At 59.8% G+C, this 112,490-nt stretch carries 108 protein-coding genes and 1 tRNA gene (2 of these 109 only partly in view); 68 read left to right on the forward strand and 41 right to left on the reverse strand.

Annotated elements, in window-relative coordinates:
• The 5 genes from ACXYMO_RS08645 to ACXYMO_RS08665 form a co-directional block, all read left to right on the forward strand.
• Positions 1-195, forward strand: partial view of an ATP12 family chaperone protein gene (locus tag ACXYMO_RS08645; RefSeq protein ID WP_458878293.1) — the end only. Its footprint begins 516 nt before the window's first position; 195 of the gene's 711 nt are visible here — the last part of the coding sequence; its start codon lies beyond the left edge, outside the window; the stop codon is at positions 193-195.
• A gap of 204 nt (positions 196-399) precedes the next feature.
• Entirely contained in the window at positions 400-1,416 is a 1,017-nt protein-coding gene (locus tag ACXYMO_RS08650; RefSeq protein WP_458878294.1) for an amino acid ABC transporter substrate-binding protein, read from the forward strand.
• A 130-nt stretch (positions 1,417-1,546) separates the two neighbouring features.
• Positions 1,547-2,779 carry an amino acid ABC transporter permease gene (locus ACXYMO_RS08655; protein WP_458878295.1) on the forward strand — a complete coding sequence of 411 codons (1,233 nt, stop codon included), beginning with the start codon at positions 1,547-1,549 and terminating at the stop codon, positions 2,777-2,779.
• Positions 2,780-2,782: 3 nt separating this feature from the next.
• Complete coding sequence (locus ACXYMO_RS08660) at positions 2,783-4,078, forward strand: amino acid ABC transporter permease (protein WP_458878296.1); 1,296 nt, start codon at positions 2,783-2,785, stop codon at positions 4,076-4,078.
• A gap of 12 nt (positions 4,079-4,090) precedes the next feature.
• Positions 4,091-4,855: an amino acid ABC transporter ATP-binding protein gene (locus tag ACXYMO_RS08665; RefSeq protein WP_458878297.1), complete on the forward strand. Its 765-nt coding sequence runs from the start codon at positions 4,091-4,093 to the stop codon at positions 4,853-4,855.
• A gap of 46 nt (positions 4,856-4,901) precedes the next feature.
• Here the strand turns inward: ACXYMO_RS08665 and ACXYMO_RS08670 are convergent, their stop codons facing one another.
• From ACXYMO_RS08670 to ACXYMO_RS08715, 10 genes are all read right to left on the reverse strand, one after another.
• Entirely contained in the window at positions 4,902-5,399 is a 498-nt protein-coding gene (locus ACXYMO_RS08670; RefSeq protein ID WP_458878298.1) for a SixA phosphatase family protein, read from the reverse strand.
• Entirely contained in the window at positions 5,396-6,034 is a 639-nt protein-coding gene (locus ACXYMO_RS08675; RefSeq protein WP_458878299.1) for a ferredoxin, read from the reverse strand. Before ACXYMO_RS08675 ends, ACXYMO_RS08670 begins: the two co-directional genes overlap by 4 nt.
• Entirely contained in the window at positions 6,031-6,825 is a 795-nt protein-coding gene (locus tag ACXYMO_RS08680; RefSeq protein ID WP_458878300.1) for a sterol desaturase family protein, read from the reverse strand. Before ACXYMO_RS08680 ends, ACXYMO_RS08675 begins: the two co-directional genes overlap by 4 nt.
• A 57-nt stretch (positions 6,826-6,882) precedes the next feature.
• On the reverse strand, positions 6,883-7,746 hold the full coding sequence (gene argB, locus ACXYMO_RS08685) for an acetylglutamate kinase (protein WP_458878301.1): 864 nt from the start codon (positions 7,744-7,746) through the stop codon (positions 6,883-6,885).
• A 59-nt stretch (positions 7,747-7,805) separates the two neighbouring features.
• Complete coding sequence (gene yihA / locus ACXYMO_RS08690; RefSeq protein ID WP_458878302.1) at positions 7,806-8,456, reverse strand: ribosome biogenesis GTP-binding protein YihA/YsxC; 651 nt, start codon at positions 8,454-8,456, stop codon at positions 7,806-7,808.
• The gene (locus tag ACXYMO_RS08695) at positions 8,456-9,199 is read right to left on the reverse strand and encodes an MOSC domain-containing protein (RefSeq protein WP_458878303.1); all 744 of its coding nucleotides are present in this window, start codon (positions 9,197-9,199) and stop codon (positions 8,456-8,458) included. Before ACXYMO_RS08695 ends, yihA begins: the two co-directional genes overlap by 1 nt.
• The gene (yidC, locus tag ACXYMO_RS08700; RefSeq protein WP_458878304.1) at positions 9,196-11,013 is read right to left on the reverse strand and encodes a membrane protein insertase YidC; all 1,818 of its coding nucleotides are present in this window, start codon (positions 11,011-11,013) and stop codon (positions 9,196-9,198) included. The genes ACXYMO_RS08695 and yidC overlap by 4 nt, the downstream gene beginning before the upstream one ends.
• 125 nt (positions 11,014-11,138) lie before the next feature.
• Positions 11,139-12,680, reverse strand: a complete 1,542-nt coding sequence (locus tag ACXYMO_RS08705; RefSeq protein WP_458878305.1) for a putative bifunctional diguanylate cyclase/phosphodiesterase — start codon at positions 12,678-12,680, stop codon at positions 11,139-11,141.
• A gap of 69 nt (positions 12,681-12,749) precedes the next feature.
• The gene (gene ttcA, locus ACXYMO_RS08710) at positions 12,750-13,619 is read right to left on the reverse strand and encodes a tRNA 2-thiocytidine(32) synthetase TtcA (RefSeq protein ID WP_458878306.1); all 870 of its coding nucleotides are present in this window, start codon (positions 13,617-13,619) and stop codon (positions 12,750-12,752) included.
• An 84-nt stretch (positions 13,620-13,703) separates the two neighbouring features.
• Complete coding sequence (locus ACXYMO_RS08715; protein WP_458878307.1) at positions 13,704-14,141, reverse strand: DsrE family protein; 438 nt, start codon at positions 14,139-14,141, stop codon at positions 13,704-13,706.
• A 537-nt stretch (positions 14,142-14,678) separates the two neighbouring features.
• On the opposite strand from ACXYMO_RS08715, the gene ACXYMO_RS08720 reads away from it, so the two are divergent.
• Complete coding sequence (locus ACXYMO_RS08720) at positions 14,679-15,992, forward strand: leucine-rich repeat domain-containing protein (protein ID WP_458878308.1); 1,314 nt, start codon at positions 14,679-14,681, stop codon at positions 15,990-15,992.
• A 131-nt stretch (positions 15,993-16,123) separates the two neighbouring features.
• On the opposite strand, the gene yidD is transcribed toward ACXYMO_RS08720, so the two are convergent.
• The 3 genes from yidD to rpmH form a co-directional block, all read right to left on the reverse strand.
• Positions 16,124-16,375: a membrane protein insertion efficiency factor YidD gene (gene yidD / locus ACXYMO_RS08725; protein ID WP_458878309.1), complete on the reverse strand. Its 252-nt coding sequence runs from the start codon at positions 16,373-16,375 to the stop codon at positions 16,124-16,126.
• Complete coding sequence (rnpA, locus tag ACXYMO_RS08730; RefSeq protein WP_458878310.1) at positions 16,372-16,716, reverse strand: ribonuclease P protein component; 345 nt, start codon at positions 16,714-16,716, stop codon at positions 16,372-16,374. The genes yidD and rnpA overlap by 4 nt, the downstream gene beginning before the upstream one ends.
• Before the next feature lie 151 nt (positions 16,717-16,867).
• Positions 16,868-17,002, reverse strand: a complete 135-nt coding sequence (gene rpmH / locus ACXYMO_RS08735) for a 50S ribosomal protein L34 (RefSeq protein WP_012177012.1) — start codon at positions 17,000-17,002, stop codon at positions 16,868-16,870.
• Here rpmH and ACXYMO_RS08740 point away from each other — a divergent pair.
• The 6 genes from ACXYMO_RS08740 to ACXYMO_RS08765 all read left to right on the forward strand — a co-directional run bounded on the left by ACXYMO_RS08740 (position 16,992) and on the right by ACXYMO_RS08765 (position 22,015).
• Positions 16,992-17,228 (forward strand): hypothetical protein, encoded by a 237-nt coding sequence (locus ACXYMO_RS08740; RefSeq protein ID WP_458878311.1) that lies wholly within the window; start codon positions 16,992-16,994, stop codon positions 17,226-17,228. The genes rpmH and ACXYMO_RS08740 overlap by 11 nt on opposite strands.
• Positions 17,229-17,295: 67 nt before the next feature.
• Positions 17,296-18,027: a TVP38/TMEM64 family protein gene (locus ACXYMO_RS08745; protein WP_458878312.1), complete on the forward strand. Its 732-nt coding sequence runs from the start codon at positions 17,296-17,298 to the stop codon at positions 18,025-18,027.
• A 3-nt stretch (positions 18,028-18,030) separates the two neighbouring features.
• Positions 18,031-19,449: a dihydrolipoyl dehydrogenase family protein gene (locus tag ACXYMO_RS08750; RefSeq protein ID WP_458878313.1), complete on the forward strand. Its 1,419-nt coding sequence runs from the start codon at positions 18,031-18,033 to the stop codon at positions 19,447-19,449.
• 15 nt (positions 19,450-19,464) lie between these two features.
• Positions 19,465-20,850 carry a sensor histidine kinase gene (locus ACXYMO_RS08755; protein WP_458878314.1) on the forward strand — a complete coding sequence of 462 codons (1,386 nt, stop codon included), beginning with the start codon at positions 19,465-19,467 and terminating at the stop codon, positions 20,848-20,850.
• 52 nt (positions 20,851-20,902) lie between these two features.
• Positions 20,903-20,979: transfer RNA gene (locus tag ACXYMO_RS08760), tRNA-Arg, on the forward strand.
• Between the two features lie 259 nt (positions 20,980-21,238).
• The gene (locus ACXYMO_RS08765; protein WP_458878315.1) at positions 21,239-22,015 is read left to right on the forward strand and encodes a nitroreductase family protein; all 777 of its coding nucleotides are present in this window, start codon (positions 21,239-21,241) and stop codon (positions 22,013-22,015) included.
• 390 nt (positions 22,016-22,405) lie between these two features.
• Here the strand turns inward: ACXYMO_RS08765 and ACXYMO_RS08770 are convergent, their stop codons facing one another.
• Positions 22,406-23,056: a hypothetical protein gene (locus ACXYMO_RS08770; RefSeq protein WP_458878316.1), complete on the reverse strand. Its 651-nt coding sequence runs from the start codon at positions 23,054-23,056 to the stop codon at positions 22,406-22,408.
• A 48-nt stretch (positions 23,057-23,104) separates the two neighbouring features.
• Here ACXYMO_RS08770 and ACXYMO_RS08775 point away from each other — a divergent pair, with 48 nt between their 5' ends.
• Positions 23,105-23,851, forward strand: coding sequence for an endonuclease/exonuclease/phosphatase family protein (locus ACXYMO_RS08775; protein ID WP_458878317.1), 747 nt, complete (start codon positions 23,105-23,107; stop codon positions 23,849-23,851).
• Between the two features lie 112 nt (positions 23,852-23,963).
• Here ACXYMO_RS08775 and ACXYMO_RS08780 read toward each other — a convergent pair whose 3' ends face one another.
• The gene (locus ACXYMO_RS08780; protein ID WP_458878318.1) at positions 23,964-24,725 is read right to left on the reverse strand and encodes a DeoR/GlpR family DNA-binding transcription regulator; all 762 of its coding nucleotides are present in this window, start codon (positions 24,723-24,725) and stop codon (positions 23,964-23,966) included.
• A 254-nt stretch (positions 24,726-24,979) separates the two neighbouring features.
• On the opposite strand from ACXYMO_RS08780, the gene glpD reads away from it, so the two are divergent.
• The 11 genes from glpD (at position 24,980) to ACXYMO_RS08835 (ending at position 41,193) form a co-directional block, all read left to right on the forward strand.
• Positions 24,980-26,554 (forward strand): glycerol-3-phosphate dehydrogenase, encoded by a 1,575-nt coding sequence (gene glpD, locus ACXYMO_RS08785; protein ID WP_458878319.1) that lies wholly within the window; start codon positions 24,980-24,982, stop codon positions 26,552-26,554.
• 243 nt (positions 26,555-26,797) lie between these two features.
• Complete coding sequence (locus ACXYMO_RS08790; protein ID WP_458878320.1) at positions 26,798-27,589, forward strand: FadR/GntR family transcriptional regulator; 792 nt, start codon at positions 26,798-26,800, stop codon at positions 27,587-27,589.
• Between the two features lie 51 nt (positions 27,590-27,640).
• Complete coding sequence (locus ACXYMO_RS08795) at positions 27,641-28,648, forward strand: substrate-binding domain-containing protein (RefSeq protein WP_458878321.1); 1,008 nt, start codon at positions 27,641-27,643, stop codon at positions 28,646-28,648.
• A gap of 30 nt (positions 28,649-28,678) precedes the next feature.
• Positions 28,679-30,154, forward strand: a complete 1,476-nt coding sequence (locus tag ACXYMO_RS08800) for a sugar ABC transporter ATP-binding protein (RefSeq protein WP_458878322.1) — start codon at positions 28,679-28,681, stop codon at positions 30,152-30,154.
• Between the two features lie 2 nt (positions 30,155-30,156).
• On the forward strand, positions 30,157-31,092 hold the full coding sequence (locus tag ACXYMO_RS08805) for an ABC transporter permease (protein WP_458878323.1): 936 nt from the start codon (positions 30,157-30,159) through the stop codon (positions 31,090-31,092).
• 2 nt (positions 31,093-31,094) lie between these two features.
• A complete protein-coding gene (locus ACXYMO_RS08810; RefSeq protein ID WP_458878324.1) occupies positions 31,095-32,042 on the forward strand; it encodes an ABC transporter permease in 948 nt (315 codons plus the stop codon).
• A gap of 10 nt (positions 32,043-32,052) precedes the next feature.
• A complete protein-coding gene (locus tag ACXYMO_RS08815) occupies positions 32,053-32,970 on the forward strand; it encodes an SMP-30/gluconolactonase/LRE family protein (protein ID WP_458878325.1) in 918 nt (305 codons plus the stop codon).
• 232 nt (positions 32,971-33,202) lie between these two features.
• Complete coding sequence (locus ACXYMO_RS08820) at positions 33,203-34,360, forward strand: acetolactate decarboxylase (protein WP_458878326.1); 1,158 nt, start codon at positions 33,203-33,205, stop codon at positions 34,358-34,360.
• 8 nt (positions 34,361-34,368) lie between these two features.
• Entirely contained in the window at positions 34,369-35,277 is a 909-nt protein-coding gene (locus tag ACXYMO_RS08825; RefSeq protein WP_458878327.1) for an MBL fold metallo-hydrolase, read from the forward strand.
• Positions 35,278-35,593: 316 nt separating this feature from the next.
• On the forward strand, positions 35,594-37,666 hold the full coding sequence (locus tag ACXYMO_RS08830; RefSeq protein WP_458878328.1) for a hypothetical protein: 2,073 nt from the start codon (positions 35,594-35,596) through the stop codon (positions 37,664-37,666).
• A 74-nt stretch (positions 37,667-37,740) separates the two neighbouring features.
• Positions 37,741-41,193, forward strand: coding sequence for a S8 family serine peptidase (locus ACXYMO_RS08835; RefSeq protein ID WP_458878329.1), 3,453 nt, complete (start codon positions 37,741-37,743; stop codon positions 41,191-41,193).
• 98 nt (positions 41,194-41,291) lie between these two features.
• On the opposite strand, the gene ACXYMO_RS08840 is transcribed toward ACXYMO_RS08835, so the two are convergent.
• Both ACXYMO_RS08840 and ACXYMO_RS08845 read right to left on the reverse strand, forming a co-directional pair.
• Positions 41,292-42,752, reverse strand: a complete 1,461-nt coding sequence (locus ACXYMO_RS08840; protein ID WP_458878330.1) for a glutamine synthetase family protein — start codon at positions 42,750-42,752, stop codon at positions 41,292-41,294.
• 67 nt (positions 42,753-42,819) lie between these two features.
• Positions 42,820-44,139, reverse strand: a complete 1,320-nt coding sequence (locus ACXYMO_RS08845) for an aromatic ring-hydroxylating dioxygenase subunit alpha (RefSeq protein WP_458878331.1) — start codon at positions 44,137-44,139, stop codon at positions 42,820-42,822.
• A 490-nt stretch (positions 44,140-44,629) separates the two neighbouring features.
• On the opposite strand from ACXYMO_RS08845, the gene ACXYMO_RS08850 reads away from it, so the two are divergent.
• On the forward strand, positions 44,630-46,825 hold the full coding sequence (locus ACXYMO_RS08850; protein ID WP_458878332.1) for an alkaline phosphatase family protein: 2,196 nt from the start codon (positions 44,630-44,632) through the stop codon (positions 46,823-46,825).
• A 4-nt stretch (positions 46,826-46,829) separates the two neighbouring features.
• Positions 46,830-48,155, forward strand: a complete 1,326-nt coding sequence (locus ACXYMO_RS08855; RefSeq protein ID WP_458878333.1) for a hypothetical protein — start codon at positions 46,830-46,832, stop codon at positions 48,153-48,155.
• Here ACXYMO_RS08855 and ACXYMO_RS08860 read toward each other — a convergent pair.
• Positions 48,152-53,548 (reverse strand): AAA family ATPase, encoded by a 5,397-nt coding sequence (locus ACXYMO_RS08860; protein ID WP_458878334.1) that lies wholly within the window; start codon positions 53,546-53,548, stop codon positions 48,152-48,154. The two genes, ACXYMO_RS08855 and ACXYMO_RS08860, sit on opposite strands and share 4 nt — an antisense overlap.
• Positions 53,549-53,653: 105 nt before the next feature.
• On the opposite strand from ACXYMO_RS08860, the gene ACXYMO_RS08865 reads away from it, so the two are divergent.
• The 4 genes from ACXYMO_RS08865 (at position 53,654) to ACXYMO_RS08880 (ending at position 60,413) form a co-directional block, all read left to right on the forward strand.
• On the forward strand, positions 53,654-54,466 hold the full coding sequence (locus ACXYMO_RS08865; RefSeq protein ID WP_458878335.1) for a gamma-glutamylcyclotransferase family protein: 813 nt from the start codon (positions 53,654-53,656) through the stop codon (positions 54,464-54,466).
• Between the two features lie 130 nt (positions 54,467-54,596).
• On the forward strand, positions 54,597-55,217 hold the full coding sequence (locus ACXYMO_RS08870; protein ID WP_458878336.1) for a hypothetical protein: 621 nt from the start codon (positions 54,597-54,599) through the stop codon (positions 55,215-55,217).
• Between the two features lie 127 nt (positions 55,218-55,344).
• Positions 55,345-56,754 carry a hypothetical protein gene (locus tag ACXYMO_RS08875; RefSeq protein WP_458878337.1) on the forward strand — a complete coding sequence of 470 codons (1,410 nt, stop codon included), beginning with the start codon at positions 55,345-55,347 and terminating at the stop codon, positions 56,752-56,754.
• Positions 56,755-57,107: 353 nt separating this feature from the next.
• Entirely contained in the window at positions 57,108-60,413 is a 3,306-nt protein-coding gene (locus tag ACXYMO_RS08880; protein ID WP_458878338.1) for a calcium-binding protein, read from the forward strand.
• A 104-nt stretch (positions 60,414-60,517) separates the two neighbouring features.
• Here ACXYMO_RS08880 and ACXYMO_RS08885 read toward each other — a convergent pair whose 3' ends face one another.
• The 5 genes from ACXYMO_RS08885 to ACXYMO_RS08905 all read right to left on the reverse strand — a co-directional run bounded on the left by ACXYMO_RS08885 (position 60,518) and on the right by ACXYMO_RS08905 (position 64,129).
• Positions 60,518-61,891 carry an aminotransferase gene (locus ACXYMO_RS08885; protein ID WP_458878339.1) on the reverse strand — a complete coding sequence of 458 codons (1,374 nt, stop codon included), beginning with the start codon at positions 61,889-61,891 and terminating at the stop codon, positions 60,518-60,520.
• Between the two features lie 130 nt (positions 61,892-62,021).
• A complete protein-coding gene (locus tag ACXYMO_RS08890) occupies positions 62,022-62,507 on the reverse strand; it encodes an Lrp/AsnC family transcriptional regulator (RefSeq protein ID WP_458878340.1) in 486 nt (161 codons plus the stop codon).
• Positions 62,508-62,624: 117 nt separating this feature from the next.
• A complete protein-coding gene (locus ACXYMO_RS08895; protein WP_458878341.1) occupies positions 62,625-63,131 on the reverse strand; it encodes a pyridoxamine 5'-phosphate oxidase family protein in 507 nt (168 codons plus the stop codon).
• A 1-nt stretch (position 63,132) separates the two neighbouring features.
• Positions 63,133-63,333: a CsbD family protein gene (locus ACXYMO_RS08900; protein WP_458878342.1), complete on the reverse strand. Its 201-nt coding sequence runs from the start codon at positions 63,331-63,333 to the stop codon at positions 63,133-63,135.
• Between the two features lie 85 nt (positions 63,334-63,418).
• Entirely contained in the window at positions 63,419-64,129 is a 711-nt protein-coding gene (locus tag ACXYMO_RS08905; RefSeq protein WP_458878343.1) for a PRC-barrel domain-containing protein, read from the reverse strand.
• Between the two features lie 118 nt (positions 64,130-64,247).
• Between ACXYMO_RS08905 and ACXYMO_RS08910 the strand changes: the two genes are divergently transcribed.
• Both ACXYMO_RS08910 and ACXYMO_RS08915 read left to right on the forward strand, forming a co-directional pair.
• Positions 64,248-64,385, forward strand: coding sequence for a hypothetical protein (locus tag ACXYMO_RS08910; RefSeq protein ID WP_458878344.1), 138 nt, complete (start codon positions 64,248-64,250; stop codon positions 64,383-64,385).
• A 285-nt stretch (positions 64,386-64,670) separates the two neighbouring features.
• Entirely contained in the window at positions 64,671-65,450 is a 780-nt protein-coding gene (locus ACXYMO_RS08915) for a PRC-barrel domain-containing protein (RefSeq protein ID WP_458878345.1), read from the forward strand.
• A gap of 68 nt (positions 65,451-65,518) precedes the next feature.
• Here the strand turns inward: ACXYMO_RS08915 and ACXYMO_RS08920 are convergent, their stop codons facing one another.
• Complete coding sequence (locus tag ACXYMO_RS08920; RefSeq protein WP_458878346.1) at positions 65,519-66,739, reverse strand: DUF2254 domain-containing protein; 1,221 nt, start codon at positions 66,737-66,739, stop codon at positions 65,519-65,521.
• 259 nt (positions 66,740-66,998) lie between these two features.
• On the opposite strand from ACXYMO_RS08920, the gene ACXYMO_RS08925 reads away from it, so the two are divergent.
• Positions 66,999-67,190, forward strand: coding sequence for a PLDc N-terminal domain-containing protein (locus ACXYMO_RS08925; protein WP_458878347.1), 192 nt, complete (start codon positions 66,999-67,001; stop codon positions 67,188-67,190).
• A gap of 50 nt (positions 67,191-67,240) precedes the next feature.
• On the opposite strand, the gene ACXYMO_RS08930 is transcribed toward ACXYMO_RS08925, so the two are convergent.
• On the reverse strand, positions 67,241-67,969 hold the full coding sequence (locus ACXYMO_RS08930; RefSeq protein WP_458878348.1) for a Crp/Fnr family transcriptional regulator: 729 nt from the start codon (positions 67,967-67,969) through the stop codon (positions 67,241-67,243).
• Between ACXYMO_RS08930 and ACXYMO_RS08935 the strand changes: the two genes are divergently transcribed.
• Entirely contained in the window at positions 67,890-68,438 is a 549-nt protein-coding gene (locus ACXYMO_RS08935) for a hypothetical protein (protein WP_458879092.1), read from the forward strand. The two genes, ACXYMO_RS08930 and ACXYMO_RS08935, sit on opposite strands and share 80 nt — an antisense overlap.
• 308 nt (positions 68,439-68,746) lie before the next feature.
• Here the strand turns inward: ACXYMO_RS08935 and ACXYMO_RS08940 are convergent, their stop codons facing one another.
• Positions 68,747-69,076, reverse strand: a complete 330-nt coding sequence (locus tag ACXYMO_RS08940; RefSeq protein WP_458878349.1) for a DUF883 family protein — start codon at positions 69,074-69,076, stop codon at positions 68,747-68,749.
• 168 nt (positions 69,077-69,244) lie between these two features.
• Here ACXYMO_RS08940 and ACXYMO_RS08945 point away from each other — a divergent pair, with 168 nt between their 5' ends.
• A complete protein-coding gene (locus tag ACXYMO_RS08945; protein WP_458878350.1) occupies positions 69,245-69,415 on the forward strand; it encodes a DUF1328 domain-containing protein in 171 nt (56 codons plus the stop codon).
• Between the two features lie 100 nt (positions 69,416-69,515).
• On the opposite strand, the gene ACXYMO_RS08950 is transcribed toward ACXYMO_RS08945, so the two are convergent.
• Positions 69,516-70,328, reverse strand: a complete 813-nt coding sequence (locus tag ACXYMO_RS08950; RefSeq protein WP_458878351.1) for a response regulator — start codon at positions 70,326-70,328, stop codon at positions 69,516-69,518.
• Between the two features lie 108 nt (positions 70,329-70,436).
• On the opposite strand from ACXYMO_RS08950, the gene ACXYMO_RS08955 reads away from it, so the two are divergent.
• Genes ACXYMO_RS08955 through ACXYMO_RS08970 form a run of 4 tightly spaced genes read left to right on the forward strand, consistent with a single transcriptional unit; the run spans position 70,437 to position 74,420 of the window.
• Complete coding sequence (locus tag ACXYMO_RS08955; protein ID WP_458878352.1) at positions 70,437-70,601, forward strand: NepR family anti-sigma factor; 165 nt, start codon at positions 70,437-70,439, stop codon at positions 70,599-70,601.
• The gene (locus ACXYMO_RS08960; RefSeq protein ID WP_458878353.1) at positions 70,598-71,155 is read left to right on the forward strand and encodes an RNA polymerase sigma factor; all 558 of its coding nucleotides are present in this window, start codon (positions 70,598-70,600) and stop codon (positions 71,153-71,155) included. Before ACXYMO_RS08955 ends, ACXYMO_RS08960 begins: the two co-directional genes overlap by 4 nt.
• On the forward strand, positions 71,152-72,870 hold the full coding sequence (locus ACXYMO_RS08965; protein WP_458878354.1) for a sensor histidine kinase: 1,719 nt from the start codon (positions 71,152-71,154) through the stop codon (positions 72,868-72,870). Before ACXYMO_RS08960 ends, ACXYMO_RS08965 begins: the two co-directional genes overlap by 4 nt.
• Positions 72,870-74,420, forward strand: coding sequence for a phospholipase D-like domain-containing protein (locus ACXYMO_RS08970; RefSeq protein WP_458878355.1), 1,551 nt, complete (start codon positions 72,870-72,872; stop codon positions 74,418-74,420). The genes ACXYMO_RS08965 and ACXYMO_RS08970 overlap by 1 nt, the downstream gene beginning before the upstream one ends.
• Here the strand turns inward: ACXYMO_RS08970 and ACXYMO_RS08975 are convergent.
• On the reverse strand, positions 74,354-75,487 hold the full coding sequence (locus tag ACXYMO_RS08975; RefSeq protein ID WP_458878356.1) for an AI-2E family transporter: 1,134 nt from the start codon (positions 75,485-75,487) through the stop codon (positions 74,354-74,356). The genes ACXYMO_RS08970 and ACXYMO_RS08975 overlap by 67 nt on opposite strands.
• A gap of 152 nt (positions 75,488-75,639) precedes the next feature.
• On the reverse strand, positions 75,640-76,620 hold the full coding sequence (locus ACXYMO_RS08980) for a DMT family transporter (protein ID WP_458878357.1): 981 nt from the start codon (positions 76,618-76,620) through the stop codon (positions 75,640-75,642).
• Between the two features lie 178 nt (positions 76,621-76,798).
• Here ACXYMO_RS08980 and ACXYMO_RS08985 point away from each other — a divergent pair, with 178 nt between their 5' ends.
• From ACXYMO_RS08985 to ACXYMO_RS09035, 11 genes are all read left to right on the forward strand, one after another.
• Positions 76,799-77,317, forward strand: coding sequence for a CoxG family protein (locus tag ACXYMO_RS08985; RefSeq protein WP_458878358.1), 519 nt, complete (start codon positions 76,799-76,801; stop codon positions 77,315-77,317).
• A gap of 41 nt (positions 77,318-77,358) precedes the next feature.
• A complete protein-coding gene (locus ACXYMO_RS08990) occupies positions 77,359-78,288 on the forward strand; it encodes an ABC transporter ATP-binding protein (RefSeq protein ID WP_458878359.1) in 930 nt (309 codons plus the stop codon).
• Positions 78,285-79,046 (forward strand): ABC transporter permease, encoded by a 762-nt coding sequence (locus ACXYMO_RS08995; protein ID WP_458878360.1) that lies wholly within the window; start codon positions 78,285-78,287, stop codon positions 79,044-79,046. Before ACXYMO_RS08990 ends, ACXYMO_RS08995 begins: the two co-directional genes overlap by 4 nt.
• Before the next feature lie 105 nt (positions 79,047-79,151).
• A complete protein-coding gene (locus ACXYMO_RS09000; protein WP_458878361.1) occupies positions 79,152-79,949 on the forward strand; it encodes a S49 family peptidase in 798 nt (265 codons plus the stop codon).
• Positions 79,930-80,124 (forward strand): hypothetical protein, encoded by a 195-nt coding sequence (locus tag ACXYMO_RS09005; RefSeq protein WP_458878362.1) that lies wholly within the window; start codon positions 79,930-79,932, stop codon positions 80,122-80,124. The genes ACXYMO_RS09000 and ACXYMO_RS09005 overlap by 20 nt, the downstream gene beginning before the upstream one ends.
• Positions 80,121-81,068 (forward strand): calcium/sodium antiporter, encoded by a 948-nt coding sequence (locus tag ACXYMO_RS09010; RefSeq protein ID WP_458878363.1) that lies wholly within the window; start codon positions 80,121-80,123, stop codon positions 81,066-81,068. The genes ACXYMO_RS09005 and ACXYMO_RS09010 overlap by 4 nt, the downstream gene beginning before the upstream one ends.
• A 31-nt stretch (positions 81,069-81,099) precedes the next feature.
• The gene (locus tag ACXYMO_RS09015; protein ID WP_458878364.1) at positions 81,100-81,879 is read left to right on the forward strand and encodes an SDR family oxidoreductase; all 780 of its coding nucleotides are present in this window, start codon (positions 81,100-81,102) and stop codon (positions 81,877-81,879) included.
• Between the two features lie 293 nt (positions 81,880-82,172).
• A complete protein-coding gene (gene uvrC, locus ACXYMO_RS09020) occupies positions 82,173-84,050 on the forward strand; it encodes an excinuclease ABC subunit UvrC (RefSeq protein WP_458878365.1) in 1,878 nt (625 codons plus the stop codon).
• Between the two features lie 67 nt (positions 84,051-84,117).
• On the forward strand, positions 84,118-84,783 hold the full coding sequence (gene pgsA, locus ACXYMO_RS09025) for a CDP-diacylglycerol--glycerol-3-phosphate 3-phosphatidyltransferase (RefSeq protein WP_458878366.1): 666 nt from the start codon (positions 84,118-84,120) through the stop codon (positions 84,781-84,783).
• Entirely contained in the window at positions 84,783-85,028 is a 246-nt protein-coding gene (gene moaD / locus ACXYMO_RS09030) for a molybdopterin converting factor subunit 1 (protein ID WP_458878367.1), read from the forward strand. The genes pgsA and moaD overlap by 1 nt, the downstream gene beginning before the upstream one ends.
• 4 nt (positions 85,029-85,032) lie before the next feature.
• A complete protein-coding gene (locus ACXYMO_RS09035; RefSeq protein ID WP_458878368.1) occupies positions 85,033-85,476 on the forward strand; it encodes a molybdenum cofactor biosynthesis protein MoaE in 444 nt (147 codons plus the stop codon).
• An 18-nt stretch (positions 85,477-85,494) separates the two neighbouring features.
• On the opposite strand, the gene ACXYMO_RS09040 is transcribed toward ACXYMO_RS09035, so the two are convergent.
• The 3 genes from ACXYMO_RS09040 to ubiA are packed head-to-tail and all read right to left on the reverse strand — an operon-like array spanning position 85,495 to position 88,773.
• Positions 85,495-85,827, reverse strand: coding sequence for a hypothetical protein (locus tag ACXYMO_RS09040; RefSeq protein WP_458878369.1), 333 nt, complete (start codon positions 85,825-85,827; stop codon positions 85,495-85,497).
• Positions 85,820-87,751 carry an OmpA family protein gene (locus ACXYMO_RS09045; protein ID WP_458878370.1) on the reverse strand — a complete coding sequence of 644 codons (1,932 nt, stop codon included), beginning with the start codon at positions 87,749-87,751 and terminating at the stop codon, positions 85,820-85,822. The genes ACXYMO_RS09040 and ACXYMO_RS09045 overlap by 8 nt, the downstream gene beginning before the upstream one ends.
• A 59-nt stretch (positions 87,752-87,810) precedes the next feature.
• The gene (ubiA, locus tag ACXYMO_RS09050) at positions 87,811-88,773 is read right to left on the reverse strand and encodes a 4-hydroxybenzoate octaprenyltransferase (protein ID WP_458878371.1); all 963 of its coding nucleotides are present in this window, start codon (positions 88,771-88,773) and stop codon (positions 87,811-87,813) included.
• Between the two features lie 11 nt (positions 88,774-88,784).
• On the opposite strand from ubiA, the gene ACXYMO_RS09055 reads away from it, so the two are divergent.
• Genes ACXYMO_RS09055 through ACXYMO_RS09065 form a run of 3 tightly spaced genes read left to right on the forward strand, consistent with a single transcriptional unit; the run spans position 88,785 to position 91,461 of the window.
• The gene (locus ACXYMO_RS09055; protein ID WP_458878372.1) at positions 88,785-89,507 is read left to right on the forward strand and encodes a 16S rRNA (uracil(1498)-N(3))-methyltransferase; all 723 of its coding nucleotides are present in this window, start codon (positions 88,785-88,787) and stop codon (positions 89,505-89,507) included.
• Positions 89,504-90,031: a hypothetical protein gene (locus ACXYMO_RS09060; RefSeq protein WP_458878373.1), complete on the forward strand. Its 528-nt coding sequence runs from the start codon at positions 89,504-89,506 to the stop codon at positions 90,029-90,031. Before ACXYMO_RS09055 ends, ACXYMO_RS09060 begins: the two co-directional genes overlap by 4 nt.
• Before the next feature lie 59 nt (positions 90,032-90,090).
• Positions 90,091-91,461, forward strand: coding sequence for a glutamate--cysteine ligase (locus ACXYMO_RS09065; protein WP_458878374.1), 1,371 nt, complete (start codon positions 90,091-90,093; stop codon positions 91,459-91,461).
• Positions 91,462-91,503: 42 nt separating this feature from the next.
• Here the strand turns inward: ACXYMO_RS09065 and plsY are convergent, their stop codons facing one another.
• The 4 genes from plsY to ACXYMO_RS09085 are packed head-to-tail and all read right to left on the reverse strand — an operon-like array spanning position 91,504 to position 94,943.
• A complete protein-coding gene (plsY, locus tag ACXYMO_RS09070; protein ID WP_458878375.1) occupies positions 91,504-92,109 on the reverse strand; it encodes a glycerol-3-phosphate 1-O-acyltransferase PlsY in 606 nt (201 codons plus the stop codon).
• Positions 92,109-93,419: a dihydroorotase gene (pyrC, locus tag ACXYMO_RS09075; RefSeq protein WP_458878376.1), complete on the reverse strand. Its 1,311-nt coding sequence runs from the start codon at positions 93,417-93,419 to the stop codon at positions 92,109-92,111. The genes plsY and pyrC overlap by 1 nt, the downstream gene beginning before the upstream one ends.
• Before the next feature lie 46 nt (positions 93,420-93,465).
• Positions 93,466-94,005 (reverse strand): hypothetical protein, encoded by a 540-nt coding sequence (locus tag ACXYMO_RS09080; RefSeq protein WP_458878377.1) that lies wholly within the window; start codon positions 94,003-94,005, stop codon positions 93,466-93,468.
• Positions 94,002-94,943 carry an aspartate carbamoyltransferase catalytic subunit gene (locus ACXYMO_RS09085; RefSeq protein ID WP_458878378.1) on the reverse strand — a complete coding sequence of 314 codons (942 nt, stop codon included), beginning with the start codon at positions 94,941-94,943 and terminating at the stop codon, positions 94,002-94,004. The genes ACXYMO_RS09080 and ACXYMO_RS09085 overlap by 4 nt, the downstream gene beginning before the upstream one ends.
• Positions 94,944-95,087: 144 nt before the next feature.
• On the opposite strand from ACXYMO_RS09085, the gene ACXYMO_RS09090 reads away from it, so the two are divergent.
• The 6 genes from ACXYMO_RS09090 (at position 95,088) to ACXYMO_RS09115 (ending at position 102,597) form a co-directional block, all read left to right on the forward strand.
• Entirely contained in the window at positions 95,088-95,867 is a 780-nt protein-coding gene (locus tag ACXYMO_RS09090; RefSeq protein ID WP_458878379.1) for a uracil-DNA glycosylase, read from the forward strand.
• A complete protein-coding gene (locus ACXYMO_RS09095) occupies positions 95,864-96,463 on the forward strand; it encodes a metallophosphoesterase family protein (protein ID WP_458878380.1) in 600 nt (199 codons plus the stop codon). The genes ACXYMO_RS09090 and ACXYMO_RS09095 overlap by 4 nt, the downstream gene beginning before the upstream one ends.
• Positions 96,460-97,071, forward strand: coding sequence for a LysE family translocator (locus ACXYMO_RS09100; protein WP_458878381.1), 612 nt, complete (start codon positions 96,460-96,462; stop codon positions 97,069-97,071). The genes ACXYMO_RS09095 and ACXYMO_RS09100 overlap by 4 nt, the downstream gene beginning before the upstream one ends.
• Position 97,072: 1 nt before the next feature.
• A complete protein-coding gene (gene moaB / locus ACXYMO_RS09105; protein WP_458878382.1) occupies positions 97,073-97,615 on the forward strand; it encodes a molybdenum cofactor biosynthesis protein B in 543 nt (180 codons plus the stop codon).
• A 106-nt stretch (positions 97,616-97,721) separates the two neighbouring features.
• Positions 97,722-99,182: an efflux RND transporter periplasmic adaptor subunit gene (locus ACXYMO_RS09110; protein WP_458879068.1), complete on the forward strand. Its 1,461-nt coding sequence runs from the start codon at positions 97,722-97,724 to the stop codon at positions 99,180-99,182.
• A gap of 4 nt (positions 99,183-99,186) precedes the next feature.
• Positions 99,187-102,597 (forward strand): efflux RND transporter permease subunit, encoded by a 3,411-nt coding sequence (locus ACXYMO_RS09115; protein WP_458879069.1) that lies wholly within the window; start codon positions 99,187-99,189, stop codon positions 102,595-102,597.
• 4 nt (positions 102,598-102,601) lie between these two features.
• Here the strand turns inward: ACXYMO_RS09115 and ACXYMO_RS09120 are convergent, their stop codons facing one another.
• Together ACXYMO_RS09120 and ACXYMO_RS09125 are read right to left on the reverse strand one after the other, a co-directional pair.
• Positions 102,602-103,036: an NUDIX hydrolase gene (locus tag ACXYMO_RS09120; RefSeq protein ID WP_458878383.1), complete on the reverse strand. Its 435-nt coding sequence runs from the start codon at positions 103,034-103,036 to the stop codon at positions 102,602-102,604.
• 6 nt (positions 103,037-103,042) lie between these two features.
• Positions 103,043-103,858 carry a protein-disulfide reductase DsbD domain-containing protein gene (locus tag ACXYMO_RS09125; RefSeq protein ID WP_458878384.1) on the reverse strand — a complete coding sequence of 272 codons (816 nt, stop codon included), beginning with the start codon at positions 103,856-103,858 and terminating at the stop codon, positions 103,043-103,045.
• A 156-nt stretch (positions 103,859-104,014) separates the two neighbouring features.
• Here ACXYMO_RS09125 and ACXYMO_RS09130 point away from each other — a divergent pair, with 156 nt between their 5' ends.
• Positions 104,015-104,569: a YqgE/AlgH family protein gene (locus ACXYMO_RS09130; protein WP_458879070.1), complete on the forward strand. Its 555-nt coding sequence runs from the start codon at positions 104,015-104,017 to the stop codon at positions 104,567-104,569.
• Between the two features lie 3 nt (positions 104,570-104,572).
• On the opposite strand, the gene ACXYMO_RS09135 is transcribed toward ACXYMO_RS09130, so the two are convergent.
• Positions 104,573-105,520, reverse strand: coding sequence for an L-threonylcarbamoyladenylate synthase (locus ACXYMO_RS09135; RefSeq protein ID WP_458878385.1), 948 nt, complete (start codon positions 105,518-105,520; stop codon positions 104,573-104,575).
• A 134-nt stretch (positions 105,521-105,654) separates the two neighbouring features.
• On the opposite strand from ACXYMO_RS09135, the gene ACXYMO_RS09140 reads away from it, so the two are divergent.
• The 5 genes from ACXYMO_RS09140 (at position 105,655) to ACXYMO_RS09160 (ending at position 109,770) form a co-directional block, all read left to right on the forward strand.
• Positions 105,655-107,367: an acyl-CoA dehydrogenase gene (locus ACXYMO_RS09140; RefSeq protein WP_458878386.1), complete on the forward strand. Its 1,713-nt coding sequence runs from the start codon at positions 105,655-105,657 to the stop codon at positions 107,365-107,367.
• Positions 107,351-108,418: an MBL fold metallo-hydrolase gene (locus ACXYMO_RS09145; protein ID WP_458878387.1), complete on the forward strand. Its 1,068-nt coding sequence runs from the start codon at positions 107,351-107,353 to the stop codon at positions 108,416-108,418. The genes ACXYMO_RS09140 and ACXYMO_RS09145 overlap by 17 nt, the downstream gene beginning before the upstream one ends.
• 4 nt (positions 108,419-108,422) lie before the next feature.
• On the forward strand, positions 108,423-108,875 hold the full coding sequence (locus ACXYMO_RS09150) for a DUF6173 family protein (RefSeq protein WP_458878388.1): 453 nt from the start codon (positions 108,423-108,425) through the stop codon (positions 108,873-108,875).
• A 134-nt stretch (positions 108,876-109,009) separates the two neighbouring features.
• Entirely contained in the window at positions 109,010-109,144 is a 135-nt protein-coding gene (locus tag ACXYMO_RS09155; protein WP_458878389.1) for an aa3-type cytochrome c oxidase subunit IV, read from the forward strand.
• 17 nt (positions 109,145-109,161) lie between these two features.
• A complete protein-coding gene (locus ACXYMO_RS09160; protein ID WP_458878390.1) occupies positions 109,162-109,770 on the forward strand; it encodes a hypothetical protein in 609 nt (202 codons plus the stop codon).
• On the opposite strand, the gene ACXYMO_RS09165 is transcribed toward ACXYMO_RS09160, so the two are convergent.
• Both ACXYMO_RS09165 and ACXYMO_RS09170 read right to left on the reverse strand, forming a co-directional pair.
• On the reverse strand, positions 109,759-110,097 hold the full coding sequence (locus tag ACXYMO_RS09165) for an AzlD domain-containing protein (RefSeq protein WP_458878391.1): 339 nt from the start codon (positions 110,095-110,097) through the stop codon (positions 109,759-109,761). The two genes, ACXYMO_RS09160 and ACXYMO_RS09165, sit on opposite strands and share 12 nt — an antisense overlap.
• Positions 110,094-110,810, reverse strand: a complete 717-nt coding sequence (locus ACXYMO_RS09170; protein ID WP_458878392.1) for an AzlC family ABC transporter permease — start codon at positions 110,808-110,810, stop codon at positions 110,094-110,096. The genes ACXYMO_RS09165 and ACXYMO_RS09170 overlap by 4 nt, the downstream gene beginning before the upstream one ends.
• A gap of 16 nt (positions 110,811-110,826) precedes the next feature.
• Here ACXYMO_RS09170 and ACXYMO_RS09175 point away from each other — a divergent pair, with 16 nt between their 5' ends.
• The 3 genes in view from ACXYMO_RS09175 to mobB are tightly spaced (each overlapping or abutting the next) and all read left to right on the forward strand, a layout consistent with a single transcriptional unit that may run on beyond the window.
• Positions 110,827-111,750 carry a formate dehydrogenase accessory sulfurtransferase FdhD gene (locus ACXYMO_RS09175; protein WP_458878393.1) on the forward strand — a complete coding sequence of 308 codons (924 nt, stop codon included), beginning with the start codon at positions 110,827-110,829 and terminating at the stop codon, positions 111,748-111,750.
• Positions 111,747-112,382, forward strand: coding sequence for a molybdenum cofactor guanylyltransferase MobA (gene mobA, locus ACXYMO_RS09180; RefSeq protein ID WP_458878394.1), 636 nt, complete (start codon positions 111,747-111,749; stop codon positions 112,380-112,382). The genes ACXYMO_RS09175 and mobA overlap by 4 nt, the downstream gene beginning before the upstream one ends.
• Positions 112,379-112,490: the 5' end (the start) of a molybdopterin-guanine dinucleotide biosynthesis protein B gene (gene mobB / locus ACXYMO_RS09185; RefSeq protein ID WP_458878395.1), read on the forward strand. 380 nt of this gene lie beyond the right edge of the window; only the first 112 of its 492 coding nucleotides appear in the window; it begins with the start codon at positions 112,379-112,381; its stop codon lies off the right edge, out of view. The genes mobA and mobB overlap by 4 nt, the downstream gene beginning before the upstream one ends.

The following is a 112,490-nucleotide window of genomic DNA, read 5'->3' on the forward strand; positions in this document are numbered from 1 at the left end:
TCGGGATCGCTCATCCTTGGCCTTGCCGCCACCCGTGACTGGCGGGACATCGAGACACTGTGGGTGATGTCGCGACTGGACGAGTTATGGCAGGAAGAACAGTGGGGCCCCGACGACGAGGCCCGCGCACAGGCGGAGCTGAAGCGTCAGGCCTTTATGCACGCCAAGCGGTTCTTTGATCTGGCACAAGCGTAAAACCCGTAATAATTCCCTGCCTTGACCTTAAGTCATGCACGGTTTTGCCCGTTGAATTATTTGATCAAACCCTTGACGTTTGTTGAGGAATCCGCCCAAACTTGGGCCTACTGAAGGGGGCTCCCCTTTTTCGGTATTCGTCCGGCATTCTGAATGTCGGTATAGTCGCCCGTAACGAGGCGGAAAAATCAGGAAGAGGTAAAAATGAAAACATCCGTATTTTTTGGCGCGCTCACAGTCGCCGGTCTGGCTGCTGGTGCAGCAGCGGCTGGTACGCTGGACGACGTCAAGGCACGTGGCAAGCTGAACTGCGGCGTGACAACCGGCCTGGTCGGCTTTGCCGCGCCCGACGCCAACGGCGAATGGGACGGTTTTGACGTTGCCGTGTGCCGCGCCGTTGCCGCCGCCGTTCTGGGCGATGCATCCGCGGTTGAATTCGTGCCGACGACCGGTAAAACCCGTTTCACCGCTCTGGCTTCGGGCGAAATCGACATGCTGGCCCGTAACACCACTTGGACCTTCAGCCGCGACGTCGACCTGAAGTTCACCTTTGTTGGCGTGAACTACTACGACGGTCAGGGCTTCATGGTTCCCAAGGACCTGGGCGTTTCGTCGGCCAAGGATCTGGACGGCGCGACCGTCTGCATCCAGACCGGCACCACGACCGAGCTGAACCTGGCGGATTTCTTCCGCTCGAACAACATCAGCTATGAGCCGGTTCCGATCGAAACCAACGCCGAAGCGCAGCAGCAGTACCTGGCTGGCGCATGCGACGTTTTCACCACGGACGCTTCGGGTCTGGCGGCGACACGTGCCACCTTTGAAAATCCTGCAGATCACGTTCTGCTGCCCGAAATCATCTCGAAAGAGCCGCTCGGCCCGCTGGTCCGTCACGGCGACAACGAATGGGGTGACGTGGTTCGCTGGACTCTGAACGCTCTGATCGCTGCAGAAGAGCTGGGCATTTCGTCGGCAAACATCGCCGAGCTGGCCGGTGGCACCAACAACCCTGAAATCAACCGTATCCTGGGAACCGAAGGTACCCTGGGCGAGATGCTGGGTCTGGATTCCGAATGGGCCAAGCGCGCCATCATGGCGAGCGGCAACTATGGCGAAATCTTCGCCAAGAACATCGGTGAAACCACTCCGATCGGTCTGGCACGCGGACTGAACGCACAGTGGACCGAAGGTGGGCTGCTCTACTCGCCGCCCTTCCGCTAAAATACCTACGGAAGAGGGCGCAGGATCATCCTGCGCCCTTTTTCCAATCTCATAATAGATTTCGATCTTCGGGGAGCCGGGAAAAACCTGGCCGGAAGATAAGATCGGAAAGCCAACAGGGACGTCTCACATGACGACACTTACTGATCCACCGATGGAGCGGTTCCGGCTGTCTATGCTGTTGAACGATACTCGTTATCGGTCTTTGACATTCCAGGCGATCGCCGCGCTGCTTCTGGCCCTCTCCATCGTATATCTGGGCAACAATCTGATTCAGAACCTGCGCGCTGCGGGCCTGAACATCTCGTACGAATTTCTCAGGAACGAGTCTGGTTATGACATCAACCAGGTTCTGGTTGACTACGACAGCCAGTCGACCCACGCGCGCGCCGCGCTGGTGGGCATTCTGAACACCCTTTTGGTTGCGTTTCTGGCCTGTATCACGGCAACGATTTTCGGCGTCATTGCAGGGGTGCTGCGCCTTTCCAATAACTGGCTCGTGTCCAAACTCATGGCGTTTTACGTCGAAATTTTCCGGAACATCCCTGTTCTGATCTGGATCATCATCATCTTCACGATCATGACAGCCGTTCTTCCCGGCCCACGGGCCTTTCGGGGAGAGAACCCGGATTCGACCATGCTTCTGGACATGTTCGCCTTCACAAATCGCGGCGTCTATGTTCCCGGCCCGCAATTCACCACCCCGCTATTCGCCGCAACGGCGCTGAACTGGCTGCTGGTGCTGGCCGTTCTTGCGGGATCGTTCTTTGGCGTGCGGGCTGTCTTGTCCTGGGCTACGGCCAAACAGGAAGCTACGGGCGAGCGCCCGACCACTTGGTACCTGACGCTTGGCATCTGGCTGGTGCCGGTGGCAATCTTGATGGTCATCCTGGGCCTGACATGGGAAGTGCCGGCACTCAAAGGCTTCAACTTTACAGGTGGTATCAAGATCGGCGGTCCGCTGATCGCTCTTTGGTTCGCACTGTCGATCTATACCGGTGCGTTCATTGCTGAAAACGTTCGTGCCGGTATCCAGGCTGTCAGCAAGGGCCAGACCGAGGCGGCGGCGGCATTGGGGTTGCGCCCGGGGCGGATCATGAACCTTGTGGTTTTGCCGCAGGCATTGCGCGTCATCATTCCGCCGCTGATCTCGCAATACCTGAACATCACCAAGAACTCGTCTCTGGCCATTGCGGTGGGCTATGCCGACATCACCGCAACGCTGGGTGGCATCACGCTGAACCAGACCGGTCGTGCAATCGAATGCGTCCTGCTGCTGATGCTGTTCTACCTGACAATCTCGCTGCTGATCTCGATGTTCATGAACGTCTACAACAGCTCGATCAAGCTGAAGGAGCGGTGATCCATGTCTGATACACACGCACACACCGTTTCCTTTGTTCGCGAAAGCCAGATTCCGCCGTCCCCGCCTCCTGTTTCGGAAACGGGTGTGGTCAAATGGATGCGCGAAAACCTGTTTGCAACCTGGGCCAATGCCCTGTTGTCGATTGCGTCGTTTTACGTGATCTACCTGGTGCTATGGAACACGTTGCCTTGGATCTTGGGCGGTGTATGGACCACCTCCAGCCTGGCTGAATGCCGCGACGTGCTGGAGGGCCAGGCGGCGGCCTGTTTCTCTGTTCTGACGGAGCGGTGGAATCAGTTGTTGTTCGGGTTCAAATACCCGGTCGATCAATACTGGCGCCCGATGTTGGCCTTGATCCTGCTGGCGGTTGCTGTGGCTCCGGTCTTGTTCTTTGACCTGCCGCGCAAACTGCTGGCGTTCACTGCGGTTTACCCCTTCATCGCCTTTTGGCTGATCTGGGGCGGCTCCATCCTGACACCGATCGTCGCGTTTCTGGGTATCGCGGCCGGTGCCGTCGTGTTCCAGAAATACGTCAAGAACAGCTTTGCCGCCGGGTTCTTTGGCGCCATCGCCGCCGCCGCAGTTGTTTGGTGGATTGGTGGTTTCCTGATCCCCGAGGATCAGACGAACGCGATGCTGGTGCCTGTGCCATCACGGGATCTGGGCGGTTTCATGCTGAACATGATGCTGGGCGTGACCTGTGTGTCGCTGTCGATCCCGCTGGGCATCGCCCTGGCGTTGGGCCGGCAATCGGACATGCCATTGATCAAGTGGGTCTGCGTGATCTTTATCGAGTTCATTCGCGGTGTGCCACTGATCACGCTGCTGTTCGTGGCCTCGGTCATGTTGTCGTATTTCTTCCCACCGGAATCCACTGTCGATCTGTTCCTGCGCGTGGTGATCATGATCACGATGTTCTCGGCTGCCTATATCGCCGAGGTGATACGGGGTGGTTTGGCCGCTCTGCCCAAAGGGCAGTACGAGGCGGGGGATTCTCTGGGGCTGGATTATCCGCAGGCAATGCGCCTTATCATCCTGCCGCAGGCGTTGAAAATCTCGATCCCCGGCATCGTGAACGTGGCCGTCGGCCTGTTCAAGGATACAACGCTGGTTTCGGTCATTTCGATGTTCGATCTGGTTGGCATGATCCGTGGGCCGATCCTCGCCTCGACCGAGTGGAACGGCGTCTACTGGGAGCTTCTCGGCTTTGCCGCCCTCCTGTTCTTCGTCGTCTGTTACGGCATTTCGCAATACTCGCAGTGGTTGGAGCGTCGTCTCGCCACCGATCACCACTAAGGAGGCCTTGTCATGGCTGAAACACAAATGCAGGTCAGCGACGAGGTCGCGATCACCATCGAGAACATGAACAAGTGGTACGGGTCCTTTCACGTGCTGCGCGACATCGACCTGACGGTTTATCAGGGGGAGCGGATCGTGATCTGTGGCCCGTCCGGGTCCGGCAAGTCGACGTTGATCCGCTGCATCAACGCGCTGGAAGAACACCAGAAGGGGTCGATCACCGTCGATGGAACACTGCTGTCGTCGGACCTGAAAAACATCGACAAGGTCCGGTCCGAGGTTGGCATGTGCTTTCAGCACTTCAACCTGTTCCCGCATCTGACCATCCTGGAAAATTGCACGCTGGCCCCGATCTGGGTGCGCAAGACGCCCAAGAAAGAGGCGGAAGAAACGGCGATGCACTTCCTTGAAAAGGTGAAAATTCCGGATCAGGCGAACAAATACCCAGGTCAGCTTTCCGGTGGTCAGCAGCAGCGTGTGGCCATCGCCCGGTCGCTGTGCATGCGTCCGCGCATCATGCTGTTTGACGAACCCACATCGGCGCTTGACCCCGAGATGATCAAGGAAGTGCTCGACACCATGATCGAACTGGCCGAAGAGGGCATGACCATGCTCTGCGTGACCCACGAAATGGGCTTTGCCCGTCAGGTGGCCAACCGCGTGATCTTTATGGACGAAGGCCAGATCGTCGAGCAGAACGAACCCGAAGAGTTCTTCAACAACCCGCAGAACCCGCGGACACAACTGTTCCTGAGCCAGATTCTGGGCCACTGATCCCGGGCAAATCTGTCAGAGCGGCCGGGTCTTGTGCCCGGTCGTTTTACGTTTCGCTCAGATCGCGCGGGATCACGAAATCAACCGCCGTGCCAGTGCCGAACTCAACAGCCGACCAGTCGTCGATGTCGAAACTGGCAACCAGCGTCGCGCCGGTGGGATAATCGAAAAAGCGGGCATGGTCCGGCGCTGCCGTGACCAGCCTTTCCGCGCATTCTGCGATGCCGGGATTATGACCGACCAACAAAACTGTATCGCCGTCGGTGGCTTTCAAGGCCGCCAGTATTCTGGTGGGGCCCGCGTGATACAGAGCCTCATCGACTTCCGGCTCAAGGGTCAGCTGCAACCGCTCAAAGGTTTCACAGGTGCGCCGGGCCGAGGACACCAGCGCCCGGTTCGGTTCATACCCCTTTACGCGCAGCCAGTCGCCCAGGGCATGGGCCGACGCACGCCCGCGCGCGTTCAGCGGGCGGTCATGGTCGGATTGGGCGGGATCGTCCCAGCTGGATTTTGCGTGGCGCATCAGGATCAGGGTTTTGCTCATGAGGGATGAAACTCTTTCATGTGGTGGGCGGATTGGGCGGGCCGGCGCTCGGCCCCCGCGCTGACCGGGCAGGCCCGGCGCGCCGCGCATCCCATGGTCATGCAGGCCTGACCGGCCCGGCTGTCCAGAAAGCCGTGACAGGCGTCCAGATCATAGGGGTGCTCGGCGGTCAGGGCGGCCACGGGACAGGCGGTGGTGCAGGGGCGCTCTGGGCAGGCGTCACAGGGGTTTTGGGCCGCTGGGGCAGGGTAGGCGACAGGACCGGAGAACTGCAGCGCCCCACGATAAGAGATCATCAGCCCCACGGTCTCATGCACCAGCATACCCACCGGGCTTTTGAACGCTCGGCCCGATTGTTCGGCCCAGCGGATGAACGGCGCGTAGGGCGGACCGCCAAAGGGAAAGACCGGCGCGGCCCTGAACCGCTCTGCCAAGTCTCCGATCACGCGCGTCGACCAGCGGTCAATCGGGTCAGGCGCGCCGTCAGATGCCTCGGACGAGGTGGAATACACCGGCCAGAACGCAGCGCCCGCGCCCAGCAGGATCAGCGTGCCATCGCCGGGGTCCGGGTCCAGCGCGCCCATCACGATCAACCCGTGGTTCGCCGCCGCGTCGCTGATCGCGTCATATGTCATTTGCGGGCAAACGGCAGCTTCAGCGCCCAGCGCAGGCGGCTGGGGCGGTCGTCCTGCCATCGCAATCCGATGGTCATGTCATCATGTCCTTCGCGTGGCTGCGGCAGGTAGGTGCCCATCAGCCGGTCCCAGATCGACAGGGCAAAGCCATAGTTGCTGTCATGCTCGTCCCGATGCACCGAATGATGCACCCGGTGCATATCGGGCGTAACGATGACACGCCGCAAAACCCGGTCAAGATGTCTGGGCAGGCGCAGGTTGGAATGGCTGAACATCGCGGTTCCGTTCAGGATGATTTCGAACAGGATAACCGCCAAGGCCGCTGGCCCCAAGACATAGACCAGCCCGACCTTCAAAAACATCGACAGGCCGATTTCGACCGGGTGAAACCGGATTGCGGTGGTAACATCCATATCCCGATCCGCGTGATGCACCCGGTGCAGCCGCCACAACACTGGCACCTTGTGGGTGATCAGATGTTGCGCCCAGATGGCGAAATCGAGGATCAGAACACTTACCGTGACCTCCACCCATCCCGGCCAGTCCAGCACGTTGAACAGGCCCCAGCCGCGCGCCTGAGCATCCAGCGCCGCCCCGACAGCCAGCAGCGGCAGCACAAAGGCCATCAGGCGCAATGTCACCACGTTCAGCAGGCTCATGCCCCAGTTGGTCAGCCAGCGCCGGGCTTTTGGCTGCGCCAGCGGACGGCGTGGCAGGAGCGCTTCGGCCAGGGCCAGCAAACAGAACAGCCCCAGAAAAACCGCCAGACGGATCGTTGCCTCATTTTCCATACATTCCAATTTGTATATGTATTTTCAGAAGGCAAGGCATGCTGCGTCACATTGGCGTCAGTCCGCCCGGATCATCGACCCCGCGCCATGTTCGGTAAACAGCTCCAGCAGGCAGGCATTGGGCGCCCGCCCGTCCAGAATGACCGCCGCGCGCACGCCGCCCTCGACCGCGTCCATCGCGGTTTCGGTTTTCGGGATCATGCCGCCCGCGATCACGCCTTCGGCCGTCAACTTGCGGATTTGCGCCGCGGTCAGTTCAGTCACGACATCGCCCGTCGCGTTCTTGACGCCGGACACGTCGGTCAACAGCAACAGACGGTCCGCTTTGAGCGCCTTGGCATAGGCGCCGGCAGCCGTATCGCCATTGACGTTGAAGGTCTCGCCATCGCGGCCCGCGCCTATCGGGGCGATGACCGGGATCATTTCCTTTTCGAACAGTTCCTGCAAAAGACGCGGGTCCATTTTCGACGGAGTTCCCACGAATCCCAGTGCCGGATCGGTCTGTTCACAGATCATCAGGTTGGCATCCTTGCCCGACAGGCCAACGGCGCGGCCACCCTGACGCTGGATCGCCTGGACAATACGTTTGTTGACCAGCCCTGAAAGGACCATCTCGACCACCTCGACGGTGGCCTTGTCCGTCACGCGTTTGCCGTTCACGAAGTCGGACTTGATATCCAGCTTGTCCAGCAACGCGTTGATCTGCGGCCCGCCGCCATGAACGATCACCGGGTTCACGCCCACCTGGCGCAGCAGAACGACGTCGCGCGCGAATTCATCCATCGCCTCGTCGCTGCCCATGGCATGCCCGCCCAGCTTGATCACGATGATTGCCTCGTCGTAACGCTGCAAGTAAGGCAGGGCGTTCGACAGCGTTTCGGCGGTCGCAATCCAATCACGGTTCATATCTTGTTTCTTCATCTCAGCCATCCGTTTGGACCTGAGTTGTCACGGAAATCACCGCCCGCGCAAGGGGCGCGTTATTCCAACGTGGCAATGATGCTGCGCAGCGTTGCAATCCCGTCGCCCTTTTCGGACGAGGTGACGACGATTTCGGGATAGGCCGCCGGGTGCCGGGACAGGGCCTCGCGCACCTGTTTCAGGATCTTTTCGCGTTCCTTGTCCTTGACCTTGTCCGCCTTGGTCATCACGCATTGAAACGTCACCGCCGAGGTGTCGAGCAGTTTCATGATCTCTTCGTCCACCGGTTTGACCCCATGGCGCATGTCGATCAGCACAAAGGCCCGGCGCAATGTCTGGCGTCCCGACAGGTACTGTTTCAACAGGCGCTGCCATTTTTCCACCACGGGCAGAGGCGCATTTGCATAGCCATAGCCCGGAAGGTCGACGAGGTAGAGATCCGGCCCCTGCGTGAAATAGTTGATCTCCTGCGTGCGTCCCGGCGTGTTGGAGGCGCGCGCCAGGGCCTTGGTTCCGGTCAGGGCGTTGATCAGCGTTGATTTACCCACGTTCGAGCGACCCGCAAAACACACCTCCATCCGGTCTGCCGGGGGCAGGCCCGACATGGCCACCACGCCTTTGACAAACTCGGACTGTCCGGCAAACAGCTTGCGACCCAATTCGGCCGTGTGTTCGTCTGGCTCATCCGCCAGCGGGAAGTGCATTTGCATCAAATCACCTGAACCTTGTCGCCAACTTTGATCGCTCCGGCGCGGACCACCTCGGCGCGCACGCTGAAATCCTGATGTCCCCAGTGCCCAAGCGCGCCCAGCGTGTCGGCATCACGCTCGCCGGTATCGGGGTTGGCCGTGGTGGCCAGGCACCGGTCTGTGCGCTCGCGTACCCGTAGCACCGCCTGACCGACCTGAACCTCGCGGTCGATCCAGTCGAATTCTTCCCACAGGGGCAGGTCATCGAACCAGATATTGCCGCGCCAGCGATGGATCGACAGGGGGTTGGCGATGCGCTGTTCGACCGCGCGGTGGGACGCCATGTTACACAATGTGACGGACGGGAAATCGCTGTCGGTCATGCCGCGTCCGGGTACACGGATGATCCGGGCCGATGCGGCGCGGTTCTCGGGCATCAGCGGCGCAACCCAGTCCAGAAACCCGGCAACGTCTCCGTCGGGGGCAAAGGTGAACGCGGGCCGGTTCGGGTGGTTCAGCGTGACCGTATCCGCGGCCTCGTCAAGCGTGGCGGTGATCGCCATCAACCCGGGGGCCTTGGACACCCGGCTGAAATTGGCACAGGGCACCCATTCGCTTCCGTCCGCTTTGGACGCCTCATGCGCCACGGCCCAAACACGATCGCCGGGCATGGTCTGCCCGGCGATAAGGTCGATGCAGTCCAGTTCCTCGCGGCCATGACTTTTGATCGGATGGCGCCAGAGACTGGTAACAGTTCCCGTCATTTTGAATCCGCTTTCGGCTTTTTCGAAAAGCTGGATTTGATATTGCCGAACACGTCCGGCTTATATCCCTGGCTGCGCATGATCAGGTACTGCTGGGTAAAGGTGATCGTGTTGTTCGCGATCCAATACACCACCAGCCCGCTGGCAAAGCTGCCCAGCATGAACATGAAAATCCAGGGCATCCAGGCAAAGATCATCTGCTGTGTCGGGTCGGTGGGCGCCGGATTCAGTTTTTGTTGGAGCCACATCGAGATACCCAGCAACAGGGGCAGAATGCCGATGAAGATGGTCGCCATCAGGCTGCCCGGCTCGGGGCCGCTGAACGGCAGCGCGCCAAACAGGTTCATGATCGACGTTGGATCCGGGGCGGACAGGTCCTGGAACGGGCCGAACCAGGACGCATGACGCAGTTCGATGGTGACGAAGATCACCTTGTAGAGCGAGAAAAAGATCGGGATCTGCATCAGGATCGGCAGACAGCCGGCGGCCGGGTTCACCTTTTCTTTCTTGTAGAGTTCCATCATCCCCTGCTGAAGCTTTTGACGGTCTTCGCCCGCTGCTTCCTTCAGCTTTTCCATCTGCGGCTGCAGTTCCTTCATCTTAGCCATCGAGACGTAGGATTTATACGCCAGCGGGAACAGGAACGCCTTGATGATGAGGGTCAGACCGATGATCGACCAGCCCATGTTGCCGATCAGCTGGTTGATGTTGTGCAGCAGCCAGAAAATCGGCTTGGTCAGGAAAAAGAACCAGCCCCAGTCGATACTGTCGAGAAAGCCCAGAATGCCGTTTTTTTCGTATTCCCGGATGGTTTCCCATTCCTTGGCCCCGGCAAACAGCTGGGTCGTCGCGGTGACCGTGGCCCCATCTGCAACCGTCTGCGTCGGCAAAACGGCCTCGGTCTGATAGATGTCGCGCCGCTCATCGTATTTGGCGACGGATTTGAACGCGCTGCCCGGGGACGGGATCAGGGTCGACATCCAGAAATGGTCGGTAAAGCCGATCCAGCCATCGTCGGCCACCTGCACGACGTCGGCCCGCGCGCCTTCGCCGGGGTCGACCGCATAATCAGGCATATCGTCGTAATCGGTTTCCTGCAATTCGCCGTCGGACATGCGCACGACGCCTTCGTGCAGAATGAAGAAGTTCTTGAGATCCTGCGGCTCACCGTGGCGGGCGAGGATACCATAGGGCGCAAGGCTGGCTGACCTGCCGGACGCGTTTTCGACCGATTGGGTTACGGTGAACAGATAATCCTCATCCACGGCGATGGTCCGGCGAAAGGTCATCCCGGTCTGGTTCTTCCAGATCAGTGTCACCGGGCTGTCGACGCTCAGGGTCTCACCGCTTTCGACCGCCCATTCGGTTTTGGGGCCTGGAACATCGTCCAGAGTCAGACCTGCTCCGGGGGCCCATCCGTAGAGGGCGTAATAGGCGTTGGGCGATCCGACCGGCGAGAGGAGTTTGACGATCTCGGAGTCCGGTTCCCGCGTGACCCGATAATCATTCAGCGACAGATCGTCGATGCGTCCCCCCAGCAGCGAAATCGACCCCGACAGGCGCGCGGTTTCAATGGCCACGCGCGGGGCCTGTGCGACGGTTTCTTCGGGCGTTTCGATCTGCGGCGCCCCGGTGGCTGGGGCGGTTGCAACCGAGGGTGCCGTGGGCACGGTGCCGTCGGTGGTGACCTGCTGTGTCGGTGCGGTCAGCGTGTCGGTTTCCGGTTCCGGGGGCGGGAACAAGACGAACCAGCCCAGAATCACCAGAAAGCTGAGTACTGTTGCAAGAATGAGGTTCTTGTTTTGATCGTCCATCGGGGACCGCCACCTTGTGCTTGGAATGACAGGGTGGGTTCAACAGAGTGCGGCCCCAAAGGTCAAGCACAATCGGGGGAAATCCCGGTGCGACATGGGGGCGAAACCGCTTGTGCCGCCATAAATCAGCCGACGTCGCGCCCGATCCGGGGGGCTTCGGTCAATTTGGCCTGATGGGCCGTGATCCAGTCGAGGGTTTGGTCAAACGGCATGGGCCGTCCGATTCCAAAGCCCTGAACATGGTCGCAGCCCAGTTGCGCCAGCAGTGCGTGTTCGCCCACGGTTTCCACACCTTCGGCCAGCGTTTCCAGTTCCAGGCGCTCGGCCATGGTCAGGATCGCGCCGATCAGCCGTTGTTGTTCGGGGTCCTGATCGGCCTTCATCACGAATGACCGGTCGATCTTGATCCGCGAAATCGCAAAGCGCCGAATTGACGCGATCGAAGCGTGACCGGTGCCGAAATCGTCCAGATCGATCCGGCACCCTAATTCGCCCAGCCCGCGGATATTGCGGGTGACTGCATCGTCGGGGCAATCGGTGACCACGGTTTCCAGGATTTCGACGGTCAGGCGATCCGGGCTCAGGTCGAACCGGTCCAGTTCCCATTTGATCTTGTCCACCAGCCCGGGATTGCGCAGCTCGTCACTCGCGAAATTCACTCCGATCCGGGGCACCTGAACGCCCGCACTGTCCCATGCCTTGAGCGCGGTCAGCGCGTGGTACAGCATCACCTGTCCCAGCCGCTCCATCAGCCCGGCCTCTTCCATGGCGGGCAGGAACTGTCCCGGCGGGATTAAACCATGTACCGGGTGCGTCCAGCGCGCCAGCGCCTCGAAACCGGTCACCTTGCCAGTGTCGGTGGAAATCTGCGGCTGGTACCAGGGTTGAATCTGACCGTTTTCCAGCGCCGCAGCCGCGTCGTCGCGCAGATCGTGCCGGGCCTTTGCCTTGCGGTGCAGTTCGGCAGAATAGGCACGGATCGACGAAGGGCCATTCTGCTGCGCGTCCAGCAGTGCGGTGACGGCCGCCTCCATCCAGTCCTGACTGGTCTTGCCCGGTGCGCGGCTGCGCAGGCAGAACCCGACCGAACAGGACATATAGACCGTAATGCCATCCACGGACACCGGTTCTTCTATGGCGCCCTGCATTCGCCCGGCCAGTTGAATGCACAGCTCTAGATCGAATTGGCGGACTGGGGTCAGGCAGATGGCAAACCGGCTGTCCCCGATCCGCGCGACCGTATCGCCCTGCCGCAGAACCGACAGGATCTGCTCCCGCGCGCGTTGAACGACCGTATCGGCGGCGGTCTGCCCGTGCCGGTCGATCAGATCCTTGTAATCGTCCAGTTCCAGAACCAGACATCCCGACCGCAACCCCGAATTGCGGGTTTCGTGAAAGACCTGTTCAACGGCAATTTCAAACCCTTCCCGCAGCAACAGGCCGGTAACACTGTCGCGTGGGATGGTCGCGGCGGCAGGCCGTTGTGAAAACAGTCCCGACACCGCCAGCACAATCGGCAGGCCCAGCGCGGTGACGACCAGCGCATCCTCGCCCGCAATCCAGAAAGCGGCCAGTGACACCGCCGGCAAAAAGGCCAGCAGCGCGGGGCCAGACAGAACTGGAGCCACCCAGTTTCGGAAACGGGCCAGCGGACCGGGTTTCTGCATGGCAAGACCTTTCTCAAGCGTTCGCATTGCGCGTTGATGCGACGCTAGAGCGACGGTCTGACCAGTCAGTTAACGCAGGGTCGGAATCTCGCTTGGATTGTCATTATTTTCGCACGCGACCCGTTCAAGTCCTGCAAAATCGAACAATTTTGGGTCCAACAGGTGCGACGGTCGCGCATTCATCAGCGCGCGGAACATCACCTGGCGGCGTCCGGGGCTGTTGACCTCCCACTGGTCGAGGATCTGTTTGACCTGCTGGCGTTGCAGCCCATCCTGGCTGCCACACAGATCGCAAGGGATGATGGGATAGGTCATCGCGCGGGCGAATTTTTCGCAATCTTCCTCGGCCACATGGGCCAGCGGGCGGTAAACGAACAGATCACCCTCTTCGTTGACCAGTTTCGGCGGCATCGTCGCCAAACGCCCGCCATGGAAGAGGTTCATGAAAAAGGTTTCCAGGATGTCATCGCGGTGATGGCCCAGCACGACGGCCGAACATCCCTCTTCGCGGGCGATCCTGTACAGGTTCCCACGCCGCAATCGCGAACACAGCGCGCAGAATGTCCGCCCTTGGGGCACCTTGTCGACAACGATGGAATAGGTGTCTTGATACTCGATCCGGTGTGGCACGCCCATCTTTTCAAGGAATTCCGGCAAGACCGTCGCCGGGAACCCCGGCTGACCCTGATCCAGGTTGCAAGCCAGAATATCGACCGGCAGCAAACCGCGCCACTGCAATTCATGCAGGACCGCCAACAGGGTATAGCTGTCCTTTCCGCCCGACAGACACACCAGCCAGCGGGCGCCGCGTTCGATCATGCCGTATTGTTCGATGGCCTCGCGCGTGTGCCGGACAATCCGCTTGCGCAGCTTCTTGAACTCGGTCGTTGCGGGGGCACCGGCAAACAGCGGGTGAATATCGTCTTTGTCGTCCAACATGGCCCCGCTTTAGTGCCTTTGCGCCACCCGGGCAAGGCATCTGGCACGCGCTGCCGCAGCGGCGCGCGCCTGGTTCAGGCGCCCTCAGGGGCGCACGTAGGCATACCCGTCTTCCTGCAACTCGATCAGGCGCACGACGCCCGATGGAACGACCTTGGCCTCGTCCATCAGCGGTACGTCCTTGCCGGCCTTTTCGCTCATCTTGCGGTGGGTATTGCCGCAGGCCGAAAAGGACAGGTTGTCCAGTTCCAGCGACATGGCCGAGATGCGATCGGCAACCGGGCTTTTGCCGGGGATGTACATGTTCAGACCGGGGCCATAGGCGACGACTTCGATGACGACGCTGTCGCCTTGGGATTTGTAATATGCATCCACGTTGGCGGCATTATTAAGCGCCATGTTCATCACCTTGGGGTCGTTTTCATCCACATGGATGGCAACGTGATGGGTCATCCCCTCGGCCAGCGCGGCAAGGGGCGCAAGGCATAGGGCCGCCGCCAGAGTCAGCTTCTTGATGGTCATGGTTTCCTCCCGGAATTATTATATTCGGATATGATTGTGTGAATCCGCATCAAGATCAACGATCATCTCACCTGCGCCGGGAAACCTGCCCTGCCAGAGGTAACTTTCCAAGGCAGACAGATGATTGTTAGCGGTTGAATTCACGCGCTTTTGGCTGTCGCGTAGCTATCTGAACTGGAATTTCGCGAACGCGTGGGCTGTCCAACACGAACGGGTCGCTTCTCTAGAGAAAGACGGTAAGCCCGGGCCGCGCCCCTCTACAAGTGTGAAACAATATTGCATTCAGAGCGATGACAGCGGCAGGTGTGAGCCCCAGGTGAAATATGCCGCACGTTTTTCGAAAGTCCATTTTCCCGTCGCCATTCTCCTGACATGAATTGAACGCCACTGAATACACCGTCATTCCATTCGTTCTGAAGCCTCGCGGAGGCTCTCGTGCAGCAAAGATGGTTTTGCGGGCCAAAACAAATTTGCAATAACCGGCAGTGACGGCTGACAGAACTTTTGAACCTTGCGGTAGAGAGAGGACACGAGCACATGATTCCGCACTATCCTCCCGACCCTATATGGAACGAAGAACCCGAAGCCGCTCTCGCCGAAGTCGAGCGACGTATTCGCGATACCGGGCGGACCTATCTCGGGTCTGGAAACTTCCAGGCACTGGATCGCCTTCCCGCCAACATCGGCGAAACAACCGATGATCAGATCATACTGTCCGGTACACGGATCCACGATATTTCCGCGCTCAGTTCTCTCCGAGGAATACGGCAGCTCACTCTATCGAAATATGTCACGGACATTTCGGCAGTTGCGGGAATGGGAGAGCTGGAGCACCTCGATTTCTATTTTTCAAAGGTTACCGATCTTTCGCCGTTGGCGATGTGCCGGAAGCTTTCGACAATCGTGAACTTGCCCGATGGCCCGGCCGACCTGTCGCCGTTGGGAAAGGTAGAGGCCCTTCGCCATCTGCAGGTGGGCCTGTCAAAGGACCGGACGCTTCCGGAGATTCCGGGTTTGATCAAATTTTTGGCTCATGCGCAGAAGGGTGAGGATTTCGACCTTGACCTTGGGTTCTTGGCAGCTTCGCCAAACTTGGAGATGATAACGGGCTATCATTTACGCGGTTTTAACCCGCCCATAAAGCTAAGGGCGCTTACCCGTTTCTCGATGGGCCTCGCTGACCCGAATGATTTCGGCATTGTCGCGAAGTATCCCTCGCTCATCGATCTGTCGGTCCGCTCCACGGATATCCGTGATCTTTCCGCGATTCCGCGCAAGACGCGGCTACAGGAGCTCGACCTTTCAGGAACGCGTATTGGCGATATTCGCCGACTGACCAAGTTGAAACACCTGACGAAGGTGGATGTCAGTGGCACTATGGTCGACGATATCGTGCCGCTCTCTTTTTGCAGCAATCTCGAGCGAATAGCAGCAGCGGGAACCAAGATCGCATCTTTAAGCGGCTGGAATCCTGATGCTCATCTAAGATCACTGAATGTCAGCGACACTGGGTTTTCTGATCTGCAACCACTTGTTGGCACCTACCTGAACCACCTTTCTGCCCGAAACACGCCCTTGTCGGATTTGAGTGGGATGTCGGGGATCAGGGGGCTGTCGGGGTTGGACATCAGCGGTACCAAGGTTGCTGACATCCCGCAGGCGGAGATGCGCGCTGCCGTCTTGAAAATCCGAGCGGACCTCTATGATTATAGGGACCGCATGTGGTTCGAATTCCGAGACACGCCACTTGCAGCCAGCGGTTTCAAGCCACAATCGTCGCAATTAAAATCCAGCACGGACACGAGACAAAAGCGAAGTATCTCCCTGTGGAAGCGTCTTTTGGGCCGGTAGCCCGACGCCAGGATTGGAGTGCAACGTCCGTCTTCTGAATGTTTGTCGCAATCGGTCACTGGCGCAGCCGCAGCGAATTCACACGTCAGTTCGCACAGCGGGTTTGGGCGACACTTTTTGACCAAACGACATCATTCGTCGCCGGGCGTATCTCGCGCATCCGGATCCGGCACTGGGTCATAGCCCGAACTGCCCATCGGGTGACACCGGCCGATGCGCCGCATGGCCAGCCAGCTGCCCTTGATCGCGCCGTGTTTTTCCAGCGCCTCAAGTGCATAGGCCGAACAGGTCGGTTGATACCGGCAGTTGAACCCGACCCATGGGGAAAAGATCAGGCGATAGGCGCGCACCGGCAGGGCAAGGATATGGGCAAGGAATGTCATGTCGTTCCGTGGCATTTCTTCAGCGCATGTTTCAGGTCGTCCTGCAGCGCCTCGAACGGGCGCTCGGCGGTGGCGCCAGCGCGCCCGATCAGCACGTAATCCCATCCGTCGCGCCCGCAAGCGGGCAGGACCAGGCGCGCCACTGCGCGCAGGCGTCGTTTGGCGCGGTTGCGGGCGACGGCGTTGCCGACCTTTTTTGAGCAGGTGAACCCGACGCGCATGCCTGCGGCTTCGCCCTCGGGGCGTTTGCGGGCCTGTACCATCATCCCCGGCGTGCCCTGCCGGCGGGCGCGGGCGGCCTTGAGAAAATCACTGCGCTTGGTGAGGACGGTCATGCTCATCGCGCCAGTCCCGCAAATGGGGACCGTGGACGGCGCGGAAAACAAGTGGTTTGCAGACAAACGGAAACCGCCGGAGGCCTCTCCCCGGTCTTGGCAGTGCCAATACGGGGGGCTTCCGGCGGTGTCATTTCCGTCCGAGTTGTCGGAGCGCTTATGCGCTCAGCGACTTGCGGCCGCGGGCGCGACGCGCGTTCAGGATTTTGCGGCCGGCCTTGGTGGCCATGCGCGCGCGAAACCCATGGCGCCGTTTGCGGACCAGGTTCGAAGGTTGAAAAGTGCGTTTCATCGCATGGATCTCCAAGTATTACGGTCAGGTGCAGCGCGGATTCGCCCACCCTATGTATCAGAAGCCCGGTCTCTACTGCGGCTTGGATCGTAAGTCAAACCCTGCAGATGCGGTTTTCCGGGGTTTTGAAACATTTCCTGCGTCAGGGCAGGGTGATTTGTTTCAATCCCCCGCTGCAGGGCGCAAATCCTCACAAAAACAGGAGAATGGCATCAATGCGGCGTGATCTGCCTGTTGATTTGCCTGCGCGTGGCGCATTTAGGGCATAGAATTCAGCGGACACAAGGGCGGCCATGACTGAAATGCCTCAAGCGCAACACCGCGGCTGGAAACGCCATGTTCCCCTGATCGTGATTCTGGTGGTGGCCGTCCTGGGGTACGTGACCCTGCGCGACTATCTGACCTTCGAAACACTGCGCAACAACCGCGAGACGCTGCTGGCCATTCGGGATCAGAACCTGATCGGGATGGCGGCGGCATTCGTTGCGACCTATGTTCTGATCGTCGCCTTTTCCCTGCCTGGCGCGGCGGTTGCCTCGGTCACCGGTGGTTTTCTGTTCGGTCTTGCCCTTGGCACGATGCTGAATGTCACCGCTGCCACAATCGGGGCTGCAGTGATTTTCCTGGCCGCGCGCTGGGGGCTTGGGGCCACGCTCAGCGCCAAGCTGGACGCCTCGGAAGGCACGCTGAAATCGCTCAAGAACGGGCTGCGCGACAATGAAATCAGCGTGTTGTTTCTGTTGCGGCTGGTGCCTGCCGTGCCGTTTTTCGTGGCGAACCTGTTGCCTGCCATGGTGGGGGTCGGGTTGTGGAATTTTGTCTGGACCACCGCGCTGGGCATTATTCCCGGTGCGATCGTCTTTACCTGGATCGGCGTTGGCCTGGGCGCGGTGTTTGACCGTGGCGAGACCCCCGATCTTTCGCTGCTGTGGGAGCCGCATGTCATCGGCCCCATTCTGGGATTGTGCGCGTTGGCCATTCTGCCCATCGTGATCAAGGCCGTTCGCGGCAAAAAGGACATATAGGACATGGAACGCATCAAAACCGATATCCTCGTCATCGGCGCCGGGTCGGGGGGATTGTCCTTTGCCGCCGGGGCCAGCCAGATGGGCGCGGATGTTGTCCTGCTTGAAGGGCACAAGATGGGCGGGGATTGTCTGAATTACGGCTGTGTCCCGTCCAAGGCGCTGATTGCAAGTGCCAAGGCGGCCTATGGTCAGGCCCATTCTGACGTGTTCGGCGTGGCCAGCGTGACCCCGGATGTCGATTATGGTGCGGTTAGGGATCATGTGGCCGGCGTCATCGCCCAGATCGCCCCGGTCGACAGCCAGGAGCGGTTCGAAGGGTTCGGGGTGCGCGTGATCCGCGAATTCGGTCATTTCATCTCGAAGAGCGAAGTGCAGGCTGGAGATCATGTCATCACCGCTCGGCGCATCGTCATCGCCACCGGATCAAGCCCGCTGGTGCCGCCCATTCCGGGGTTGGAGACGGTTCCCTATGAAACCAACGAAACCCTGTTCGATCTGCGCGACAAACCCGATCACCTGCTGATCATCGGCGGCGGTCCCATCGGGATGGAGATGGCGCAGGCCCATGTGCGGCTGGGCTGCAAGGTCACCGTGATCGAAGGCGCCAAGGCGCTGGGAAAGGATGACCCGGAACTGGCCTCGGTCGTTCTGGACACGTTGCGCGAGGAAGGCGTCGACATCGCCGAGGATGCCATGGCCGCCGAAATCCGGGGGCAGGCGGGTGCAATCGAGGTCGACGTCAAGGACGGCCGCGTGTTCAAGGGAAGCCATTTGCTCATCGCGGTCGGTCGCAAAGCCAATACCGGGAAGTTGAACCTTGAGGTGGCGGGGGTTGAGACCACGCGCGGCGGGATCAAGGTGGATGACAGTCTGCGGACGTCCAACCGGCGGGTCTATGCCATTGGTGATGTGGCGGGCCAGTTACAGTTCACTCATGTGGCAGGGTATCATGCGGGAGTGATAATTCGATCGATCCTGTTCGGCCTGCCCTCCAAGGCGAAAACCGATCACATCCCATGGGCCACCTATACCGACCCCGAACTGGCGCAGGTGGGCCTGACCGAGGCGCAGGCGCGCGCAAAACATGGGGGACGCGTTGAAATCGCCCGGTTCGAATTCGCCCATAATGACCGCGCCATTGCCGAGCGCAAGACCAAGGGCGAGATCAAGGTGATGGTGGTCAAAGGGCGCCCCGTCGGCGCGTCCATTGTCGGGCCGCAGGCGGGAGAACACATCAACCTTTGGGCGCTGGCCCTGGCCAATAAGCTGAAGATGAGCCAGATCGCAGGCATGGTTGCGCCCTATCCCACGCTGGGAGAGGTTAACAAACGCGCGGCAGGGGCCTATTTCTCACCCAGACTGTTTGATAACCCTTGGGTCAAACGGGTTGTGGGGATTGTTCAAAAGTGGCTTCCCTGACCAGTAAGGAACGCCATGCTGAATACGCTTTCAGGCCGATTTCTGATCCTGACGACGGTCTTCGTGATGCTGGCCGAGGTGCTGATCTTTGTGCCGTCCATCGCGCGGTTCCGTGAAGATTACCTGCTGAACCGGCTGGAGCGGGCGCAGATTGCATCGCTTGCCCTGCTGGCCGATGACATGCTCGAGGTTGAACTTGAAGCGGAACTGTTGCGCAACGCCGAGGTGTTCAACGTCGTCCTGCGCCGGGATGAGGTGCGACAGTTGATGCTGTCCTCGCCCATTCCACAGCCGATTTCGGAAACCTTCGATCTGCGCGACGCGGGCGCGATGGGGTTGATCCGGGACGCCATGTTGCGTCTGGTCAACCCCGAGAACCAGCTTATCCGCGTGATCGGCGCGCCGGTACGCGAGGCGGGCCTATTGATCGAGGTCACGATGGAAACCCAACCAATGCGTCGGGCCATGATCGACTACGGCCTGCGCATTCTGATGTTGTCCGCGGTGATCTCGGTCTTTACGGCCGTCCTTCTGTTTTCGGCGGTGCGGGTCTTTCTGGTCAAGCCGATCAAGGGCGTTGTCGGAAACATGCAACGCTATGCCGCCGCGCCCGAGGATGCCCGCGGCATCATCCGTCCGCAATCCGGCGTGGTCGAACTGCGCGAAGCCGAAGAGGCGCTGCTGAGCCTGCAGACCGAATTGACCCATTCGCTCAAGCAAAAGGAACGTCTGGCGCAACTGGGCGGCGCGGTGGCGCGGGTCAGTCACGATTTGCGTAATATCCTGACCAGTGCGCAGCTGTTCACCGACCGGATCGAAACCAGCGAGGACCCGCTGGTGCGCCGCCTTGCGCCGAAACTGGTGAATTCGATCACCCGAGCGGTGTCGCTATGTGAAAGCACGCTGGCGTTCGGCCGAAACGAGGAACCGGCGCCGACCCTGACCATGGTCCGGCTGGATGATGTCGTCAGGGACGTGATCGCCAGCGAAAGCCTGGCTCTGGAGAACAGCAATGTCACACTCAGCGGGGATATCCCGGCCATGATGACAGTGCGCGCAGACCCGGAACAGATGTTCCGGGTGATCCTGAACCTTGTGCGAAACGCGCGCCAGGCGATTGGCGCGACGGGCGAGCCGGCCAGTATCACCGTCGCCGCGCGCGAGGATACGGAAAACTGGTGGATCACGGTCGCCGATACCGGCCCGGGCCTGCCCGCAAAGGCGCGCGAACATCTGTTCAAACCCTTTCAGGGCGGCGCGCGCAAGGGCGGTTCCGGGTTGGGTCTGGCCATTTCCGCGGAACTGGTGCGCGGCCACGGCGGGACACTGACGCTGAAACACACAGGCCCCGAAGGCACCACCTTTGAGATCTGCCTGCCAAAGGGTGATGGAACGATTTAATGTGATTTACGGCTTGCAAAGCCATGGCGCGTTGTCTAAATGCCAGCCCAGTGGACCGATAGCTCAGCTGGATAGAGTACTTGACTACGAATCAAGGGGTCGGGGGTTCGAATCCTCCTCGGTCCGCCACTTCCAAATTTCACCCGATCTGATCTGGTCGCCCTGGGCGGCCTCTGCAACGCGCTTTTTGGCTGTTCGATCTGCTTCGGACTGCGCCATAGTTCATCTCCATCAAGAATGCTTGATCAATGAAATCCAGCAAACGGATGGGTTTGCTGTTTGAGCAAGATCAATGTTTGTTTCTGGGTTGGGCGTATCTTGAGATTGGGAAGCGCCAGATAGGAATGGAGTTACTTCGATGCCCGGCACTCCGAACCCTCTAAGTGAAATGGGCAAACTGGATCGTGTGGTTGTCTCAAAGGACGAACGGCCGAATCCGTCATTTGAGACATCCGCATTACCTGGTTTCAAGAAGACCGTCCAAAGCCGCCGCGCAATTCGGATTTTCGATGGCGCTCCAATACCCGAACACATTGTGCGCGATTGTTTGCGGGACGCGGTTCTGGCGCCCAGTGCTTCGAACCTTCAATGCTATGAAATCTACTGGGTTCGGGATGATCAAAAGAAGAAGCGTCTGGCTGAGCTTTGCCTGAGCCAACCAGCCGCCAGTACTGCCGGAGACCTTTTCGTAATCGTGTCGCGTGTCGATCAATGGCGATCGCATCTGGAAAAACTGACCAACATCATGACCGACGGCGGCAAGAAACCGATGGCAGGCCCGGTCCGCGATTACTATGAGAAAATCATCCCGATGCTGATGAAAACCGATCGCTTGGGATTGCACAACCTCAAGCGCCGGTTGATGTTCTGGTACAAGAGTAGAAGCGAGCCAACGGTGAATGGGCCTGTCACGCGTGCAGACCACCGTGTTTACGGTCACATTCAGGCAAGCTTGGCCGCAGAAAACCTTATGCTATCGCTTGCTGCACACGGATACGAATCTTGTCCGATGGGTGGATTTGACGGGCGCGGCATAGGCAGTCTGCTGGGAATTCCGTCGACGGTTGAGGTCACTATGGTGATCGGCGCAGGCACCGGGACACCACAAGGACTTTTCAGTGAACGAGTGAGGCTTCCCTTTGGCGATTTGGTCAAGGAAGTTTAGGTTTAAATTGCAAAAGCAGGCATTCGCGCAGCCGCAGCGAAAGCGCACTTCGTCCCGCACTAAGATCGATAGAGCCGCCAAAATGCTGCGCAATGCACGAATGACAGCAATGCGAAAGCTGCGGCGCAGCATAAACAGAACCAACAGAAGGCGGCTTTGGGCCGATAGCGGATGTCGGCGCAGAGCGTAGCAAACAACGGCAGTTAGCTCATCGCGAAAGATGCTAAATCTTTCAAGAAAGTCCCCTCTTGGGTCTAACAGGAAATCTCTGTTTACCCTGTTAGTCAGTGGTGTTTTATGTGGGAAAAATTCAGGGGAAATTAAAAAATTGAAACGATTACAAGGGGACAAGGGGATAGTTATGTTGATTCTCACAGCTTCGCCAGACGTCTAGCGTCGAAGGCGATCCCGAGATTTTTTATAGAGCTTCCTGTTCAGCCTTATGAAACTGTCGATGTGCGGGCCCAGTCCCCCTTTGCGCCGTCCGATAAGATACAAGTACCCGGACAAACCGGCAAAAGCCGCGCCCAACGCGTTCAGGATGAGATCGGTCATGGAATCTACCAGGCCCGATTTCTGCATGCTGAGGCCGAGCGCCTGATCCATCAGGAACTCGAAAATTTCCCACAGAGACCCAATTGTGACGGCGACACAGAACGCCATAAAGCTCAGGGCGATCGGTGGTGCGGCGTAGCGGTCTCCGTTGAATACTGTGAAAATGAACAGAAATCCCAACAGCCCAAAACCGATGGCCGAGGCTGCGTGCAGGGCCAGATCCCACCACCATAGTTTGTTGTAGAAGTCAAAAGCCTCGCCCAGAAAGATTGACGCGAAAATGAACAACGTGGTCGCAACGAGGTAGGGACCGGGCAAAGTGATTGAAAGCCGGCGTGCGACGATCACGGGGACCAGCGACAGGCAAAGCGTTGCCAGTGAAACGAATGCGATTGGCCAGCGCCCGAACCACAAGGCAGCCAGCGCCATCCCACCCATTACGAGTGCGTTTGCGATCAAAAAACGTGAATGTCCGGAATGCGCCAAGGCACCTCCGATCTTAAAACGATGCACCGGAGTTCCTATATATACTGCATGATCAAAGACGGAAACTCATCAAAGCTGCGCGTGGCGAGCTACAACATTCGCAAAACACGCGGACTGGACCAGCAATTCGACCCGCACCGCATTCTCGCGGTGATCAATCAACTGGGTGCGGACGTAGTGGCGCTACAGGAGGCCGATCACCGATTGGGAGACCGGCCTGCTTCGCTTGGCCGTGAGCTGATCGAGTCAGAGACCGATTTCAAAGTTGCTCCGGTTGCCAAGAACAGCATCAGCGTCGGCTGGCACGGAAATGCGGTTCTGCTGCGAAAGGACCTTTCACTGCTGGCTGTGGATCACCTGGACATGCCAGGGCTCGAACCGCGGGGCGCCGTTCGCGTAGACATCGACATCGGGACCCCGGTCACGGTGGTAGCCACGCATCTTGGGCTGATGCGTCGCCATCGCAGGCGTCAGCTTGAGGTTATCGCGGCAAATCTGGAAGACACCAGTCGCGCCGTCGTTCTCGGCGATTTCAACGAATGGTCGAAGAACCGGGGCCTTGAGCCGCTGAATGACCGTTTTGAAGTGCACGCACCGGGGAGGAGTTTTCACGCTGCCCGCCCGCTGGCGGCGCTTGACCGGATCGCGGTGTCAAAGCCCGCTCATCTGAGTGACGCAGGTGTCGACGAAAGCCCAATCGCCCGCCGCGCATCGGACCATCTTCCGGTGTGGGCCGACCTGGGGTGGTCGACCGAAAGCCAACGGTGCCGCGAGCCACAGCACGCGGCCGCCTGAGCGTCGGCGGCAAACGATTTCTCTCATCGGGTGTCTGGGTGAGGTACTTCCTTGTTCTGAATGATCGGCAATCGCCTATCCGGGTCGCGCGTATTGAGGGTGGCCCCAGCTTTTACACTTTGGTGAAAACCTGCGTGCCCCACTCTTGACATGCGGTGGTCAAATCAGCTGGCAGGCTTTGGTCCGTAAAGAACGCGTCGACGTCTGCGAGGGACGCGATCCGCGCAGGGGCGCTTCGGGCGAACTTGGTGTGATCCGCGACAAGTAAGTTCTTGCGCGACTGGCGCAAAATGGTCTGGCTGACGCTGACCTCCTGAATGTCGAAATCGAGAAGGTCGCCATCGCGATCAAGGGCCGAGCAGCCGATCACCGCCAGGTCGAACTTGAACTGTCGGATCGTTTCGGCAGCAAAGTTGCCGACCAGTCCGCCATCGGACCGGCGCAGTTGCCCGCCCGTGACGACGATTTCGCAATTGGGATTCCCGACAAGGATGTTGGCGACGTTCATGTTGTTGGTGACAATCATCAGGTTTTCGTGGTGCAGCAGCTCTTCGGCGACGGCCTCGGTTGAGGTGCCAATGTTGAGAAACAGCGAAACGTCGTTCGGGATTTGAGCCGCGCAGGCCCGCGCGATCGATTTCTTGGCCTCCGCATTGAGTGTCCGACGCTCTTCGTAGCCGATATTCGTCGTACCGGAAGGCAGAACCGCGCCGCCGTGCACGCGCTCAAGCCTCCCTGTCTCGGCCAAGTCGGTCAGGTCGCGCCGGATGGTCTGCAACGTCACGCCGAAATGCGCCGCCAGATTTTCGACTGTGACCTTTCCGTCCTTGCGGGCGATTGCCAGAATCTCGGGGTGCCGGAAGGTTTGCGACATTATCGGGTCTTTCTGTTTTGTTTGCGCTTTGGCTGTGCCGGCGCCGTTGCCGCGCAGAATCGAAAAAAGCGCGCAAAAAGGCAATCAAAAAGCTGCCCATGCCCCAGTTTTCGCGCTCATTCGCGTGAAAGCACCCGTCTAACACTCCTGAAAATGCTGTTGAGTTCACAAACGAATTTAAACGAATAAATAGGCGTTGCGATAAAACATGTCGATCGGCATAAAAGGCGCGGATACGCGCATGGGGGAATCGTGTGGCGCAGTCGACGGACATTGTGACAACCGACCTGTTCATCATCGGTGGCGGCATCAACGGATGCGGCATCGCGCGGGATGCTGCCGGGCGTGGCCTGTCGGTCGCTCTGGCTGAAATGAATGATCTCGCGTCGGCCACCTCGTCCGCGTCGACAAAACTGTTTCACGGCGGGTTGCGCTATCTTGAGTATTTCGAGTTCCGCCTGGTACGCGAGGCGCTGATCGAGCGTGAGGTCCTGCTGAATGCCATGCCGCATATCAGTTGGCCCATGCGATTTGTCCTTCCGTATCATAAGGATATGCGGTTCGAGTCGGATACGCCGACATCCAGGCTGCTTGGCGTGGTGATGCCCTGGATGAAGGGGCGCCGGCCTGCCTGGCTGATCCGGTTGGGCCTGTTTCTCTATGATAATATGGGCGGTCTAAAGATCCTGCCGGGGACCACGACACTTGACCTCGCTACTGCGCCCGAGGGCGGGCCGCTGAAGGATCATTTTGCCAAGGCCTATGAGTATTCCGACTGCTGGATCGAGGATTCGCGGCTTGTCGTTCTGAATGCCCGTGATGCCGCGGCCCATGGCGCCAAGATCATGACTCGCACCAAAGTTCTGAGCGCGACCTGCGAAGATGGGCTTTGGCAAATCAAAACGCGCAATACCGAAACTGGCGAAGAGGTAACGCATCACGCACGGATGCTGGTGAACGCGGGCGGGCCCTGGGTTGGCGACATCATCCAGACCAAGGTAAGGCTGAATTCGCGCGACGGCGTGCGGCTGGTGCGCGGCAGCCATATCGTGACCCGCAAGCTGTATGATCACGACAAGTGCTATTTCTTTCAGGGCACTGACGGGCGGATCATCTTTGCGATCCCGTACGAGACCGATTTCACCCTGATCGGCACCACCGACGCCGAACATGGCGACCCGTCGCAGCCCCCCGAGTGCACGCCCGAGGAGCAGGATTACCTGCTTGGCTTTGCCAACCAGTATTTCAAGCAGCAACTGACCCGGGCGGACATCGTGTGGACCTATTCCGGGGTCCGGCCGCTTTATGACGATGGCGCCTCCAGTGCGACGGCGGCGACGCGGGACTATACGCTCAAGGTCGACACCAGCGGCGGCGCGCCGCTTTTGAATATTTTCGGCGGCAAGATCACGACCTATCGGCGGTTGGCGGAAAGCGCGCTGGAAAAGATCGGCCAGCATCTGGCGGTGGCAAAAGGCCCCTGGACGGCGGGCGTTGCCCTGCCGGGGGGCGGTTTTCCGGTGGACGGAGTGCCCGCGCTGGTCCGATCTCTGCGCGGCACATACCCGTTTCTGACAGAGCGTTGGGCGCGCAGGCTTGTCCGGGCCTATGGCACCGAGGCCGCAATAATGCTTGGCGACGCGCAGACTGCCGGAAACCTAGGCCAGGACTTTGGCGCGACCCTGACCGAAGCCGAAGTCACATGGCTGATGACACACGAATACGCGCGCACCGCCGAGGATGTGGTGTGGCGCCGCAATAAACTGGGGCTGCGACTTGAGCCGGGGCAGCTCCAAGCCCTGGGCACCTGGATGGCGCAGCGCGGCTAAACTGCGCCCTCGCAAAATTTTTTCCGGAAATTCCTCGCATTCACGCAGAGGCGTTGAGCGCTGCTTTGACGTGGTTTCATGACCGAACCTGAGTCCCCAAAATTGTACCGGTTGGCGGCGCAATCACGGGTGTGCGGGACCGCCCTTGTGATCCTAGGTTGATTTTCTACTCGTATTGTATGAGTATATAAGTTGGAACAGGTCTTCCTGCTGGAAAGACGCTGGGACATTCGGGGGGATATAGTGCTGAAGGATCGGGAACTGGACCGGACCTTTTTAGGTCGCAGCCTGCATGGACAGGTCGCCCGATCCTTGGGAATGCGGATTGTGTCTGGTGACTTGCCCGAGGGGCAGTTGCTTCCGACAGAGGAAGCCGCGAGCCGGGATCTCTCGGTCAGTCGCACGTCCTATCGCGAGGCGATCAAGGTCCTGACCGCCAAGGGGTTGCTTGAATCCCGGCCAAAGATCGGCACGCGTGTTCGGGCGCGCGCCAGGTGGAACATGTTGGATCCGGATATCCTTTTGTGGGCGTCCGAACTTTCGACCACCGAAGAATTCGCAAATGCCTTGTTTGAATTCCGTCTGGTGATCGAACCGGCGGCCTCCCGGCTGGCGGCTGAAAAGAGGCTTGAACACCCCATCAAGGACATTCGCGAAGCCCTTCATGCAATGGAAACGACGGATCCTGCCAAACGTGAAAATGTGCAGGCTGATCTTGCCTTTCACGCGGCGGTTCTGGAGGCGTCGGGCAATGAATTGCTGAGTTCACTCGGCCATGTGGCCGAGGCTCTTCTGGCCAGAAGCTTTGAAATTTCATCGCAACGACCCGAAGTGCGGTCCGCGGCGATTCCCCTGCACAGGGCGGTTCTTGAGTGCATCGAGGCTGGCAAACCTGCGGAGGCGGAACGGGCGATGCACGACCTGTTGACCAGTGCGCGATCAGACATCGGTCGCATCATGACGCATTTGAGTGAGCAAGACCGCGTTCCGGAACGTCGGAACGTGATCGACCCCAAGTCCGGTGATCAAACCTAAAGGCAGACACGGGGCGAAAAGTAATGCTGTCAACATATAGAGGAGGATAAAATGTTGAAGAAGCTATTGATTGGAACGGGTGCCGCGGCGCTATGCCTGGCTGCAAGTGCTACGGTCGCCGACACATCGGACAAGCGGATTGCATTGTCCAACAACTATGCCGGCAACAGTTGGCGTCAGGCGATGCTGACAAGCTGGGAAAAAGTGACCAGTGCGGCGGTCGCGGATGGGATCGTGGCCGAGGCGCCTGCCTTTACCACCGCGGAAAACCAGGTGACCGAGCAGGCTGCCCAGATCCAGAACATGATCCTGGAAGGCTATGACGCGATTGTCATCAACGCGGCCTCGCCGGATGCCTTGAACGGCGCGGTCAAACAGGCCTGCGACGCGGGTATCGTAGTGGTGTCCTTTGACGGCATCGTGACCGAGCCTTGCGCCTATCGCATCGCGGTGGATTTCAAGGCGATGGGCAAGGTCGAGGTTGATTACCTCGCGACCCGTCTGGACGGCGGCAATCTGCTGGAAATCCGCGGTCTGGCCGGTGTTTTCGTCGATGACGAAATCAGCAGCGGCATCCACCAGGGCGCGTCCGAAAACCCGCAGTTCAAGATTGTCGGGTCGGTTCATGGCGACTGGGCGCAGGACGTGGCACAAAAGGCCGTTGCGGGCATTCTGCCCTCGCTGCCGGAAATCGCCGCTGTCGTAACCCAGGGCGGTGACGGATACGGTGCCGCGCAGGCCTTTGCCGCTGCGGGCCGTCCGACCCCGCTGATCGTCATGGGTAACCGTTATGACGAAATGCTGTGGTGGAAAGAGCAGAAGGACGCCAATGGCTATGAAACCATGTCGGTTTCGATCGCGCCGGGCGTCGGCACGCTGGCCTTCTGGGTTGCGCAGATGATTCTCGACGGCAAGGAGGTTCCACAAGACCTGACAGTGCCGTTCCTGACCATCACGCAGGACACTCTGGAAGACAGCCTTGCCAATACTCAGCCGGGCGGCGTGGCCAACGTGGAATACTCGCTCGAAGAGGCCAAGGCCGTTGTCGAAGGCATGTAAAACGGTCTGAAATGGACAAGGGCAAGGCATATGAATACCGCGCGCAACACGATCGTCACGCTTGAGAACATCGCCCGCCATTTCGGGGCGGTGAGGGCGCTGGACGGCGTCGATCTGAGCGTGGCAGCGGGACAATGCCTTGGCCTTGTCGGACATAACGGTGCCGGCAAGTCCACTTTGATGAATGTGCTTGCCGGCATTCTTGACGCCGACCGGGGTGCTCTGCGCATCCATGGCGTCGATCTGACGTCGAAATTTAGCGTCGGCGTCGCCAATGAAAATGGCATTCGCTGCGTGTTTCAGGAACTGTCGCTATGCCCGAACCTGACCGTGGCCGAAAATGCCCGGATCTTTCACCCCTCGCTGACCGGCTGGGGCTGGAAACGCCGCGCGGGCCAGATGATCATCGACAAACTGGAAGAGATTTTTCCCGGCCACGGGATCGAATCCGATGATGTGGTCGGCGATCTGTCCATCGGCAAACGCCAGATGGTCGAGATCGCCCGCGCCTTTACCACCACGGATGCGCCGCTGCACCTTGTCATCCTGGACGAACCAACCTCGTCGCTGGATGCTGTCACGGCAAAGCAGCTTCTTGATTTTGTCCGCAAGGTCGTGGGCGAGGGGCTGAGCTGTATCCTGATCTCGCACGTTCTGGGCGAGGTTCTGACCTATTGCGACCAGATCGTCGTGATGAAGGACGGGCTGGTGGTCGCGGGCAGGCCGGCGTCCGACTTTACCCGCGATACACTTGTGGCCGCCATGGGCAACGTGGTCGAGATGGCTGAAATCATCGAACACGAGGCGCGCGTGAAAGTGCGCGGTGAGACCCCCGTGATGGTCGAGGCACAGGCGAACGGCGCGATGGATTCCGCCCCGTTCATCGTTCACAAGGGTGAAATCGTCGGGCTTGCCGGTCTGGCCAGCCACGGCCAGACCCGGATGCTGTTGAACGTCTACGACGCCGCAATGCGCGGAAGGGGCAAGGCAAAGGTGAACGGCCCCGTCGCCTTGGTGGCGGGGGACCGGCAGACCGATGGCATTTTCCATCTGTGGTCGATTTCCGCGAATATCGGAGTGCGCAGTCTTGCCCGGATGGCCCGGCATGGGCTGATCGATCCGCTGGCCGAGGCGGCCCTGGGGGCTGAATGGCAGGACAGGATCAAGATCAAGACGCCTGATATGAACGACAACATCCTGTCCCTGTCAGGGGGCAACCAGCAAAAGGCGCTGTTCGCGCGGGCCCTGGCCTCGGACGCAGAGATCATCCTGATGGATGATCCCATGCGCGGCGTCGATATCAGTACCAAGCTTGAGGTGTACGACCTGATCCAGGCCGAGGCCGAAAAGGGCCGGACATTCCTGTGGTACACGACGGAGACCGAAGAATTGCAGAATTGCGACCATACCTATGTGTTCCGGGACGGCGCGATCGTTGCCGATCTGGCGCGCAGTGAACTGACCGAGGAAAAGGTCCTGCAGTCGTCCTTCAGGGAGCGCGCCTGATCATGCTGGCCCAACTGACCTCCCCAAGATTCCTGCGGGCGATTTTGCCGGCGGCGTCGTTCACGATCGTACTGCTGGCGATCTTTTACGTTCAACCGCGCGCGATGAGCTATTTCGGCATGAACCTGATGCTGCAATACACCGTGCCGATCGCCCTGGCGACCATTGCGCAGATGTTCATAATCACCGTCAACGATCTGGACCTGTCGATCGGGGCCTTTGTCGGGCTGACGGCGTGTATCGGGGCGACGCTTCTGGCTGACAGCACCGTTCTCGGCCTGCTGGCGCTGGCCGCCTGTATCGCGGCCTATGCGGGCCTTGGTGCGCTGATCCACTGGCGGAATCTGCCATCGATCGTCGTCACGTTGGGCATGTCGTTCGTCTGGCTGGGCATTGCGGTTCTTGTCCTTCCCACGCCCGGCGGCACGGCGCCGACCTGGGTCAAGGCGGTCATGGGCCTGAAGACACCCTATGTGCCGTTCCCGATCATCGCGGCGGTCCTCATCGGGATCGTTGTGCATTTTGCGCTGATGCGCTCAAGCTATGGCGCGGTGCTGCGCGGTGCGGGGGGCAATCCGCGGGCGATTGGGCGCGCTGGGTGGTCGCTGTTGAAGGCCAAAATGGTCATGTTCGGCGCGGCAGGGTTTTTCGGGGTGCTGTCGGGTCTGTCCCTGATCGGCCTCACCTCGGCGGCGGACGCGCATATCGCGGACCGTTACACGCTTTATGCCATTGCGGGCGTCATCCTTGGCGGCGGCGAATTCGTCGGCGGGCGGGTGTCGCCCATCGGGGCGGTCATTGGCGCGCTGACGCTTGCCCTGACCGGGTCTTTCCTGACGTTTCTGCGCATTTCGCCAGATTGGCAAATCGGGGCGCAGGGCGGGATCCTGATTATCGTCCTGGCGCTCAGGGCATTGATCAACCGGCGAGAGGGCTGAGAATGACCTTTGTGAAACAGCTTTCGGAAAAAGCCTGGATCTGGTCCTTCCTGGGGATGTTGCTGGTCTGGCTGGCAACCGTGATCTACACGGGCGGCAAAGGCGGCACCGAGGTGATCAGCGCGGCGCTGTCCTTTGCGACGTTCACTGTCATTGTCGGCATCGGCCAGATGTTCGTAATTTCAACAGGTCCCGGCAACGTGGATCTGTCGATTCCCTCGACGATCGCACTGTCCGGCGCGGTGGCGATGAAGATCATGGACGGGTCCAACGACATGCTGGCAATCGGGCTGGTGGTGTCGATGGGCTGCGGCCTGGCCGTCGGGATATTCAATTACCTGTTGATCCGCGTGCTGCGTATTCCACCAATTATCGCAACGCTCAGTTCCAGTTTCTTGATCCTGTCCACGGCAATCGCCTATGGGCGTGGGCTCAAGATCAAACCACCGCCGCTGCTTGCGGATTTCGCCACCGCTCAGCTGTGGGGCGTGCCGGTTCTGGCGATCGTGTTCGTTCTGTTCGCGGCCGTGATGAGCATCGTGCTCAACCGGACGGTCTATGGCAGATCGGTTCTGGCGATCGGTCAGAACATGCGCGCCGCCTGGCTGGCCGGCATCAATGTCGAGCGTATCCGGTTTTATACCTACGTCCTCAGCGCCCTTCTTGCCGCACTTTGCGGTTTCCTGTTGTCCGGCTTTTCGGGCGGCGCATCGCTGAACATGGGTCAGGAATATCTTCTTGCGTCCATCGCGGTGGTAGTGATCGGCGGCACATCGGTTGCGGGCGGCAAGGCGAACGTGCCGGGCATCTGGGGCGCTGCCATGTTCCTGTTCCTGCTGGTTACGATGCTGAACACCTTTGGTGCCAGTGCCGGCATCCGACTGATCATGACCGGCCTGATCATCGTGGCCGTGATCACGATCGCGGGCGGAGACAAACCTTTGAAATAAGGAGGCACACATGGCCCTGGTTGGTGGCAGCTATGAATATTACGACAAATCGTTCTACGATCTGACCGTTCCGATCGCCAAGGTCGAGGAACTCTATTCCGATTGCCGCTGGGCCGAGGGGCCCGTCTGGTTCAATGAACACGCGACCCTGATCTGGAGCGACATTCCCAACCAGCGCCTGTTGCGCTGGATCGAAGGGCAGGGTGTTTCAGAGTTCCGGAGCCGGTCGAATTTCGCCAACGGCAATACGCGGGACATGCAGGGCCGGCTGATCAGCTGTGAACACGGCACGCGCAGGGTGACGCGCACCGAACCGGACGGGACAATCACGGTGATCGCGGACAGCTATGATGGCAAGCGGCTCAACTCACCCAACGACGTCGTGGTGAAATCCGATGGCACGATCTGGTTCACCGATCCCGACTATGGCATCATGTCCGACTACGAAGGGTTCAAATCCGAGCGTGAGCAGAACGGGTGTTACGTATTTTGCGCCGATCCGGTGACCGGTGACATCAGGATTGTCGCGGATGATTTCGTCAAGCCGAACGGGTTGTGTTTCAACGCCGATGAAACACGGTTGTTCATCGCTGACAGCGGGCGCAGCCATGACCCGGACGGCCCGCATCACATTCGGGTATTCGATGTCTCGGCGCAAAACACCCTGTCCGGCGGGGAGGCATTTTGCGAGGTCGATCCGGGGGTTCCGGACGGGTTCAGGCTCGACGTTGACGGAAACCTCTGGTCGTCCTGCCAGAACGGGGTGATCTGCTTTGGCCCCGGCGGCGACGCCTTGGGCAAGATCAAGATTCCGACAATGGTGGCGAACCTGACATTCGGCGGACCGCGCCGGAATCGCCTGTTCATCACGGCAACCAATTCTCTCTATGCGGTCTATGTCGCGACAACCGGAATTCAAAAACCCTAGGCACGCTCGTTTGGTGCCTCTTCCTCGTGTTCCAACTGCCCTTCCATGGCGGATCCATTGGACCAGTTCAGCGCATGGTGATCAAACCCGCTCGCCCCGTTCAACAAGGATCACATCGGCGGGCCGAGAGCATCGCGCATCATCAAGATCATTCCCTCTCGCTCGGATCGCTGCAATAACGGTCCAAACGGAAACGCGAGGCCCCCCGTTGAAACGATACACCCTTTCCATAATGTCCTGTGTCGCAACACTGTGGGCGGGGCTGGCATTGGCCCAGACCCTGACAACGCATGGTAACTTTCGCCACATGATGCATACCGGTGAGACGGCAGGCACTGTGGCGCTTGATACGCTTGACGTACCGGGCGCCTGGGGCGTTGGGGCGATGTCTGGTTTGCGCGGCGAAGTCCTCCTGCGCGACGGGCAGGTTCTGGTCAGCCGCGGCAGCGACCCCGAGGCCCGGCTATTTGCGCCAGATGTGGGCGAACAGGCTGTCCTCCTCGCCTATGGTACGGTGCTGGACTGGCAGAGGTTGACCCTGCCGCATGATATGGACCCGGCGGGCCTGAGCCATTTCATCGAAATGCAGGCCGCTGCCCTTGGGCTTGATGCCAATGCAGGCTTTCCAATTCGCCTGACGGGTAGTTTTCCAAACCTAGTTTGGCATGTCGTGACGGGTGAGGCACCGGCCCATGGCGCAGGGCATTCCAACAGCCGCGCGGGCATGAACGCCTATGACGAAAGCGGTGCTGCGGGAGAGATCATAGGTGTCTACACGGGCGCGGCCCTGGAAGGCGTGGCCTCGCACCCCGGTGAACGCTTGCACCTGCATTTCCTGGATAAGGACGCGGCGCGGTCGGGTCATGTCGACCAGATTACCTTGCCCGCAGGCACGGCCGTCTTTCTGCCGGTAGTCGCAGACGTTATGGCCCACGGCGACCCAATGACGATCCGCGAGGGCGGTCAATCCGCCTTTGCCGCGATTCAGGAAATCACATCCCTTTTGATGGCCGATCCGGAAACCGACTGGGCCCGCGTGGATATCGAAAAGCTCCGTCAGCACCTGATCGATATGGACAATGTCACCCTGCGCGCCACTGTCATTACGCAGGAGGTGAACGGCGGAGCGCGCTTTGTCGTGACCTCTGAAGATCCTGCCGTCATCGCCTCTATTCGCGCCATGGTGCCGGCCCACGCCGCCACCATGAATGGCGTCCAGGGGTGGACTTTGCGTGCGGGGGAAGTTGCGGGCGGGGCAAGCCTGACCGTAACCGGCCCCGACACGACCCGCATCCGCGCCCTTGGCTTTATTGGCATCATGACTGTCGGAATGCACCATCAGGCCCATCACCTTGCCCTCGCTTCCGGGCAAAATCCGCACGAACACTGAGGTCCATCATGAAACTTGTTCTCGCCGCTGCTTTTACCCTTTTTCCGTTTGTAACCTGCGCCGAGGGGCTGATTGTCCACGACGTCGCCCCCGGCGTCTGGGCCATCGAAGGCCCCGCAGAACAACGCAACGCAGAAAACCTGGGCAACAACGCGACCTTTGGTTTGATCGAGGCTCCCGAGGGCGCCGTTCTGGTCGATCCCGGAGGCACATGGGCGGGGGCGGCTGCCCTGCACGCTGTCGTGCGCGACCTGACGGATCATCCGGTGACACATGTGATCAACACCGGCGGTCAGGATCACCGCTGGCTGGGCAATGGATACTGGAAGGCGCAGGGCGCAACCGTGATCGCCTCGGACGATGCGGTTGCCGACCAACAGGCCCGCGGTTCGATCCAGCTGACCATGCTGGCACAGCTGGTCGGGGAGGGCTTGGAAGGCACTGAACCTGTCTTTGCGGATATCACCTTTGCCGAAGAATATGACCTTGATCTGGGCGATTTGCGGATCGAAATCCGCCACCCGGGTGGCGCCCACACCCCCGGTGACAGCTTTGTCTGGCTGCCCGGTCAACGCGCGGTGTTCACCGGTGACATCGTCTATGTGGGCCGGGTTCTTGGTGTGATGGAATTTTCCGACAGCGCAAGCTGGCTTGACGCCTTCGCGGCTATCGAAGCGCTTGATCCGGAAACCCTTATCCCCGGTCACGGCCCGGCAACAACGCTTGGCCGAGCGCAGGCGGATACCCGCGACTACCTGACGAACCTGCGTGACCGGATGCGGGACCATATCGATGCGGGCGGCGATATCATCGGATCGGTCGAGGTTGACCAATCCGCTTTTTCCTATCTCGATCAGTTCGACGCGCTGGCGGGCCGCAATGCGCAGTCTGTCTTTCAGCAAATGGAATGGGAGTGATCGCGGGACACCCCCTCCGGATTTTTCCGGTTGGACCCCGCCCCCATGAAAATGACGGCATGAAACTGGCCTGTCCGTTTGCGGGTCAGAGCCATGCGCGGCAAATGGCCGACAGACCAGCCTCATTAACACAGGTCAATTTCTGGTTGTTTGATGCACGTTATAAGGGAATCGTGGGCTGGTTAGCCTTTTTGCTCAACCAAAAAAACTAGCGTCAGTGCGTTTAATTTACATCTCAGCAATCTGCTGACGGGGCGTTTTTGCCCCTCCTTCACGGCTGCCAGTCCGATCGCAATTTTTTGCAGGAGTGAAGTTGATGAAAACCGATAAAGACCGCAGCGACCCGGACAACGCCAAGATTTCCGACATTCAGGCCGCACGCCTTGCCGATATGACGGGAGAGCCCCTCGACAAGATCAAGGGTCAGAAATTCAACAAACTTTACAAGGAGCTGGAATGGAAAATTTCCCCGGACCTTCTCCTCTTTCGCCGTGTCTGCGGCCAGGTGGTCAAACGCAACCCGGTGTCGGGCGAGTTGGAGGGCGTGCCAAATGCCACCGTGCATGTCGAGGACACGGATTGCACGTTCCACATCTATACGCCGCCAAGCTGGCCCAAATGGTCCTGGTTTTTCCCGACTAAATGCAAACGCGAGTTGATCGCGACAACAACAACGGATGAATGCGGTCATTTCTGCGTCTGGATCCCGGCGTGGGAGATCGACTGGATCATCAAATGGCGCCACGCGCGGCTGTGTTTCCCGACGCTTTATCCTGTGCGGGTCAAGGATTGGCTGGAACGCATCCCGCTTCCTGAACTGGAACGCGAACCGCCTCGCATCAAATGGCCCCGCCCGCCAGAGCCGCGGTTTTCCGGGCGCCCGTCAGTTGAAGCAACGCCCATCGAAATCCCGAAACCGAAACCTGATCCCTATGCACGCATGGCGTCGTCTGGCCGACTGACTGACCTGGTGCGCCGGCCCGAAGTTCTGGATCATCTGCGCGAAGGCGTGGGCGAGGTTGTCGCCGCGCAACTTGAAACGCTGGTAAGCCGCAGTTCGTTCGGCGGGAACACGAAAAAGCTGGAAGCCGAGCTTGAAATGCGGGCCGTTTCGGTTCCGCCGCCCTTGCCCGAAAACGCACAAGCCCTTGATGCGGATATGACCGACGAGATGCGCGCGGACATGCCCGATGTCGACTTTAACCGCTGGGTTGGGCCGTTCTGGCGCTGCGTGGATGTCGTGTTCGGCATCTGGACCAAGGTCAAGGATGTGCCCGACATCACCTTTCGCGTGACGCAGGACGTCGATGATGACGGAATAGAAGAGGAAATCTATTCCGAAGGCTTCTTTGACGTGCGTTGGAACAGCACCGGACTTTCCGATATCGTGCTTGAGGCCGAAGATCATGCCGTGTCCTCGCCCCATTGCGAAGGGCCGGAGATCGATCCTTCGGGGTGTTCTGCGCCGACGATCCTGACGGCGGGGCTGATGCCGCTGGAGGCGCCGTATTTCGATCTTGCCACCGGGTATTCGCGGATGGTCAACCGGGCGCGGTCCGGCGGATTGTCAACATCCGCGCGCGACAGAACGACGACTGCCCCCTTGTGGTCAACCGTACAGCTGCATGGCTGCCACCGTTTTCCCGGGGCCGTCCATTACCGGTTGATGAAAAAGCATCAAAGCAGCACCAGCTTTACGCCGATCCTGGACGAAAGCTGGTGGGCGCCGCGGCTTGGCGCCGGCGGGCCGTTTCATATCGTGCCGGATGCGAACGGATGGTATCCAATCCTGCCAGCCGGGGATCTGGTGTTCCCGCACTGGTTGCTGAACTGGCGCACGCAGCGATATGCGAATGGGCGCTACGAGATGCAGCTGGAACTGGGTGACGCGGGCAAAAGCGTCATCGACACCAGCGCGGCCGTGCCCATCCAGATCGACAACACGCGGCCCCATGCGGTGTTTACCGCGATGCACTGGCGCCCTGCGGGACCCGGCGATTGGTTGCCGCTTCCCGCGGTCTGCCCGGTGATCCGCAGGCCTGCCGGGACGGACATCGAAATCCGCGTCTCGTGCGACGTTTCGGCGGCACATCTGCGCAACTCGGTTCTCTTTGGGCGCAGTTGCGAAGGAACCGCGCTGACCAAGCTGGATGCGGTGGCGGACTATGACCACTGGCACGTGACCGAGGCCGACAATTCCTGGACGACGACGGCCCGGTTCCTTGTCGGGGGGGCGTCTGACGAAGGTGCCTATACCATCGGCATTAATGCCCAGGGCCGCGCCTTTAATCCGGCGGGCGGCGATGCGGGACCAAGCAGTGGTTGGGACTATGATGAGGAATATTCCTGGACTCATCCCCGGCGCCACATCGCGATCGTCAACATCTGAACCGATTATCCCTGCCGGTCCGCCCGGACGGGCGCGATCGGCAGGGACTCAGATCATTTCAACGGGAGGCAATTATGAAACAGCTGGACAAAGCGACATTAGAGGTTCAGGTCGAAACCCCGGCGTGGAAAACGATCACCAACGCCAAGGTGACCGCAACGCGCGACGGCGACGAAAAGGCCAAACCCGTCAGTCTGAAATTTTCGAAGGAGACCGAAAGATATCACGCCAGCGACATTGCGCCGGGTCGGTATGTTCTGCAGGCCGATGCGCCGCGCATGCAAGGCGACGAACGGACCGTCGTGATTGGTGCGGGTGCCCATTCCGAAAGGTTCGTTCTGGGGCGCAAAGGTATGCCGTTTTACTACCGCGGGGCGGTCAAGGTCCCGTTCGATCCCAGGCCCGCGCGGCTGGCGGTTGCCATTTCCCATGCCGCCCAGGACGATGAGTTCGCCAAGCTCAAGGCCCTGATCAAGCAGCTTGAACTGAGCGAGGAAGAGGACACCCCCGATGAGATCCGAAAGGAACGGGTCGCGGTCTATCGTCATCCGGACGAGGGCGAAGCGGTAGATGCGGCCATCGCCCGTTTGCGCGCGCAGCCCGGTGTCGCGGCTGCGGGTCTGGTTCTCAACCTCGAGGCCCGGGTCGTGGAGTTCATGACCAGCCAGATCAACGTGCGGTTCAAAGCCGAGGTAAGCAACGATCAGGTGCCTGTCGTGGCCGAGCGCCGCGGGCTGCGCGTTGTGCGCAGATTGCCGTATTCGCCCAATGGCTGGCTGTTGGAAGTCAAAAGCGGCGCGTCCCGCGACGTTCTGGAAATCTGTGCGGAACTGGTGAAAAGCGGTCTTGTCATCTACGCCGAACCGAACCTTTCGGCCACCGCCCCGGACCAGGCGATCAACCCCACCGATTACCTGCGGCCCGAACAGTGGCACATTGATCTGGTGAACCTGCCCGACGCCTGGCAGACCCTGCACAATAACAACGCACCGGGCGTCAATCCCGGCGACCCCGGAGATCTGACCTTCGGGAGCGAGGACATCGTGATCGCGGTTCTGGACCGTGGCATTCAGTCCACGACCGTCGGAGGGGTGACCACCGCGGCACATGCCGATTTCGACGGGACGGTCACCGGCGGGGCCAGCAAGGTCGCCCATTTCATCGATTTCAATTCCATGACGCTGGACAATGACAGCCCGCCCAACAATCACGGCATGGGCTGTAGCGGTGTCGCAGGCGGATTGGCCAATAACCCGTCTGGCGTTGGCGGGGTCACGGCGGGGATCGTCGGGGCCGCCCCCAATTGCCGAATGATCGGCGCCATCCGCCCGTCGCCCGCAACCGCCCAGCAATATGCTGATGCCTTCGTTTGGCTTGCGGGGTTTGATCCGGGATGGACCGGGGACGGTGTAAACTATACGGTCGGGACGGTCTTTCCGGCCCCACCTGCCAATCCTGCGGATTTGATTTCATGCAGCTTTGGCTGGTCCTCCGGGCCGCTGGCCGGGGTGATGTCGGACACGTTCGATTTCGTCACGACCTATGGGCGCGGGGGCCGGGGCGTCGGTGTGTTTTGGGCGGCGGGCAATGTCACCGGCGTTGTGCAGGTGGATTTCGCCACTGCCCTGCATCCCAAGGTCATGTGCGTCGGCGCCTCGACCCTGGACAATGACGGAACAACCGAAATTCGCAGCGCCTATAGCCAGATCGGCAACAGCGTCGAGTTCGTGGCACCCAGCCACGACGCCTATGTCGGCGGCGCGCCGCTGCATAATCCGCCAGCCAACTACGGTGTGATCAGCGCGGATCTTCTGGGCAACGGCAACATGCCGGGTGCACCGTTCCAGTCGACATCGACAACGGGCGCTGTGACCGCGTCGGCGGCCAATGTGACGCTGAGCGTCGGCAGCTCGGCCGGGTTTGCGGCCGGCCAGGCGGCCTTGATCGGTGTGCCGGGGGCGGCCGATACCGAGGCGCAACTGATCGTGTCGATCCCCAGCGGAACGCAGATCAGGGTGCAGCGGCTGCACAATGACCACCCCGCCGGTACGGCGGTGGCTGGCGGCCCCGCAGATTACCAGAACGACTTTGGCGGCACATCTTCGGCCACGCCGCTGGCGGCCGGGATTGCGGCACTGTGCCTGTCGGCGAATTCCGCGCTCAGTTGGGTGGAACTGCGCCAGATCATGCGGCTCTCCGCTACCCAAATCGACCTTGGCAACAGCACGGCCACGGGCGCCTGGATCGACACCACGGGCGACGGAACGGTCAATTTCAGCCAATGGTACGGCTGGGGACGGCTGAATGCGGATGCCGCCGTGATCGATGCGCGTGACTATGGTCATGCCAGCGATGTGGTTATCCGTGACAACCTGACGGATGTCGGCACGACCCCGTCGCCGGGCTGGCACGCCGTCAGCCCCGATATCTGGACCGATCCCAATGACGTTGCGATCCCGGCGCTGGCCTACGGCGCGGCCCCGCCTCATTTCAACCCGGTGCGCGGTCAGCCCAACTATGTATTCGTGCGGGTCAAGAACATCGGCACGGCTGCAACCAGTGATTTCTGGGTGCGGGCGATGATCACTCATTTCCCGGGGTTTGAATTCCGCTATCCGCAGGAATGGATGCCGTCGAACATGCCGGGCAGCACGGTGCCCAGCCCGCTGGTCCCCGGCACCTACCTGATCGGCGAGACCGCCATCGCGAGCCTTGCGCCCGGTGCCGACCAGATCGTCAAGATGACGTGGGATGCGGCCCTGGTGCCCGAAAGCTCTGTCATGGTGGGTGGGATAAGCGTTCACTGGCATCCGTGCCTTCTGGCCGAGGCGGCGCCGCACGATGGCCCGGCCCCCAGCGGCGCGACCTTTGATGTGCGTCGCTATAATGATCTGGCGCAGCGCAACATCACGATTGACGATGACTCCGACAGCAGCGACGCCGATCTGGTCTCGGCGGTCATTGCCGGGACGTCAGATGCCGGTGGCATCGACAGCGTCATCCTGGATCGCAGCCAGTTGCCCGGCGACTATCGGGTGTTCGCCCGCATCGCGGATGACCGCCTGATGGCGCATTGGATTGCCGAGCTGAAGGCCGGTGGCATTCACGCAGTCGATCCGTTGCCCGGCAGCACGCAACCCGTACCCCCGCACCCCGATGATCCGGCGGATCAGCACCCCGGTGATTGCATCGTGACGTTGCTGGACCCGGCACGCCTTGCCGTGCGTTGCGGCACGTCCGGTACTCTGATCGTACATGGTGCCCCGAAAACGCAATTTGAGTTCCGCTGTGGTGGTCTTGGGGTTCGTCCGCGGCTGTCGATTGGACGCTTCCAGGGGCAGGAGGTCGTCTATTTCGATCAATCCGCCCCGGCCATCGCTCTGCCAACGCAACTTGCAGGGGGGCAGTACATGCCGCTGGTTCTTGGCATCAGCCGCCCCGAGGGGCGGCGTGGTCAGGGCACATTGCGCGCCACGCAGCGCCGCGCAGATGGCGGGCTGAGCGCGGGCTACGCAATAGACGCCTGATGCGGAATGCCCGAATAACGTCCGGCGCGGCCCATCCGGCCGGGCCGGGCGATGACTGCTTAGCGGCGTTCGTCCGCAGCGTTTGGTTGGACGCCCGGTCAGTACAGCCCGAAATATTCCGCCTGTTCCCATTCTGAAACCGCCTGATGATATCGGCCCCATTCGGCGCGTCGGATCCGGCTCAGGTAGTCCACGAACGTGTCGCCCAGAACCCTGCGGTAGAATGCGGATGTTTCAAAGGCCTGAATGGCGCTCAGCAGGCTGTCTGGCAGGGCTTGCGCGGTGCTGTCATAGGGGGTTTCGACCGAGGCCGGCGCTTGCAGGCCATTCTCCAGGCCGTCAAGCCCGGACAAGATCTGGCTGGCAAAGAAATAGTAGGGGTTGGCCGTCGTTTCCGCGACACGGTTTTCGATACGGCTTGCCCGGTCGCCGGGGGCCATCAGTGCGCGGATCATGGCGCCGCGATTGTCGCGCCCCCATTGAATGCGGTCGGGCGCCAGTTGGTGCGGGCGATAGCGTTTGTAGCCGTTGACCGTCGGCGTGGTTAAAAGACAGCTTTCCGTCGCGTGTTTCAGCAGCCCCGCGATCCATCCGCTGGCGGTTTCGCTCAGTTTGCCATCGGCGGACGGCATCATCAGGTTTTTGCTCGTTGCCGCATCAAACAGTGACTGATGCAGATGCCATCCGCTGGCCGCCGCGTTTTCGATTTTGGGCTTACACATGAACGTGGCGTGCAAACCGTTCCGGGCGCAGACCTCTTTGACCATGGCCCGCAGCATCATCATGTTGTCGGCATGTGTCAGCGGGTCCGCAGGATCGAAGGTGAACTCGATCTGACTTGGCCCCATTTCTATTTCCATCGAGCGGACCGGCAGATCCAGCGCCTGGCAATGGCGCCGCAACATATCGATGATGTCTTCCATTTCGCCATAGCGGGTGTTGGTCAGGAACTGATAGCCCTGCGCAAGGTTGCGGGTCATGACGGGCTGCCCCGGCATCGTCGCCTGGGCGTGGTCCAGGCCGGGATCGACCATTTCGAAGACGTGAAATTCGACCTCCAGCCCGACCAGCATGTTGAGTCCGCGCGCCTCAAGCCGCCCGAGTGCCGATTTCAGAACGTCGCGGGGTGAAAACGGGATCGCCTCGCCGGATTTGAACCGGGTGTCGCAAAAGATCCAGGCCGAGTGGGGGGACCAGGGCAAGGTGCGAAAGGTGGCCGGATCGGGAACCATCAGGATATCGCCAGCCCCCGCCATAGATGGCCCGGCAACGCCGGGATCGTCGGACCAGACGGGAAACACGGTCCTGTGCGCCGTGTCCTTGAGCAGCAGTGTCGATGGCGCATTCAACCCTGCCGCAAAGACCGAGGTGAGCGCGCTCGCGACAATCGTTTTCCCGCGCAAGACGCCGTGTTGGTCCGCAAACAGGACACGTATGGTCTCGAGATCGCTGTCATCGACCCGCTGGATCAGTTCGGCAGCGTCGGTGATGGCGGCATCGTCCAGCAGCCCTTTTTGGGCGAGCGCGCCGGCCGCAATTTTACTTCTGATGTCAGCCATGGTCCGTGTCCCCCGGCGCACAGGGGCGTTGCCCGCGCGCGCGACTGTTTTGGTGCCTGTTACCCACTTAAACTGTGGCGTCCCAGCCGCGGCAGGCGGCGCGGCGTTCCTTGTCGCTTGCGGTGGAAATCTCTTGCCATTTGTCACGGTCCCCGATGGTGTCGTTCGAAATCGGGCCGAAGATCGCCTTGGGGTCGACTCCATTCAGCATTGGCAGGCTGTCGGTGTTGCCATCTTCCAGACTGGCAATCGCGGCGCGCAACATCCGGCGATACTTGATGATCGCCACATCGGTTTTTCCCAAATGTTCTCTGGTGCGGTCAAAGATCGGTCCGGCGCTTTCCACCGCCCACTGGTCATGCACGTTGATGTCCATTCCCATGCCCGTATAGGTTTCGTTTGCCTGTTCGTTGGGGTCGAAATGATAGTTGTTGCGCTTGTTTTTCAACGGCGCGTAATCGGGCAGGCGATGTTCCTTCAGGCGCTGGGCGCGCATCAGGTCCTTGTCGACAGGTTTGTCGAAGCTCGTGAACATCGAATACCAATAACAGTTTTCGTCATCGATCGGCACATGCCACTGGGTAATGATCATCTCGCGGCTCATCGGGATGCTGATCGCCTCGGGAAAGATTTGGTTGGTGATCCGGACATGCGTCTTGCCATTGTCCAGATGGCGCAGGGCGACGATGCGCATGCCATAGTCGGTCTCTTCGACCGTGATCTCGGGTCTGGGATAATCGCGCAACAACTGCGTCATCGGAATGTCCGTATCTGCTGCCTTGTCCCGGAATTGTTTGCCGTAGCTGTCGGCGGGGTCCTCATCTTTCAGAAACCGGTGCAGGAAGGACGCATGGGCCGGATCGATCCCCACTTCCATCGCTTGCAGCCAGTTGCATTCCCAAAGCCCCTTGAAAGCAAACACATGCGTTTCCGGTGCCCGGAAACAGTCGAAATTGGGAAAGTCGGGCGGTGCGCCCGGCCCCATGTAGGCAAAGATGATGCCGTTCTTTTCAACCACCGGGTAAGATGTCGTCCTGATCTGCTTGTACATCTGCGATCCCTCGGGTTCGCCCGGCTGTTCGACACATTGTCCGGACCGGTCAAAATGCCAGCCGTGAAAGGGGCACCGCAGGCCATTGTCCTCAAGCCGCCCGTGGCAGAGGTCCGCGCCGCGGTGCGGGCAGTGACGGTCGATCAGACCCAGTTCGCCCTGATCGTCGCGAAACAGCACAAGACGTTCCCCCAGCAGGGTCACGGGGACAACGGGGCGGCTTCCCTGCAACTCATCGCTCAGCGCCGCTGGCTGCCAGTAGCGGCGCATGACGTCACCGGCTTCGGATCCCGGTCCGGATTTCGTGAGCGTTTCGTTCAAGGCTTGGCTGATCATGGACTATCTCCTGACGGGCAGTGATGGCTAGGATTGCGATTGTGCGTTCAGTGTCAACCAAGCGTGACACCCGGGCGATGAGGCAAGGCCGGGCTTGCCGGCAAGGTAAGGTATCTGCCGGGTCGTGCTGTGTTGGTTGCGGGTGATCTGCCCGGTGGATCACCACGCAACCATGGTGCGTGCGTGTTTGTGGATAGATCTGCTTTGACGTGTTTTTCCCGCGCTAATAGTCAGGACTTGTTTTTTGGCGGCGCAGATTGTGAATGGGCAAGCGTCGTGCCAAATAAACAAATAAAACAATAATTTATGTGGACGCGTCCCCGGGTTTCCCCAACATCATCGGGGCCCGCAAACAGGCGTGCTGGCCAGCGGATCGCGGAAAATTCTTTGGATTCATGCATAATCCGTGCACAATCAACGTCATTAACCACCATTGTTTTTCAGTTCGACTTTGTTTGCGTCCCTTTGATTTAAAAGATTGGATAAACAGATGCCTGTCGACGACCAGATTTCCGTCACCGCCCCAACTTACCTGATCAGCCGGACCGCGCAGAACGATAGCTATAGCGTCTGGCAAATGGACCCCAGCCAACCCTCGCTTTTCGTTCAGCTCCCCATAGACCGAAACGCCACTTTTCCCTCCGGAAAAAGGCTCTGCGCTGTTGGGGGGTATATGCTGGCCTATGATCTGGCACCGCTGAACAATATCCCCGCGGTTGTCGATTATCAGCTGTTCAGCTTTGACCCGACCGGGAATGATCCCCTGAATGCGCCTTCGGTGCAGCACGGCCAGTGGGACAAGCACAAGTTCTGGCAATTCTACGATCACTACACGTGGAATGTGGATGAAACCGACATTGTGCAGCTTGTCCCGATGACGGGATATGTCATGGCCTATATGCCGACCGCTGCGCGCGGGAGCTATATGCTTTGGAATTTCGATCCCGCGCCGGATGCGCCAAACCTGTCTGATCCGCTGCCCAACGCAATGTGCCCGCAGGATGCATTCGCGCTTATCGGGGAGGGCAGCGAACTTATCCCGATGGGCAACTATGTTCTTGAATGGGGCGCGGCCAATTCGGCCTATCGCGTGTGGAATTTCGATCCGCAGTCGATGCATCCCTTGGCGCTTCCCGCGATGTCCCAGGGGCAAAAGACCGGGATCGATTCTACCCATCGGCTGATCCCCCTGGGAGAATACATTCTGGATTGCGTGCCCGGTACCGGCGCGTTCAGCCTTTGGGGGTTCGATCCGTTGCAGGCCGATCCGTTTATCGGCCCGCTGATGCAGGGAACGCTGCCCTCGGGCATGGATGTGACCGGGATGGTGACGCCGGTGCAGGCGACCGTGCCCATCGATATTACGCAAGTGGGCACAGCGGGCACCATGGATTTCATGCGCGCCAATATCGAACATGTGGTCATCTACATGCTGGAAAGCCGCACCATGGACAGCGTTCTGGGCTGGCTTTACGAACAGAACCCGCCGTCCATAAACTATGTGAACGCCGACCCGCCGTTCAAAGGCAATTCATACACCAACTTCAATGTGGCCAACGGGCAAAAATATTACCCATACCAGTTCGAGAATGGAAAGCTGAGCGAAGGGTTCGTTCTGGCGGCCCCGGCCATCGACCCGTTTCATTCCACGGCCGATTGCATCCAACAGCAATACAGCGGCGGATACAGCACCTATCTGAGCGGGGCTGCGCCCGACATGGGCGGGTTTGTCTCCAACAATGTCAGCGGCGAGGCGATGGTGACCTTCGGCCCCGATCAGTTGCCGGTTCTCTACGGTCTGGCTGCAAGTTTCTCGGTCAGTGACTACTGGTTCTCGCCCATGCCGGGCGGCACGATTGCCAACCGGGGGTTTGCGCTTGCGGGGTCGAATTACAACGTCACCGTCAATTGCGAAGGGCAACCGCAATACGACCAGTTCGCCGAGCGCGCTCTGCGCCAGCCGATCTGGAAAGTCTTGCAGAACAATGGGATCACCGACTGGAAAATCTACTATTCGGTCGAATGGAACGATGCCGTTTTCACCTATCATCTATACCTGCGCAACCAGTTGCCCAGCGTGGATGCGAACAAGGACGATTACATCCAGAACCTGGACCAGTTCTATGCCGATGCGGCAGCGGGCAATTTGCCTAAATTCACCTTTATCGAACCGGCGTGGATCGCAAAATCAGGGGCGACATCCTATCATCCGGGAAGCACCGGCGACATGGTCCCCGGCGAGCGTGCCCTGAAACAGATTTATGAGGCGATTGCCAACAGCCCGAATTGGGACAAGACCGCCTTCGTGATCACCTTCAGCAAGGGCGGTGGGCTTTATGACCACGAAGTCACGCCCGCAGCGCAGCCGGCCTGGCCGCATGATGTAAATGACGGGTTTACCTATAACGTGCTGGGGCCACGTGTGCCGACGATCGTGGTGTCCCCACTGGTCAAGCCCAACACCGTGTTCCGCAGTGGAAAAAACCGCCCCTATGACGGCACATCGCTGCTGTCCACCGTGCTGGAATGGTGCGGAATCCCGCGGGCGCGCTGGGGCTTGGGCGATCGGGTCCCGGAGGCCCCGACATTCGAATCCGTTTTCCAGCTAGTCTCGCCACGGACGGACAAGCCCGATCCGAACGTCCCTTATGACAGCAAATTTCCACCTGCCGGTTCAGGAAGCTGAGGCCATGGCAAGCATCAGTTATCCGCTAGGTCCGGTGACTTTGCTGGATGCGCTGTTTCCCGCGGCAGATTTGGCCAATCCGTCCGTTGGCCTGACCAACAGGGAAAGCGTGATCGCGCATTACACGACAAATTCGCTGCATGCCGACGGCTTTACCGCGCCATCGGTCAACGTGAAGGCGGTGGACGGTCTTTATTGGGTCGGCATCTCGTCCGATCAGGGCAACGCCGAACTGGAACAGTTCTCCGAATACCACCGAACGATCTTTAGCGAACAGGTGGCGGGCAAAGCATTGGTCGGCGCCCAGTTGTTGAAGGATTTCGGGGTCTGGAACCCGATGGAGGGGTACCCGGTCAACGGCGATTCCGATGACGGCCTGTGCAAATGGGATGTCTTTCCGCCGCTGGGATTGAACGTCATGGGGCAGCGCGGGCTGTTGCTGATGCATTATCCGCCCTGGCAGGTGTTGCAGCAGGGCACGTTTCTCGATTGCATGACGATGCACCGCTGGGACACCGTTCTGCGGGCCAGCGGTGTGCCCGAGGACGAGGTCGGGTATTTCCGCACCATCATCGACGTCAATCCGATTGCCGCGCCGGGCGCGGGGCAAAGCGAATATCCTAACGACTATTTCCCGATCATGATGGCGTCCGCTTTTTTCGACGGGCCGGAGGATCGCAATTACATCCGAACGATGTTGCAGCTCTATCTCAACGGTCCGAATGCGACCGGCCAGACCCATACCTTGCCGCTTCTGGTGTGTGGCTCGCCGCTCTATGATCCGCAGGCGGCGGGATGGTTCCGGGTGGCCTACAAGGATGTCATGCCTACCAACGAAAACGGCACCCCCGTTACGGATGTTCTTCAGGTCGGCAAGGTCAGGATTTCGCCCGACAGCCCGCGTGAGACGCCTTACATGATCGCCAATCACATGATCGCGGCGGGCGTTACCGGCAAGTGCACGGACGATCCAAGCAAGATTCCAGACATTCGGATGTACGAAGCACAGGACCTGACCGCTGCATCGTTCCTTTATGAATATGCGCAGCAGCCCGACATTGAACCCGAGGAGGCCAAGGCAAGGGCGTGCCAGCGATGGTTCGGAAATCCCGAGGGCAACGGACCGCCAGCGCCCCCGGACCCGCACGATGCGCAAATCATCTGCGCGCTGGCGCAAATGGACCTGTTCTATTGCGCCGGTCCGCCGCCCCATCCGAAATACACATTCGACGAGGCGATGGCGCGATGTGCGGGTGCCAACAATGCGCCCTGCGGTTGCAAGATCGCCCCGCCGCCCGGTGTGAAAAATTCGATGAGCAGCTGCGACTAGTTCAGCCGTTTCCTGTCCGGATCGACATGTTCTGGTCCAAGGTCGTCTTCCAGACGGGCGGCTGCCTCGCGCAGCTTTTCGGCAGCGGCGCGGCGTTCCTGTGCAGTCATGTGCGTTGTGTCCACATTCAACTGCATATGCGGTCCCGTTGCCCGGATGGGTCGGGACGCGTGGGCCAGATTTTCGATCAGATCGACGATTTCATAGGTCTGAACCGGATGCGCGATCCCCCGCACCGTCATCTGGCCGTGTTCGGTGCACAGGACTTCGCCTTTTATCTGGGCATAGGTTTCGTTCGAAATCAGGATCTTGCCCGGATCGGCGGCACTTTCCAGCCGCGCGGCCAGGTTCACGGCACCGCCGATGATGGTGTAATCCATACGCGTTTCGCTGCCGAAATTGCCCACGGTGCAATACCCGGTGTTGATGCCCATCCGGCATTCCAGCGGGTTTTCGATTCCCTGATCCCGCCATTCCTGGCGTAGCGTGTCCAGGCGTTCGCGCATTGCTATGGCCATCTTGGCACAGGCCAGCGCGTCTTTTTGCACGCCGCGCGTTTCCGGGTCGCCGAAAAAGATCACGATCGCGTCGCCGACAAACTTGTCGATGGTGGCACCAAAGGACAGCGCCACGTCGGACATTTCCGACAGATACTGGTTCAGCAACCGCGTGAGATCCTCCGAGGCCATCCGGTCAGCGGTTTCGGTGAACCCGACGAGATCGGAGAAAAAGACCGTCAGGCGCTTGCGTTCCGAGGTTACCTTGACCTCTTTCTGGCTATCAAAAATCGACTGGTAGACCTGCGGCGACAGGTATTTTGACAACTGGTTTGCCACGGTCTCGAGGGCGGTGGATTTGCGGCTCAGTTCGGCGGTGCGGTCCTGGACCTTTTGTTCCAGATCGACATAGAGTTTCGCGTTCTCGATTGAGATCGCGGCCTGCGCCGCCAAAAGCTCGACAATGGCCACCCGCGTTTCGGGGAAGGCACCGGTGGCAAGATCGTTTTCGAGATAGATGATGCCCTCGAACTGTTCAGCCCGCACGATCGGAACGCAAATGATCGACCGCGTGTTGCGCGATGCGACATAAGGATCGGTTCCGAACTGCGACGATCCAGCAGCATCATTCAGAACCAGCGGTTTTTTCGTGCGAAGCACGTAGTTTATGACTGCCAGCGGCACCATGTCAGGTTTGGCCTGCCCCTGGCCTTCGCGTGAGATCAGTTCACTCTGTTCTGCAATGCATTCGACCTCGATCTGCAGACGTCCGTTGTCCCGACTGAGGAACACGCCGCGCTGAGCGCCAGTGCTTTCCAGCAAGGTCCGCATGGTCCGTGACAAAAGGCTGGTCAGAACGATTTCGCCCGAGATCGCCCGCGCCGCATCCATGACCGAGGCAAGATCGAGCGATTCCTGCGTGATGCTGTCGGGGTCTTTGCCGGGGGCACTCTGCGTCACTTCGGCCTGTGCAGAGCCACCGTGGAGCGCCAGTTTCTCGAGCGAGGAATGTTGTGCGTCCAGTTGCTGCACTTTGCGCGCCGCGCCCCAGCGATAATAGAGATACCGCGCAGCCGACAGATGTGCGTCGGCCGCTGTATCCAGCTCTGCACTGTGAAAGGCAGCGGCGATCAGTTCATGGATCATGGCCTGATCCCGTTGGAACCCATTCTCTGCAGCGCTGGCGATGGCCGCTTCGTAATCCCTGAAGGCGCCCATCAGGTCATCATCAAGGCGCTTCAACTCGCCCATCATGGCTAGCTCGAGATGGCGGAAATTCTGTGGGCAATTGTCCGACCAGATCGACACCTGGGCAAGATGGCGCGCCATCATATCGCGCAATTCAGGGCGTTGGTTCTTGGGGGCGTCCGGCAAATGCGCCGCATACGTCAGGAATGCGATAAACCGGAAGCGGGCGGATTGCGGCAGCGACATCACGCTGTCGATCAGGCCTTCCTGTGCATCGACATAGGGCAAAGCACCTTTGAAATCCCGGTAAAGGCAGTGGATTTCAGCCTTGTAGATGTTGTAATTTGCGACGCCGGTCATGAATTTTCGCGCCTGCATGCGCTCAAGACAGGCTTGTTCGTCAAAATCCGTGTCGGTCAGCGAAAACTGATCATCCGTGCGGCCGGCAAAATTGAGAAGCATCTGAACGAACAGCGTCCCGGAGTCGTAGCTGTCCAGATAGTTGCAGTCCTTGACGATCTGCAAGTACTTGGTCTGCTCGGAAATTGCCGTCTGCAGGTCCAGCGTCGGGTCCCAGATGATACAGTCCTGCGCATTGTAGGCGAGGTAGAGCAGATCACCGGATTTGTAGCCTGACTCGATCCCGCGCTTGAACCACTCGGTCATCGTGGTCCAGTGATTGCTCCAGTGATGAATGAACATCGTGTAGACGTAGATGATCCGGGATTTCAGACCGATATCGTCAAAGCTTTCATTCATGGCGAGCGCCAACTTGCCGTATGCATAACCCTCGGCAGGTTGGTTGAGACTGCCGCTCAGCAGCATTCCATAGGCGGCATAGGCAAAGGCGGTTTCGGTCGAGTTTCCGTATTCCAGTGACAGGTTGACGGATTTCAGAACCAGAAAGTGAAACAGGTTACCAGCGCCCGACAGGTAGGCCGCGGGAAAAATCTCCATCAACAGACCCACCGCCGCGGACATGTTAGGGTCCGTCATCCGATCGGCGTGGATCAGGTCGGCAATGTTTCGGCCAGCACGATTTCGGGCGATGGATTCGATCTCGGCGTTGACCATCGCGTCCGGGATGTCAGCGCTAATGTCGATACCCAGCAGCCGCAGACCTTGCAGCGCAGCATCGATCGATTCTTTCATCCGGCCTCGCGTGGAATAATGGCGGGTCCGCATCGACAGGATTTGCGCCTTTTCCAGCGGGGTTCGGACCTTGATCAGTGCGGTCGACAATTCGTCATCGGCCTGGTCGTGCAAACCCGTCAGATAGGCCGTCTGCGCGTAAAGTGACGACAGCTCTTTCATCAGATCGTATTGGCGCTCCCATGCGTCCTTGTGCAGAAGCGACCGGGAAAACATCAGATAGTGCAGGGCAGGCTGATAGGACGACGCATTGAGCGCAATCGTCCCGGCAGACAGGTTGAGCCGCGCCAGTTCTTCCTTTTCGCCGGCCTCGGTGATCAGGTCTTTCGCCTCGTTCAGGTGGCGCACGATCTTGATTACCCGTTCCTCGGGGGCGGCATCCCATGCCTCCTGTTGGAGCAGCCTGCCGATGGACAGGTGAACGTGCTGCTTTTCGGCGTCGTCAATCAGTTCGTAGGCCGCCTGATGCAACCGGTCGTGTTGAAACCGAAAGCGGGGGTTTACCGATGGATCCGTCAGCGCCTCGGCGTTTGCCGCCGCCTCGTCAAACAACTGGTAACCGTCATCGAGGGGCAGAATGATATTGCGCTCAAGCGCGCGCATCAGCGACAGGCCCAGTTCCCGTTTGGACCGTGGATCGACGACAGACAGTTTTTGCAGGCCGAATTCATGCCCGATGCAGGCGGCAAGCCGCAGAGTTTCCTTGGTGTCTTCGGGCAGTTTGCTGAGGTTGCCGATCAGGAACTCGACAACGCTTTCGCCGACATCGGCCCGGCTGATCGCGGTCAGGTCCCAGGTCCAGTGGCCGTTGGCACGATCAAAGCGGATCAATCCTTCCTCGACGAGGGATTTCATCAGCTCGTTCACAAAGAACGGATTGCCTTCGGTCTTATGAAACAGCAGCGCGCCGAGGTCTTTCGTGGTTTCGTAATCCGAGCGCAGAGCAGCTGTTACCATCTGGTTGACGGCAAGTTCGTCCAACGGGGCAAGTTCGACCGTGTGAACCTGGCGGGCCTTGGAGATTTCGTTTCGCGTCAACGTCAGCAAATGATTGCTGTCGACTTCGTTGCTGCGATAGGCCCCGAGGATCATCAGATTGCCAATGTCCCGTGCGGTGGCGAGTTTTTGCAGCAGGTTGAGCGTTGGGGCATCGCTCCACTGGAGGTCATCGAGATAGAGGATCAGTGGCCGGTCCTGGCGGGCCAGCAGGCGTACGAAGTTCACAAAGGTGATCTGCAACCGGTTCTGCGCCTCGGTTGATGGGAGCGCAGGGACGGGCGGTTGCGGGCCGATGATCTGTTCCAGATCGGGCACGACATCGATCAGAACCTGAGCATTCTCGCCCAGAACCTCGATCATGCTTTCGCGCCATTCGGCCAGCCGCTCCGAGGTTTCTGTGAGCAGTTCGTGAACCAGCCCGGAAAAGGCCGCTGATATGCCCGCATAAGGCTTGGCCCGTTCGAACTGATCGAACTTGCCGCGCAGAAAATATCCGCGGGTCCGCAAGATCGGTTTGTTCAATTCGTCCACGAGGGCCGATTTGCCCACGCCGGAGTATCCGGAAATCAGGCAAACCTCGGTGTCGCCCCGCTCAACATTTTCAAAAAGGGCCGAAAGCTGGGCCAGTTCCTTGTCGCGCCCGTACAGTACCTGCGGCGGACGGAACACTTCGGATATGTCCTTTTCGGCAAGCGTGAAGGGCGCGATCCTCCCGGCCCGGGAAAGCTGGCGGTGGCATTCGCGCAGATCGTGCAGCAGGCCAAAGCTGCTTTGATAGCGGTCCTCCGGGCTTTTCGCGAGAAGGCGAAGAACGATGTCCACAAGCGTCTTGGGAACGCCTGTGCCCGCGTCTTTGGGCAGTTGCGGCAGTTTCCCGATATGCGAATGGACCCATTCAAGCTGTGTTTCTGCTTTGAAGGGCAGGCAGCTGAACAGCAATTGAAAGAATACCATGCCCAGCGAGTAGAAATCAGACCGATGATCGAGATCATGTGACATCCGCCCGGTCTGTTCCGGCGAGATATAGGGCAAAGATCCTTCCAGCCGTTTGGACAGGCTTCGGTCCTGACGTTCGCGCGACAAGGTTGTGGCGATTTCGAAATTCATCAGCTTGGCGGACCAGGTGGCCTCGTCGACAAGAATGTTTTGCGGCGCGACGTTCTTGTGCACCATGTTGCGGTCATGAACCGCGTCGATGGTTTCAGTCAGTTGGATGACAAGATCCACGACCCGCTCCAGCGGCCAGTTCAGGCTGTCTTTTGCCTTCAGGTAATGCGTCAGGGGCTGTCCCGTTGCCTCGCTGATCAGTGCGGGGTTGCCGTTGCCGTGGAACTGCATTTCGCAAACCGGCAGCACGCCGCCTATCCCATTGAGATCCTTGAGAACCCAGTATTCCCGTTCAAGCCGTTTGATATCGCGAATGTCGGGAAATGATGCCGAGAGCGTCTTGATCAGTACGGTCCGCCCGCTTTCTGCATTACGGGCGTGGAACAGCGAGGTCGCGTAGTAGGATTCTATCTGCTGTTCAACTTGGTATCCGGCAATCTGTGGCTGCAAAAAATTTCCGCCTAAGCGAGAGTAAAGGCCTCTTCCCAATACAACCCACTATGTCACGGGGCGAAATTAATGCAACGTGTACGTGAGACCAGGCACATTTCGTGGATGCATATGATCAAGTATTTTGGCTACGGCTCGAACATGGATTTTACCTCGCTCAAGGCAAAGGGTGTGACCCCTTCGGCCTCGCGCCCGGCAGTATTGCGAGGGTGGCGTCTGCGGTTTAATGTCGAACATTTTTTCCGTCACGAAGGCGGCATGGGCAATATCGAATGGACCGGAAACCCGGATGACAGGGTTCTTGGCATTCTGCACTGGTGCGATGAACGGGATCTGGCCGCGTTGGACCGGGTCGAGGCCTATGGCATTGGTTATGACCGGGTTGCCGTCGATGTTGAAACCCCGGTCGGCCCGGAACAGGGTCTCGCCTATGTGGGGCTGTCGGGATACGTCAACGATGCCTGTCTGCCAACGCGGCGCTATCTGAACATTCTGGTGCGCGGGGCCGAGGCGGCGGGGCTTGACGCGGATTATGTCGCATGGCTGCGCACCCATCCCATCCTGAACTCCCGGGCGTTGCCAGAATTCAGGCATGATACCGATCTGCTGCGCATGGATCACCGCGGGCTTGAACCGCCGCTGACCGTTCTGGCAGGCGCCGTGTTCGACATGCGCGATGCGCGCGATGCGCATTGCATTGCCAGGGACTGGTTCGGGGGCAAGGACGTCACGCTGTTTCACCTCAAACGCATGGACAGCAGCGACGGAACCGAGCGCCTGCAGGACGTGATCGAGGATCGCCTGCGCCCGGATCAGCGCCTGTATCTGAACACCTACCTGCACGCGTTTGCCGACGAGTACGAATATGTCGGGACGTTTGATTATTCTTCCCTGCCAGCCCACAAACGGTTAGGTTGAAAGTATTGTTGGGGGGCAATGCATTATGAAAAAAACTGGTTTAGCATATCTGGCGGCGAGTCCGCATAGCGCCATTTCGGAACCGCTGCCGAACATCTTTTTTGTATCAGGCACGCGGGAGTGGAATTTCATGGACATGGACTGGCAGTTCAGCCGGAACATGACCGTGGTCAGGGACGGCGATGACCTGACGCTTTTCAACGCGGTGCGCCTGTCCAAGGACGGTCTGAAGCAGCTCGAACAGCTTGGCAAGATCGCCAATGTCGTGCAGCTGGGCGGTTTGCACGGGGTGGATGACGCGTTTTACCGCGACACCTATGGCGCGACTTATTGGGCGCAACCGGGTGCTGGTCAGGAAGGCGTGCCGGTCGACCGTGAACTGGTCGTCGGCGGTGATCTTCCAGTCTCCGGAGCAGAACTGTTCACCTTCCGGACGACCAAGGTGCCGGAATGCATCTTCCGGCTGGACCGTGACGGCGGGGTGCTGATCGCTTGCGACGCTTTGCAGAACTATCTCGAACCTGACGAATTTTTCAGCGAACAGTCGGCGCAAGTCATGACCGAGATGGGGTTCTTCACCCCGGCCAACGTCGGCCCGGTCTGGATGCAGGCGGCCGAGCCAGGCGGCGAGGATTTCAAACGGTTGTCCGGCATGTCGTTCAAGCACGCGTTCTGCGGTCACGGCGCACCGGTGATGGACACCGCATCCCAAGAGTACGCGGCAACATTCAAGCGCCTGTTTGACGTCTGAAACCGGCTGTTCGCCGCTTTGGCGCACGCCTGTATATTTGTGCTGACCATTTTTCGCAGGCCCCGCTCCTGCATGCCAATTTCCGGGAGTGGGGTATTTTTAAAGTACTTTATTCCTGGAGGGGGCCATGACCCGTTTATTCTATCGTACGTTCTGCCGGCTGTTTGCCGCGATTATCCTCGCTACGGGCGTTGTCCTGCCCGTGTCCGCTCAGGACGCGTCCGGCACATATACAATTCCGTTGGGCGATTATGACACGGTTGCGCGTATCTTCCCGACTGACGTGATCAATCAGAACACCGGGCAGCTTGATCCGCGATGGCTCAGGTCGCAATTGCCGCACACCATTCAGCATTACATGCTGTCGTCGCTGAAGGCCGATGGCGTGGTGCCGCCGACGTTTACTGATTTCGAAGTGGTCGATACCGGAACAGGGTATGAATTCCGATTTCGCCCTGATCCATCACAGGCGGATGCCGCGCAATTTTATCAAAGCGCCTATCCCCAGTTCATTGGGCCGGATGTCGTCGGTCAGGGGATGACCGGGGCAGAGGCCTGCCAGAAGATCGGCAGCGGGTGCTGGAACCCGCTGGGCGAGACGTTCCAGAGTTACTGGAAATTCTATCCGCCGCTCGGCCTGCCGTTTGCGCGCCAGCGGACCGTTCTTTTGACGCATTATCCGCCCTATGATTCACTTCAAGCGGGCAACTACCTGCAAAACGCGACCATGGCGCGCTGGAACCGTATCCTGAGGTCCGTGGGAGTGCCTGCGGGGACCGAGGCGCTGTATGAAAATACCATTGACGCCAACCCGATTGCGGCGCCGGGGGCGGGGCAGGGATCGGCCTATTTCCCGGTGTTGCTGGCCAGTGCCTTTTTCGATGCGCCATCGGTGGGGCGCGGATACATCACCAGCATGCTGCGGCTGATGACCCGGCCACCCCAGAACAGCGCGCGCAACGCGACCCTGCCCGAAGCGCAGCGCCTGACCGTGCCGGTCCTTGTGGTGGGCAGCCAGTCGCGCCAGCTTTGGGCGAACAAATTCCCGCAAACCGCCCGGCGCAGCAGCGGCACCAACATCCCGTATCTGAACCCGAACGATTACGGGCTGGTCACGCTGTCTCCGCGGGCGGGGGCACCGAAAACGCCGTTCATGGCGGCCAATCATCCTGACGTGGGTCTTCTGGTCGGGGATGATGCCTGCCCGGCGCAGATCGAGCCGGGGTCGTATTCCACCGAGGGGATTGTCGCGATTGAGAAAAGCGATCTGACGACTGCCTGCTTTTCCTATGAAATGGGCAAAGGGGGCCAGGACCTTGAGACTGTCGTGAACAGTTGCAAGGCAAACTGGCTGGTCGATCAGATACCGCCCGCCAATGCGGGGATCGTGTGTACCAACGGGTTGATCGACGCGACATTCAACATCACGCAGCAGGTTGACCGGTGCACCTGGCAAGAGGCCGCAACCTGGTGTGCGGCAAATGCAAACGACCTGTGTGGTCGCAAAGCAGACTGGCCCGCGTGCACGCAGAAGTGAGGGAAATCATATCCGCGTTTACATGGTTGTTATATTGCGATGTTAAGGAGTGCTGGTCACCGGGTCACAACACCCCGGTGACCGTCTGTCCCAGGCGGGGCTGACAACGATGCGTCATCGAAGTCTCGCCGGGCAAAAATTAAAAATCATTCCAAAACAATTATTTGCGCGTTTCTTTGTCTGCGCGGCTCGCTAGTGCTGCGAATATTCGACTTCAATTGATTCAAATCAATGCATGCAGTGATTGCGATGTGTCAGCTGTTCAGGTGTCATATTTGACGCGCGAACAGGGGCCCGACGGTTCCGGTTCTTGCGATCATGATTAGTGCTGATAAAGCGAAAGGAACACCCACATGAGTGACCCCATTTTAAACTTGGACCCCGACTATAAGGTCTCGCACGTTTTCAGTACTGCCGATATTGTCGGCACCTTTGATGGATTGAAACAAGGTGATGTTGAGCCGGGCGAAACACCGGTCATTGATTTCACCGCCGATCCCAAGGTCACCAAGGAAGGTGTGAACCTTTATCCGATCAACAGTGAATTCGGTTTCCTGGTAACCGATTTTGACGGCGCCATTGAAAGAGATTTTGAGGACAATCCGGAATACGAAGAAGGCTGGGCCGGCGATCTGAAGGGAGAAGGCGGGGAACAGGTGGGGCTGGTCGTGTCCGATTCTCCGACGGAAACCTTCAAGACCCCCGCAGCTTTCGGCACCTGGCTGGCCGGTATCGGCGGGAGCACGGTCAAAGCGTCTACCGAACACTATTCTGTCATGCAGAACGTTTTGTCGGACCAGCGTTATCCGGGTGATCCGCTTGCCGAATACCCGCTGGACGATCGCCTGATCGTCGTGGGCGGCGAATGGGACGGTATGGCCGTCGAAGACGTCATTCCGCTGATCACGGACAAGAATGGCGACGGTGTTGTCGATATCAAGGACGTGCTGACGCCGAACGAAAGCACGATTGTCGAAAACATCGCAGTCAGCAATGACTACTCGGTCACGCTTAAGGACGACGGCAAACTGCTCTATCGCTGGGGCAACACGGTCAAACGTCCGATCGACGTGCGGATTGAGGCGGAATTGCCGCTGCCGGATGAATGGAAAGAGCCGGACGCAAATAGCGATCTGTTGCCGCTGTTCAAGATCACGCAAGCCGAGCTGGCCACGCAGCACACGATCACCAACAACCCTAACGACCAGATCCGCCCCGAAGACTTTGAGAACGAGTCCGCGATCGGTCAGCTGCCGAGCTATGAGGTTCTGCCTGACGGCAAATGGGTGTCGGTGAACGACTATTACGCAGGTGATGGCACATTCTATCCTGCCGGAACCGTCCTCAAGGACCCGGAATTGGCCAAAGCCGCCGCAAATTCGGATTTGGGCAAGATTGGCGCGTTGTCCAGTGACCTGATGGAAGGGTTCACAAATGCCTGGTACACCACGATGGACCGGGAACCCTTTGTCGCGGTCCTGCAGGACGACGGTACTTATCTCATCGGGCCACGCTGGCGTTTGCAGCCCGACAAATATGGTCAGGACCTTCCCAGTGTTGTCATCCCGCTGGATCCCGCGCTGCCGCCCCCGCCGACAAATGACGAAGTTAAATACGAGGTTGGCACAGACACGCAGACCGTGATCAACCTGTTGGACTGGGAAAGCACGGTTTCGCCGTTGTCGATCAGCGCGGGCTGGCAGATGAATTCCGGCAACGTGTCGGGCAACGGTATGAACATGACCGAAAACTTTGATGTGACCTTTTACATCAAGGGCGACATCAAGCCGGCAACGATCTACAGCACCGAATTGCTGATGGATTACGAAGAAATCACCATTCACGATGCCGATGCGGTCGTGTCGGGTGCGGGTGAGGATGATTATCTGGTCGGGCAGGGTGGCAACACCTTTACCGGCGATGCGGGGTCGGTTGAAAGGGGCAAGGACTTCTTCGTTCTGTCCTATGGTGTCATTGGCAACCTGGCCCAAATCCAGACCAGCACAATTCTGGATTTCGAAGTTGGCAAGGATACGATCGGCCTTATCGATCTGAATATCAGCGACACGAACTTTGACGATCTGGTCACCCAGACTGTCGATAACGGTGATCTGAAGATCAGCCTTGGCGGCTTTGAGGTTGCAAGCCTGACGGGTGTGACAGAATCTCTGGAATTCGAGGATTTTGTCCTGATCAACCGGAACATTCTGCATGTCGCTGGCTCCAAGCTGGATGATTACCTGGTGGGAACGGACTATGATGATTTCCTGAAGGGTAAGGACGGCGACGACACGATCCTTGGCTTGGCTGGCGACGACCGGCTGAATGGCGGAGATGGCGATGACACGCTGGACGGGGGCGCAGACAATGACGTTCTCATCGGCGGTACCGGCGCTGATACCCTGATCGGCGGCGAAGGTATCGACCGGGCACTGTACATCGACGCGACAGCGGCGGTGACTGTCGATCTGCTGAGCGGAACTGGCACTGGCGACGAAGCCGAAGGCGACACGCTGACAGGCATCGAGATCGTTTCCGGATCAGATTTCGACGACACGCTGATTGGCGATGACGGTGACAACACGCTGATCGGCAATCTGGGCGATGACACGCTGATCGGGAACCTGGGTCGCGATACCCTGCGCGGCGACGGCGGTGCTGACACGCTGAATGGTAGCAAAGGTATTGATACTGCGTCTTACGTGACATCAGCCGCGGCCGTGACCGTCAACCTCGGGGCCGGAACTGCAACCGGGGGCGATGCCACCGGCGACGTTCTGATCAATATCGAGGGTGTCGATGGCTCTAGCTTCAATGACGTCCTGACAGGGGATGCCAAAGGCAACTATCTCGACGGCAAAATCGGCGACGACACCCTCGCCGGTGGCGATGGCGATGATGTGCTGACAGGCGGCAACGGCGCAGATGCGCTGGATGGCGGTGCCGGGGTTGATCGCGCTGACTATGGCGCCTCTTCGGACGCTGTAACGGTTGATCTGACAGCCGGTACCGGTCTGGGCGGCGAAGCCGAAGGCGATACGCTGACGGGTATCGAAAACGTCTCCGGTTCAAAGTACGGCGACACGCTGACCGGTGACGCGCTTGGCAACAAGCTGGTTGGTCAGGACGGCGACGATGTTCTTGACGGCGGTGCCGGCGACGATGTGCTGATTGGTGGTCTTGGCGCCGACCTGATGGTTGGTGGTGACGGCATCGATAAGGTGACCTATGTCACTGCGGGCAGCGGGATTATCGTTGACCTGGAGTTGGGTGCGGGAACACGTGGCGACGCCGATGGCGATACTTTGTCCTCCATCGAAAATGTCGTCGGGTCCAAGTATTCGGACTTGATCATCGGATCCGCCGACAACAACGAACTCAGCGGACTTGACGGCAACGACATCCTTGATGGCGGTGCAGGAGATGACGTCCTGTTCGGTGGTGACGGCAATGACCAGTTCGTCTTCAACCTCGGCAACGATACGTTGAATGGTGGCGCGGGGGATGACACCGCGTTCTACGATGGTGTTCAGGCCGACTTTACCGTGGTCGACAATGGTGGCGGATCGTGGTCGGTCACCGACATCGCGACCGGTGACATCGACACGCTGATCGGCATCGAGACTTTGCACTTTGACGATGTCGATATGATCGCCTGATAACAAAAGGGGCGCCCTGGTTCGTGCCGGGGCGCCCTATATTCTAAGGCCAATGAGCTTTTGATCGTCCGGGAGGTGTTCCCCCGGGCGTTTTCATTTCAAGATCACCCGAGAACGGATTTGACCGCGCGCGCGGTCGCGGCAACGATCGTGTCGGCCTGTTCCTGCGTCAGGCAGAACGGCGGGGCAAAGCCCAGGATGTCCCCCTGCGGCATGGCCCGCGCGATGATGCTGTCCTGTTCCAGCAGGGCGGCGGAAATCTGTGGCCCGATCTTTTTCATGGGTTCAAAGAATTTGCGGCTGTCCTTGTCCTCGACAAATTCGACGGCGCACAACATGCCTTCACCACGCACGTCGCCCACATGGGGATGATCAGCCAATGCGTCAGCCATCGCCGTGTTGAGATAGCTGCCAACCTTGCCTGCGTTGCCAACCAGATCAAGATCATCCAGAAGGGTCAGGTTGGCCACACCGGCCGCCGCCCCGATGGGGTGCGCCGAGTAGGTCCAACCGTGTCCGATGGGCCCGTTTTCATCCGTGCCCTGCATCAAGACCTGCCACATCTTGTCGGATATGATGGAGCCCGACAGCGGCGCATAGGCCGAGGTCAGACCCTTGGCGATGGTGATGATGTCCGCCTCGATCCCATAGTGGTCCGATCCGAACATGCTGCCCAATCGGCCAAAACCGGTGACGACCTCATCGGCAACGAGAAGGATATCGTGCTTTTTCAGAACGTCCTGAATAGCGGCCCAATATCCCGCCGGCGGCGGAACGATGCCGCCGGTCCCCAGCACCGGTTCACCGACAAAGGCCGCGATGGTGTCGGCGCCTTCCTGCTCGATCAGCGCCTCAAGGTCGGACACGCATTGGGCGACGAATTGTTCTTCGCTCTGGCCCAGGTCCTTGCGGCGGAAATAATCTGGCGCGGTCGTGTGCAGAACCTGTTCGACAGGCAGGTCGAATTTCTTGTGGAATAGCTCCAGCCCGGTCAGCGAGCCGGTAACCAACCCGGACCCATGATACCCGCGCCAGCGCGAAATGATCTTTTTCTTTTCGGGGCGCCCAAGGATGTTGTTGTAGTACCAGATCAGTTTGACATTGGTTTCATTCGCATCCGATCCGCCCAGTCCGAAATAGACCTTGGACATGTTTTTTGGGGCACGGTCCAGGATCATCTTGGACAGGGTGATCGACGCTTCGGTTCCGTGGCCAACGTATGAATGGTAATAAGCCAGCTCGCGCGCCTGATCGGCGATTGCGTCGGCGATTTCGGTCCGGCCATAGCCGACGTTCACACAATACAGTCCCGCGAACCCGTCCATCAGGCGGTTGCCGTCGCGATCCTCGATAAACACACCCGAGGCCGTGCGAATGACCCGGTTGGGGCTTTCGCCGCGCGCATGCTGTGCCAGATGTGTTGAGGGATGGAAAAAATTGTCGCGATCCCACTGTTCCAGTTCGTCATTTCTGAGCATTGATGATCCTTCGTTGGTGGCAAAAACCTTGCCACTTGCATGGTCGGATTTTTGCAAATCATGCGCCGCAGATGGGGCTGAATTCGCGGGCGGGCATAGATGAAACCACTATCTTGCGGGGCAAATATGGTTATTTCGACTGCTCGCCGAACAGCATCTCCAACGGGGGAAGCGCGCCGCCCTTGACGGGTTTGGTGACGACATAGGTGAAATACCGGGCCAGTCCGATTTTGGAGTCCAGCAGCGTGTCGATCAGTGTCTGGTAGCTGTCGATGTCGCGCGTGATGACCTGAAACAGATAATCGAACCCGCCCCCCAACGCCCAGCAGGCAGTGATTTCATCCTGACGTTTGATGGCATCCTCGAACTTGCGAAAATGGGCGGCGGTGTGTCCGGTCAGCTCGGCCGCGACGAAAACCGTCACGTGCGGACCCAGCTTGCGCAGGTTCACTTCGGCCCGATACCCTTCGATCAACCCGGCCTCTTCCAGCTTTTTCAATCGTTGCCAGGTTGGGGTTGGCGACAGCCCGACCTTTTCGGCCAGCGCTGCTTTGGTGATCCGCCCATCGCGATGCAGAATGCGCAAGATGGCGAGATCACGTGCGTCAAGGTTCATGGTCGTTCGTCCGAAATCTGAAAGGTTCTTTCAGATAGCAGGTGGGCGCGTCGCTGTCTTGGGCCTATCGGTACAGAAAAAGACGGGCGCCTGTGGCGCCCGTCCCGGATGTTTTAGTTACGCGGCTGCGCCGAAATTCAGGACAACGTGGTCCCCAACGTCTGGCTTGCGTTCGTCTGACATCAGGGCGCGGGCCAGTTCGAAACCGAACTTCAAACCGCTGGTTGTCGATTGCCAGATCGACGCCTCGGCCAAGGGCATTTCTAAAAGAACCGCTTCGGGATCTTCCGGGCCGCCGTCGAACCAAGCGCCGACCATGGGCGACCACAGTTCCTTGAGCTTGGCCTGGTTTTCACTGGCCATGATGGGGCCGGACACGCAGGCGTAAAACCCTTTGTCTTCGTTCGTCAGCGTGTAATGCGCCTGCCCGCCCAGACCGACGGCCTTGGCCAGATCGGTGTCGCGGGCAGTGATGAAGCGCAGGGTCTTCTCATCCGCGTCGGCAAAGTGCGTCATTGGCTGGAAATGCTGGCCCGAGCCCGTGATGCCGAGCATCCCGGTCCGGGTATCTTCCAGCACGTCAAACAGGGTCTTGCTGGCTTCTGATTTTGAAATCCCGGTCATATCAAGCAGCCTTGTTCAGCCACTTTTCGACTTCGTCGTGGACTTCTTCCTTGGTCTTTCCATAGCGCTCGCGAATAATGCCTTCGAGCTTTTCACGGTCACCGTCGACTTTGGCGACATCATCATTGGTAAGTTCACCCCATTCGGACTGAATCTCACCCGTCATCTGTTGCCATTTGCCTTTGATTTGGTCCCAGTTCATATCAACCTCCTGGTTAAATTTGCGTCTGCTTACCAACGCGCCCCGGACGAAGTCGTTCCGTCCGAGGCGCGGTTTTTGTCAGAAATCACACCGGCAGAGCGAAATATGTGCGCACCGTATCGATCCAGTGCCGATCGACCTGATCGAGTGTTTCGATCTGCGGTGCCTTGGACAATTGTTCTTCGTTCAACGCGACGACGATGTGCGTTTCCTGGTCGGCGATATGGCGGAAAACCTCGATCGGGAGCACCAGTTGGCGGCCTGGCAGGCGTTTGCCGTTGTCGACGACCATGTGTGAGATGGCCTGTTTTTCAGGGTCATACAGCAGGTCTTCCAACGTGCCCAACTGCCCCTCGGTGCCGAACACCTCAAGCTTGCTCCATTTGCTGAAGCGGGCGAATTGTATTGCCGGTTCAGGGTCGGCGACCTGACTTTTGGAATGTACGACCATGCCAGCGGCGGCCAGCTGCGGAGAAACCGTGTTCCCAAACGGGCCAATTACAATCGGCGGCAGCATTCCGAACAGGTTTACACCGTCGTTCCAGGACGACAGGCGCGGCGCCACGTCCAGATCCGCCTTTGTCACAGAAAGATCCATCTGGCGGTCATCGGTGTTGATATCGCGCACGTGGTCAGCCGAGACAAGAGCCCCCTGCTGATCGAACCATCCGGACATATCCAGCATCAGATGCTTGAGCCGCCAATCGCTGGCCGAAAAGAAAATATCGACGACATTCACCTTCTCTTCGTCAATCGGTGTCGTGTAACGGGTCATGTCACTTAGTGGAATTAGCATTTCATACCTCCTGAAGTTTCAACGTCCTGTTTCGTAAAAAGTTCCGGGAACTTTTCAGACGTTCATCGGGTTTGGCCCCATGGTCCGAGGGGGATCACACGGCGAAAGGAAGGCCCGAATGCTTGCGCAACAAATTGTATCCGTTCTGTCCATCCTGGTGATGCTGGCCGTTCTTTTTCATGCGGTCAGATATGTGAGGGCGGCGCAGAAAACCCGCAAGAAAACACTGGGCGGAAAAGATTTATTTATCTGGTAACCATTATGCCAATTCGCTGCTGCGAACTCAGTGCTACGTCATTTGACACAGCTTTTTTGGCCCGCGGGACATGTCAGCATGCCGTCGAGTGGTTTGTTTTTCGGCTGTGCCTCACCATAATGTTAAATCACTGTTTTTGAATGCAATGTCATAGATTAACTCCGTCACCTCTCCAATTTTTTCTGTTGAAAGTTTCGCAACAATTTTTGGAACCGTCCGGTGCGCCGCGTGTTGTTCATCCCAGAGCCACACATACTTGGCCGACACCAAAAAGGAGTTAAATCAATGAAGAATCTTTTGATGAGCACTGCAATCATCGCAGCCAGCGCAACCACCGCATTTGGCGAAGCGCACACAAGCGAAACATTCCGTAGCGAAGCAACCCCGATGGACATTCATGCATCCGAATTCATCGGTATGCGAGTCTACACCGCCGAAAATCCGGGCGATGCATATGAAGGTGTCCAGACCGAGTGGGACGATATCGGCGAAATCAACGACGTTGTCCTGTCGCGTGACGGCACAATCGATGCGGTCCTCGTCGACATCGGTGGGTTTCTGGGCATTGGCGAACGTCAGATCGCCGTAAACATGAAGGCCATCAAATTCGTGGGCGACAACGAAACGCCGGATGACGACAGCGATTTCTTTCTCGTGATGGACGGCACCCGCGCGGTGTTGGAAGAGGCCCCTGAATACAGCTGGTCGAAAGACGACAGCATGGAAATGACGAGCGAGAAGAACGCGGACAGTGCGATGACGTCGCGAGAGGGGTTTGCGACCGTCCGGGTGGATACGCTTACGACCGAAGAGCTGACCGGCGCATCGGTCTATGACGCCCAGGGCAACTGGATCGGCGAAGTGTCCGAACTGATCATGGAAGGCAACGACAAGATCGACCGCGCCATCGTGGACGTTGGCGGCTTCCTGGGCATGGGTGAAAAGCCTGTCGCCATGGCCGCAAGTGAGCTGGAAATCATGACGTCGAAAGACGGCGATGAGATCCGCGTTCACGTGAACAAGACCAAAGAGCAGCTGGAAGAAATGGCGACTTACGAAAAGTAAGGCCGACTCAACCAGTTTAACCAGTGCCGGGGCCCGCAGCGATGCGGGCCCTTGTTTGATTCAAAGGGTCAGGTCGCAGCCGGTTCCATGGTCTTGCGGAACGTGCTCAGGACGTTCCTGTTTTGATCGGACTCGATTTCTTCGGCCATTTTATCCAGCAATTTGCACATATGCCGGTGACACAGCTCATCGGTTTTCGCGTAGATGTGCGATGCGCCGAACCCGGTTTCCAACAGGTCCTGAAACGTGACCGGATCCAGATGCACGCGCCCGTCCTTCACAGGACGCAGGCCGCCTTGATGGTTCGCGGCCGTCAGGCCGGCCGAATACAGCCAGTTCAGGCAGTTGATCGCGGTAAACGGATCATTCACACCGGGCGACAGGGCCCGTGCGATCATTTCAACCAGCTGGTCCACGATGAACAAAAGGTTCTGATGTTCCGTCCGGCTGTGCCCGATGGCGAAACAGGCGCGCAGGTCTTTACAGGTGTCCTCATCCTGTTTTGCGCCCCAGACGTTCAGCGCAGGCGTATCCTCGCTCACAAAGGCGCCGACAGGGCAGGGAAGCTGGATCACCAGATCCTTTTCCTGCGCGATCTCTTCGAGATGCGATTTGTTCAGCGTCTGAACGTATCCTGACGAGGTCAGGCACAATACCTGATCGGGTTCGCAATCCGGGATTGGCACGTTTTTCGCGTCATCGGAATTCTGCGATGCGATCAGGGTCTTTATCTCACGCGTCAGGCGATTGCCCAGAGCTGCGGAAATGTTGGAAACATTGATCAACTCGGGGATGTGGTGGACGAAGAAGATCACCGTGATGACCGAAACGAAGGTCAGAACAAGCGCCAGGGCGATCGAGTAATGGGGAACAAAGGCCGTGCCCTCGATCGGGTTTTGGATCGCGCGGGTGATCAGCAGGGCATAAACAAAAGTGGCGATCAGGATCCCCAGGCTCCACTGATTGCCGCGGTCCCGCATGAAATTTCCGATCAGCCGGGGACCGAAATTTCCCGATGCAAAAGACACGGCGACCATCGTCATCGAGAACATGACGCCGGCCACGCCAAATACGGATTGTGAAATGATGCTCATCAAAGACCGTGCGCCGTCAACCTGGGTGTTGCTCAGACCTTTGGGCAATTGCACCGGGATCAGATCGGCATGTCGGTCAAGGTAGAGCATACCCGACGCCAACAGGATGGCGACAAGAACCAGTGAGGAGGGCAGAAACCAGTAGCTGGCGCGAATGTCCTGTAACAGCTTGATCAGATAGGCACGAGAACCCATCGCTCAGGCCCCCGTCCCGGGAACGCGATTGTCGCCCGACATCGCATTTTCACGCGGTGTGTTCATCATGATGTGCTGCCTTGTTGCCATAGGGCGCGATCCGCCATTCGGTTTCTTTCAGACTGCCACAGGATTCCTGCCGTGGCGATGGAACTTATCGGGGTCCTGCGCGTTGAGTGGGTACAAACATGTTCGGAAGCCAAGCGAACGGATAACTCCGCCGCGGCGCCGAAGCTTTAAGAGAGACGGGAGATTTATCATGTTGGAAGTCACAGGATTAGGCGGACTTATCATTCTGGCGCTGGACATCTGGGCCATCGTTTCGATCATTGGCTCGTCGGTCACGACCGGTAAAAAGGTGCTGTGGACGCTCCTGGTACTGGTGCTGCCGATCGTCGGCTTTATCATCTGGCTGCTGGCCGGGCCGCGTTCGAGCGCGACACACGTCTGAACGCCAAAGCGAAAAGACACGGGAAAAACGGGCCTTTCGGGCCCGTTTTTTTACAGGATTGGACGTTTGGGGACGGGGTCGCACGTGACATTCGCAAACTCTGCCAAAGCGTCCGTATCATGGATTTGCAACAGGTTGTCCGACCAACTCGCCAGTTGCTTTTTCTTGAGACTGGCAAGGGTTTTGTTCGTATGAACCAGGGACAGGCCCAAGGCATCGGCCAGGTCCTGCTGACGATACGGCAGTTTCATCGCACCATTCTGAACCATGCCCAGGGACTGACCGCGCCGGAACACGCGCAGCAGGGCCCAGGCAATGGATTCGACTGCAGTGCGCTGTCCCAGTGACACAAGTGTTTCGCCCAGAAAATGTTCTTCGACGGCTGCGAGCCATGTCAGATCAAAGGCGCGTTCGGGTTGGCCTTTGAACAGGGACCAGATGCCTGAACGGTCAAACACACAGAGTGTCATCGCGGTCGTCGCTTCGACGGAGTGACCCATTTCACCCATGATGCCAGCCTGAAGTCCGATGAAATCGCCGGGAAAGATGAAATTCACGACCTGGCGGTCACCACTCTCGGTTGTCTTGTACCGCAGACCCATGCCGCTGAGCGCGGTGAAGAGTTGCGGGCTGTTTGACCCCTCCATCAGGATCGGTGTTCCTGACTCGACGGCCATTTCGCCGACCTTGAACCGGGTCATGAACCGGATTTCTTCATCGGTCATTCCGACAAAGGCCTCACGTCTGCGCAACGGGCAATTTTCGCATTTCACAGTCATGTTTTTCTCCGTTGCTATGTCACAGTTAAATGCAGCAATTTTTCAATATTGCTATTCGCAGTCTTTACCTTCGGGGAGACCGCCAATGCAGCAGGACCTATTTGTTATCGATCCGCATCCCGTTGTCGCCATGGATTTGTCGATGACGTTGGCTGACTGCGTCCCCCAAGGGGTCGTCCATATCTATGCCAACTTGGCCGAAGCATTGGAAACACGTCAGGGGTCAGAACCGGCATTGGTCGGGATCATCGCCGCGCCGAACGAAATTCCGGCGCGGCGGCAACTGAAACGTGCAATCGGGGCTTTGGCCCGCAATCTTGTCATCGTCGCTGACGATGTGCATGTCTGCGAAGAGATCTCAGCTGAATGCGTGTTTGTCCAAAGACCATTCAGCACCAAGATGATTTCGGACGCCCTTATGACGCTGGGCGTTTGTCGGCAGATGCGCCCGCCTGTACCCCAAACATGAACGCCTGAAGAAGCGGTGGTGCATCGCTGGGCGGTGCCTTCTGCGACGGTGTCGCCGCATGCAAGCCGCTGTCGTTGGAGTGATGCGACCCCTGGCCCAGACCAATTGCGACAATGATCAGACCCAGCCCCGCATAGGCGGACCCGATGATCGCCGCCGCTGTGCCCGATCCATGGGCGAGAGACAGGAAAATCCACGCTGACGCGGTCAGGAAACCGACGCCAACAGCGAAACACAGCAGCCCCGCCGAAAGCAGGGCCGCTCTGCGCGCCGCCCGAGCGGCGGCATTTTTGACGCCGGACAACATCTTAGCGACGGCTGCTCAGGTAACCGACGAGAAAGCCAAGGCCAGCGGCGATTCCCAGCGCGGCACCGGGTTGGGTTTTCACAAAATCGTTGGCCTGTGCCTGCGCTTCATGGGCGCGCTCGGACACGTATTCAGCAGCTTTTGCGCCCTTTTCTCGGGCGACGTCGGCCTGCTGCGCGGCGGCGTCCTTCAGCTCGGCTGTCTTTGTTTTGCCAAGCCCGGCAATGGTGCCGGACAAATCACTCAGGTCATTGCGCAAGATTGCGATTTGTTCGCTCAGATCAGCGACGGTGGTGTCGGCTTTCGAACCATTTGTGGATGTACGTGCCATTGTGGCCTCCTTTTGAATTCCGATTGAAAACCCAACGCCATTCCCCGGCAAAAGGTTCCCTGCAAATTTGATTATGGAAATTGGGAACTTTCTGCCCGGCGTTGTCGTTATTTGAACATGACGCGGCACAAACGCCGCATATCGAACCAAAGCCGAGAGGAATTTGTCATGCTTTATTGGGCACTTATGTTTTTCGTCGTTGCAATCATCGCTGCTGTCTTTGGTTTCGGCGGCATCGCCAGCGCGTCGGCGGGTATCGCGCAGATCCTGTTCGTGATCTTCATTGCGCTGTTCGTGCTGACGCTGATCGTACGCGCCATGCGTAGCGCTTCGCGCTGAACCAAAAGCAGTCCACCTAATGAAAAACAATGCGGCGGCGCCGGGAAGGCGCCGCCGCATTCATTCGTTCATGCATCGCTTTTGGTGGGAACGGACCGGATCAGGTCTTCAACGTCTCGGTCGAGGCAAAGAACATCGCCTGGCTAACGGCGGATTTGACCTGATCTTCCTTGTAAGGTTTGGAAATCAGGAACGCGGGTTCCGGGCGGTCGCCGGTCAGCAGACGTTCGGGGAACGCGGTGATGAAAATGACAGGGGTGTCACCAATATCTCTCATCAGGTCATTCACGGCGTCGACGCCGGACGAATTGTCGGCCAGCTGAATATCAGCAAGGATCAGGTCGGGCCGGGTTTCATTTCCCAATTCCACGGCGCTTGTGCGCGTGCGCCCCACGCCGGTGACGGTATGGCCCAAGTCCGAAACAATTGCGCTCAGGTCCGCGGCGATGATCGGTTCGTCCTCGATGATCAGGATGCGGCCGGATATGCTGCTGCGCATGTCGTTCTGAGCAACGGAGATCAAATGGCGCACCTCGTCGGTTTCGACATCCATGATCGTCGCAATGTCCTTTATAGAAAACTCTTCCACGGTGGACAGCAAAAGCGCTTCACGCGTGTTCGTTTCCAGGCTGGCCAAATGCTCTTGCGCCCGTGCCAGTGGGCCGCTGTCTTCGCTGGCGGTCGGGGCGCCAGCACTTGCCCAGATGGCATGAAAATACTTGAACAGCCCGGCGCGGACGGAAATGTCATCTTCGAAAACCGAGCGGTCCTGAAGGATCGTTTCGAGAGTCGCGACCGCATATCTGTCACCGCTCGACTGTGCCCCCGTCAGGGCGCGCGCATACCGGCGCAGGTAAGGCAGCTCGGCTGCGATCTGATCTGACAGGTCCGGGGACGTTTGCGTGTTTGACATTTTTTTCGCCTTTTTGTCGAATTCGATGGAACCAAACGTGCGACTTCGCGTTTGGTTCCTGATGACGACCAATTTAATTCAGGTTTGCACCCAAGGTAGAGAGAAATAATGGCCACCGACAAAAACAAGGATGCGGCGCGCATCGAGGCGATTATCGATCAGAATTTGAAGCTGGTCTACTCTGACCTTGTTCAGGAAGAACTTCCTGACAGGTTCAAGGATCTTTTGGCCGTTCTCAAGGCGCAGGACGTAGACGGAAAGGCCCAGAAATGAGCAATTCCGATCCAAGAGAAAGGCTGGTTGAATATCTACCGGCCTTAAGAGCGTTTGCGCTGAGCCTGACGCGCAACAGCGCGACTGCCGATGACATGGTGCAGGATACGGTGGTCAAAGCCTGGACCAATATTGAGAAATTCAAGCCGGGCACGAATATGCGGGCGTGGCTGTTCACCATTTTGCGCAACACCTATTATTCCAGCCGTCGCAAATTGAACCGCGAAGTCGCGGACGTGGACGGCGCGTTCACAGCCACACTTTCGGTAAAACCCGATCACGACGGGCGCATGCAGCTGGCTGATTTTCGGTCTGCCTTCGAAACCCTGCCAGATGAACAGCGCGAGGCGTTGGTGCTGGTGGGTGCCTCGGGCTTTACCTACGAGGAGGCCGCAGAGATGTGCGGTGTCGCCGTCGGGACAATCAAAAGCCGCGCCAACCGGGGCCGGGTCCGGTTGGCCGAACTGCTCGATCTGGACGAGGACGGCCCCGTTGAGCTGACAGATCAGGCCACCGTCGCGGTGGTAAGCAGCGCGGGACCCGTATCCTCGTGACAAAACAGGCTGATCCCCCGGTGAAATGGTGGAACAGCCTGCGCGTGCGGCTGATCGCGATCATGTCGCTGGCCTTGTTGCCGGTTGGTCTGATTGCCATTGGCCAGACAAAAGCAGTCACTGAAAACGCGCATCGCAAGACGGAACTGTCGCTGCTGGCAATTGTCGAAAACGCCGCGCTTGAGGAACGTCTGTCAATTCACCGCGCCCTGGGGGCCGCAGACACCATCGTGGCCCTGTACGATCAGTTCAATACGGCCGACTGCTCCAGCCACATGGTCGACATTGCGAACCAGTCCGGCCAATTCAGCTTTGCGGGCATCGTGCCGCCGGACGGGATCGTTACCTGTTCCTCGGCAGGTCTGACATATGACCTGTCGACGTCTCCGGTTGTTCAGGACCTTCTGGCCAGTGAAAAGACCCGCGTCATCGTCAACACCGACGCGCCGATCAGCAAAACCTCGGTCATTTCCGTTTCCAAACGGATCGAGAAAGACGGGAGGTTTCTCGGCGTCGCGGCCGTTTCCGTGCCGCGCTGGTCTATTGATACTGAAGATGCGGAAATTCCGGACGACGGGCTGATCGATCTGATCACTTTTGACAGTTCGGGCAATGTTTTCACCACCAAGGCCGAAGCAGAGAGCCTGGACCAGAGATTGCCACAGGACAGGCCCATCGCGTCCCTAACGCTGGCCAGGGCAATGGCCTTCACCAGCGCGAACAATGCTGGTGACGAACTCATTTATACCGTGGTCCCGATTGAGGATAACCAGCTTTATATTCTGGGAATATGGGACGCTCGCAAAGCGATGCAGGCGCAGATAGGAAATGTGGTGTCCCCAACGCTGTTCCCGGCGTTGATGTGGATCACAAGCCTGCTCGTTGTCATGCTGGCCATTCATCGCCTGGTGCTGCGCCACATTCGCTTTTTGCGGCGCCAGATGTTGCGGTTTGCCCGGGACCGGACCTTGCCTGAAACGTCCCACGCGGACGAGATGCCGAACGAATTGCGGGATGTTCAGTCCAACTTTATCTCCATGGCCTACTCGATCATGCAGGATGAGGCACGCCTTGAGGATTCGATCCACGAAAAGAACGTTCTGATCCGCGAAATACACCACCGCGTCAAAAACAATCTCCAACTGATTTCATCAATCGTGAACATGCATATCCGCAATACGTCAGACCCCGAAACCCAATCGGTTCTGCACCGGATTCAGGATCGGGTGCTGAGCCTCGCCACGATTCATCGCGACCTTTATCAGACCAATAATGCCGGCCTTGTGAACGTCGGGCATCTGGTTTCGGAAATCGTGCAAAAGAGCGCTGAAATCGGGGTGGAAACGCCCGGTGCTGTGCGGATGGAAACGCAGATCGAAGACATTCTGCTCTATCCCGATCAGGCCGTTCCGATGTCCCTGCTGGCGTCCGAGGTGGTCACCAATGCGATGAAACATGCCCGCAACGCCGAAGGACAGACGCCTTGGATCAAGGCCGAATTTCTTGCCGGCGAAAACCGCGCGCGCATCTTCAGGGTCAGCAATTCCTCGACCGGCGCGGAGGAGTCCGGGGAGTCCGGAATGGGCTCCAAGTTGATCAACGCCTTTGCCATCCAGTTGGGCGCGGCGATCCACGTCGAAAAAACGGATGAGCAGTACACTGTAACCATCACCTTTGACGCCAGCGATTTCCTGCCCGAGCCCGGAAATTACTGATGTCCGGCGGCCGAGCAGACACCGGGCGGCAGACTTTCAAAGTGTTGCTGACCGCGCAGGAGGCTTTCCCCGAATTCGAGAGGCTGTTCCTTGCGGCGGAACATGAGATCAAGCTCAGCTTTCGCATCTTCGACCCATGGACCCGCCTGCAATCCCCCGAGGCACAGGCCATCGGGGATACATGGATGGATCTGATCTCTCACACGTTGGCGCGGGGTGTGCGCATCGACATCGTGATCAGTGATTTTGATCCGGTGTTGCGGCCCGATTTTCATTGGCGCAGCTGGAATGCCCTGCGCGCCCTGTTCGCGGCGGGCGAGATTTCGGGACGTCCCGATCTCTTGCGCGCGCGAACCTCGATGCACCCGGCGCGGGTCGGTGGGCTGTTGCGGACCGCTTTGTGGCCGCGATCGTTCTTTGAAATCCACAAGACCGCCAAACGTGTTTCCCAATCCGATGACGTTGATGCAGACCGGTTTCTTGAACAGGTTCCCTACTTGCGCCGCCATTTGCGCAGAACCGCCAACGGCCTGTCCGCGCGCCTGTGGCCGATACCGTCGCTGGCCCCCGCAACCCATCATCAAAAACTGGCCGTTTTCGACCGCAAGCTGCTTTACGTTGGCGGGTTGGACCTGAACGACCGCCGGTATGACACGCCTGATCATGATCGCGCCGCCGAGCAGACTTGGCATGATGTGCAACTGCTGTTGTCCGGTTCCGAAGTTGATGATGCGCTTGCCCATATCGAAAGCTTTCGGCGCGTGACATCCGGTGAGCCTGCGCCGGCGTTGAGCAATTTGCTGCGCACGATTTCGAAGCGCCGCCGCTTTGCGCCGCACCGCATGTCCCCTCGGACGTATCTGACGGAATTGTCGGATGCCCACAAAAGATGCGGCGAAGAGGCGCAGCACCTGATTTATCTTGAAACCCAGTATTTCCGGGACCGTCCCTATGCCCGGCATCTTGCGCGACTTGCCCGGGAAAAACCCGAACTGAAGCTGATCCTAATCGTTCCCGGAGCGCCTGACGACGTTGCCTTCGAAAATGCGACTTCCAGCGATGCGCGGTATGGCGAATACATGCAGGCGAAATGCGTGCAGATCGTTCAGGACGCGTTCGGTGACCGCCTGTTCATAGGGTCACCGGCGCAACCTTGTGCGTCGGGTCGTCAGGACCGCTCACAGCTGTATGGCGCTCCGCTGGTCTATTTGCATGCCAAGGTCTCGATTTTCGACAATGCGCAGGCGATTGTGGCCTCGGGCAATCTGAACGGCCGCTCGATGCAGGTGGATACCGAGGCGGGCGTGTGTCTGACCGATCCGGCCGAGGTGGCTCAGCTGAAAAAAAGGTGTTTTGACCACTGGCTGGGCGATGACGCTGACGACCGGTTTTTTGATCTCGCAACCGCCCTGTCGGCCTGGAAAGACAGGGCACATCTGAACGCGCGGACGCGTCCCAAACAGCGCAAAGGGTTCATCCTGCACTATTGCTCGGGCCCTGCCAGACGGTTCGGCCGCAACATTCCCGGAATCCCCGAAGAGATGGTTTGATCCATCACGGCCTTGCTGATGGCCATCACCCAGATCATCAGCGGAATGGCGATGATGCCGCCAATCGGCCCCCACAGCCAAAGCCAGAAAATCAGCGACAGAAACACCAGCAAGGGATTGACCGACATGCGATGTCCTACAAACATCGGGGTAATGAACTGTCCTTCCATGGCATTCATGCTGAGATACAGGGCCGCGGGAAGAACACTATAGGCGCCGTCAAACGCCACAAGGCCGGTGACCAACAGGCCAAGGCCCAGTGTGATCGGCCCGAGGTACAGCAGAAAGTTGAACAAAAAAGCTGACATGCCCCAGAAAATTGGCGCGGGCATTTCCAGCATTTGCATGACAAATGCGACGATGACACCAAAGGCCGCGTTGATCGTGGTGATGGTCAGGAAATAGCGGGCGACCTGTTCTTCGGCGTGCTCAAAGTCGTTCTGTGTCAGATTGATGAGCGACCCGCCCACCCAGCGATAAACATCGTGGCGGGCCAGCAGAAAGAAATAGAGCGTCCCAGAGAACACCATGAACTGCGCCAGATAATGCGGGGCGTAGAAAAGCGCCTGCGTCAGGGTGGGAACTTCGACTGCATTGTCGGATTCGTCCTTTGGTTCGGCGCTCGGGTCGACGGTCGCAGCGACGTCTTCGGAAATCTTGTCCAACCCGCGCAACATCTGTCTGAAACCTTCGATTGCCTCGCGCAGTTCGGACCAGATGACCGGCGCGCTTTCCAGGGCATCGCTGACATAAGGTTCCAACAGAAATGCCAGTGCGATCAATGACATCAGCACCAATGTCAGCGTCGCAAAAGCTGCGATGGAGGGGCGCAGCCGGATGCGCTGCCAGAATTTGGACAGGGGCGACAGAACGATGCCCAGAACAAATGCTGCCAGAACCGGCGCAAAAAAATCCTGTGCCTGATCCAGCACGAAAAACAGCAGAACCACACCAATCAGCGACACGACGATTGCGATCGTTCGGTTGCAGTTCTGACGGTCATAAGGGTCGATGGTCCGCGACTGACTGGCGGCTTGCGGGTGAACTGCGGCTGGATCGGTAGGCATGCAAACTCTCATTTTCTGATCAGACAGGCCGAACGGGGCGGCCCTGAACGCCCGCCGGTTCGGTGACCGCGCGGATTGGGCCGTTCTGGGTCAACGCCAGACGGGCCAGAAAGTTCCCCGGAAAATTTGAACGTGCAGCGATAGCTGCGCTTTTAATACCGCCGTTTGATTTCGGTCCGGGCCAGTTTGCGCTCTTTCTGTTGTTCGCGCAGAAAGACGAACAGACCTGCGCCAATGATCAGCGCCATTCCAATCCAGACCGGCAATTCCGGTAATTCCGACCAGAACATCCATCCCCAGAACACGGCCAATGGCAGGCCCAGGTATTCAAACGGCGCAACCGTGGCCGCATCCGCCAGACGATACGCCTGACTGAGGCAATAGCCGACAACCGCAGAGTTGATCCCCAGTCCGAACAGAGTCCAGAAATCGCCGTCAGCGGGCCAAACCCATGCGCGCAGCAGGAACTGAAGGCTGTTGTTATCGTTGCCTTGGGCGAACCGCCCGTCGCCCGCGACGGCCCAGAACGCCAGAGAGACGACAATGAACATGGTCTGGATATAGACCGACAGGGCCGAGGCCTTGGTCGTTGCGCCCAGCTTTCGGGTCATGATTTGCATCAGCGCATAGGTCAGCGCCGCAATGACGGGCAGCATCAGAACCAGCCGGCTGACGTCCAGCCGGTCGCCGCTTTCCCAGGGGCGCTGCATGATGATGACGCCGATGAAGCCAACCACCACCGCGCCAATCCGTAAGGCGCCGACTTTTTCACCCAGAATAGGGATCGACAAAATGGTTATGAACAACGGTGCGGCGAAGAACAGCGCCGTGGCATCGGCGAGCGGGATCATCGCCAGCGCCAGAAAAAAGCACATGTTGGAGATCACGACCATCATCCCGCGCACAGCATGCAGAACGGGCGTTCGTGTGTGCAGGACGATCAGCCCGCCTTCCATCTGAACGACGGCAAGGGTCAGGACCAGTCCGATGGCCGAACGGACAAAGACGATCTGATGCAACGGATATCCGCCGGACAGCTGTTTGATCAGCATGTCGTTGATCGAAATGGCAACAATGCCCAGCGTGACCAGCAATATCCCAAGGCCGGGTCGGGAGTGTCGCTGGCTAGGCATTCGGTGAGATCCTGAGCAGTTTTAGGGTGTGCAGGTGTTCCGTTCGAAAGCAGCGCTAACACAAAATCGCGCAGACGCCTTGTCTTTTTCGTACTGCGCGCACAACCAATCAACTTGGCGCGCCTGTACGCCTCGTTTACAGTCCACGCACCCACGCACGCAATCAAGGAAAACGCTCATGAAGATGACCGACCAACGTCAGATCCAGGCCGACCCGGCAACAGTTTACGCGGCGTTGCTGGATCCGGCCGTTCTCAAGGAATGTGTGCCCGGCGCGCAGGAGGTCGAAGGAAACCCGACCGATGGATACACGGCCAAGGTCGTGCAAAAGGTCGGACCGGTCAAAGCGACCTTTACCGGTCAGGTCACGATGTCGGACCTCGTGGAAAATGAGAAACTGACAATTCAGGGCGAAGGCAAGGGCGGTGCCGCCGGGTTTGCCAAGGGCGGTGCCGACGTGACGCTGAGCGCGACCGAGGATGGCGGCACGTTGCTGACCTATGACGTTGAGGCCAACGTGGGCGGTAAGCTGGCCCAATTGGGCAGTCGCCTGATCGACGGGTTTGCCAAGAAGATGGCCGATCAGTTCTTTTCCAATCTCGTTACGCATCTGGAAGGACCTGCCGAGCCGGACGGTGAGGATGGTGAGGCCGGCAAGAGTTCCGGCTGGCTGGGCAAAATCACCGGGCGCGGCTGAAACCGGGCGGTCCGGGCCGTTTGGCCGGGCAGGGGGCACATATGTCTGCAATTCTCAGCATCCGCGATCTGCGGAAATCCTATGAGGGCGGGTTCGAGGCGCTCAAAGGGGTGACGCTGGACATCGAAGAGGGGGAAATCCTTGCGCTGCTCGGGCCCAACGGGGCCGGCAAGACGACCCTTATTTCAACGGTTTGCGGAATTATCACCCCGACCGCCGGATCGGTGACCGTCGGCGGGCATGACATTCTGTCCGACTTTCGCGCGGCCCGGGCCATGATCGGGCTTGTTCCGCAAGAGGTTGCTCTGGAACCGTTTGAAACCGTCATCAACACGGTGCGGTTTTCGCGCGGGTTGTTCGGCCACCCCCGCGACGATGCCAAGATTGAATCGATCCTGCGCAAGCTCAGCCTGTGGGACAAGAAGAACAACCAGATCAAGGATCTGTCAGGCGGCATGAAACGCCGCGTTCTGATCGCCAAGGCCCTGTCGCATGACCCGCGGGTTCTGTTTCTGGATGAACCCACCGCCGGGGTCGACGTCGAACTGCGCAAGGACATGTGGGACACGGTGGCCGAGTTGAAGGCCGATGGCGTGACCATCATCCTGACCACGCATTACATCGAAGAGGCCGAAGCCATCGCTGACCGTGTCGGCGTGATCGCCAAGGGCGAAATCCTGCTGGTCGAGGACAAGGCGGCACTGATGGCTCAGATGGGCAAAAAGCAGATCGAACTGCAACTGGCCGCGCCTTTGCCGGAAATCCCTGAAACCCTTGCCGATTACAACCTTGTGCTGGGCGAGGACGGGCATTCGGTGGTCTACACATACGACACGCGGGGGCAGCGCACCGGCATCACCGCCCTGTTGAATGACCTGGCGGGGGCTGACCTGACGCTCAAGGACGTGCAAACCCGCCAAAGCAGCCTGGAAGACATCTTTGTCGATCTGGTTTCAGGAGACGCCGCATGAACTGGGCCGCCATCGCCTCGATTTACCGCTTTGAAATGGCGCGTTTCTTCCGCACGCTCATGCAAGGTTTTCTGTCGCCGGTCCTGTCGACCTCGCTCTATTTCGTCGTCTTCGGTGCCGCCATAGGCAGCCGCATTCAAGAGGTCGAAGGCGTCAGCTATGGCGCCTTTATCGTGCCGGGTCTGGTCATGCTGTCGGTCATGACACAGGCCATATCGAACGCCTCCTTCGGCATTTATTTCCCGAAATTCATCGGCACGATCTATGAACTGCTGTCCGCGCCGATCAATTTTCTGGAAATCGTTATAGGGTATGTCGGGGCGGCCGCCACCAAGGCGCTGTTCATCGGGGTCGTGATCCTGATCACGTCCACCTTTTTCGTCGAAATGCAGATCGCGCACCCGTTGGCGATGGTCGCCTTTCTTTTGCTGACCTGCATCAGCTTTGCGTTGTTGGGGTTCATCATCGGCATCTGGGCGAAGAATTTCGAACAGCTGCAACTGGTTCCGCTTTTGATCGTGACGCCCTTGGTATTTCTGGGCGGGTCGTTCTATTCCATCTCGATGTTGCCTCCGGTCTGGCAGACGATCACGATGTTCAACCCGGTGGTCTATCTGATCTCGGGCTTTCGGTGGTCGTTCTTCGGCATATCGGAAGTGCCGATTGGTTTCAGCCTGATGGCGATCGGTCTGTTCACCTTTTTGTGCCTGACCGTCATCTGGTGGATTTTCCGGACCGGCTGGCGCATCCGCAGCTGAACTTCGTTGCAATTTTGCCTGAGAGGGGGCGAATTTCCGATTCACGGCACGTCAGTTTGGGTGCCCGCCTTGTTAACGGGCACTGCACATTCTAAATCGGCAGGTATGAGATTACGTCTGCCCTTTATCAAGAACCCGCCGCTTGTGTCGGTTGTCCGCCTGCATGGTGCCATTGGCATGGCGGGTCGGGCATCGCTTAGCGATAATGCATTGGCCCCCATTCTGGAAAAAGCGTTCAAACGCGGCAAACCTGATGCGGTCGCGCTTGAAATCAACTCGCCCGGAGGATCGCCGGTCCAATCGTCGCTGATCGGCGCGCGTATCCGGCGGTTGGCGAAAGAAGCTGAAATTCCGGTTTTTGCCTTTGTCGAAGATGTTGCCGCCTCGGGCGGATACTGGCTTGCCGCTGCAGCGGATGAAATCTGGGCCGACGAAAGCTCGGTCCTGGGGTCGATCGGGGTGATCTCGGCCGGTTTTGGCGCGCATATTTTTCTGGCGCGGCAGGGGGTGGAGCGGCGCGTTTACACGGCCGGAAAATCCAAATCCATGCTGGACCCGTTTCAACCCGAAGACCCCGAAGATGTCGCGCGGCTGAAAACCATTCTCGAAGACATCCACGGCAATTTCATCACCCATGTCAAAGACCGACGGGGCGACAAGCTGGACGTGAAACAGGATTTGTTCACCGGCGAAATCTGGCTGGCGCGGCGCGCGACCGAATTGGGGTTGATCGATGGGGTTGGGCACCTCAAGCCCAAGATGCAGGCGCGCTTTGGCGAGAACGTTCAATTCCGCCGCTATGGTCTGCGTCGTCCGTTTCTGTCGCGGTTCGGCACGAACCTGGCGCAGGATGCGCTGTCCGGCATCGAGGAGCGCGCAGAATATGCGCGCTTTGGCCTCTGACGTGATTTTAAAGGTCGTCTCCCTCTTTTTGATTGCGATGGTCGTCTTGGCGATGTTCGGCAAATTGCGGCTGCCGGGGGCCAAGCACCTGGACGCAGCGAAATGCCCGAAATGCGGACGCTACCGAATTGGTCGCGGGCCCTGTAGCTGTGGCCACGGGGGACGCTCGTCATGATGCCATGGCTATTGTCGGCACTGGGCCTTGTCATTCTGCTTTTGGCCGGGGACGCGCTGGTGCGCGGGGCGGTCAACCTCAGCCTGCGTCTGGGCGTGCCGGCCCTGATCGTCAGCCTGACCATCGTCGCGTTCGGGACGTCGGCGCCCGAACTGCTGATCGCGATCAGCGCGATCAAGGATAACGCCCCGGGCATTGCGATGGGCAATGTCGTCGGATCGAACACGGCAAACGTCCTGTTGGTGCTGGGTATTCCCGCGTTGCTTTCGACGCTGCACACGAGCGAATGCAACACCCGCAAAAGTTTTGTTTTCATGATTGCGGCCTCGGTGCTGTTCATTGCGCTGGCCTTCACCGGGCCATTCACACTTGTCAAAGGCGTTATCCTTCTGGCCGCGCTTGCGTTGGTTCTAGGGGATGCCTTTCGCGAGGCGCGCGCGCATCGCAACGGGGGCGAAGCCGACGACCTTGAGGTCATCGATGAGGCCGACCCAAACATGCCATACTGGCGCATTGGCATTTATCTGGCGCTGGGCCTTGTCGGCCTGCCACTGGGGGCCAATCTGCTGGTTGAAAATGCGTCGATCATCGCCCGTATCTACGGGGTCGGCGAAACGGTGATCGGGCTGACGCTGGTCGCGGTCGGCACGTCGCTGCCCGAACTTGCAACAACCGTCATGGCGGCGTTGCGCCGTCAGGCCGATGTGGCGCTGGGCAACGTGATCGGGTCGAACATGTTCAACCTGCTGGCCATTGTCGGCATCGCCACGTTCTTTGGGAACATCACCGTTGATCCGTCGTTCCTGCAGTTCGACCTTTGGGTCATGCTGGGCGCGTCCTTGTTGCTGATCCCTTTTGTGTTCCTGCGACAGGATATCAATCGGACCTGGGGCATCGCTCTGGCTGCGCTGTACGGGATTTACATTGTCGCGGTGTTGGTCTGACAACGTTCACTCGTTTGGAAAGGGATCGTTCATGAAACGCTGTCTTGTTACCGGTGCGGGTAAACGGCTGGGCCGGGAAATGGCCCTGTATCTGGGCGCGCGCGGGTTTGACGTTGCGGTGCATTATTCCGGGTCAGAAACTGAGGCACAGGCCGTTGTGCGGGAATTGCACGACATGGGGCGGCAGGCTGTCGCCCTGTCTGCCGATTTCCTGAACGAGGATGCGGTGAAGGCGCTTTTGCCTGCCGCCGCAGATGCGCTGGGCGGTCCGATCCACTGCTTGGTGAACAACGCGTCGATCTTTGAATACGACAATTTGCAGACCGCAACCCGCACAAGTTGGGACCGCCATCTGGAAAGCAACCTGCGCGCGCCTTTTGTCCTCACACAGGCAATGGCGGATCAGGGGCTGACGACCGGGCAGGACGCTGCGGGTGAGCCGGTCTCCACTGGTCTGGTCGTCAACATGATCGACCAGCGTGTGCGCAAGCTGACACCCGAGTTCATGACCTATACCATTGCGAAAATGGGGCTTTGGGCGATGACACGGACCACGGCACAGGCATTGGCGCCCGTTATTCGCGTCAACGCAATCGGGCCGGGCCCGACATTGCGCGGTGGACGCCAGAGCGAAGACCATTTTTCAGACCAAAGGGCCAGCACGATCCTGGAACGCGGGGCGAATGCCAGCGATATCACGGCGGCCCTTGGGTACTTTCTGGACGCAACATCGGTGACCGGACAGATACTTTGTGTGGACGGTGGCCAGCATCTGTCGTGGCAAACGCGGGATGTTCTGGGCGTCGAATAGAGACCCATGCCCGCTTTAGTTGTGCACCGGTTCGGGTCTCGTAATAAATGCGTTACAAAAATGTCTTTAAATTCACACACTTGCAACGACTGAAATAAATAACCCTTTTATTTCAAATGGTTAAATTGGTGCCTAAAAATTGTGCAAATCGGCGAAAGCAGCCTAGAACAACGAAAAATTCCGGGTGCTCAGAACTTGTCACCAAAGTTATCCACATATTCCGTGGATTTGTTTTCTCTTGATCGCGCGATCTCAAGATTGCAGGGACGGCAAGAGAATCATATCTGTTTGCCATGACTGATCACCCCGCCAACCCAGGGCCGGAGCGCGCCACCGGCTATGACTGCATTCAGGATTATCTGAAGACGCTGGATACCTCGCCGGGGGTCTATCGAATGCTGGATGCGCAGAACCGTGTTCTTTACGTCGGCAAGGCGCGCAACCTGCGGGCGCGGGTGTCGAACTATGCGCGCCCGGGCGGGCATTCTGCACGGATCGACAGGATGATCCGCGAAACCGCGTCGATGATGTTTCTGACCACGCGGACGGAAACCGAGGCGCTGTTGCTGGAACAGAACCTGATCAAGCAGCTCAAGCCGAAATACAACGTCCTGCTGCGCGACGATAAGAGCTTTCCGAACATCCTGGTCGCCAAGGATCATGATTATCCCCAGATCAAAAAGCACCGTGGCGCAAAAAAGGAAAAGGGCACCTATTTCGGCCCCTTTGCCAGCGCGGGCGCGGTGAATCGCACCCTGAACCAGCTGCAAAAGGCATTCCTGCTGCGCAACTGTTCGGATTCCATGTTCGAAAGCCGCACACGCCCTTGTTTATTATACCAGATCAAACGCTGTTCGGCCCCCTGTGTCGGCTACATCAGCCCCGAGGACTATGGCGCCGCCGTCAAGGACGCCGAATTGTTCCTGTCAGGCCGCTCCACCCGCATCCAGGAGGATCTTGCCACCCAGATGGCCGAAGCCTCCGAAGCGATGGAGTTTGAACGCGCTGCCGGTCTGCGCGACCGAATTCGCGCACTGACGCAGGTGCAAACCAATCAGGGCATCAACCCGCGCGGCGTGGCCGAGGCGGACGTGATCGCCCTGCATATGGACAGTGGGCAGGCCTGTGTTCAGGTGTTCTTCATTCGGGCGAACCAGAACTGGGGCAACCGCGATTTCTATCCGCGTGTCGGGGCCGATGTCTCGGCGGCTGAGGTGCTCGAAGCGTTCCTGGGCCAATTCTATGACAACAAGGAATCACCCCGTCAGGTGATCCTGTCCGACGATATCGAAAACATGGACCTGATGACCGATGCCCTCAGTGGCAAGGCGGGGCGCAAGATTGAAATCCTCGTGCCGCAACGTGGCGAAAAGGCCGAACTTGTATCAGGTGCACTGCGCAACGCGCGGGAATCCCTGGCCCGGCGCATGTCGGAAAGCGCGACGCAGGCCAAATTGCTGCGCGGTCTGGCCGAGGCGTTTGATCTGGACGGTCCGCCCCAGCGGATCGAAGTGTACGACAACAGCCACATTCAGGGCACCAACGCCGTGGGCGCGATGATCGTCGCAGGCCCCGAAGGGTTCATGAAAAACAGCTATCGCAAGTTCAACATCCGCGGTGACGATCTGACCCCCGGCGATGATTTTGGCATGATGAAAGAGGTCTTGACCCGCCGCTTTCAACGCCTGATGAAAGAGGACCCGGCCCGCGAAAAAGGCCAGTGGCCCGATCTGTTGCTGATCGACGGCGGCGCCGGGCAGGTCAGCGCCGTGGCCCAGATCATGGAAAAACACGGGGTGCAGGATATCCCGATGGTCGGTGTGGCCAAAGGTGTGGACCGCGATGCCGGAAAGGAAGAGTTCCACCGCGTCGGGGCGCGCCCCTTTGCGTTGCGCCACAACGATCCGGTCCTGTATTTCGTGCAACGCCTTCGGGACGAGGCGCACCGCTTTGCGATCGGGACGCACCGGGCGAAACGGTCCAAGGCCATTGGCGCCACCCCGCTGGACGATGTGCCCGGCGTCGGGGCCACCCGCAAGCGGGCGCTTCTGGCGCATTTCGGGTCGGCCAAGGCGGTCGGCCGGGCCAACCTTACCGACCTCAAGGCGGTCGATGGTATTTCCGATGCGCTGGCGGAGACCATTTACGACTTTTTCCATGACCGCGGGTGACCGGGGACATTTTCGCCACCTGCGGGTGGCACTTTCCAATGTCTCGGCAAGGCGATAGGTAAGTGCCATGAATTGGAATGTGCCCAATATCCTCACGGTCCTGCGCCTGTTGGCGGCGCCCGGAATAGCCGTGATGTTTCTATATTTCCATCGGCCTTACGCCGACTGGCTGGCGCTGCTGTTGTTCGTTTCAGCAGCCATTACCGATTGGTTCGACGGCTATCTCGCGCGGGCCTGGAAACAGGAAACGAAACTGGGCGCGATGCTCGACCCGATTGCGGACAAGGCGATGGTGATCATCGCGCTGATGGTGATTGTCGGGTATTCTTCGATGTCGCCCTGGCTGGTTCTGCCGGCCACGTTCATCCTGTTCCGCGAGGTGTTCGTTTCCGGTCTGCGGGAATACCTTGGGGATACGGCTGGAACGCTCAAGGTGACCAAGCTGGCGAAATTCAAGACCTCGGCCCAGATGATCGCGATTGCGGTCCTGTTTGCGCAAGGGATCTTTGAACACTATCTTGGCATGTCCGCCATTGGCATGAACGAACAGATCGTGGCCGATATCTTTGCCGGCAAGGTCGAAGACCTGCAAGGGCTGCGCTGGAAACATACGGGCATGGACTGGTCCGGGCGCCTAGGGCTTTGGTTGCTGTGGCTCGCGGCTGCGTTGACGCTGATCACCGGCACGGATTACCTTCGTAAGGCTTTGCCGTATCTGAAAGAGGCACGCTGATGGACGTTTTATATTTCGCATGGGTCCGCGAACGGATCGGGGTGCCCAAGGAAAAGGTGGACACCACCGCCGGCACCGTGGCCGACCTGGTCGCCGAACTGCGCACACGCGAACCCCGATACGAGGCCGCCTTTGCCGATCTTTCCGCGCTGCGGGTGGCCATCGATCAGGAACTCAGCGATTTTGATGCGCCGCTGGACGGGGTGCGCGAGGTTGCGTTCTTTCCGCCGATGACCGGGGGCTGATCGCGTGCGGATCGTCGTTCAGGAAGAACCGTTCGACTTCGGCGCCGAAGCCTCGGGTTTTGCATCGGGCAAAACCGATATGGGGGCGGTCGTCACCTTTACCGGCATTGTCCGCGATCTGGCTGGTGGCGATCTGAACGTCATGGAGATCGAACATTACCCCGGCATGACTGAATCCGCGCTCAGCGCGATCGCAGCCGAGGCACAGGACCGCTGGAAACTTGGGGATGTTCTGGTCATTCACCGCTATGGCCAGCTGACCCCAGGCGAGCAGATCATGATGGTGGCCACCGCATCGCGCCATCGCAAGGACGCGTTCGAGGCGGCGGAATTCCTGATGGATTACCTGAAATCCCGCGCCCCCTTCTGGAAGAAAGAATTCACCGATTCCGGCGCAGGCTGGGTTGCTGCAAAGGACGAAGACGAAGCCGCCCTTGACCGCTGGTAACGGCGGAGGCGTGTGCCGTCACAGGCTGCCCTGCTGGTACCGTTCCGCGATGCTGCGCAGTTCTTCGGCTTCGCGCCGGGCCTCGCGCAGGCCATCCATGGCGGCACGCAATTCGGCCTCGGTCTGGCTCAGCTGGTTGGATAGCTCGGCTTCGCGCTGTTGCAGATAGGTGATTGCCTGGTCGCGGGTTTCCTCGGCTTCATGCAATTCCTGGCTCATCCGGTCCAGTTCGCCCACGTCGCTGGCGCTGACGCGGGTAAACCGGTGCACCAGCCAGTTGGCAAACCAGCCCACCGCAAATGCCACAAACAGAATGATTGCGGTGGTCATGATGAACTCGGTTCTATTCATTTCCGTTTCCTTCTGCACCGGCGTTATAGCCTTCGGGAGTGTCGGACTGTGCGACCGGGGCTTCCTCGGCCACCGATTCCAGAGTCGTCTGCGTTTCCTTGATCGGTTTCGGGCGGATCAGGCGGAACTCAATCCGGCGGTTTTCCTCGCGCCCTTCTTCGGTTTTGTTGGTCGCGATGGGCAGCGTTTCTCCGTACCCGACGGCGGTATAGCTCGACGTCAAAATCCGGCGTGCCCGCAATTCGTTCAGAACCGATTGCGCCCGCTGCTGGCTTAGCTGCTGGTTCATCTCGGTGCGTCCCTGGCTGTCCGTGTGGCCCTGGATCTCCAGCTTGAATTCGCCGCATTCCGCCAACAGTTCGGCAATCGCGTTCATCGTCTCAAGCGATTCCGCGGCAATGGTGGCTGATCCCGGTTCAAAGGTGATCTTACCGCTGCTGCGCTGAATTTCGGCCAGTTCTGCCTCGCATGCCTCGGGGGTGGGGGCCGGTTTTTCGTCCGCCGGAACGGGCGGTTCAACATAGTTGATGTCGAGATCGTATTTTTCCGCCTCGCCCAGCTTACCCGCCAGCAGCCCGGCAATTTTCGCGCGGGCGTCTTCGCGCGATGTCGTGCCGCGCACGCTCAGGTTATCGGGGGTCACGACCACGGCCCCGTTGTTCAGTTCAGACAGGGCCTCAAGCGCGGTCAAAACGCGCAGGGACCAATCCGCCGGCAGGTTCGAGGCGATGCGCGCAGCGGTGTAGACACTGGCCGATCCGAAACGGGACTTGGCATAGCTGTCGGCCATATAGCGCAGGTTTTCATCGCTGACCCTGCCGCGCAACTGCACCAGACCTTCGGGGCTGAGCGTCGCGACGAATTCGGTCGGTCCGCTGTCGCCCTTGCCTGCGGGAACTGGAAGGACGGCGTGAACAACAAAAACCTCGGGCAGGGCGGTTTCCAATTCGCCGACGACCCTGTCGAACACAGCCGGATTGGTGCCTTCGGCGGCGACCAGCGTGATGTCGGCGTCGGCAATCGTGACCGATCCCAGGCCTAGTTCGCTCAGCGCGCCCAGGGCCAATGTCACCGCATCGGCCCATTTGGGCGATGGGACACCCAGTGCAAGAACGCATTTGGCCCCACCGGTGCCACCGGCAGCCGCTGCTGCCTTGAGTATCCGGTCGCGGGCAATTTCCGTATCAGCCGAACAGGCATCGAACCGCCCACCGGTTTCATCAATCAGGTACCGCATGGTGAACGGGGTCACGACCGGGCGCGGCGCTGCAATGTCCAGCGTCAGATGCAGGCCCGGAGGCGCCGCCTTGCGCAGTTCCTTTTCCAGGGTTTGCTTGGCTTCGACGCTGTTTGCAATCGCGGTGATAGAAATGCGGCCAGCGTCCACCGAAACCTTTGAACGGGGCAATTTTTCAAGGGCCGTCACGGTAAAGCCCATTGCGTCGTTCCAACCGCGCGGCACCGGATGATCGGCTGTTTCAAGCAGGTCAGTCACCGGCGTAGGCGTGGCCACACCGGCCAGATCTTCGATCAGCGCTTCGCGGTCGCTGCCTGCCGGAATCAGGCCGATGATCGACACGCCGCTGTCATTGCGCAGGATTTCGACTGAAAACCGCGGCGGCGCCAGTGCGCGGCTCTGTTCCACGTCGATGGAGTTGATGATGCGGGCGGTATCGACGACTTCTCCCACGGTGCTCAGGGCATGAAACCGCGTGGCTTCGTCCCGGGCCGTACCGGTCAGGATCACCTGCAACCCGTTGGCATGAACCTCGGCCCAATCGTGGTTTTGCGCATCCAGAGCCTGACGCACAGAAATTTCTGCGCCTTCTTCGACCTTGGTCGCCAAAAAACCTGCGGCGATGACGCACAGTCCGGCAGCGGCCAGGAAGGTCATGAGAACAATAAAGACTTTGGACAGGCGCATCAGGAACTTCGGCTAATTGCATGGATGAGTGTCTTAACTGGCGCGGCCCGGGTGTTCAATCAGGCCATCAATGCCGCGGCAAAGAAGATGAGCGGAATAAAGCCGGTGTCGCGGTTGGCCCGAAACAATTGCAGCATCTTGGCATCGTCTTCGTGGTCGAACCCGCGCAACTGCCAGGCCATGTGCCAGCCCATGGCCCAGGGTCCGGCGAGGGCCAGCACCAGGGCCAGAACACTTGCGTTCGGCAAGGCGGCGTTAATGATCGCAACCGCCATCAGGCTGACGGTTGCGATCAGGAAGTATTTGAGCCAGCGCGCCGTGCCGTCGCCAAACAACAGGGCCGTGGATTTCACCCCGATCAGGGCGTCATCCTCGGTGTCCTGATGGGCATAGATGGTGTCATAGAACAAAGTCCACGCAATACCCGCAAAATACAGGATCACGGCGGGCCACTCCAGCGCACCGGCATGGGCGGTCCAGGCCAGCATCGCGCCCCAGTTGAACGCAAGGCCCAGAAAAACCTGTGGCCACCAGGTGAATCGCTTGGCAAAGGGATAGATCGCGACAGGAAACAGGGACAACACGCCCAAAGCGATGGTTGCCCGGTTGAAGGTCAGCAGAATGCCCAGGGCAATCATCGATTGCAGTACCATCCAGACGGCCGCTTTGCGCACAGTGGCCTGACCGGAGGGAATCGGCCGCGACCGGGTGCGCGCGACTTGCGCGTCAAAGTCGCGGTCAGTGATGTCGTTCCAGGTGCAACCCGCCCCGCGCATCAGCCAGGCGCCCATGCCGCAGCCGATGAAAATCCACAGATCCTCCCATCTTGGGGATTGATCCGACAGGATCGCGAGGGTCAGCCCCCACCAGCACGGCAGCAACAAAAGCCAGGTCCCGATCGGGCGATCCGCCCGCGACAGCCGAAGATAAGGCCGTGCAAACCCGGGTGCCCAGACATCAACCCAGTTGTCAGGTGGCGCGTCGATGACCTGTCCGTCTGGTGTCGGGGCGTTGCCTTGCATATATCCGTCTCATGAACGCGAAAATCAGGCTTTATGTAGATCACCCATTGGGGCAGGGGCAAACAGTTCCTTTGGACCGCGCGCAGGCCCATTACCTGTTTGGGGTGATGCGGCTGGGTGTCGGGGCCGGTGTGCTGTTGTTCAACGGGCGCGATGGCGAATGGCTAGCCGAGGTGAGTGAGGCCGGCAAACGCGGCGGCGCGTTGGCGGTTCAGGCGCAAACCAAACCGCTGCAGACACCTCCTGACCTTTGGCTGATGTTTGCGCCGATCAAAAAGGCCCGCACCGATTTCATCGTCGAAAAGGCGGTTGAAATGGGCGCTGCGCGGATTGTTCCGGTGCAGACCGATTTCACCAATTCCGAACGTATCCGGCAGGATCGCTTGCAGGCCCATGCAACCGAGGCAGCGGAACAATGCGGCGCCACGATGGTTCCTGACGTGGCCGATCTGCAAAAACTCGACCGTCTGCTTGCTGACTGGCCCGCAGACCGCCAGTTGATGTTCTGTGACGAGGCCGAGGCCGGAAGCGCCGCCCGCCTAGGGCAGGCCACGGGTGATAAATGGGCCATCCTGATAGGGCCCGAAGGCGGGTTTTCCGAGACTGAGCGCCGACGCCTGCGCGAACACCCCCAGTCGCATGTCGTGTCGTTGGGGCCGCGAATCCTGCGCGCGGACACGGCGGCGGTTGCGGCGCTCACCCTGTGGCAGACCACGCTGGGCGATTGGCGATGAGCTTTATCCGCCCCGAGGCGCGCGCCGCCATATGGCGCTGGCGCGAATTGCTGGTTGGGGTCGGCATGATCGCCGTTGGGGCGTCATGGGCGCTGGGCCCGGCGGGATTGCTGGGCTGGATCGGCTTTGCGGTCATCGTTGCGGGCATTTCCCTGTCCGTAGTCGGGATACAGCGGGCCCGGTTTCGCGGCGCCGCGGACGGCCCCGGCGTCGTTACCGTGGACGAGGGCCAGATCACCTACTTCGGGCCTCTGTCCGGCGGGGCCATTGCTGCTGCCGATCTTGAACGTGTGACACTGGACCCCACCGCCAACCCGGCGCACTGGGTCCTGTCCCAGCCCGATCAACCGCACCTGACCATTCCGGTGAACGCGGCGGGCGCAGATGCCTTGTTTGACGTGTTTTCCAGCCTGCCGGGCATCCGAACCGAGCGGATGCTGGCGCAGATGCGCGACACCACTCTTCACCCGGTCGTGATCTGGGAGCGCAAATCAATGCGCCCGCCAGACCATCGGCTGCATTGACAGCCCGGTCAATTCCCCTCACTTCTGACCGTCACGAAACTGATATCACGGAGCGCGCCATGTCCATTCCCCAATCCGGTGGCGGACCGATCGAACGGCACGAGCAGCTGGCCGAATACCTGGCCGATGGCTGCAAGCCCAAGGAAGATTGGCGCATAGGGACCGAACATGAAAAGTTCGGTTATATCAAGGATACGCTGGCCCCTCTTCCTTTTGAGGGCAAACAGTCGATTGTGTCCGTTCTAGAAGGGCTGCGCGACCGGCATGGCTGGTCCGAGGTGCGCGAAAGCGGGTACCTGATCGGTCTGGAAAAGGACGGTGCAAATGTCAGTCTTGAACCCGGCGGGGCGCTGGAACTGTCCGGTGCGCCGCTTGAGACGATCCACGAAACCTGTGACGAGGTGAACGAACACCTGCGCGAGGTCAAGGATATCGCCGACGAAATCGGCGTCGGTTTCATCGGTCTGGGCGCGGCCCCGATCTGGACCCACGAAGAAATGCCATTGATGCCCAAGGGGCGGTACAAGCTGATGGATGCCTATATGGGCAAAGTCGGCACGATGGGCCGCACCATGATGCGCCGTACCTGCACCGTTCAGGTCAATCTCGACTTCGGGTCCGAGGCGGACATGGTGCAAAAGATGCGCGTTGCCATTGCGTTGCAGCCCGTCGCCGTAGCGCTGTTTGCGAATTCACCGTTTTTCGAGGGCAAACCAAACGGCCACAAATCCTGGCGCAGTCGGGTCTGGCGCGATCTCGATGCCGCGCGTACGGGCATGATCCCTTTTGTCTTCGACGAAGGCTTCGGGTTCGAAGCATGGGTGCAATATGCGCTCGATGTGCCGATGTATTTTGTCTATCGCGAGGGCAAGTACATCGATGCGCTGGGCATGTCGTTCCGCGATTTTCTCAAGGGCGAACTGCCCGCACTGCCGGGGGAAATGCCGACCCTGTCGGATTGGGCGGATCATCTGACCACGGCCTTTCCCGAGGCGCGGATCAAGAAATTCATCGAAATGCGCGGCGCCGATGGCGGCCCGTGGCGCCGCTTGTGCGCCTTGCCGGCTTTCTGGGTCGGGCTGATGTATGACCAGTCGGCGCTGGATGCCGCCTGGGATCTGGTCAAAGGCTGGAGCGCTGAAACCCGCGAGGGCCTGCGCGTGGCGGCCAGCCAGCAGGCCTTGCAGGCCAAGGTCGACGGTATCAGCATGCACGATATTGCCCGTGAAGTCGTTGCCATTTCCGAAGCGGGGCTGAAGGCACGCGCACGCGTCGGAGCGGGCGGGATGGTGCCGGACGAGACGCATTTCCTGAACGCGCTCAAAGACAGTCTGGAAACCGGCAAGGTACCCGCAGACGAATTGCTGGATCGCTACAATGGCGATTGGAACGGGGATTTGACGCGAATTTACGAAGATTACAGTTATTGACCGGCAGGGGGCGGCATTGATGTGCCGCCCTCATGCGATCAATCACCGTTGACCGATGCGCGGTTCGGTTCCGTCCTGAATGCGGGCGATATTTGCGCGGTGACGCCACAAGATCAGCGTCGTCATGACAACACCCAGGATCACGGCCGAACTGTATCCCATCACCATCGCAAAGATGCTTGATCCGGCCGCCGCGACGAGCGCGCCCATGGACGAAATCCGCGATGTCAGCGCCGCAACCAGCCATGTGGCGCAACAGGCCAGCCCGACGGGCCATGCCAGTGCCAGCCAAATCCCTAGAAAGGTCGCAACCCCCTTGCCGCCCTTGAAGCCCAGCCAGACAGGGTAGCAATGGCCAATGAACGCGGCGAGCCCGGCAATTTGCGCGGCATCCCCGCCCCCGATCATCCGGCCCAGAAGAACGGCAACCGCGCCTTTGGCCGCGTCCAGTATCAACGTCAGTGCGGCTGCCAGCTTGTTGCCGGTGCGCAAAACGTTCGTTGCGCCGATGTTGCCCGACCCGATTGAGCGCAGATCGCCCAGGTTCATGACCCGGGCCAGGATCATCCCTGCCGCAATGGACCCCAGACCATAGCCAAGAACGGCAGACAGGATCAAAAACAGGGCAGGGGTGTCGAAATCGGGCATCAGTCTCTCCGGTAAACGGCCTGACCGGCCACATAGGTTGCCAGGACCCTACCTTGCATGCGCTGGCCGTCAAACGGTGTGTTGCGCGATTTTGAATGCAGGGTGGCTCGGTCCATCACGAACGGGGTGTCCGGATCGAACAGGACCAGATCCGCCGGCGCGTCGACGGCCAGCCGCCCACAGGACAGGCCCAGCCGTTTGGCCGGGTTCAGCGACATGGCGCGGAACAATCCCGGAAGGTCCATCTGTTCCGCATGATAGAGACGCAGCGCCGCAGGCAGCAGGGTTTCCAGAGCAACGGCGCCGCTCGCGGCCTCCTCAAAGGGGCGGCGCTTGCTTTCTTCGTCCTGGGGTGTGTGCATCGAACTGATGATGGCGATCACCCCGTCGCGCAGCGCCTCGATCATGCCTTGCCGGTCCTCTTCGGCGCGCAGGGGCGGCTTGACCTTGAAGAAGGTCCGGTAATCGGCCACGTCCAGTTCATTCAGTGTCAGGTGGTGAATGCTGACACCGGCGGTCACGTCCAGACCATTGGCCTTGGCCCGCTCCAGCGCGGGCAGGGCGCGGCGGGTCGTAATCTGGTCGGCGTGATAGCGCGCGCCGGTCATTTCGACGACGGCCATGTCCCGGTCCAGCCCCATGCGTTCGGCCATCGGCGACACGGCGGGCAGGCCGCGCAGCGAGGCAAATTTGCCCGAGGTCGCCGCCGCCCCGGCGCTCAGACCCGGGTCCTGCGGGTGGGCGATGACGAGCGCGCCACAGGACCGGGCATAGGTCAGCGCGCGGGAAAATACCTTGGTGTTTGCAACCACATGATCGCAATCGGTAAAGGCCACGGCCCCGGCATCCATCAGGAACCCGATCTCGGTCATCTCGCGCCCCTCGCGCCCCTTGGTCAGGGCGGCCATGGGCAGGACATTGACCGGCGCGGCCTCGTTCGCGCGGCGGGTGACGAACTCCAGCACCTCGGGGCTGTCGATGGTGGGGGTGGTGTCAGGCCGGGTGACCATCGTGGTGATCCCGCCTGCCGCCGCCGCCAGCCCGGCCGAGCGAAAGCTTTCCTTGTGACGTTCGCCGGGTTCACAGACCTTGACCCCGATATCGACAATGCCGGGGGCCAGGCAGCGCCCGCCGCAGTCAATGATTTCGGCGCCATCCAGCGGAATGTTGCGCGCCCGAAGCGTTTCTTCGTATCCGGTGCCGGCGGGCAGAGTGTCGGTGATCCGGCCGTCCTGAACGATCAGCGTTCCTTTTGCGTCGGTCCCGGCCTCGGGGTCGATCAGGCGGGCGTTGGTAAAGACCGTTGTCATGTGTTCAGCTCCCGGGCCGCGAAATGTCTTGTTTTTGCGATATTCATCAGAAGAAGATCGCCAGCAGGATGACCGCGATGATCAGCATGAAAACCGCGAATATCGTGCCCCCGATCCGGCGCGCATCGGCGCGGGCTTGACGCGGGGCGATGCGTGTCGGCCCCGAACCGGGTTTGGCGCTTTCGGTCTTGATCGGCGTTGCGGTCCAGTCGGTTGGCGTTTCGGAATACTGCGCCACCAGATCGACCCCTTCGGCGGGCGTCAGTCGGACGTCCCGGCCGCCAAAGGCCTTGCTGAACAGCACCAGAACCCAGCCTGTCAGCGCCCCGAGCCTTTCGCGATCCGCCGCGATGACATCCGCGGGAATGCCGCAGCCTTCAATCAGATACCCGGGCAGGCCCAGTTCCTCGAGATCGGACAGCGCGAAAACCTCGGCATAATCCGGGTCCACCTGATCGAGCCCGAGAATATCGGCGACGGCGGCATTTTCCTGTTGCAGGAACCGCGCCTGTTCAGGCGACGTGTTCAGATGAAACAGGCGCACGATACCGTGTTCCCTGGCTGATACGGTAAGGGCGGCGATCATGCGGCGTCCTTGTTGCGCAGGTTGCGCGCCAAAAGGTCCATGGCGGCCATGCGCACGGCGACGCCCATTTCGACCTGATCCTGAATAACCGACCGGTTGATGTCGTCGGCCAGCGTGCCGTCGATTTCAACGCCGCGGTTCATGGGGCCCGGATGCATGACAATCGCATCAGGCTTGGCCAGCGCCAGCTTTTCGGCGTCCAGACCATAGCGGTGGAAATATTCGCGTTCCGACGGGATGAACCCGCCATCCATGCGTTCCTTTTGAAGGCGCAGCATCATGACAACGTCGACGTCCTTCAGACCCTCGGTCATGTCTTCGTAAACTTCGACTCCGAAGTCTCCGATGCCTGCGGGCATCAGGGTGGGGGGCCCGATCAGGCGAATGCGGTTCTCCATCTTGCCAAGCAGCAGGATATTGGACCGGGCCACGCGAGAATGGGCGATATCGCCGCAAATCGCGATGTTCAGCCGGTGCAGCCGCCCCTTGGCGCGGCGGATGGTCAGCGCGTCCAGCAAGGCCTGCGTGGGGTGTTCGTGCCGTCCGTCGCCCGCGTTCACAACGGCGCAGTTCACCTTTTCGGCCAGCAGATTCACCGCCCCTGAATGCCCGTGACGCACCACCAGCAGGTCGGGGTGCATCGCGTTCAGCGTCATCGCCGTGTCGATCAGCGTCTCGCCCTTTTTCACCGATGACATCTGCATCGCCATGTTCATCACATCCGCGCCCAGACGTTTGCCGGCCAGTTCGAAACTGGCCTGTGTCCGGGTCGAATTTTCAAAGAACATGTTGATCTGCGTCAGCCCGGTCAGTGCATCCCCGTGTTTGTTGGCCCGGCGGTTCAGCTCGGCATATTCATCCGCGAGATCAAGAATGGTGGTGATTTCTTCGGGCCTGAGCTGTTCGATCCCAAGAAGGTGGCGGTGGGCAAAAGTCATCGTTCGCTCCGGTCATGGCTTTGCTCTTATAGAAATTGGCGCGGCCACGGGCAAGGCGGAGCAGATCAGGAAAATCGGCGCGATTTTGTCTCAGGCGCGGCGCGGGGTGTTTCCCATCCCGCGGCAAGGGATTAGCGTGAGCAAATGGAATCGGCTGTGGATTATCATACCGCGCGTGCCCTGCTGGAATGGCAGGTCGAACTGGGCGTCACCGACACGATCGGCGACGCACCGGTGAACCGCTATGATCTGGCGGATGCGCCACCGGCGGCGCCGCGCACCAAACCCGGCGCGCAGGCGCCGGTGCCCCCGCGTCCGGCCAAGACCGACGTTGACCCAGTCGCTGTGGCGACCGCCGCCGCGAATGGCGCTGCAACGCTCGACGCGCTGAAGGCGGCCATGGAGGCGTTCGATCTGTGCGAGCTCAAGCGCGGGGCACGCAACCTTGTCTTTGCGGACGGGGTTTCCGGGGCAAAGGTGATGATCATCGGCGAGGCGCCGGGCCGGGACGAGGATCGCGAAGGCCGCCCCTTTGTTGGGCGCGCCGGGCAGCTTCTGGACCGGATGCTTGACGCCATCGGGCTGAGCCGGGCCGAGTCGGTTTACATCACCAACGTCCTGCCATGGCGACCGCCGCAAAACCGCGAGCCGCGCCCGGACGAGATCGCAATGATGAAACCGTTTCTTGAACGGCATGTTGCATTGGCCGCGCCTGACCTCATCGTGTTGATGGGCAATATCAGTTGCCAGGCTGTGCTGGGCAAACGGGGCATCACCCGATTGCGAGGCAAATGGGATCAGGCCTTTGACCTGCCGGCCCTGCCGATGTTTCATCCCGCATATCTGCTGCGCCAGCCCGGTGCCAAGCGCGAAGCCTGGGCCGATCTGCTTGAATTGCAGGCGCGGCTGAAGGGCACGCAATGAAGATACTGGCATTTTCCGACCTGCATCTTGCCCACGCGCGCGCCGCTGCCTTGGTCGAGGCCAGCGCCGATGCCGATCTGGTGATCGGCGCAGGTGACTTTTGCAACATGCGCCAGGGGCTGGACGAGGCGATGCGCCTGTTACAAGGCATCAAGGCCCCGATGGTCGTGGTGCCCGGTAATGCCGAAAGCCACGAAGAACTGACCAATGCCGCCTTGCCCGGCATGCATGTGCTGCATGGATCAGGCACCGAGATTGACGGTCTGCGTCTGTTCGGGCTGGGGTATGCTGTGCCGGAAACGCCCTTTGGCGGCTGGTCCTGCGATTTGTCCGAGGCGCGCGCCGCCGAGATGCTGGCGCCCTGCGACGCCGCAGATATCCTGATCCTGCATTCCCCGCCCAACGGCGTTGCGGATGTCACCTCGGGTGGGGCGTCGGTCGGATCTGTTGCGATCCGGGATGCCATTGCGCGGATTCAGCCGGAACTGGCCCTGTGCGGCCATATCCATGACAGTTGGGGCAAATCGGGCAGGATCGGCGACACGCAGGTCATGAACCTGGGACCGACGCCCAACTGGTTCGAGGTTGGCAAATGATCGATCCTCTGGTTCTGGCTGCTTTTGTTCCTGCTGCCCTGGCGCTCAATTTCACGCCGGGTGCGGACATGATGTTTTGCCTTGGTCAGGGGCTGCGCTCGGGCGCGCGGTCCGCCGTGGCAGCGAGCGCCGGAATATCGACCGGGGCAATGGTGCATGTAACCGTTGCGGGGCTTGGGTTGGGGGCCGCTGTTGCGACAATCCCGTGGCTGTTCGACGTGATCCGCTGGGTCGGGGTGGCCTATCTGTTGTGGCTGGCCTGGGGCGCATTGCGTTATGGGGCAACGCCACCCGATGCGCCGCCTGTCCCCGCGGCACGGGCCTTTCGCGCGGGGCTTCTGGTGAATATCACCAATCCCAAGGTCATCCTGTTCGTGCTGGCCTTTCTGCCGCAGTTCGTTGACCCGGCGGCCGGGTCCATCTTGGGGCAATTCCTGGCCCTGGGCGTGGTGATGGCCATCGGCGGGTTTATCGTCAACGGGCTGGTCGGCGTGTTCGCGGGCGGCGCGGGGCGCCGGCTGACGCGATCCTCCCGTTGGCTGGGCTGGGTCACGGGTGGAATTTTCGCCGCACTGGCCGTGCGCTTGGCCGTTTTGGAAAGGACCTGACATGTCGCACATCGATGAAACCAAGGATTTCGTCCCTGTCAGGATCGCCGTTCTGACCATTTCCGACAGCCGCAGCCTGGATGAGGACCGCTCGGGCCAAGTGCTGGTCGACCGGGTCACCGGGGCCGGGCATGTGCTGGCCGACCGGATGATCCTGCGCGACGAACGGGCAGAAATCGCCGGTCAGCTGCGCACATGGATCGCCAACCCCGACATCGACGTGGTGATTTCCACCGGCGGCACCGGCCTGACGGGGCGCGACGTGACGGTTGAGGCGCATCGCGATGTCTATGAAAAGGAAATCGATGCCTTCGGCACGGTATTCACCATCGTTTCGATGCAAAAGATCGGCACCAGCGCGGTGCAGTCGCGCGCCACGGGTGGCGTAGCCGGGGGGACCTATCTGTTTGCCCTGCCGGGCAGCCCCGGCGCCTGCAAGGACGCGTGGGATGAAATCCTGTCGCTGCAACTGGATTACCGCCACCGACCCTGCAATTTTGTCGAAATTTTTCCGCGCCTTGAAGAACACAAGCGACGGAAATAACGCAGACATGCGTTAAATCCCCTGTGACTCAGTTGCGGCTTGGTATTTTGCTCTGCGCCGCTATCTTATGGATTGGGCTGCATTTCGCGGCCTTGAGGTGTTTGAAATGCGTTTTCTGCGGCACAGCCTGGTTGGGGTGTTTCTTGCGGGTCTGGCACTCGCACTGTTGATCTATGCGGGCCTGATGATTTCCAGCGCCATTCAGGTCCGGATGAGCGATGACAGGAAACCGCCGCAAGCCCGCGAACGGGTTTTCGCGGTCAATGTGCAGCGCGCCGAGACGCAGACCGTTACGCCGATCCTCGAAGCGTTTGGGCAGGTCCAAAGCCGCCGCACGCTGGAAATGCGCACGGCAACCGCCGGGCGGGTTCTGAGCCTCGCCGATCAGTTTGAGGAAGGGGGCGTCGTCAAGGCTGGCGATGTCCTGGTCCAGATCGATCCGGCCGATGCGCAGGCTGCGCTGGAACGGGTGCAAAGCGATCTGCTGGATGCGCAGGCCGAAGAACGCGATGCCGCACGCTCGCTGGTTCTGGCCCGCGATGAACTGGTTGCGGCCCAAGAGCAGGCGGAACTGCGCGACCGCGCCTTCCGCCGTCAGCAGGATCTCCAGGAACGCGGCGTTGCCACGGCGGCGGTCGTTGAAACCGCTGAATTGGCCGCGTCGTCCGCCCGTCAGGCCGTTCTGTCCCGCAGGCAGGCCGTGGCGCAGGCCGAAGCGCGCGTCGATCAGGCCGCAACCAATTTGGAGCGCGCGCGTATCGCGCTGGATCAGGCGCAGCGCGATCTGGATGAAACCACCCTGACAGCGGCTTTTGACGGCACGCTGAGTGATGTGAACCTGGTCGAGGGCCGCCTTGTTTCGGTCAACGAGAAACTGGCCGTTCTGGTCGATCCCCAAGCATTGGAAGTCGCGTTTCGGGTGTCGACCGCGCAATACGCGCGGCTGTTGGATGAGACGGGCCGGCTGTTGCCTGCGCCCGTGGTCGCAACTCTGGACGGGGCCGGGGTGGATCTGCACGCCCGGGGCCAGGTCAGCCGCGACAGCGCCGGGGCGGGGGACGGGCAATCCGGGCGCCTGATCTTTGCCCGGCTGGATCGTGCGCCGGGGTTCAAACCCGGCGACTTTGTCAGCGTCGCGGTTCAGGAACAACCCATAGACGGCGTTGTCCGACTGCCTGCCTCGGTTCTGGACGCCTCGGGCACGGTGCTTGTTCTGGACGAGGAAGACCGGCTTCAGTCCCTTCCGGTCACATTGGTGCGGCGGCAGGGCGATGACGTTCTGCTGCGCGGCGCAGGTCTCGAAGGGCGCGAGGTCGTGATCGGGCGCACCCCCTTGCTGGGCACTGGCATTCGCGTGCGACCGCTGCGCCAGGGGGCCGAGACCGAGGCCGTGATCGAACCCGAAATGCTGGAACTGACCACAGAACGCCGGGCGCGTCTGGTGGCCCTGGTCGAAGGCAATGATCGCATGCCCGCCGAGATGAAAGCCCGCGTTCTGAGCACATTGACCGAACCCAAGGTGCCCGCGCAATTGGTTGCGCGGATCGAGTCCCGGATGGGGGGCTAAGACCGTGGTGCGCGACATCCCGAGGGCCGCCGGTGGGCTGTTGTCCTATTTCACCCGGCACCGCACAGCGGCAAACCTGTTGCTGGTTGTCCTGCTGGTCTTGGGCAGCGCCGCCATTCCCAACATGCGGGCGCAGTTCTTTCCCGACGTGATCGTCGACAACGTGACCATCGGTGTCCAATGGGATGGCGCTGGCCCCGAGGACGTGGACGGCGCCATCGTCCAGGTGCTGGAGCCGGCCCTGCTGGCGGTCGATGGCGTGGAAAGCTCGGCCTCGACCTCGCGCGAGGGCAACGCCAGCATCACGCTGGAATTCGAGCCCGGCTGGGACATGGCTCGCGCAGCGGATGACGTCCAAAATATCGTGGACGGCATCACGACCCTGCCAGAAGAGGCCGAAGAGCCCACCGTCCGCCGCGGCGCGTGGCGCGACCGGGTCACGGATGTCGTCATCACCGGACCGCTGGCGCCTGAACAGCTGGGTCTGTTTGCCGACGAACTGGTGACCCGGCTTTTTGCGGTGGGGGTTACGCGGACCACCATTCGCGGTGTCGCCGCACCCGAAACCATTGTCGAAGTCCCTTCGGCAAACCTGATCGCCCATGACGTGACCATGTCCGAAATCGCCGTCGCCATCGCCGCCGAGGTGGATGCTGACCCGGCCGGCGACGTGACCGGCGCCAACACCCGCGTGCGCACAGGCATCGAAAAACGCAAACCCGATGACATCGCCGGGATCGTCCTGCGGTCGAACCCGGATGGGTCGCAACTGACCATTGGCGATGTGGCCGACATCCGGGTCGAGGGCGTGGACCGCAACCGCAGCTATTTTGTGGGCGAAAATCCCGCCATGTCGGTTCGGGTCGACCGGTCCGACCGGGGCGACTCCATCCGCATTCAGCAACAGGTCGAACAGGTTGCCGCCGAAATGCAGGCGAGTCTGCCGCAGGGCGCGACCGTCGAACTGATCCGGACCCGCGCCGAGGCGATTACCGGGCGCCTGAACCTTTTGGTGGACAACGGTCTGATGGGGTTGGCCCTTGTGGTGGGGCTTTTGTTCCTGTTCCTCAATGCGCGCATTGCTTTTTGGGTGGCGGCGGGCATACCGGCGGCCATGTTCGCGGCGATTGCGCTGATGTATATTGGTGGGCTGACCATCAACATGGTCAGCCTGTTCGGGCTGATCATCACGCTGGGCATCGTGGTCGATGACGCCATCGTCGTGGGCGAACACGCGGATTACCGGGCCAGGCGGCTGGGCGAACACCCGGTGGTCGCCTCGGAAAATGCAGCGCGGCGCATGGCGATGCCGGTGCTGGCCGCAACCCTGACCACCGTTATCGCGTTCTTTGGCCTGATAGCGATCGGCGGGCGGTTCGGCGATCTGATCCGTGATATCCCGTTCACCGTGATTGCCGTGCTGCTGGCCTCGCTGGTGGAATGTTTCCTGATCCTGCCCAACCACATGAGCCACGCCATCGCCCATTCGGCGAAACAACATTGGTATGACTGGCCCAACCGGGTGGTGAACACCGGGTTCCGATGGGTGCGCGATCATCTGTTCCGCCGGGTCATGGTCTGGGTGGTTCGGGGGCGCTATGTCGTGCTCGCCGGGGCGATTGCCATTCTGGCCAGCCAAATGGCGGTGTTCATCCGCGGCGACGTGCAATGGCGGTTCTTCAACGCGCCCGAACGCGGGTCGGTCACCGGCAATTTTGCCATGACAGAAGGGGCAAAGCGCAGCGATACGCTGGCCATGATGCGCGAAATGCAGCGCGCGACCGAGGCGCTGGGCAAGGAATACGAAGAACGGTACGGCGCCAATCCGCTCGACTATGTGATGGCCGAGGTGGGCGGCAACGCCGGGCGTGGCCTGTCCGGGGTCGACACCAAGGACACTGACCTTCTGGGCGGGATCAGCATCGAACTGATTGACGCCGATCTGCGCCCCTATTCCAGTTTTGCCTTTGTCGCCGAATTGCAGGACAAGGTGGTGCGCCATCCGTTGGTCGAAACCGTCTCGTTCCGCGGTTGGCGGTCCGGGCCGGGCGGCGATGCGCTGGACGTGCAATTCTATGGCGCGGATGTGGATACCCTGAAAGGCGCCAGTCAGGATTTGCAGACCGCCCTGCTGCGATACCCCGAAGTGTCGGCGGTGCAGGACAATCTGGCCTATGACAAGGAAGAACTGATCCTCGATCTGACCGCGCAGGGGCAGGCGCTGGGCTTTACCATCGACACGCTGGGGCGGGCGTTGCGCGCGCGTCTCAACGGGATCGAGGCGGCCACCTATCCCGAAGGCCCGCGCAGCGCGGCCATCCGCGTGGAACTGCCCGAGGGTGAGTTGACGGCCGATTTCCTGGAAACCACCCAGATGCGCACGCCCAGCGGAAATTACGTGCCCCTTGCCGATATCGTCAGCGTGCAGCAACGCACCGGGTTTTCGACCGTGCGGAGGGAAAACGGCATTCGCCTGATCAGCGTTACCGGCGACATCTCCGAGGATGATCCGGCCCGTGCTCAGGAAATCTCGGACGCTCTGGTGACAGAGATCCTACCCAAAATCGCCAGCGAACGGCAGGTGGAATGGAAAATGTCAGGTCTGAGCGAACAGGAAAACGATTTCCTGAATGACGCGCGCACCGGGCTGATCCTGTGTCTGACCGGCATCTATCTGGTCCTGGCCTGGGTATTTGCCAGCTGGACGCGCCCCTTGGTCGTCATGGTCATCATTCCCTTTGGTCTGGTCGGGACGATCTGGGGACATGCGCTGTGGGATGTGCCGCTCAGCATGTTCACGGTGGTTGGGCTGTTGGGCATGACGGGCATCATCATCAACGACTCCATCGTTCTGGTGACGACCATTGATGAATATGCGCAGGAGCGCGGGCTGATCCCGTCGATCATAGATGGCGCCGCTGATCGTTTGCGCCCCGTTCTGTTGACGACTCTGACCACGGTTCTAGGTCTTGCACCGCTGCTTTACGAACAATCGCAACAGGCGCAGTTTCTGAAACCCACCGTCATCACGCTGGTCTATGGTCTTGGCTTCGGCATGTTGCTGGTCTTGCTGGTCGTGCCTGCCTTGGTGGCGATGCAAAACGATGTGGCGCGCCCGATCGCGGCCCTGCGCCGTGCGGTGCGCGGGCCGCACCCGGGGCTGCGCGCGGTCGCGGCGGGTACCCTGCTTGCCCTGTTGGGCTGGCTGGGTCTGACCATGATCTGGACGGCGCTCAACGGTGCCTTGCCGGGCCCGATCGTCAATCTGGCCCCCGGTTTGCTTGCGGATGGCGCATTGCGCGCGGCTTTTGTGGCCTTTGTCGCCGGAGCGCTTGTTCTGGTGATTTCCGTTTATCTTGTGACCCTGGTGATATTCACCCGCAGCGGCCCCCGGAACCCCAAGGGCAACGCCTGAGCGGTCAGCCCGCGTCAGGCCCCACCTGCCGAAGGGCCAGTTCCATCACGTCGATGACACGCGCGCTCATCGGCAGGGTGCCGTCGCGCACCAGATCGCAGGGCATCCACCGGGCATCTGCCACATCGTCCGCCGCCTGCGGTGTGCCGCTGACATAATCGCACAGGACAGCCGCTAGCAGGTAATGCACCTGTGCCGTGCCATCCGGGTCATGCCGCAGCACATCGATATTGGTCAGATAGCTGCGCGGGGTGGCCAGGACACCTGTTTCCTCGTGCAGTTCGCGCACGGCGGCGGCAAGGGCGGTTTCCCCCCATTCCACATGGCCGCCGGGAAAGCCCCACAGCCCGGCATCGGGCTCTTTACCGCGCTGGGCCAGCAATACGCGATTATCGTGGATCAGGACGGCAATGGCGCCCAGTAAAGGAGTGCGGGACATGTCAGATCAGTCGGGCGTGCACCCCAGAATGTCAACTGCGTGGTTCTTGCCCAACACGGTGATGCGCACGGCCGAGCGATCCAGTGCATAGGCCTTGCCCTCGATATGAACCAGATCGCTGGTGGCGGTCAGAACATTGCCGCGGCGCGATGTACTGGGGGGCGAGGCCCAAAGCTTGGGATTGCCCGGTTCGATGATCGTAACCTCGGCGCCGCCCGTGGAGGGCATGGTGATATTCGCCGTCAGGCGCATGCCGTTCTTCACTGGCTCGACCCGGCAGGTCGTGCGGCTTACCTTCGCCTCATCCTCGGAATAGGGGCGCTGGGCGATGGCCGCGACGATGGTAGGGTTGCGCGGGGCATCGCTGCTGAGCGCCTGATCAAAGTTCAGCGTTGCGGGGACGCACACATCCTTGCAGACGCCAAACTGGATCTCTCCGCGCAGATGCACGGCGCGGTCCCTGTTCCTGGGTGTGATCTCGATCGGCAGAACCAGCTGTTGCTTGTACCCGATCGTTTGCACCCCGTCCTGATCGAACACATGGGGCGTCGGCCAGGTGATCGAGGTTGCGCCCACGTTGCGCGACCCGCGATAGGTCAGTTCCGGTGGGATACCGGCGTCACCAGGTGCGCGCCAATAGGTCTTCCATCCGTCCGACAGGGTAAGCCGCAGGGCCGCCTGATAGGTACCCTTTGCGGTCACGCCCCCTTCGAGAACGTCGATCTTCACGATATCCTCCAGCCCGAACTGCGCCTGTGCGGCGGGCGGGGAAAAGATCAGCGGGCTGCAAAGGGCCAGAAGGGCAAGGATCGTTTGTCTCATGTCCCCTAGATGCGCATTCCGCGCTGAAATGCCAAGTCACATTGCGGTCAACGCAGGTTTCAAGGCGTGATGTGCTGATCTGTCCCTTGCACGCGGGCAGGTGGGGGGGCATTCTTCTGAGGACGCCACATGGCAACGAGGGCTGACCCTATCATGATGGATTTGACCGGAAAATTACTGATCGCAATGCCTGGAATGGGGGATCCGCGATTTGAACATTCGGTTGTCTTTCTCTGCAGCCATAGCGATCAGGGCGCGATGGGCCTGATCGTCAATAAACCTGCGGCGGACGTTATGTTGTCGGACCTTCTTGAACAGCTGAACATCAAACCCGAAACGCCGATGGGTGACCGGCAGGTCCATTTTGGCGGCCCGGTCGAGGGCGCGCGCGGGTTTGTGCTGCATACGCCTGACTACGATTCAAAACTTCACTCGATGGTGGTCTCGGACCAGTTCAGCATGACCGCCACGCTGGATATTCTGGAAGACATGGCAAATGGCGCCGGGCCGGAAAAGGCGCTGATGATGCTGGGTTATGCCGGGTGGGGTCCAGGGCAGCTTGAGGCCGAGATCGCCCAAAACGGATGGCTGACGACCGAACCGGACATCGCGCTGATCTATGATATGGACAACGCTGACAAATGGGGCGCGGCATTGCGCTCTCTCGGGGTGGATCCGTTGACATTGTCCGCCAGTGCGGGCCGCGCCTGAAGATCAGTCCCGCGGCGCGGCGGCGCGGCGCAGCCGGTCATTGATGGCGCGGCCAAGGCCGTGATCCGGGATCGGCGCCACGGCAATGGGGCGCTTGAGATCATCCAGCTGGTGCAAATGGTGAAAAAGGTTGGCCGCCGCTTCGCTCAGGTCGCCGGAGACCGACAGGTTCAGATCACAGTCCATTGGGCCAAACCCCAGCAACAGTTCGCCTGGTTTGGCCCTTTCGGCATTCAGGCGCAGCGCCGCCTCGGGTGCGTAATGCGACAGCATCTGCCCCGGTGCGGTCAGGGTGGCATTGGTTTGGCGAACCTCCAGAGACCGGCCCAGAACGGCCTCGATCTCTTCGCTTGCCAATCCGCCGGGGCGCAACAGGGTGGGCGTACCGTCCAGCCCGACAATGGTGGATTCCAACCCGACCGGGCAGGGACCGTCGTCGACGATGGCGGCCACGCGGTCGCCCAGACCGGCCAGCACATGGGCGGCGGTCGTCGGGCTGATCCGACCTGACCGATTGGCCGAAGGCGCGGCGATGGGGCCGTCGAAGGTGGACAATAGGGCCTGCGCGGCCCGGTGCGACGGGACGCGAACCGCCAGCGTGTCCAGTCCGGCGGTGACCAGGGACGCAATGCCGTGATCCTGCCGCAGGGGCAAAACCAGCGTCAGCGCCCCGGGCCAGAAGGCCTCGGCCAGCTGCTGGGCGGTGGCGCTCCATTGCACATAGCGCTGCGCTGTTTCGGCGTCGGGCACATGAACGATCAGCGGGTTGAAGGTGGGCCGGTCCTTTGCCGCGAAAATACTGGAAACCGCCAGATCATTGCGCGCATCTGCGCCCAGCCCGTAAACCGTCTCGGTCGGAAAGGCGACCAGTTCCCCGGCGCGCAGCAAGGCTGCGGCCTGCTCCAGATCGGCAGGATCCGTCGATAGGATAAGTGGCGGTCGTGGTGACATGGCTGTGACGCGGCGTTTTGGTTGCGTGATTGATGCGGCTGGTCTGGAATAAGGGCGAGTGATGTCCCATAACTGCGACGCGCGTGTTTTCCAAGTCCGCGCGCCGCCATCGATACAGAATTTAGAGGTTTACCATGACTTACCGCGCTCCGGTCCCGGATTATGAATTCATGCTGCGCCACATCGTCGGCTTTGACCGTGTCGCCGAAACCGAGCGTTTTGCCGAAGCCAGCAGCGATGTCGTCAGCGCGATCCTGACCGAAGCCGGTAAAATGTGCGAAGAGGTGATGGCCCCTCTTCAGCGCAACGGTGATCTGCACCCGGCGTACTTGGAAAACGGCGTTTTGCGCACCTCTCCGGGGTTTGCCGACGGGTGGAAAGCCATTGCCGAAGGCGGCTGGATCGGGATGAGCGCCCCCGAGGAGCAGGGCGGCATGGGGCTTCCCATGACGGTGACGACCTCGGTCAACGAAATGATGTCGGCGGCCTGTCTATCGCTGCAACTGGCCCCGTTGATGAGCCAGGGACAGCTTGAGGCGCTGGACCACCACGCCAGTGAGGCGATCAAGGAACTTTACATGCCCAAGCTGATTTCCGGCGAATGGTCGGGCACCATGAACCTGACCGAACCGCAGGCCGGGTCGGACGTTGGCGCGCTCAGCTCCAAGGCGGAACCGAATGGCGACGGCACCTATGCCGTTTCCGGGCAAAAGATTTACATCAGCTGGGGCGACAACGATTTTGCTGAAAACGTCTGTCACCTGGTGTTGGCGCGCCTGCCCGACGGGGTGCCGGGCACCAAGGGGATCAGCCTGTTCCTGGTGCCCAAGTACATTCCGGATGAAAACGGCAACCCGGGTGTTGCCAATGATCTCAAGGTCGTGTCGCTGGAACACAAGATGGGGCTGCACGGTTCGCCCACTTGCGTCATGCAATATGACGGGGCCAAGGGCTGGCTGATCGGTGAGCCGCATGGCGGCATGGCCGCAATGTTCACCATGATGAACAACGCTCGTCTGGGCGTGGGCGGTCAGGGCGTCGGCGCCGGCGAGGGCGCGTATCAGCACGCGCTTGCCTATGCGACCGAGCGCAAGCAGGGCCGCACCGCCCCCGGCACCAGCGGCACCATCGCCGAACATGCCGACGTGCGCCGCATGTTGATGACCATGAAGGCGGACCTGTTCGCCGCGCGGGCCATTCTTTTGTCCTGTGCTGTTGCCATCGACATGCAGACCGCCACGGGCGATGCGGAATGGGCGGCACGGGCCGCTTTCCTGACCCCGATTGCCAAAACCTTTGGTACAGATGTCGGGATCGAAGTGGCACAAACCGGCGTGCAGGTGCATGGCGGCATGGGCTTTATCGAAGAAACCGGCGCGGCTCAGTATTATCGCGACGCTCGCGTGACCGCGATCTATGAAGGCACCAACGGCATTCAGGCGATGGACCTTGTCGCCCGCAAGATGATGGACGGGGGCGAAGCCGCCGCCGCCCTGCTGGACGAGATCGAAGCCCACGCCGAAGCCGCGCGCGGCAAGCTGCCCGAACTGGCCGAACCGGTCTGGCAAGCCACCGAAAGCCTGCGCGAGTCGACCGAATGGCTGACCGCGCAAAGCGACATGAACGACCGTTTCGCAGGGGCCGTGCCCTATCTGCGCGCCTTTGCGCGGGTTTTGGGCGGACATTTCCATCTGATGGCGGCGATGGCGGAACCGGGCACAGCGCGTGAGGCGCTGGCGCGGTTCTACATCACCCGCCTGCTGCCGGAACACGCGGGTCTGCTGGCCCATGCGCAAAAAGGCAGTGACGGCCTCTACGCCCTCAGCCTTGATGAGCTGGCGGCCTGATCCTGTGGATGGTAACCGTCCCCCCGCGCTGAGATACCCATGGGAAACGCCCCCGGAACCGGGGCAGACCATCGAGGTCGCCCCGGGTGTCTTGTGGATCCGCATGCCGCTTCCGATGAAGCTGGACCATGTGAACCTTTATGCGCTGGATGACGGGGACGGCTGGACCGTGATCGACACCGGGTTCGGATCAAACCTGACCCGGCGCCTGTGGGGCGACGTCATGGCAGGCCCGATGGGTGGCAAGCCGGTGAACCGGGTGATCATGACTCATCATCACCCCGACCACATGGGCAACGTCGGCTGGTTCCAGAGTGAGCACGGTGCCGAGCTGCTTTCCACCCGTACCTCGTGGCTTTTTGCGCGGATGCTGTCGCTGGATACACAGCAACGCCCCCCGGCGGAAACCATCGAATTCTGGCGCAGCGCCGGCATGGACCCGGAGATCTTGGAGCAGCGAGAGAACGAAAAGCCCTTTAACTACAGCGATATCGTCACGCCGATGCCCCTGGGCTTTACCGGGCTGAAAGAGGGCGACACGATCACCATGGGCGGACGCACCTGGGACGTTTACCTTGGCAATGGCCACGCGCCCGACCACGCAACATTCTGGAGCAGGGATGACAATCTGGTCCTGTCGGGGGATCAGATCCTGCCGTCGATCAGCCCCAACATCGGCGTCTACGTCACCGAACCCGAGGCCGACCCGCTGGCGGGCTGGCTGGAGGCCTGCGAAAAGTTCGTGCCACATGCAAACCATGACCAACTGGTTCTGGGCGGGCATAAACTGCCCTTTACGGGCTTGCCGGTGCGGTTGCGTCAACTGATCGACAATCACCATGGCGCGCTCGAGAGACTGCTGAAATTCCTTGCCGAGCCCCACAGCGCCGCCGAATGTTTCGCCACCCTTTTCAAGCGGCGCATCGGTGCGGGCGAATACGGTCTGGCCTTGGTCGAAGCCGTGTCGCATGTGAATCATCTCTATCATCAGGGGCTTGTCACGCGGACCAAACGCCCCGACGGTGCGTGGGAATACCAGCGCAAGGGATAAGATCATGGACGACAAGATTGAAACCGCCGCCGAAGCAGTCGAAGCCGATGCCTTGCCCCGCGTACACGAAGTGCATTCCGACCCTCAGGCCGCGCCAGCGTTGGATTGCGTGCCCGATAAGCTGAATAAACCCGTGTCCGGCAAAAGCGCGGCGCAATGGGCGTATGAGCGGCTGATCATCTACATCCAGAACTTTGAAAAACAGCTGGACGGCGAACACGAGGTGGCGATGGGGTTCACCGGCGGTGACGCCGGTGTGCTCAGGATCGAAGGCATGGGATATTTCGATCCCGATATCGTCACCTTCTACGGCAGCGACGGTGCCGGTGCCAAAACCCAGCTGGTCCAGCATGTCAGCCAGCTGAACGTGATGTTGCGCGCCTTGCCCAAGCCGACCGAAGAGGGCCCCGCGATGCGGATCGGGTTCCGCCTTGCCGCCGGACTGGAAGACGGCTGACGCCGGAAGGTCAACGTCTTCGCGCGCAAATGTGAAACGCCTTGATCCCCTGCGCCCGATTGACGTGGTGACACGCGTTTGCGAATCCAGTATTCAGCAGGGAACAAGAAATCAGAACTATGGGATGATTAGAGATGGCTGACTACAAGCACGGCGAAATGGATATCACGACTCAGACCGAAACCTTTGACGGGTTCATGAACTTTGTAACGAAAACGACTATCGCGATCCTGGTTCTTGTCGTCCTGATGGCGATCTTTATCACCTGATACGGGAACGTTTGATCATGCGGCGACTGGCGATTGTTGGCGCCCTGCTCCTTGCAGTGGCAGGATGCGCGGAAAAACAACCGTTCGCCGATGATCAGACCATCGCGGCCGTTTCCTATCGCGATGGGGGCGGGGCTTCGCTGACGCTTTACACCATGGTCAACAATCGTACCGGCAAGGGCGGGCATTCCGCCCTTTTGATCAATGCCTCGCAACGGATCATTTTCGATCCCGCGGGGTCTTTTTATGCCGATGTCGTTCCGGAGCGGAACGATGTGCTGTTCGGCATCACCCCCGCTGTCGAAAAGGCCTATCGCAGCGCCCATGCGCGTTCGACCTTTCACGTGGTCAGGCAGACGATCAATGTTTCGGCGGAACAGGCTGATGTGGCCTATCGTCTGGCTCTGGCCAATGGCGCCGTGCCGGGGGCATTTTGCGCCAACGCAACGTCGAGCCTGTTGGCGCGTGTGCCCGGTTTCGAAAGCATCAAGACCACCTTCTATCCGACCAAGCTGCAATCACAGGTGGCACAGCTGCCCGGTGTCGTGACCGACAATTACTATGAAGGTGACAGTGCAGACCTGAAAGATGGTTTGGAACGGTCCAACGCGGCCCTAACCCAGTAAATACAGCAACGCGTACAGCGTTCCGGCCCCGCCCAGAATGGCGGCAATCACGTTTCGGGTCATCAGCCCGATCACGATGGTCACGGCCGCTGCCGCCATGCGCGAGGCATCGGGCGTGCCGTTCGTCGCGGCGGGCCAGATCACCAGCGGTGCCACCAGCGCGGGCAGGATGGCCACGGCGGTATAGCGCAGGTGGCGCAGGAACCAGTCGGGCATCGCGCGGTTCCCGACCAACCCGATGAACAGGAACCGCAGGGCAAAGCTGCCCACGGCCATGCCGATGATCACGATCCACAGCGTCTGGCGATCAAAAACCGGGTCCATCATGCCGTTCCCCTTCTGCGCGACAGGACCAGTTCGGCATGGGCCCCGGCCATCATGCCCGCAGCCCCTGCCACCAACAGGCCCAGGTTATAGGGGATTGCCGCCGCAAACAGTGCCACGATGATGGCCACAAGGGCCGCGATGACATGCGCAAGGGTGCGCAGCATCGGCGCGATCATGGCCAGAAAGGCGATGGGCAGGGCGAAATCCAGTGCCCAGCTTTCCGGAATGCGCGACCCCATCACCGCGCCCACGAACGAGGCCGTGTACCAAAGCGGCGCGATCAGGGCGTTGGTCCCAAAGAAATACGCCATCCGTTGCGGGACCGTCATATCGTGATCAGTTTCGAACTGAACCACCGACAGCGCATAGGATTGATCGACCGTGAAATAGGCGGCAAAGGCCCGCTGCCACAGCGGCGCCGCGCCCAGATAGGGCGTCAATGAGGCCGAATACATCGCCACGCGCAGGTTCACCGCAAGTGCCGAGGCCAGCACGATCAGCGTCGGGGTCTGTTCCTGCAAAAGCTGCAGCGCGGTGAACTGCGCGGCGCCCGCAAAAACGGTGAAGGTAAAGGTCATGATCTCGACCAGATCCAAGCCCGCTTCGGCCGCAAGCACACCGAACAACACGCCGAACGGACCGGCGACGAAGATGAAAGGCAGGCCATCGCGGCATCCCTTCCAGAAGTATGAATTGACGGTGGTGCGGGTCATGTGTTGCCCCTAGACTATGTTCAGCCGGACTATCTGCGAATGGGGAGGGTTGCAATTGGCCACGGTAAAAGACGCCACAGATTACATCATCGCGCCCGATCCGTCGGCGCCCCGACTGACCCGCGCGGTCGAAGGCGTGGACCAGAATGGCGAGGTGTCAAAAATCTCGGTGGTCGAAGAACGGCCATTGACCATTTTCCTGAACTCTCAGGAAATCGTCACTGCGATGACCATCGGCGATTACCCTGAATATCTGGCGCTGGGGTTTCTGCGCAATCAGGGCATGTTGCTGGGTGATGACGAGATCACCGGCGTCGATTACGACGATGATCTGGAAACCGTTGTCGTGCGCACCGCGCGCCAGACCAGTTACGAGGAAAAGCTGAAGAAAAAAACCCGCACATCCGGCTGTGCCGTGGGCACCGTGTTTGGTGACATGATGGAGGGGCTTGAGGACGTGCGCCTGCCGGCCGTTCCGGTGCGCACCAGCTGGCTTTATGCGCTGGCGTCCAAAATCAACCGCACCCCGTCGCTCTATCTTGAGGCGGGGGCGATCCATGGCACGGTTCTGTGCCGCCAAGACCGCCCGCTGGTCTATATGGAGGACGTGGGCCGCCACAACGCCGTGGACAAGATCGCCGGCTGGATGCTGCAACATGGCGAAGGGGCCGAGGATAAAATCCTCTATACCACCGGGCGGCTGACGTCCGAGATGGTCATCAAAACGGCGATGATGGGCATTCCCGTTCTGGCCTCGCGCTCGGGCTTTACCGCATGGGGCGTCGAGATCGCGCGCGAGGTCGGGTTGACCCTGATCGGCCGCATGCGCGGTCAGCGGTTTGTGTGTCTGGCGGGCGAGGAACGTCTGGTGCGGGATGTCGATCCGGCGAGTGTGCCGGTCGAGGAAGAAAAGCATCGTAGAAAGAGCGCGGCGGAATGAAACAACCCCTCGGCGTCATCCTTGCCGGTGGTCAGGCCACGCGCATGGGCGGGGGCGACAAGGGCCTGTTGGAGTTGGGCGGGCAGTCTCTGTTGTCGCGCGTAATTGATCGGCTGGAACCGCAGGTGGCCGATCTGGCGCTGAACGCCAATGGCGATGCAGAACGCTTTGCCGGCTATAAACTGCCCGTGATCCCCGACAGCATTGATGGCTATGCCGGTCCCCTTGCTGGTGTTCTGGCCGGGCTGGACTGGGCGGCCGGGCAGGGCGCCGATACAATCGTCACCGTGGCCGCAGACACACCGTTCTTTCCCTGCGATCTGGTGCCGCGTCTGTTGCTGGCGACCGAAGGCATGGAACACCCGCTCGCCCTTGCGGCCACGCCTCGCACGGCGGATGAGGTGACCAAATCCATGTCCCGCTCGGGGCTGATCCGCCACCCGACCTTTGGTCTGTGGCCCGTGGCCCTGCGCGATGATCTGCGCGCGGCCCTTGCCGATGGCTTGCGAAAGGTAGTCATCTGGACCGACAAACACGATGGCCGGCTTGCCGAATTCCCAAATGACGGGTTTGATCCGTTCTTTAACGTCAATACGCCAGATGACCTGGCCCATGCGGAGAGCTTGATTTGAAAATCTACGGAGTGGTGGGCTGGAAAAACGCCGGTAAAACCGGGCTGATGGAACGGCTTGTCACCGAAATCACCGGGCGGGGCATTACCGTTTCCACGGTGAAACACG

The sequence above is a fragment of the Arenibacterium sp. CAU 1754 genome (genome assembly GCF_054482635.1).

Excerpts from the sequence above, each read along its gene's own strand:
- ACXYMO_RS08650 (WP_458878294.1), top strand. The coding sequence starts at position 400 with ATGAAAACATCCGTATTTTTTGGCGCGCTCACAGTCGCCGGTCTGGCT.
- ACXYMO_RS08655 (WP_458878295.1), top strand. The coding sequence starts at position 1,547 with ATGACGACACTTACTGATCCACCGATGGAGCGGTTCCGGCTGTCTATG.
- ACXYMO_RS08660 (WP_458878296.1), top strand. The coding sequence starts at position 2,783 with ATGTCTGATACACACGCACACACCGTTTCCTTTGTTCGCGAAAGCCAG.
- ACXYMO_RS08665 (WP_458878297.1), top strand. The coding sequence starts at position 4,091 with ATGGCTGAAACACAAATGCAGGTCAGCGACGAGGTCGCGATCACCATC.
- ACXYMO_RS08670 (WP_458878298.1), bottom strand. The coding sequence starts at position 5,399 with ATGAGCAAAACCCTGATCCTGATGCGCCACGCAAAATCCAGCTGGGAC.
- ACXYMO_RS08675 (WP_458878299.1), bottom strand. The coding sequence starts at position 6,034 with ATGACATATGACGCGATCAGCGACGCGGCGGCGAACCACGGGTTGATC.
- ACXYMO_RS08680 (WP_458878300.1), bottom strand. The coding sequence starts at position 6,825 with ATGGAAAATGAGGCAACGATCCGTCTGGCGGTTTTTCTGGGGCTGTTC.
- argB (WP_458878301.1), bottom strand. The coding sequence starts at position 7,746 with ATGAAGAAACAAGATATGAACCGTGATTGGATTGCGACCGCCGAAACG.
- yihA (WP_458878302.1), bottom strand. The coding sequence starts at position 8,456 with ATGCAAATGCACTTCCCGCTGGCGGATGAGCCAGACGAACACACGGCC.
- ACXYMO_RS08695 (WP_458878303.1), bottom strand. The coding sequence starts at position 9,199 with ATGACGGGAACTGTTACCAGTCTCTGGCGCCATCCGATCAAAAGTCAT.
- yidC (WP_458878304.1), bottom strand. The coding sequence starts at position 11,013 with ATGGACGATCAAAACAAGAACCTCATTCTTGCAACAGTACTCAGCTTT.
- ACXYMO_RS08705 (WP_458878305.1), bottom strand. The coding sequence starts at position 12,680 with ATGCAGAAACCCGGTCCGCTGGCCCGTTTCCGAAACTGGGTGGCTCCA.
- ttcA (WP_458878306.1), bottom strand. The coding sequence starts at position 13,619 with ATGTTGGACGACAAAGACGATATTCACCCGCTGTTTGCCGGTGCCCCC.
- ACXYMO_RS08715 (WP_458878307.1), bottom strand. The coding sequence starts at position 14,141 with ATGACCATCAAGAAGCTGACTCTGGCGGCGGCCCTATGCCTTGCGCCC.
- ACXYMO_RS08720 (WP_458878308.1), top strand. The coding sequence starts at position 14,679 with ATGATTCCGCACTATCCTCCCGACCCTATATGGAACGAAGAACCCGAA.
- yidD (WP_458878309.1), bottom strand. The coding sequence starts at position 16,375 with ATGACATTCCTTGCCCATATCCTTGCCCTGCCGGTGCGCGCCTATCGC.
- rnpA (WP_458878310.1), bottom strand. The coding sequence starts at position 16,716 with ATGAGCATGACCGTCCTCACCAAGCGCAGTGATTTTCTCAAGGCCGCC.
- rpmH (WP_012177012.1), bottom strand. The coding sequence starts at position 17,002 with ATGAAACGCACTTTTCAACCTTCGAACCTGGTCCGCAAACGGCGCCAT.
- ACXYMO_RS08745 (WP_458878312.1), top strand. The coding sequence starts at position 17,296 with ATGACTGAAATGCCTCAAGCGCAACACCGCGGCTGGAAACGCCATGTT.
- ACXYMO_RS08750 (WP_458878313.1), top strand. The coding sequence starts at position 18,031 with ATGGAACGCATCAAAACCGATATCCTCGTCATCGGCGCCGGGTCGGGG.
- ACXYMO_RS08755 (WP_458878314.1), top strand. The coding sequence starts at position 19,465 with ATGCTGAATACGCTTTCAGGCCGATTTCTGATCCTGACGACGGTCTTC.
- ACXYMO_RS08765 (WP_458878315.1), top strand. The coding sequence starts at position 21,239 with ATGGGCAAACTGGATCGTGTGGTTGTCTCAAAGGACGAACGGCCGAAT.
- ACXYMO_RS08775 (WP_458878317.1), top strand. The coding sequence starts at position 23,105 with ATGATCAAAGACGGAAACTCATCAAAGCTGCGCGTGGCGAGCTACAAC.
- ACXYMO_RS08780 (WP_458878318.1), bottom strand. The coding sequence starts at position 24,725 with ATGTCGCAAACCTTCCGGCACCCCGAGATTCTGGCAATCGCCCGCAAG.
- ACXYMO_RS08795 (WP_458878321.1), top strand. The coding sequence starts at position 27,641 with ATGTTGAAGAAGCTATTGATTGGAACGGGTGCCGCGGCGCTATGCCTG.
- ACXYMO_RS08800 (WP_458878322.1), top strand. The coding sequence starts at position 28,679 with ATGAATACCGCGCGCAACACGATCGTCACGCTTGAGAACATCGCCCGC.
- ACXYMO_RS08805 (WP_458878323.1), top strand. The coding sequence starts at position 30,157 with ATGCTGGCCCAACTGACCTCCCCAAGATTCCTGCGGGCGATTTTGCCG.
- ACXYMO_RS08810 (WP_458878324.1), top strand. The coding sequence starts at position 31,095 with ATGACCTTTGTGAAACAGCTTTCGGAAAAAGCCTGGATCTGGTCCTTC.
- ACXYMO_RS08815 (WP_458878325.1), top strand. The coding sequence starts at position 32,053 with ATGGCCCTGGTTGGTGGCAGCTATGAATATTACGACAAATCGTTCTAC.
- ACXYMO_RS08820 (WP_458878326.1), top strand. The coding sequence starts at position 33,203 with ATGTCCTGTGTCGCAACACTGTGGGCGGGGCTGGCATTGGCCCAGACC.
- ACXYMO_RS08825 (WP_458878327.1), top strand. The coding sequence starts at position 34,369 with ATGAAACTTGTTCTCGCCGCTGCTTTTACCCTTTTTCCGTTTGTAACC.
- ACXYMO_RS08830 (WP_458878328.1), top strand. The coding sequence starts at position 35,594 with ATGAAAACCGATAAAGACCGCAGCGACCCGGACAACGCCAAGATTTCC.
- ACXYMO_RS08835 (WP_458878329.1), top strand. The coding sequence starts at position 37,741 with ATGAAACAGCTGGACAAAGCGACATTAGAGGTTCAGGTCGAAACCCCG.
- ACXYMO_RS08840 (WP_458878330.1), bottom strand. The coding sequence starts at position 42,752 with ATGGCTGACATCAGAAGTAAAATTGCGGCCGGCGCGCTCGCCCAAAAA.
- ACXYMO_RS08845 (WP_458878331.1), bottom strand. The coding sequence starts at position 44,139 with ATGATCAGCCAAGCCTTGAACGAAACGCTCACGAAATCCGGACCGGGA.
- ACXYMO_RS08850 (WP_458878332.1), top strand. The coding sequence starts at position 44,630 with ATGCCTGTCGACGACCAGATTTCCGTCACCGCCCCAACTTACCTGATC.
- ACXYMO_RS08855 (WP_458878333.1), top strand. The coding sequence starts at position 46,830 with ATGGCAAGCATCAGTTATCCGCTAGGTCCGGTGACTTTGCTGGATGCG.
- ACXYMO_RS08865 (WP_458878335.1), top strand. The coding sequence starts at position 53,654 with ATGCATATGATCAAGTATTTTGGCTACGGCTCGAACATGGATTTTACC.
- ACXYMO_RS08870 (WP_458878336.1), top strand. The coding sequence starts at position 54,597 with ATGGACATGGACTGGCAGTTCAGCCGGAACATGACCGTGGTCAGGGAC.
- ACXYMO_RS08875 (WP_458878337.1), top strand. The coding sequence starts at position 55,345 with ATGACCCGTTTATTCTATCGTACGTTCTGCCGGCTGTTTGCCGCGATT.
- ACXYMO_RS08880 (WP_458878338.1), top strand. The coding sequence starts at position 57,108 with ATGAGTGACCCCATTTTAAACTTGGACCCCGACTATAAGGTCTCGCAC.
- ACXYMO_RS08885 (WP_458878339.1), bottom strand. The coding sequence starts at position 61,891 with ATGCTCAGAAATGACGAACTGGAACAGTGGGATCGCGACAATTTTTTC.
- ACXYMO_RS08890 (WP_458878340.1), bottom strand. The coding sequence starts at position 62,507 with ATGAACCTTGACGCACGTGATCTCGCCATCTTGCGCATTCTGCATCGC.
- ACXYMO_RS08895 (WP_458878341.1), bottom strand. The coding sequence starts at position 63,131 with ATGACCGGGATTTCAAAATCAGAAGCCAGCAAGACCCTGTTTGACGTG.
- ACXYMO_RS08900 (WP_458878342.1), bottom strand. The coding sequence starts at position 63,333 with ATGAACTGGGACCAAATCAAAGGCAAATGGCAACAGATGACGGGTGAG.
- ACXYMO_RS08905 (WP_458878343.1), bottom strand. The coding sequence starts at position 64,129 with ATGCTAATTCCACTAAGTGACATGACCCGTTACACGACACCGATTGAC.
- ACXYMO_RS08910 (WP_458878344.1), top strand. The coding sequence starts at position 64,248 with ATGCTTGCGCAACAAATTGTATCCGTTCTGTCCATCCTGGTGATGCTG.
- ACXYMO_RS08915 (WP_458878345.1), top strand. The coding sequence starts at position 64,671 with ATGAAGAATCTTTTGATGAGCACTGCAATCATCGCAGCCAGCGCAACC.
- ACXYMO_RS08920 (WP_458878346.1), bottom strand. The coding sequence starts at position 66,739 with ATGGGTTCTCGTGCCTATCTGATCAAGCTGTTACAGGACATTCGCGCC.
- ACXYMO_RS08925 (WP_458878347.1), top strand. The coding sequence starts at position 66,999 with ATGTTGGAAGTCACAGGATTAGGCGGACTTATCATTCTGGCGCTGGAC.
- ACXYMO_RS08935 (WP_458879092.1), top strand. The coding sequence starts at position 67,890 with ATGAACCGGATTTCTTCATCGGTCATTCCGACAAAGGCCTCACGTCTG.
- ACXYMO_RS08930 (WP_458878348.1), bottom strand. The coding sequence starts at position 67,969 with ATGACTGTGAAATGCGAAAATTGCCCGTTGCGCAGACGTGAGGCCTTT.
- ACXYMO_RS08940 (WP_458878349.1), bottom strand. The coding sequence starts at position 69,076 with ATGGCACGTACATCCACAAATGGTTCGAAAGCCGACACCACCGTCGCT.
- ACXYMO_RS08945 (WP_458878350.1), top strand. The coding sequence starts at position 69,245 with ATGCTTTATTGGGCACTTATGTTTTTCGTCGTTGCAATCATCGCTGCT.
- ACXYMO_RS08950 (WP_458878351.1), bottom strand. The coding sequence starts at position 70,328 with ATGTCAAACACGCAAACGTCCCCGGACCTGTCAGATCAGATCGCAGCC.
- ACXYMO_RS08955 (WP_458878352.1), top strand. The coding sequence starts at position 70,437 with ATGGCCACCGACAAAAACAAGGATGCGGCGCGCATCGAGGCGATTATC.
- ACXYMO_RS08960 (WP_458878353.1), top strand. The coding sequence starts at position 70,598 with ATGAGCAATTCCGATCCAAGAGAAAGGCTGGTTGAATATCTACCGGCC.
- ACXYMO_RS08970 (WP_458878355.1), top strand. The coding sequence starts at position 72,870 with ATGTCCGGCGGCCGAGCAGACACCGGGCGGCAGACTTTCAAAGTGTTG.
- ACXYMO_RS08975 (WP_458878356.1), bottom strand. The coding sequence starts at position 75,487 with ATGCCTACCGATCCAGCCGCAGTTCACCCGCAAGCCGCCAGTCAGTCG.
- ACXYMO_RS08980 (WP_458878357.1), bottom strand. The coding sequence starts at position 76,620 with ATGCCTAGCCAGCGACACTCCCGACCCGGCCTTGGGATATTGCTGGTC.
- ACXYMO_RS08985 (WP_458878358.1), top strand. The coding sequence starts at position 76,799 with ATGAAGATGACCGACCAACGTCAGATCCAGGCCGACCCGGCAACAGTT.
- ACXYMO_RS08990 (WP_458878359.1), top strand. The coding sequence starts at position 77,359 with ATGTCTGCAATTCTCAGCATCCGCGATCTGCGGAAATCCTATGAGGGC.
- ACXYMO_RS08995 (WP_458878360.1), top strand. The coding sequence starts at position 78,285 with ATGAACTGGGCCGCCATCGCCTCGATTTACCGCTTTGAAATGGCGCGT.
- ACXYMO_RS09000 (WP_458878361.1), top strand. The coding sequence starts at position 79,152 with ATGAGATTACGTCTGCCCTTTATCAAGAACCCGCCGCTTGTGTCGGTT.
- ACXYMO_RS09005 (WP_458878362.1), top strand. The coding sequence starts at position 79,930 with ATGCGCGCTTTGGCCTCTGACGTGATTTTAAAGGTCGTCTCCCTCTTT.
- ACXYMO_RS09010 (WP_458878363.1), top strand. The coding sequence starts at position 80,121 with ATGATGCCATGGCTATTGTCGGCACTGGGCCTTGTCATTCTGCTTTTG.
- ACXYMO_RS09015 (WP_458878364.1), top strand. The coding sequence starts at position 81,100 with ATGAAACGCTGTCTTGTTACCGGTGCGGGTAAACGGCTGGGCCGGGAA.
- uvrC (WP_458878365.1), top strand. The coding sequence starts at position 82,173 with ATGACTGATCACCCCGCCAACCCAGGGCCGGAGCGCGCCACCGGCTAT.
- pgsA (WP_458878366.1), top strand. The coding sequence starts at position 84,118 with ATGAATTGGAATGTGCCCAATATCCTCACGGTCCTGCGCCTGTTGGCG.
- moaD (WP_458878367.1), top strand. The coding sequence starts at position 84,783 with ATGGACGTTTTATATTTCGCATGGGTCCGCGAACGGATCGGGGTGCCC.
- ACXYMO_RS09040 (WP_458878369.1), bottom strand. The coding sequence starts at position 85,827 with ATGAATAGAACCGAGTTCATCATGACCACCGCAATCATTCTGTTTGTG.
- ACXYMO_RS09045 (WP_458878370.1), bottom strand. The coding sequence starts at position 87,751 with ATGCGCCTGTCCAAAGTCTTTATTGTTCTCATGACCTTCCTGGCCGCT.
- ubiA (WP_458878371.1), bottom strand. The coding sequence starts at position 88,773 with ATGCAAGGCAACGCCCCGACACCAGACGGACAGGTCATCGACGCGCCA.
- ACXYMO_RS09055 (WP_458878372.1), top strand. The coding sequence starts at position 88,785 with ATGAACGCGAAAATCAGGCTTTATGTAGATCACCCATTGGGGCAGGGG.
- ACXYMO_RS09060 (WP_458878373.1), top strand. The coding sequence starts at position 89,504 with ATGAGCTTTATCCGCCCCGAGGCGCGCGCCGCCATATGGCGCTGGCGC.
- ACXYMO_RS09065 (WP_458878374.1), top strand. The coding sequence starts at position 90,091 with ATGTCCATTCCCCAATCCGGTGGCGGACCGATCGAACGGCACGAGCAG.
- plsY (WP_458878375.1), bottom strand. The coding sequence starts at position 92,109 with ATGCCCGATTTCGACACCCCTGCCCTGTTTTTGATCCTGTCTGCCGTT.
- pyrC (WP_458878376.1), bottom strand. The coding sequence starts at position 93,419 with ATGACAACGGTCTTTACCAACGCCCGCCTGATCGACCCCGAGGCCGGG.
- ACXYMO_RS09080 (WP_458878377.1), bottom strand. The coding sequence starts at position 94,005 with ATGATCGCCGCCCTTACCGTATCAGCCAGGGAACACGGTATCGTGCGC.
- ACXYMO_RS09085 (WP_458878378.1), bottom strand. The coding sequence starts at position 94,943 with ATGACTTTTGCCCACCGCCACCTTCTTGGGATCGAACAGCTCAGGCCC.
- ACXYMO_RS09090 (WP_458878379.1), top strand. The coding sequence starts at position 95,088 with ATGGAATCGGCTGTGGATTATCATACCGCGCGTGCCCTGCTGGAATGG.
- ACXYMO_RS09095 (WP_458878380.1), top strand. The coding sequence starts at position 95,864 with ATGAAGATACTGGCATTTTCCGACCTGCATCTTGCCCACGCGCGCGCC.
- ACXYMO_RS09100 (WP_458878381.1), top strand. The coding sequence starts at position 96,460 with ATGATCGATCCTCTGGTTCTGGCTGCTTTTGTTCCTGCTGCCCTGGCG.
- moaB (WP_458878382.1), top strand. The coding sequence starts at position 97,073 with ATGTCGCACATCGATGAAACCAAGGATTTCGTCCCTGTCAGGATCGCC.
- ACXYMO_RS09110 (WP_458879068.1), top strand. The coding sequence starts at position 97,722 with ATGCGTTTTCTGCGGCACAGCCTGGTTGGGGTGTTTCTTGCGGGTCTG.
- ACXYMO_RS09120 (WP_458878383.1), bottom strand. The coding sequence starts at position 103,036 with ATGTCCCGCACTCCTTTACTGGGCGCCATTGCCGTCCTGATCCACGAT.
- ACXYMO_RS09125 (WP_458878384.1), bottom strand. The coding sequence starts at position 103,858 with ATGAGACAAACGATCCTTGCCCTTCTGGCCCTTTGCAGCCCGCTGATC.
- ACXYMO_RS09130 (WP_458879070.1), top strand. The coding sequence starts at position 104,015 with ATGGATTTGACCGGAAAATTACTGATCGCAATGCCTGGAATGGGGGAT.
- ACXYMO_RS09135 (WP_458878385.1), bottom strand. The coding sequence starts at position 105,520 with ATGTCACCACGACCGCCACTTATCCTATCGACGGATCCTGCCGATCTG.
- ACXYMO_RS09140 (WP_458878386.1), top strand. The coding sequence starts at position 105,655 with ATGACTTACCGCGCTCCGGTCCCGGATTATGAATTCATGCTGCGCCAC.
- ACXYMO_RS09145 (WP_458878387.1), top strand. The coding sequence starts at position 107,351 with ATGAGCTGGCGGCCTGATCCTGTGGATGGTAACCGTCCCCCCGCGCTG.
- ACXYMO_RS09150 (WP_458878388.1), top strand. The coding sequence starts at position 108,423 with ATGGACGACAAGATTGAAACCGCCGCCGAAGCAGTCGAAGCCGATGCC.
- ACXYMO_RS09155 (WP_458878389.1), top strand. The coding sequence starts at position 109,010 with ATGGCTGACTACAAGCACGGCGAAATGGATATCACGACTCAGACCGAA.
- ACXYMO_RS09160 (WP_458878390.1), top strand. The coding sequence starts at position 109,162 with ATGCGGCGACTGGCGATTGTTGGCGCCCTGCTCCTTGCAGTGGCAGGA.
- ACXYMO_RS09165 (WP_458878391.1), bottom strand. The coding sequence starts at position 110,097 with ATGATGGACCCGGTTTTTGATCGCCAGACGCTGTGGATCGTGATCATC.
- ACXYMO_RS09170 (WP_458878392.1), bottom strand. The coding sequence starts at position 110,810 with ATGACCCGCACCACCGTCAATTCATACTTCTGGAAGGGATGCCGCGAT.
- ACXYMO_RS09175 (WP_458878393.1), top strand. The coding sequence starts at position 110,827 with ATGTTCAGCCGGACTATCTGCGAATGGGGAGGGTTGCAATTGGCCACG.
- mobA (WP_458878394.1), top strand. The coding sequence starts at position 111,747 with ATGAAACAACCCCTCGGCGTCATCCTTGCCGGTGGTCAGGCCACGCGC.